This window comes from Streptomyces sp. NPDC018029, from assembly GCF_044327655.1.
Lineage (GTDB): Bacteria > Actinomycetota > Actinomycetes > Streptomycetales > Streptomycetaceae > Streptomyces.
In genome coordinates this window covers 55502-165567 of sequence record NZ_JBIRFV010000005.1, presented here as the reverse complement: position 1 = coordinate 165567, position 110066 = coordinate 55502, and the positions used below count along the sequence as shown (strand labels likewise).

107 protein-coding genes, 1 tRNA gene and 4 pseudogenes (1 of these 112 cut by a window edge) are annotated in these 110066 nt (G+C 70.5%); 56 read left to right on the top strand and 56 right to left on the bottom strand.

What is annotated here, in order from left to right; all coding sequences use genetic code 11:
- Positions 1 to 67 precede the first annotated feature (67 nt).
- The 5 genes from ACH4D5_RS17055 to ACH4D5_RS17035 all read left to right on the top strand — a co-directional run bounded on the left by ACH4D5_RS17055 (position 68) and on the right by ACH4D5_RS17035 (position 5835).
- A complete protein-coding gene (locus ACH4D5_RS17055; RefSeq protein ID WP_398302929.1) occupies positions 68 to 961 on the top strand; it encodes an SIS domain-containing protein in 894 nt (297 codons plus the stop codon).
- Positions 962 to 1632: 671 nt separating this feature from the next.
- A complete protein-coding gene (locus tag ACH4D5_RS17050; protein ID WP_398302927.1) occupies positions 1633 to 2664 on the top strand; it encodes an ROK family protein in 1032 nt (343 codons plus the stop codon).
- Positions 2664 to 3803 carry an N-acetylglucosamine-6-phosphate deacetylase gene (gene nagA / locus ACH4D5_RS17045; protein ID WP_398302925.1) on the top strand — a complete coding sequence of 380 codons (1140 nt, stop codon included), beginning with the start codon at positions 2664 to 2666 and terminating at the stop codon, positions 3801 to 3803. Before ACH4D5_RS17050 ends, nagA begins: the two co-directional genes overlap by 1 nt.
- 155 nt (positions 3804 to 3958) lie before the next feature.
- The gene (locus tag ACH4D5_RS17040; protein ID WP_398302923.1) at positions 3959 to 4894 is read left to right on the top strand and encodes a 1-phosphofructokinase family hexose kinase; all 936 of its coding nucleotides are present in this window, start codon (positions 3959 to 3961) and stop codon (positions 4892 to 4894) included.
- A 74-nt stretch (positions 4895 to 4968) separates the two neighbouring features.
- Positions 4969 to 5835: a ketose-bisphosphate aldolase gene (locus ACH4D5_RS17035; protein WP_398302921.1), complete on the top strand. Its 867-nt coding sequence runs from the start codon at positions 4969 to 4971 to the stop codon at positions 5833 to 5835.
- Here ACH4D5_RS17035 and ACH4D5_RS17030 read toward each other — a convergent pair.
- Both ACH4D5_RS17030 and cdgB read right to left on the bottom strand, forming a co-directional pair.
- Positions 5832 to 6809 carry a carbohydrate-binding protein gene (locus tag ACH4D5_RS17030; protein WP_398302919.1) on the bottom strand — a complete coding sequence of 326 codons (978 nt, stop codon included), beginning with the start codon at positions 6807 to 6809 and terminating at the stop codon, positions 5832 to 5834. The two genes, ACH4D5_RS17035 and ACH4D5_RS17030, sit on opposite strands and share 4 nt — an antisense overlap.
- A gap of 87 nt (positions 6810 to 6896) precedes the next feature.
- A complete protein-coding gene (cdgB, locus tag ACH4D5_RS17025; protein ID WP_398302917.1) occupies positions 6897 to 8534 on the bottom strand; it encodes a diguanylate cyclase CdgB in 1638 nt (545 codons plus the stop codon).
- Between the two features lie 399 nt (positions 8535 to 8933).
- Here cdgB and ACH4D5_RS17020 point away from each other — a divergent pair, with 399 nt between their 5' ends.
- Positions 8934 to 9515: a flavin reductase family protein gene (locus tag ACH4D5_RS17020; protein WP_398303736.1), complete on the top strand. Its 582-nt coding sequence runs from the start codon at positions 8934 to 8936 to the stop codon at positions 9513 to 9515.
- Positions 9516 to 9680: 165 nt separating this feature from the next.
- On the opposite strand, the gene arfB is transcribed toward ACH4D5_RS17020, so the two are convergent.
- Positions 9681 to 10109 carry an alternative ribosome rescue aminoacyl-tRNA hydrolase ArfB gene (arfB, locus tag ACH4D5_RS17015; protein ID WP_398302915.1) on the bottom strand — a complete coding sequence of 143 codons (429 nt, stop codon included), beginning with the start codon at positions 10107 to 10109 and terminating at the stop codon, positions 9681 to 9683.
- Positions 10110 to 10287: 178 nt separating this feature from the next.
- Here arfB and ACH4D5_RS17010 point away from each other — a divergent pair, with 178 nt between their 5' ends.
- The 6 genes from ACH4D5_RS17010 (at position 10288) to ACH4D5_RS16985 (ending at position 14265) form a co-directional block, all read left to right on the top strand.
- Positions 10288 to 10863, top strand: coding sequence for a TerD family protein (locus ACH4D5_RS17010; protein WP_030791572.1), 576 nt, complete (start codon positions 10288 to 10290; stop codon positions 10861 to 10863).
- A gap of 223 nt (positions 10864 to 11086) precedes the next feature.
- Positions 11087 to 11335 carry an acyl carrier protein gene (locus ACH4D5_RS17005; RefSeq protein ID WP_398302913.1) on the top strand — a complete coding sequence of 83 codons (249 nt, stop codon included), beginning with the start codon at positions 11087 to 11089 and terminating at the stop codon, positions 11333 to 11335.
- Between the two features lie 58 nt (positions 11336 to 11393).
- Positions 11394 to 12272: an alpha/beta fold hydrolase gene (locus ACH4D5_RS17000; protein ID WP_398302911.1), complete on the top strand. Its 879-nt coding sequence runs from the start codon at positions 11394 to 11396 to the stop codon at positions 12270 to 12272.
- A gap of 39 nt (positions 12273 to 12311) precedes the next feature.
- On the top strand, positions 12312 to 12665 hold the full coding sequence (locus ACH4D5_RS16995; protein WP_398302909.1) for a PadR family transcriptional regulator: 354 nt from the start codon (positions 12312 to 12314) through the stop codon (positions 12663 to 12665).
- Entirely contained in the window at positions 12662 to 13720 is a 1059-nt protein-coding gene (locus ACH4D5_RS16990) for a hypothetical protein (protein ID WP_398302907.1), read from the top strand. The genes ACH4D5_RS16995 and ACH4D5_RS16990 overlap by 4 nt, the downstream gene beginning before the upstream one ends.
- Before the next feature lie 35 nt (positions 13721 to 13755).
- Positions 13756 to 14265 carry a GNAT family N-acetyltransferase gene (locus ACH4D5_RS16985; RefSeq protein ID WP_398302905.1) on the top strand — a complete coding sequence of 170 codons (510 nt, stop codon included), beginning with the start codon at positions 13756 to 13758 and terminating at the stop codon, positions 14263 to 14265.
- 12 nt (positions 14266 to 14277) lie between these two features.
- Here ACH4D5_RS16985 and gyrB read toward each other — a convergent pair whose 3' ends face one another.
- The 5 genes from gyrB to ACH4D5_RS16960 all read right to left on the bottom strand — a co-directional run bounded on the left by gyrB (position 14278) and on the right by ACH4D5_RS16960 (position 20946).
- On the bottom strand, positions 14278 to 16245 hold the full coding sequence (gyrB, locus tag ACH4D5_RS16980; protein WP_398302903.1) for a DNA topoisomerase (ATP-hydrolyzing) subunit B: 1968 nt from the start codon (positions 16243 to 16245) through the stop codon (positions 14278 to 14280).
- Between the two features lie 332 nt (positions 16246 to 16577).
- Entirely contained in the window at positions 16578 to 18011 is a 1434-nt protein-coding gene (locus tag ACH4D5_RS16975; protein WP_398302901.1) for a M1 family metallopeptidase, read from the bottom strand.
- Positions 18012 to 18084: 73 nt separating this feature from the next.
- Positions 18085 to 19242, bottom strand: coding sequence for a YncE family protein (locus ACH4D5_RS16970; protein ID WP_398302899.1), 1158 nt, complete (start codon positions 19240 to 19242; stop codon positions 18085 to 18087).
- Between the two features lie 383 nt (positions 19243 to 19625).
- On the bottom strand, positions 19626 to 20231 hold the full coding sequence (locus ACH4D5_RS16965) for an ankyrin repeat domain-containing protein (RefSeq protein WP_398302897.1): 606 nt from the start codon (positions 20229 to 20231) through the stop codon (positions 19626 to 19628).
- 157 nt (positions 20232 to 20388) lie between these two features.
- A complete protein-coding gene (locus tag ACH4D5_RS16960; protein WP_398302895.1) occupies positions 20389 to 20946 on the bottom strand; it encodes a heme-binding protein in 558 nt (185 codons plus the stop codon).
- 338 nt (positions 20947 to 21284) lie between these two features.
- Between ACH4D5_RS16960 and ACH4D5_RS16955 the strand changes: the two genes are divergently transcribed.
- The 3 genes from ACH4D5_RS16955 to ACH4D5_RS16945 are packed head-to-tail and all read left to right on the top strand — an operon-like array spanning position 21285 to position 23657.
- Positions 21285 to 22463, top strand: coding sequence for a sensor histidine kinase (locus ACH4D5_RS16955; protein ID WP_398303734.1), 1179 nt, complete (start codon positions 21285 to 21287; stop codon positions 22461 to 22463).
- Positions 22460 to 23104, top strand: coding sequence for a response regulator (locus ACH4D5_RS16950; protein WP_398302894.1), 645 nt, complete (start codon positions 22460 to 22462; stop codon positions 23102 to 23104). The genes ACH4D5_RS16955 and ACH4D5_RS16950 overlap by 4 nt, the downstream gene beginning before the upstream one ends.
- Positions 23105 to 23156: 52 nt before the next feature.
- Positions 23157 to 23657 (top strand): hypothetical protein, encoded by a 501-nt coding sequence (locus ACH4D5_RS16945; RefSeq protein ID WP_398302892.1) that lies wholly within the window; start codon positions 23157 to 23159, stop codon positions 23655 to 23657.
- A 357-nt stretch (positions 23658 to 24014) separates the two neighbouring features.
- On the opposite strand, the gene ACH4D5_RS16940 is transcribed toward ACH4D5_RS16945, so the two are convergent.
- Complete coding sequence (locus tag ACH4D5_RS16940; protein WP_398302890.1) at positions 24015 to 24737, bottom strand: pentapeptide repeat-containing protein; 723 nt, start codon at positions 24735 to 24737, stop codon at positions 24015 to 24017.
- Between the two features lie 154 nt (positions 24738 to 24891).
- Here ACH4D5_RS16940 and ACH4D5_RS16935 point away from each other — a divergent pair, with 154 nt between their 5' ends.
- From ACH4D5_RS16935 to ACH4D5_RS16925, 3 genes are all read left to right on the top strand, one after another.
- A complete protein-coding gene (locus ACH4D5_RS16935) occupies positions 24892 to 26088 on the top strand; it encodes an NAD(P)-binding protein (RefSeq protein WP_398302888.1) in 1197 nt (398 codons plus the stop codon).
- Between the two features lie 104 nt (positions 26089 to 26192).
- The gene (locus ACH4D5_RS16930) at positions 26193 to 27209 is read left to right on the top strand and encodes a zinc-binding dehydrogenase (protein ID WP_398303732.1); all 1017 of its coding nucleotides are present in this window, start codon (positions 26193 to 26195) and stop codon (positions 27207 to 27209) included.
- 116 nt (positions 27210 to 27325) lie between these two features.
- Positions 27326 to 28573, top strand: coding sequence for a GNAT family N-acetyltransferase (locus tag ACH4D5_RS16925; RefSeq protein WP_398302886.1), 1248 nt, complete (start codon positions 27326 to 27328; stop codon positions 28571 to 28573).
- A gap of 40 nt (positions 28574 to 28613) precedes the next feature.
- On the opposite strand, the gene ACH4D5_RS16920 is transcribed toward ACH4D5_RS16925, so the two are convergent.
- The 3 genes from ACH4D5_RS16920 to ACH4D5_RS16910 form a co-directional block, all read right to left on the bottom strand.
- Entirely contained in the window at positions 28614 to 29090 is a 477-nt protein-coding gene (locus tag ACH4D5_RS16920) for a GNAT family N-acetyltransferase (protein ID WP_398302884.1), read from the bottom strand.
- Between the two features lie 43 nt (positions 29091 to 29133).
- Positions 29134 to 29976 carry an aminoglycoside phosphotransferase family protein gene (locus ACH4D5_RS16915; RefSeq protein WP_398303730.1) on the bottom strand — a complete coding sequence of 281 codons (843 nt, stop codon included), beginning with the start codon at positions 29974 to 29976 and terminating at the stop codon, positions 29134 to 29136.
- A 111-nt stretch (positions 29977 to 30087) separates the two neighbouring features.
- Complete coding sequence (locus ACH4D5_RS16910; RefSeq protein WP_398302882.1) at positions 30088 to 30819, bottom strand: DsbA family protein; 732 nt, start codon at positions 30817 to 30819, stop codon at positions 30088 to 30090.
- Between the two features lie 141 nt (positions 30820 to 30960).
- Between ACH4D5_RS16910 and ACH4D5_RS16905 the strand changes: the two genes are divergently transcribed.
- The 3 genes and pseudogenes from ACH4D5_RS16905 to ACH4D5_RS16895 all read left to right on the top strand — a co-directional run bounded on the left by ACH4D5_RS16905 (position 30961) and on the right by ACH4D5_RS16895 (position 33230).
- The gene (locus tag ACH4D5_RS16905; RefSeq protein ID WP_398302880.1) at positions 30961 to 32391 is read left to right on the top strand and encodes an NAD(P)/FAD-dependent oxidoreductase; all 1431 of its coding nucleotides are present in this window, start codon (positions 30961 to 30963) and stop codon (positions 32389 to 32391) included.
- Between the two features lie 143 nt (positions 32392 to 32534).
- Positions 32535 to 32624: pseudogene (locus ACH4D5_RS16900) on the top strand (HNH endonuclease signature motif containing protein); the annotation flags it as partial.
- A 30-nt stretch (positions 32625 to 32654) separates the two neighbouring features.
- On the top strand, positions 32655 to 33230 hold the full coding sequence (locus ACH4D5_RS16895; protein WP_398302878.1) for a hypothetical protein: 576 nt from the start codon (positions 32655 to 32657) through the stop codon (positions 33228 to 33230).
- Positions 33231 to 33635: 405 nt separating this feature from the next.
- On the opposite strand, the gene ACH4D5_RS16890 is transcribed toward ACH4D5_RS16895, so the two are convergent.
- The 4 genes and pseudogenes from ACH4D5_RS16890 to ACH4D5_RS16875 all read right to left on the bottom strand — a co-directional run bounded on the left by ACH4D5_RS16890 (position 33636) and on the right by ACH4D5_RS16875 (position 35907).
- A complete protein-coding gene (locus tag ACH4D5_RS16890; RefSeq protein WP_398302876.1) occupies positions 33636 to 34055 on the bottom strand; it encodes a hypothetical protein in 420 nt (139 codons plus the stop codon).
- A gap of 625 nt (positions 34056 to 34680) precedes the next feature.
- Positions 34681 to 35346 (bottom strand): YdcF family protein, encoded by a 666-nt coding sequence (locus ACH4D5_RS16885; RefSeq protein ID WP_398302874.1) that lies wholly within the window; start codon positions 35344 to 35346, stop codon positions 34681 to 34683.
- A pseudogene (locus ACH4D5_RS16880) lies at positions 35343 to 35570 on the bottom strand (UTRA domain-containing protein); the annotation flags it as partial. The gene ACH4D5_RS16885 and the pseudogene ACH4D5_RS16880, both read right to left, overlap by 4 nt.
- A 263-nt stretch (positions 35571 to 35833) precedes the next feature.
- A tRNA-Thr gene (locus tag ACH4D5_RS16875) sits at positions 35834 to 35907 on the bottom strand.
- A gap of 213 nt (positions 35908 to 36120) precedes the next feature.
- On the opposite strand from ACH4D5_RS16875, the gene ACH4D5_RS16870 reads away from it, so the two are divergent.
- The 3 genes from ACH4D5_RS16870 to ACH4D5_RS16860 all read left to right on the top strand — a co-directional run bounded on the left by ACH4D5_RS16870 (position 36121) and on the right by ACH4D5_RS16860 (position 38736).
- Entirely contained in the window at positions 36121 to 37257 is a 1137-nt protein-coding gene (locus ACH4D5_RS16870; RefSeq protein WP_362993800.1) for a sn-glycerol-3-phosphate ABC transporter ATP-binding protein UgpC, read from the top strand.
- A gap of 261 nt (positions 37258 to 37518) precedes the next feature.
- Positions 37519 to 37980, top strand: coding sequence for a hypothetical protein (locus tag ACH4D5_RS16865; RefSeq protein ID WP_398302872.1), 462 nt, complete (start codon positions 37519 to 37521; stop codon positions 37978 to 37980).
- 36 nt (positions 37981 to 38016) lie between these two features.
- Positions 38017 to 38736 carry an NDP-sugar synthase gene (locus tag ACH4D5_RS16860; RefSeq protein ID WP_398302870.1) on the top strand — a complete coding sequence of 240 codons (720 nt, stop codon included), beginning with the start codon at positions 38017 to 38019 and terminating at the stop codon, positions 38734 to 38736.
- A gap of 82 nt (positions 38737 to 38818) precedes the next feature.
- Here ACH4D5_RS16860 and ACH4D5_RS16855 read toward each other — a convergent pair whose 3' ends face one another.
- From ACH4D5_RS16855 to ACH4D5_RS16825, 7 genes are all read right to left on the bottom strand, one after another.
- Positions 38819 to 40495, bottom strand: a complete 1677-nt coding sequence (locus tag ACH4D5_RS16855) for a DoxX family protein (protein ID WP_398302868.1) — start codon at positions 40493 to 40495, stop codon at positions 38819 to 38821.
- Between the two features lie 117 nt (positions 40496 to 40612).
- On the bottom strand, positions 40613 to 41557 hold the full coding sequence (gene rlmB / locus ACH4D5_RS16850) for a 23S rRNA (guanosine(2251)-2'-O)-methyltransferase RlmB (RefSeq protein WP_398302866.1): 945 nt from the start codon (positions 41555 to 41557) through the stop codon (positions 40613 to 40615).
- A 106-nt stretch (positions 41558 to 41663) separates the two neighbouring features.
- The gene (gene cysS / locus ACH4D5_RS16845; RefSeq protein WP_398302864.1) at positions 41664 to 43067 is read right to left on the bottom strand and encodes a cysteine--tRNA ligase; all 1404 of its coding nucleotides are present in this window, start codon (positions 43065 to 43067) and stop codon (positions 41664 to 41666) included.
- 79 nt (positions 43068 to 43146) lie between these two features.
- On the bottom strand, positions 43147 to 43551 hold the full coding sequence (locus tag ACH4D5_RS16840; protein WP_398302862.1) for a PPOX class F420-dependent oxidoreductase: 405 nt from the start codon (positions 43549 to 43551) through the stop codon (positions 43147 to 43149).
- Positions 43552 to 43623: 72 nt separating this feature from the next.
- Positions 43624 to 44130 carry a 2-C-methyl-D-erythritol 2,4-cyclodiphosphate synthase gene (gene ispF / locus ACH4D5_RS16835; protein ID WP_398302860.1) on the bottom strand — a complete coding sequence of 169 codons (507 nt, stop codon included), beginning with the start codon at positions 44128 to 44130 and terminating at the stop codon, positions 43624 to 43626.
- Entirely contained in the window at positions 44120 to 44851 is a 732-nt protein-coding gene (gene ispD / locus ACH4D5_RS16830) for a 2-C-methyl-D-erythritol 4-phosphate cytidylyltransferase (protein ID WP_398302858.1), read from the bottom strand. The genes ispF and ispD overlap by 11 nt, the downstream gene beginning before the upstream one ends.
- Before the next feature lie 287 nt (positions 44852 to 45138).
- Positions 45139 to 45621 (bottom strand): CarD family transcriptional regulator, encoded by a 483-nt coding sequence (locus ACH4D5_RS16825; protein WP_003953493.1) that lies wholly within the window; start codon positions 45619 to 45621, stop codon positions 45139 to 45141.
- A 691-nt stretch (positions 45622 to 46312) separates the two neighbouring features.
- Here ACH4D5_RS16825 and ACH4D5_RS16820 point away from each other — a divergent pair.
- Positions 46313 to 47029 (top strand): copper chaperone PCu(A)C, encoded by a 717-nt coding sequence (locus ACH4D5_RS16820; protein ID WP_398302856.1) that lies wholly within the window; start codon positions 46313 to 46315, stop codon positions 47027 to 47029.
- A 96-nt stretch (positions 47030 to 47125) separates the two neighbouring features.
- Here ACH4D5_RS16820 and ACH4D5_RS16815 read toward each other — a convergent pair whose 3' ends face one another.
- Together ACH4D5_RS16815 and ACH4D5_RS16810 are read right to left on the bottom strand one after the other, a co-directional pair.
- Positions 47126 to 47806: a response regulator transcription factor gene (locus ACH4D5_RS16815; protein WP_030362171.1), complete on the bottom strand. Its 681-nt coding sequence runs from the start codon at positions 47804 to 47806 to the stop codon at positions 47126 to 47128.
- A complete protein-coding gene (locus tag ACH4D5_RS16810; protein ID WP_398302854.1) occupies positions 47803 to 49077 on the bottom strand; it encodes a sensor histidine kinase in 1275 nt (424 codons plus the stop codon). Before ACH4D5_RS16810 ends, ACH4D5_RS16815 begins: the two co-directional genes overlap by 4 nt.
- A gap of 273 nt (positions 49078 to 49350) precedes the next feature.
- Here ACH4D5_RS16810 and phoU point away from each other — a divergent pair, with 273 nt between their 5' ends.
- The 5 genes from phoU (at position 49351) to ACH4D5_RS16785 (ending at position 54119) form a co-directional block, all read left to right on the top strand.
- The gene (gene phoU / locus ACH4D5_RS16805) at positions 49351 to 50034 is read left to right on the top strand and encodes a phosphate signaling complex protein PhoU (RefSeq protein ID WP_362993821.1); all 684 of its coding nucleotides are present in this window, start codon (positions 49351 to 49353) and stop codon (positions 50032 to 50034) included.
- 551 nt (positions 50035 to 50585) lie between these two features.
- Entirely contained in the window at positions 50586 to 50843 is a 258-nt protein-coding gene (locus ACH4D5_RS16800) for a hypothetical protein (protein WP_398302852.1), read from the top strand.
- An 875-nt stretch (positions 50844 to 51718) separates the two neighbouring features.
- Entirely contained in the window at positions 51719 to 52126 is a 408-nt protein-coding gene (locus tag ACH4D5_RS16795; protein ID WP_398302850.1) for a RusA family crossover junction endodeoxyribonuclease, read from the top strand.
- Positions 52127 to 52128: 2 nt separating this feature from the next.
- Complete coding sequence (locus ACH4D5_RS16790; RefSeq protein WP_398302848.1) at positions 52129 to 52992, top strand: hypothetical protein; 864 nt, start codon at positions 52129 to 52131, stop codon at positions 52990 to 52992.
- A 356-nt stretch (positions 52993 to 53348) separates the two neighbouring features.
- Positions 53349 to 54119, top strand: a complete 771-nt coding sequence (locus tag ACH4D5_RS16785; protein WP_398302846.1) for a transposase — start codon at positions 53349 to 53351, stop codon at positions 54117 to 54119.
- Between the two features lie 259 nt (positions 54120 to 54378).
- Here the strand turns inward: ACH4D5_RS16785 and ACH4D5_RS16780 are convergent, their stop codons facing one another.
- Complete coding sequence (locus ACH4D5_RS16780; protein WP_398302844.1) at positions 54379 to 55989, bottom strand: DUF262 domain-containing protein; 1611 nt, start codon at positions 55987 to 55989, stop codon at positions 54379 to 54381.
- Between the two features lie 203 nt (positions 55990 to 56192).
- Here ACH4D5_RS16780 and ACH4D5_RS16775 point away from each other — a divergent pair.
- A pseudogene (locus tag ACH4D5_RS16775) lies at positions 56193 to 56552 on the top strand (tyrosine-type recombinase/integrase); the annotation flags it as partial.
- A 69-nt stretch (positions 56553 to 56621) separates the two neighbouring features.
- Here ACH4D5_RS16775 and ACH4D5_RS16770 read toward each other — a convergent pair.
- The gene (locus ACH4D5_RS16770) at positions 56622 to 57383 is read right to left on the bottom strand and encodes a phosphoglyceromutase (protein ID WP_398302842.1); all 762 of its coding nucleotides are present in this window, start codon (positions 57381 to 57383) and stop codon (positions 56622 to 56624) included.
- 200 nt (positions 57384 to 57583) lie between these two features.
- Here ACH4D5_RS16770 and ACH4D5_RS16765 point away from each other — a divergent pair, with 200 nt between their 5' ends.
- Entirely contained in the window at positions 57584 to 58867 is a 1284-nt protein-coding gene (locus tag ACH4D5_RS16765) for an MDR family MFS transporter (RefSeq protein ID WP_398302840.1), read from the top strand.
- Here the strand turns inward: ACH4D5_RS16765 and ACH4D5_RS16760 are convergent.
- The 3 genes from ACH4D5_RS16760 to mshA all read right to left on the bottom strand — a co-directional run bounded on the left by ACH4D5_RS16760 (position 58809) and on the right by mshA (position 62573).
- Positions 58809 to 60560, bottom strand: coding sequence for a glycosyl hydrolase family 28-related protein (locus ACH4D5_RS16760; RefSeq protein WP_398302838.1), 1752 nt, complete (start codon positions 60558 to 60560; stop codon positions 58809 to 58811). The two genes, ACH4D5_RS16765 and ACH4D5_RS16760, sit on opposite strands and share 59 nt — an antisense overlap.
- Positions 60561 to 60715: 155 nt before the next feature.
- The gene (locus ACH4D5_RS16755; RefSeq protein WP_398302836.1) at positions 60716 to 61225 is read right to left on the bottom strand and encodes a YbjN domain-containing protein; all 510 of its coding nucleotides are present in this window, start codon (positions 61223 to 61225) and stop codon (positions 60716 to 60718) included.
- Positions 61218 to 62573 carry a D-inositol-3-phosphate glycosyltransferase gene (gene mshA / locus ACH4D5_RS16750; RefSeq protein ID WP_398302835.1) on the bottom strand — a complete coding sequence of 452 codons (1356 nt, stop codon included), beginning with the start codon at positions 62571 to 62573 and terminating at the stop codon, positions 61218 to 61220. The genes ACH4D5_RS16755 and mshA overlap by 8 nt, the downstream gene beginning before the upstream one ends.
- A gap of 191 nt (positions 62574 to 62764) precedes the next feature.
- Between mshA and ACH4D5_RS16745 the strand changes: the two genes are divergently transcribed.
- From ACH4D5_RS16745 to ACH4D5_RS16735, 3 genes are all read left to right on the top strand, one after another.
- Complete coding sequence (locus tag ACH4D5_RS16745; protein ID WP_398302833.1) at positions 62765 to 63574, top strand: class I SAM-dependent methyltransferase; 810 nt, start codon at positions 62765 to 62767, stop codon at positions 63572 to 63574.
- A 244-nt stretch (positions 63575 to 63818) separates the two neighbouring features.
- Positions 63819 to 64877 (top strand): C40 family peptidase, encoded by a 1059-nt coding sequence (locus ACH4D5_RS16740; protein ID WP_398302831.1) that lies wholly within the window; start codon positions 63819 to 63821, stop codon positions 64875 to 64877.
- Positions 64878 to 65152: 275 nt separating this feature from the next.
- Entirely contained in the window at positions 65153 to 66583 is a 1431-nt protein-coding gene (locus ACH4D5_RS16735; protein WP_398302829.1) for a PP2C family protein-serine/threonine phosphatase, read from the top strand.
- A 33-nt stretch (positions 66584 to 66616) separates the two neighbouring features.
- Here the strand turns inward: ACH4D5_RS16735 and ACH4D5_RS16730 are convergent, their stop codons facing one another.
- The 3 genes from ACH4D5_RS16730 to ACH4D5_RS16720 form a co-directional block, all read right to left on the bottom strand.
- Positions 66617 to 66955, bottom strand: a complete 339-nt coding sequence (locus ACH4D5_RS16730) for a DUF2516 family protein (RefSeq protein ID WP_361721631.1) — start codon at positions 66953 to 66955, stop codon at positions 66617 to 66619.
- 139 nt (positions 66956 to 67094) lie between these two features.
- Positions 67095 to 67706, bottom strand: coding sequence for a hypothetical protein (locus tag ACH4D5_RS16725; RefSeq protein WP_398302827.1), 612 nt, complete (start codon positions 67704 to 67706; stop codon positions 67095 to 67097).
- Positions 67707 to 67738: 32 nt separating this feature from the next.
- Positions 67739 to 68146: a helix-turn-helix domain-containing protein gene (locus ACH4D5_RS16720; RefSeq protein ID WP_398302825.1), complete on the bottom strand. Its 408-nt coding sequence runs from the start codon at positions 68144 to 68146 to the stop codon at positions 67739 to 67741.
- Positions 68147 to 68424: 278 nt separating this feature from the next.
- Here ACH4D5_RS16720 and ACH4D5_RS16715 point away from each other — a divergent pair, with 278 nt between their 5' ends.
- The 4 genes from ACH4D5_RS16715 (at position 68425) to ACH4D5_RS16700 (ending at position 72229) form a co-directional block, all read left to right on the top strand.
- Positions 68425 to 69486: a protein kinase family protein gene (locus tag ACH4D5_RS16715; protein ID WP_398303728.1), complete on the top strand. Its 1062-nt coding sequence runs from the start codon at positions 68425 to 68427 to the stop codon at positions 69484 to 69486.
- A gap of 388 nt (positions 69487 to 69874) precedes the next feature.
- Positions 69875 to 70330 carry a DUF6228 family protein gene (locus ACH4D5_RS16710; protein WP_398302823.1) on the top strand — a complete coding sequence of 152 codons (456 nt, stop codon included), beginning with the start codon at positions 69875 to 69877 and terminating at the stop codon, positions 70328 to 70330.
- Entirely contained in the window at positions 70327 to 71187 is an 861-nt protein-coding gene (locus tag ACH4D5_RS16705) for an NAD(P)H-binding protein (protein ID WP_398302821.1), read from the top strand. Before ACH4D5_RS16710 ends, ACH4D5_RS16705 begins: the two co-directional genes overlap by 4 nt.
- Before the next feature lie 145 nt (positions 71188 to 71332).
- Entirely contained in the window at positions 71333 to 72229 is an 897-nt protein-coding gene (locus ACH4D5_RS16700; protein ID WP_398302819.1) for an aminoglycoside phosphotransferase family protein, read from the top strand.
- Here ACH4D5_RS16700 and ACH4D5_RS16695 read toward each other — a convergent pair.
- Positions 72219 to 72767, bottom strand: coding sequence for a MarR family winged helix-turn-helix transcriptional regulator (locus ACH4D5_RS16695; RefSeq protein WP_398302817.1), 549 nt, complete (start codon positions 72765 to 72767; stop codon positions 72219 to 72221). The genes ACH4D5_RS16700 and ACH4D5_RS16695 overlap by 11 nt on opposite strands.
- Positions 72768 to 72829: 62 nt before the next feature.
- Between ACH4D5_RS16695 and ACH4D5_RS16690 the strand changes: the two genes are divergently transcribed.
- Entirely contained in the window at positions 72830 to 73198 is a 369-nt protein-coding gene (locus tag ACH4D5_RS16690; protein ID WP_398302815.1) for a VOC family protein, read from the top strand.
- Here ACH4D5_RS16690 and rox read toward each other — a convergent pair.
- Positions 73171 to 74619 (bottom strand): rifampin monooxygenase, encoded by a 1449-nt coding sequence (gene rox / locus ACH4D5_RS16685; RefSeq protein ID WP_398302813.1) that lies wholly within the window; start codon positions 74617 to 74619, stop codon positions 73171 to 73173. The two genes, ACH4D5_RS16690 and rox, sit on opposite strands and share 28 nt — an antisense overlap.
- 265 nt (positions 74620 to 74884) lie before the next feature.
- Here rox and ACH4D5_RS16680 point away from each other — a divergent pair, with 265 nt between their 5' ends.
- Both ACH4D5_RS16680 and ACH4D5_RS16675 read left to right on the top strand, forming a co-directional pair.
- Positions 74885 to 77479 carry an ATP-binding cassette domain-containing protein gene (locus ACH4D5_RS16680; protein ID WP_398302811.1) on the top strand — a complete coding sequence of 865 codons (2595 nt, stop codon included), beginning with the start codon at positions 74885 to 74887 and terminating at the stop codon, positions 77477 to 77479.
- A 106-nt stretch (positions 77480 to 77585) separates the two neighbouring features.
- A complete protein-coding gene (locus ACH4D5_RS16675; protein WP_398302809.1) occupies positions 77586 to 78710 on the top strand; it encodes a MerR family transcriptional regulator in 1125 nt (374 codons plus the stop codon).
- Positions 78711 to 78978: 268 nt separating this feature from the next.
- Here the strand turns inward: ACH4D5_RS16675 and ACH4D5_RS16670 are convergent.
- Positions 78979 to 79323, bottom strand: a pseudogene (locus tag ACH4D5_RS16670) (winged helix-turn-helix transcriptional regulator); the annotation flags it as partial.
- On the opposite strand from ACH4D5_RS16670, the gene ACH4D5_RS16665 reads away from it, so the two are divergent.
- Positions 79313 to 80290: an NAD(P)-dependent oxidoreductase gene (locus ACH4D5_RS16665; RefSeq protein WP_398303726.1), complete on the top strand. Its 978-nt coding sequence runs from the start codon at positions 79313 to 79315 to the stop codon at positions 80288 to 80290. The pseudogene ACH4D5_RS16670 and the gene ACH4D5_RS16665 sit on opposite strands and share 11 nt — an antisense overlap.
- Here the strand turns inward: ACH4D5_RS16665 and ACH4D5_RS16660 are convergent.
- Together ACH4D5_RS16660 and ACH4D5_RS16655 are read right to left on the bottom strand one after the other, a co-directional pair.
- Positions 80277 to 81479, bottom strand: coding sequence for an alkene reductase (locus ACH4D5_RS16660; RefSeq protein ID WP_398302807.1), 1203 nt, complete (start codon positions 81477 to 81479; stop codon positions 80277 to 80279). The two genes, ACH4D5_RS16665 and ACH4D5_RS16660, sit on opposite strands and share 14 nt — an antisense overlap.
- A 217-nt stretch (positions 81480 to 81696) precedes the next feature.
- Positions 81697 to 82692: a helix-turn-helix domain-containing protein gene (locus ACH4D5_RS16655; protein WP_398302805.1), complete on the bottom strand. Its 996-nt coding sequence runs from the start codon at positions 82690 to 82692 to the stop codon at positions 81697 to 81699.
- A gap of 111 nt (positions 82693 to 82803) precedes the next feature.
- On the opposite strand from ACH4D5_RS16655, the gene ACH4D5_RS16650 reads away from it, so the two are divergent.
- Together ACH4D5_RS16650 and ACH4D5_RS16645 are read left to right on the top strand one after the other, a co-directional pair.
- Positions 82804 to 83727: an NAD(P)-dependent oxidoreductase gene (locus ACH4D5_RS16650; RefSeq protein WP_398302803.1), complete on the top strand. Its 924-nt coding sequence runs from the start codon at positions 82804 to 82806 to the stop codon at positions 83725 to 83727.
- Between the two features lie 170 nt (positions 83728 to 83897).
- On the top strand, positions 83898 to 85373 hold the full coding sequence (locus tag ACH4D5_RS16645) for a peptidoglycan D,D-transpeptidase FtsI family protein (protein WP_398302801.1): 1476 nt from the start codon (positions 83898 to 83900) through the stop codon (positions 85371 to 85373).
- Between the two features lie 4 nt (positions 85374 to 85377).
- Here ACH4D5_RS16645 and ACH4D5_RS16640 read toward each other — a convergent pair whose 3' ends face one another.
- Positions 85378 to 87450, bottom strand: a complete 2073-nt coding sequence (locus ACH4D5_RS16640) for a HelD family protein (protein WP_398302799.1) — start codon at positions 87448 to 87450, stop codon at positions 85378 to 85380.
- Positions 87451 to 87523: 73 nt separating this feature from the next.
- Between ACH4D5_RS16640 and ACH4D5_RS16635 the strand changes: the two genes are divergently transcribed.
- Positions 87524 to 88192: a TetR/AcrR family transcriptional regulator gene (locus ACH4D5_RS16635; RefSeq protein ID WP_398302797.1), complete on the top strand. Its 669-nt coding sequence runs from the start codon at positions 87524 to 87526 to the stop codon at positions 88190 to 88192.
- On the opposite strand, the gene ACH4D5_RS16630 is transcribed toward ACH4D5_RS16635, so the two are convergent.
- From ACH4D5_RS16630 to ACH4D5_RS16615, 4 genes are all read right to left on the bottom strand, one after another.
- Complete coding sequence (locus ACH4D5_RS16630) at positions 88183 to 89055, bottom strand: hypothetical protein (RefSeq protein ID WP_398302795.1); 873 nt, start codon at positions 89053 to 89055, stop codon at positions 88183 to 88185. The genes ACH4D5_RS16635 and ACH4D5_RS16630 overlap by 10 nt on opposite strands.
- Positions 89056 to 89091: 36 nt before the next feature.
- Positions 89092 to 90264, bottom strand: coding sequence for a phosphotransferase family protein (locus tag ACH4D5_RS16625; RefSeq protein WP_398302793.1), 1173 nt, complete (start codon positions 90262 to 90264; stop codon positions 89092 to 89094).
- A 91-nt stretch (positions 90265 to 90355) separates the two neighbouring features.
- Positions 90356 to 91060: an HAD family hydrolase gene (locus tag ACH4D5_RS16620; protein ID WP_398303724.1), complete on the bottom strand. Its 705-nt coding sequence runs from the start codon at positions 91058 to 91060 to the stop codon at positions 90356 to 90358.
- A 63-nt stretch (positions 91061 to 91123) separates the two neighbouring features.
- Complete coding sequence (locus ACH4D5_RS16615; RefSeq protein WP_398303722.1) at positions 91124 to 92032, bottom strand: winged helix-turn-helix domain-containing protein; 909 nt, start codon at positions 92030 to 92032, stop codon at positions 91124 to 91126.
- A gap of 125 nt (positions 92033 to 92157) precedes the next feature.
- Here ACH4D5_RS16615 and ACH4D5_RS16610 point away from each other — a divergent pair, with 125 nt between their 5' ends.
- A complete protein-coding gene (locus tag ACH4D5_RS16610) occupies positions 92158 to 92346 on the top strand; it encodes a hypothetical protein (protein ID WP_362993873.1) in 189 nt (62 codons plus the stop codon).
- 27 nt (positions 92347 to 92373) lie between these two features.
- Here the strand turns inward: ACH4D5_RS16610 and ACH4D5_RS16605 are convergent, their stop codons facing one another.
- Positions 92374 to 93285 carry a FadR/GntR family transcriptional regulator gene (locus ACH4D5_RS16605; protein ID WP_398302791.1) on the bottom strand — a complete coding sequence of 304 codons (912 nt, stop codon included), beginning with the start codon at positions 93283 to 93285 and terminating at the stop codon, positions 92374 to 92376.
- 183 nt (positions 93286 to 93468) lie between these two features.
- Here ACH4D5_RS16605 and ACH4D5_RS16600 point away from each other — a divergent pair, with 183 nt between their 5' ends.
- Positions 93469 to 93654 (top strand): hypothetical protein, encoded by a 186-nt coding sequence (locus ACH4D5_RS16600; RefSeq protein ID WP_398302789.1) that lies wholly within the window; start codon positions 93469 to 93471, stop codon positions 93652 to 93654.
- Positions 93655 to 93807: 153 nt separating this feature from the next.
- Here ACH4D5_RS16600 and ACH4D5_RS16595 read toward each other — a convergent pair whose 3' ends face one another.
- Complete coding sequence (locus ACH4D5_RS16595) at positions 93808 to 94416, bottom strand: ABC transporter substrate-binding protein (protein WP_398302787.1); 609 nt, start codon at positions 94414 to 94416, stop codon at positions 93808 to 93810.
- 161 nt (positions 94417 to 94577) lie between these two features.
- Between ACH4D5_RS16595 and dtd the strand changes: the two genes are divergently transcribed.
- Entirely contained in the window at positions 94578 to 95015 is a 438-nt protein-coding gene (dtd, locus tag ACH4D5_RS16590) for a D-aminoacyl-tRNA deacylase (protein WP_398302785.1), read from the top strand.
- Between the two features lie 27 nt (positions 95016 to 95042).
- Here the strand turns inward: dtd and ACH4D5_RS16585 are convergent, their stop codons facing one another.
- Genes ACH4D5_RS16585 through ACH4D5_RS16575 form a run of 3 tightly spaced genes read right to left on the bottom strand, consistent with a single transcriptional unit; the run spans position 95043 to position 97074 of the window.
- Positions 95043 to 96008: a YgfZ/GcvT domain-containing protein gene (locus ACH4D5_RS16585; RefSeq protein ID WP_398302783.1), complete on the bottom strand. Its 966-nt coding sequence runs from the start codon at positions 96006 to 96008 to the stop codon at positions 95043 to 95045.
- Between the two features lie 34 nt (positions 96009 to 96042).
- Positions 96043 to 96486, bottom strand: coding sequence for a Fur family transcriptional regulator (locus ACH4D5_RS16580; protein ID WP_398302781.1), 444 nt, complete (start codon positions 96484 to 96486; stop codon positions 96043 to 96045).
- 15 nt (positions 96487 to 96501) lie between these two features.
- Entirely contained in the window at positions 96502 to 97074 is a 573-nt protein-coding gene (locus ACH4D5_RS16575) for an FABP family protein (protein WP_398302779.1), read from the bottom strand.
- 255 nt (positions 97075 to 97329) lie between these two features.
- Here ACH4D5_RS16575 and ACH4D5_RS16570 point away from each other — a divergent pair, with 255 nt between their 5' ends.
- Positions 97330 to 97593 (top strand): DUF3099 domain-containing protein, encoded by a 264-nt coding sequence (locus ACH4D5_RS16570; RefSeq protein ID WP_398302778.1) that lies wholly within the window; start codon positions 97330 to 97332, stop codon positions 97591 to 97593.
- 141 nt (positions 97594 to 97734) lie between these two features.
- Here the strand turns inward: ACH4D5_RS16570 and ACH4D5_RS16565 are convergent, their stop codons facing one another.
- The 7 genes from ACH4D5_RS16565 to ACH4D5_RS16535 all read right to left on the bottom strand — a co-directional run bounded on the left by ACH4D5_RS16565 (position 97735) and on the right by ACH4D5_RS16535 (position 102637).
- Positions 97735 to 98022, bottom strand: a complete 288-nt coding sequence (locus tag ACH4D5_RS16565; RefSeq protein ID WP_018527919.1) for a DUF1416 domain-containing protein — start codon at positions 98020 to 98022, stop codon at positions 97735 to 97737.
- Positions 98023 to 98056: 34 nt separating this feature from the next.
- Positions 98057 to 98902: a sulfurtransferase gene (locus ACH4D5_RS16560; protein WP_398302776.1), complete on the bottom strand. Its 846-nt coding sequence runs from the start codon at positions 98900 to 98902 to the stop codon at positions 98057 to 98059.
- 153 nt (positions 98903 to 99055) lie between these two features.
- On the bottom strand, positions 99056 to 99136 hold the full coding sequence (locus tag ACH4D5_RS16555; protein WP_351007875.1) for a putative leader peptide: 81 nt from the start codon (positions 99134 to 99136) through the stop codon (positions 99056 to 99058).
- Positions 99137 to 99308: 172 nt separating this feature from the next.
- A complete protein-coding gene (locus ACH4D5_RS16550) occupies positions 99309 to 100061 on the bottom strand; it encodes a DUF2993 domain-containing protein (RefSeq protein WP_398302775.1) in 753 nt (250 codons plus the stop codon).
- A gap of 122 nt (positions 100062 to 100183) precedes the next feature.
- A complete protein-coding gene (locus tag ACH4D5_RS16545; RefSeq protein WP_398302773.1) occupies positions 100184 to 101494 on the bottom strand; it encodes a hypothetical protein in 1311 nt (436 codons plus the stop codon).
- Positions 101495 to 101499: 5 nt separating this feature from the next.
- On the bottom strand, positions 101500 to 101754 hold the full coding sequence (locus ACH4D5_RS16540; protein WP_398302771.1) for a MoaD/ThiS family protein: 255 nt from the start codon (positions 101752 to 101754) through the stop codon (positions 101500 to 101502).
- Positions 101755 to 101770: 16 nt separating this feature from the next.
- On the bottom strand, positions 101771 to 102637 hold the full coding sequence (locus tag ACH4D5_RS16535; RefSeq protein ID WP_398302769.1) for an alpha/beta hydrolase: 867 nt from the start codon (positions 102635 to 102637) through the stop codon (positions 101771 to 101773).
- Positions 102638 to 102880: 243 nt separating this feature from the next.
- Here ACH4D5_RS16535 and ACH4D5_RS16530 point away from each other — a divergent pair, with 243 nt between their 5' ends.
- The 6 genes from ACH4D5_RS16530 (at position 102881) to abc-f (ending at position 109941) form a co-directional block, all read left to right on the top strand.
- Positions 102881 to 103684 (top strand): response regulator transcription factor, encoded by an 804-nt coding sequence (locus tag ACH4D5_RS16530; RefSeq protein WP_398302767.1) that lies wholly within the window; start codon positions 102881 to 102883, stop codon positions 103682 to 103684.
- A 23-nt stretch (positions 103685 to 103707) separates the two neighbouring features.
- Complete coding sequence (locus tag ACH4D5_RS16525; RefSeq protein ID WP_398302765.1) at positions 103708 to 104730, top strand: LacI family DNA-binding transcriptional regulator; 1023 nt, start codon at positions 103708 to 103710, stop codon at positions 104728 to 104730.
- Between the two features lie 132 nt (positions 104731 to 104862).
- On the top strand, positions 104863 to 105915 hold the full coding sequence (locus ACH4D5_RS16520) for a S1C family serine protease (protein ID WP_398302763.1): 1053 nt from the start codon (positions 104863 to 104865) through the stop codon (positions 105913 to 105915).
- Between the two features lie 87 nt (positions 105916 to 106002).
- Entirely contained in the window at positions 106003 to 106740 is a 738-nt protein-coding gene (locus tag ACH4D5_RS16515) for a response regulator transcription factor (protein ID WP_398302761.1), read from the top strand.
- Positions 106737 to 108176 (top strand): sensor histidine kinase, encoded by a 1440-nt coding sequence (locus ACH4D5_RS16510; RefSeq protein ID WP_398302759.1) that lies wholly within the window; start codon positions 106737 to 106739, stop codon positions 108174 to 108176. Before ACH4D5_RS16515 ends, ACH4D5_RS16510 begins: the two co-directional genes overlap by 4 nt.
- Positions 108177 to 108306: 130 nt before the next feature.
- On the top strand, positions 108307 to 109941 hold the full coding sequence (gene abc-f, locus ACH4D5_RS16505) for a ribosomal protection-like ABC-F family protein (RefSeq protein ID WP_398302757.1): 1635 nt from the start codon (positions 108307 to 108309) through the stop codon (positions 109939 to 109941).
- Positions 109942 to 109985: 44 nt separating this feature from the next.
- Here the strand turns inward: abc-f and ACH4D5_RS16500 are convergent, their stop codons facing one another.
- A protein-coding gene (locus ACH4D5_RS16500) for a DUF2993 domain-containing protein (protein ID WP_398302755.1) crosses the window boundary here: on the bottom strand, positions 109986 to 110066 show its 3' portion. The gene runs 1194 nt beyond the window's last position; 81 of the gene's 1275 nt are visible here — the last part of the coding sequence; its start codon lies off the right edge, out of view; it ends in the stop codon at positions 109986 to 109988.

Here is a 110066-nt window from a genome sequence, read left to right as displayed (position 1 = left end):
GGCGGTCCCGCCGATGACCATGGCGGGAGTCCCGCACCAGTCCCGCACTGACGAGGAGCCCCGGCGCATGTCGCGTACCGCAGCAGAGATAGCCACCCAGCCCGCCTGCTGGCACCGGGCGGTGGAGGCGGCCGCCACATTCGAGGCATTTCCGCAGCCGGGAGAGCGGGTCGCCGTCACCGGGTGCGGGACGTCGTGGTTCATGGCCATCGCGTACGCGGCGCTGCGCGAGGCGGCCGGGCTCGGCGAGACGGACGCCTTCGCGTCGTCGGAGTTCCCTGCCGGGCGGACGTACGACCGGGTCGTCGCGATCACTCGCTCGGGCACGACGACGGAGGTCCTTGACCTGCTGACGCGCCTGAAGGGCACGGTTGTGACGCTCGCCCTCACGGCCGACCCGAAAACCCCCGTCATGGACGCGGCGGACACCGTGGCGGTCCTGGACTGGGCGGACGAGGAGTCGGTCGTCCAGACCCGCTTCGCGACGACGGCCTTCGCCTTCCTGCGGGCCGGGCTCGGCCACATTCCCGGCCTCAAGACGGTGGCCGAGGCGGCCGTCGACGCGGAGCTCGCGGTGACCGAGCCGCTGCCGGCGGCGGTGCTGGGCGCGGAGCAGTGGACGTTCCTGGGGCGCGGCTGGACGTACGGTCTGGCCCTGGAGGCCGCCCTGAAGATGCGGGAGGCGGCCGGCGCCTGGACGGAGGCGTACCCGGCGATGGAGTACCGCCACGGTCCGATCTCGATCACCGGCCCCGGCCGGGTGGCCTGGATGTTCGGCACGCTGCCGGAGGGGCTCGCGGGGGACGTGGCCCGTGTCGGCGGGGAACTGGTGGCCCGCCAGGAGGCGGACCCGCTCGCCGACCTCGTCCGCGCCCAGCGCCTGGCTGTGGCCCTCGCGGAGGCCCGTGGCCAGGACCCGGACCGCCCCCGCAACCTGACGCGCAGCGTCATCCTGAGCTGACCCTGGCGGGCCGCCTTGGCGGCACCGCCGCCGCGGGGCTACGGCCGCCCCCGGCTCGGCACCGGGGCGGGGCCCCTGTTTGCCTCCCGGTCATCCGACCCGCCCGGCCGAGGATGTGGCCCCCTGCACCGCCACCGCACCGAACGCTGCCGCCGCCCGGCCCTCGCCTCTCGCTCGTGGGGCCACGCCCTGAACCGCCGCTCCGCGGCGGCCACCTCCCACCCACCCACCCGTGCACCCCGCACCGAAACGCAACGTAGGGCAACGGGTGGGCGGGGTTCTGCCAGCGGTCGTCAGGTGCGGGGCAACGGGTGGGCGGGTGGGAATAGATCCGCCGCGAAGCGGCGGGGTTCTGCCAGTGGTCGTCAGGTGCGGAGCAACGGGTGGGTGGGTGGGAAAGTTTCGCCGCGAAGCGGCGAGGCAGTGCGGCAACCGATCGTTGCGGGGTGCCGGGTGGGCGGGTGGGAAAGATCCGCCGCGAAGCGGCGAGGAAAGGACGGGCGGCACAGCCCGGGGCGCGCAACGCCGACCACCCCCCGCCCCGGAGGGGCCGCCACCCCCTCCCCCGAGGCCCCCCACAAGCGGACAGCTGCGCCCAAAAAGATCGCGCGCCCGGCACGGGAGCACGAAGTGGACTAGACCTGTCACGGCCGACGCGCGAGACTGTCCCCGTGAGACACGTCATCGCCCTCGATGTGGGCGGCACCGGAATGAAGGCCGCCCTGGTCGGGGCCGACGGCACCCTGCTGCACGAGGCGCGCCGCCCCACGGGACGCGACCGCGGCGCCGACGCCGTCGTCGAGTCCATCCTCGGCTTCGCCGCGGAGCTGCGCGCCCACGGCGTCGAGCGGTTCGGGGAGCCCGCCGCCGCGGCGGGAGTCGCCGTGCCGGGCATCGTGGACGCGGAGCGGGGTGTGGCCGTGTACGCGGCCAATCTCGGTTGGAGCGACGTCCCCCTGCGCGACCTCCTCAGCGCCCGCCTGGAGGGCGTCCCCGTGGCCCTGGGCCACGACGTCCGTACGGGCGGCCTCGCCGAGGGCCGCATAGGGGCGGGGAAGGGCGCCGACCGGTTCCTGTTCGTACCCCTGGGAACCGGCATCGCGGGCGCCATCGGCATCGGCGGCGCCATCGAGCCCGGCGCCCACGGCTCGGCCGGCGAGATCGGGCACATCGTCGTCCGCCCTGGCGGCCCGCCCTGCGGCTGCGGCCAGCGCGGCTGCCTGGAGCGCCTCGCCTCCGCGTCCGCGGTCAGCAAGGCGTGGGCCGAGGCGAGCGGCGACCCGGAGGCGGACGCCGCGGACTGCGCGAAGGCCGTGGAGTCCGGCGACCCGAGGGCCCAGGAGGTCTGGCGGAACGCCGTGGACGCCCTGGCCGACGGCCTGCTCACCGCCCTCACCCTGCTGGACCCGCACACCCTGATCATCGGTGGCGGTCTCGCGGAGGCCGGGGAAACCTTGTTCACGCCGCTGCGGGCCGCCGTCGCGGCGCGCGTCGTGCGGTTCCAGACGCTGCCGGAGATCGTGCCCGCGGCCCTCGGCGACACCGCCGGATGCCTGGGCGCGGGCCTGCTGGCCTGGGACCTCATCGGCCCGACCACCGACGGCCCGCCCACGGAAAGCCCCACCACCGACGGCCCGCCCACGGAAAGCCCCACCACCGACCCCGACCCGACACCCCACCACCCCACGGAGGTAGCCACCTGATGGCCACTAGCAAGGTTCTCGCCGGTGCCCAGGTGGTGCTGCCCACCGGAACCGTCCCGAACGGCCGCGTGATCGTCGACGGCACCCGCATCGCAGGGAGCCCGCCCGCCGGCGCCGAGACCGTCGACCTCACCGGCCACTGGGTGGTCCCCGGCTTCGTCGACATCCACAACCACGGCGGCGGCGGCGCCTCCTTCACCTCGGGCACGGTCGAGGACGTCCTGAAGGGCGTCCACACCCACCGGCTGCACGGCACCACGACCGTCGTCGCCTCGACGGTCACCGGCGAGATGGACTTCCTCGCCCAGCGGGCCGGCGTGCTCTCCGAGCTCGCCGAGCAGGGCGACATCGCGGGCATCCACTTCGAGGGCCCCTTCATCTCGCCGTGCCGCAAGGGCGCGCACAGCGAGGGCCTGCTGCGCCACCCCGACCCCGCCGACGTCCGCAAGCTCCTCGACGCGGCCCGCGGCCAGGCGAAGATGTGCACGCTCGCCACCGAGCTGCCGGGCGGCATCGACTCCGTGCGGCTCCTCGCCGAGCACGGCGTCATCGCGGCCATCGGCCACACGGACGCGACGTACGAGCAGACCGTCGAGGCGATCGACGCGGGCGCCACCGTCGCGACGCACCTCTTCAACGCCATGCCGGGCCTCGGCCACCGCGCCCCGGGCCCGATCGCCGCGCTCCTGGAGGACGAGCGGGTCACCGTCGAGCTGATCAACGACGGCACCCACCTCCACCCGGCCGCCTTCGAGCTGGCCTTCCACCACGCGGGCGCCTCCCGCGTCGCCCTCATCACGGACGCCATGGACGCGGCGGGCTTCGGCGACGGTCGCTACATGCTCGGCCCGCTGGAGGTCGAGGTGAAGGACAGCGTGGCGCGGCTCGTCGAGGGCGGCTCGATCGCGGGCTCCACGCTGACCCTGGATCGCGCGTTCAAGCGCTCGGTGACCGTCGACGGCCTCTCCGTCGACGACACCGTCCGCGCCATCTCCGCCAATCCGGCGAGGCTCCTCGGCCTGTACGACCGGGTGGGCTCCCTGGAGCCGGGCAAGGACGCGGACCTGGTGGTCCTGGACGCGGCCTTCGACCTGAAGGGCGTCATGCGGAAGGGCGAATGGGTGGTTGAGCCCTTTTAACCCCCAACTCGGGTGATTTCACCACCCGTTCGGGTGTCCTGAACAGAAGGCGGTTGGCCCTCCCCCCTGGGCCAACCGCCTTCTGTTTGGCATGATCAGGGCCCAAGAGAGGCGAACGGCAAGCACGTTCGACAGGCACTTCGGGGGTGGTACGCGTGATCCTCACCGTCACGCTGAACGCGGCCCTCGACCTCACCTACCGCGTCCCCGCCCTCGTCCCGCACACCACGCACCGCGTCACCGAGGTCGTCGAACGCCCTGGCGGCAAGGGTGTGAACGTCGCCCGGGTGCTCGCCGCCCTCGGCCACGAGGTGACGGTCACCGGCTTCGCGGGCGGCGACACCGGCCGCACCCTGCGCGAGCGCCTCGCCGCCGAGCCGCGCGTCACGGACGCGTTCGCCCCGGTCGCGGGCACCACCCGCCGCACCCTCGCCGTGGTCGACGCGGCGACCGGCGACACCACCCAGCTCAACGAGCCGGGCCCGACGGTCACCCCCGCCGAGTGGGCCGCCTTCCTCGACTCCTACGAGGAATCGCTGCACCGCGGCGACCTGACCGCGGTCGCCCTCTGCGGCAGCCTGCCCCCCGGCGTCCCCGTCGGCGCGTACGCCCTCCTCATACGGTCCGCCAGGTCCGCCCGCGTCCCCGTCCTGCTCGACACCAGCGGGGAACCGCTGCGCCGCGGCGTCGCCGCCCGCCCCGACATCGTCAAGCCCAACGCCGACGAGCTCGCCGAGCTGACGGGCTCCCACGAGCCGGCGCAGGCCACCCAGGACGCCCGCCGCAGGGGCGCGCACGCCGTCGTCGCCTCGCTCGGCGCCGACGGCCTCCTCGCGGTCACCCCGGACGGCGGCTGGCGCGCCAGGCCACCGAAGCGGGTGGGCGGCAACCCGACCGGCGCCGGCGACTCGGCGGTCGCGGGGCTCCTCTCCGGGCTCGCCGAGAAGCTGCCGTGGCCCGACCGCCTGGCCCGCGCCGTGGCGCTGTCGGCGGCGACGGTGGTGGCGCCGGTGGCGGGCGAGTTCGACCCCGCCACGTACGAAGAACTGCTGCCTCGGGTCGCGGTGACCGCTCAGGCCACACCGGCGTGACCCACCGCACCTGATCACAGACCCGCATCTCGCACCGCACAACGGGGCGCAGCGCCCTGGGAATTGGGGAGCACGTGCCACTGGTCAGCACCGGCGAACTCGTCGCGGAGGCCCGCGCCGCGGGTCACGGCGTCGCCGCGTTCAACGTCATCACCCTGGAGCACGCGGAGGCGGTCGCGCTCGGCGCCGAGCGGGCCGGGACGCCCGCGATCCTCCAGATCTCCGAGAACGCCGTGAAGTTCCACGGCGGCCGGCTCTCCGCCATAGCGGCGGCGACGGCCGCGGTGGCCCACGCGTCCACGGCCCGCCTCTCGCTCCACCTGGACCACGTGACGGACGTCGAGCTGCTGCGGGCCGCGCACCCGGAGGGCTTCAGTTCCGTCATGTTCGACGCGTCGAAGCTGTCGTACGGCGAGAACGTGAAGGCGACGGCGGACGCGGTCCGCTGGGGCCACGAGCGCGGCATCTGGGTGGAGGCGGAGCTCGGCGAGGTGGGCGGCAAGGAGGGCGAGGCCCCGCTGGACGCGCACGCGCCCGGGGTCCGCACCGATCCGGCGGAGGCGGCCGCGTACGTCGCCGACACGGGCGTCGACGCCCTCGCGGTGGCCGTCGGTTCCTCGCACGCGATGACGGAGCGCACGGCCACCCTGGACCACGAGTTGATCGCCTCCCTCACGGCGGCCGTGCCCGTCCCCCTCGTGCTGCACGGCTCAAGTGGCGTACCGGACACGGAGATCCGCCGGGCCATCGCGTCCGGCATGGTGAAGATCAACGTCGGCACGGCCCTCAACACGGCGTTCACGGGCGAGGTGCGCGCGTACCTCGACGCCCACGAGAAGGGCGTCGACCCCCGGAAATACCTCGTCCCGGCTCGCGAGGCGATGGCCGGGACGGTGGCGGGGTTCCTGGGGCTGCTGAGGCAACCGGCAGCGGACAGCTAGCCGTTGGTGCCCTCGACGAGCCACATCTGGTCGATGTTCGCCCCTGTCGTCCCGCACAGGTCGCTCTGGGCGCAGGTGAGCGTGACCGTGTTGGTGCCCTTGGTGAGCTGGACCACCGCCCAGGTGTTGGTCCAGCCCTTCTCCCAGTCCCCTTCCTCCGCGTGGGCGAAGTTCTTCATGTTCAGGGGGCGGGTCTGCTTCTTGCCGTTGACGAGGATCGTGGCGTTGGAGTCCTTGCCGGGGACGCCGTAGTTCACGCGGAGGCTGTACGAGCCCGCCTTGGGAATGCCGTTGACCGTCCACGTCACCTGGGCGCCGACCTTGTCGAAGCCGGCCACATAGACCCCGCCCGACGCCTTGGCGCCGTCGACGTCGGACGCCGTGGTCGTGCCGCCCTCAAGCTTCAGGGCCTTCGCGTCCGTCTTGGGCAGCTCGACCGGCTTCTCGGGCTTCTTGCTCGGCTTCTCGCTGGGCTTGACGGACTCGGCCTGCGTCGGCTTGCCGCCCGCCTGCGCCTCGCCGTCCTTCTCGTCGCCACCGCCGCCGAAGATCATCGCGGCGCCGATGCCGATGGCGACCACGGCCACCACGGCGATGGCGGCGATCAGCAGCCCCTTCGTGTTGGGACCACGTCCGCGGCCGCCGCCGCTCGCCGGCTGCATGGGCTGCGTCACCGGGGCGCCGCCGGGCTGCGCCTCGGGGGCGGTGTAGTGGGCGTTCGGCCTGCCGTAGGCCTGCTGCTGGGCCTGCTGCGGCACCTGCTGACCGTACGTCTGCTGCCCGTAGGCGGGGCGGCGGTCGCCGACCGCTCTGACCTGGTTGTACGAGGACCGGGGCCCCGGGTACCCGTAGCCACCGCCACCGCCGGGCGGGGTCGCGCCGGCGGCCTGTCCGTCCTCGTACAGGTAGCCGAACGGATCGTCGTCGCCCTGCGGCGCGCTCGGCGTGTTCTCGCCGTTATTGCCGGGCGTCATTCCCAGGTCACTCCCTTACATCGCTGACGCGGGGAGCCTACCCGGTCCGAGTGAGCCCAAGGAGTGGCCTTGACCTCATCGGTATCGCTATCCGGCCCGCCGGTGCTGCTTGGCACGTGAGCGTTTCTCCACGTACATCCGCTGGTCGGCGGAGTGCAACACTTCGTCGGCCGACATCCCGCAGTGCGCCCAGCCGATGCCGAAACTGGCCCCCACCCGGACCGCTCTGCCGTCGACCCGGATCGGCGGGATGATCGCGTTCCGCAGGCGGACCGCGAGGTCCTGGGCGTCGGCGCGGCCGAGGCCGTCGGCGAGGACGACGAACTCGTCGCCGCCGAGCCGCGCCACCGTGTCCCCGTCCCGCACCCCGCTGGTGAGCCGGCGCGCGACCTCGATGAGGACGGCGTCACCGGTGTGGTGCCCGAACCGGTCGTTGATCGACTTGAAGCCGTCGAGGTCGCAGAAGAGGACGGCGAGCCCCTTGGTGCCGTCGTCCACGTCGCCCTCGCCGCCCTGGGGGGCGACGGTGTGGACGTGCGGGTCGAAGCCCTCGTCCTGCTGGAGCGAGGCGTGCCCGAAGTCGAAGCCGTGTTCGTAGGCGGCGTCGAGGGAGTCCACGGCGCTGGGGCGGCCCGCGTGCGGCCTGCGGCAGAGGCGGGCGCTGAGCCGGGCGCGCAGCTCGGCGGAGTTGGGCAGGCCGGTGAGGGAGTCGTGGCTGGCCCGGTGGGCGAGCTGCAGCTCGCGGCGCTTGCGCTCCTCGATGTCCTCGACGTGCGTGAGCAGGAAGCGGGGACCGTCGGCGGCGTCGGCGACCACAGAGTTGCGCAGGCTCACCCATACGTACGTGCCGTCGCGCCGTGCGAGCCGCAGCTCGGCGCGGCCGCCCTCGGCGGAGGTGCGGAGGAGCGTCCCGATGTCCTCGGGGTGCACGAGGTCGGAGAAGGAGTAGCGCCGCATGGCGGATGCGGGGCGGCCGAGGAGGCGACAGAGCGCGTCGTTGGTCCGGAGGATCCGGCCGTGCTGGTCGCCGCCCATCTCGGCGATGGCCATGCCGGAGGGCGCGTACTCGAAGGCCTGCCGGAAGGACTCCTCGCTGGCCCGCAGCGCCTGCTGCTCCCGCTCCAGGCGGACCAGGGCGCGCTGCATGTTGGCCCTGAGCCGGGCGTTACTGATCGCGATGGCGGCCTGGAACGCGTACATCTGGAGGGCCTCGCGGCCCCAGGCGCCGGGCCTGCGGCCGTTGCGCGGCCGGTCCACGGAGATCACGCCGAGCAGTTCGCCGCCGGCCGCCCCGGTCGCGTACATGGGGGCGAAGAGGCGGTCGGAGGGGTGCCACTCGTCCTCGAAGCGGGGCTCGGGCCCTTCCGTGTACCACTGCGGGACGTCGTCGTCGTCGAGGACCCAGCCCTCGGTGTGCGAGATGAAGCGCAGCGCGCCCCACGCCTCACCCATGGCGAGGCGGCGCTCCCAGGCGTCGCGGGAGCCGACACGTCCGGTGATGAGGGCCTCGGCGGAGGGGTTGCCCGCGAAGGCGGCGACGACGAGATCGCCGTCCGGGCGCACGAGATTGACACACGCCAGTTCATAGCCAAGGCCGTTGACGACGCCGTCGGCGACGGTCTGCAGCGTGTCCGCCAGGCTCCGGGCCGTGTTCAGCTCCGCTACCACCTGGTGCAGCTGCCGCAGGGTCGCAAGACGGACGTACGGCTCCGACTCGGTCTCCATGCTCGTTCTCCCCGAGACCTCGACAGCAACTCCAGGATGCGCAGCGCCCGCAGTGTTCTTCCGTGGTGGTCTTCCGTGCCGTGTGACTGTGTCTTGTGCCTTTGTGCCCTCAGTGTCTTATTGCCACCGTCACTGAATCACAGCGAGCTGCCCACTCGGTACACAGGGTCAACAAAATATGGGTCCTGTGACTCAAGTCACAGGTGAGAAGCCGCCGTTGGTCCAGTCCCTTGGACTAGTCCACCGCATCGGGCGGCACTGCGTGCCTGCTTTGCCGAGTTCTTTCCCTCGGTTCTTCCCTTCGCGCGGCTCCGCCGTCGGTCCTAGGACCGGTCTGGGACCGGAGCCCGATGTTTCGAGGAGGGCTCACCGGCTAGCTTCGACGTCGTGGCTCACGTACTGAAGACTCTCCCGGCCCCGCCTTCCCCACGCGTCCCGTCGAAGGATGGGCATGCTGATGGGGTGAGCAACGACGAGTTCCGCGCGGCGATGTCCCGCCTGGCCGCGGGCGTGGTCCTGGTGACGGCGCGCGAGCCCGGCCTTGACCCGGACGATCCGGCCGCGCCGGTGGGCGAGGACGTGGGCATGACGGCCACGGCCTTCCTGTCCGTCTCCCTCGACCCGCCCCTGGTCATGGTGAGCCTGCGCGAGGGCTCCCGGATGGACGACCTGCTCGCCGAGCAGCCCCTGTGGGGGGTGTCGGTCCTCTCGGAGAGCCAGCGGCACATCGCGGGCCGCTTCGCGATGAAGGGCCGGATCAGCGACCGGCTCCTCTTCGAGGACATTCCCTACGTACGGGGTGCCGCGTCCGGTGCGCCGCTGGTCGGCGGCGCGCTGTCCACCCTGGAGTGCCGCACGGAGCAGACGGTGGTGGCGGGCGACCACACACTCGTGATCGGCCGCGTCCTGACGGCCGCCCTTCCCAGCGGGGAGGGCGGCCCGCTCCTGTACTTCCGCGGCCGCTACCGCCAACTGGGCTAGCGCCCCGTCCGGCTGCGCCCCGTCAGGGGCGCGGGGAACTGCGCGCTCAGCCAGCGAGAAGCCGCAGTCGCGTGTGCCGGGATCCCGGCAGATGCGACTGCGGCTTTTTTTGTGGTTGCTCGCGCAGTTCCCCGCGCCCCTGAACGGGGCGCCCCCCGACGAGGGCTAAACCCAGCCCTGGCCGGAGCGGCCCCGTTTCGTGTCGCTCCGGGCTTTTTTGTTGCGCAGGCGCCGTTCGTTGATGCCACGAGGAACCTTCGTGGCACGCCGCGGCTTAGGCGGCGGCGCGGTCGCTTCGGCGAGGAGGGAGGCGAGCCGCGTGGCCGCCATCTCCCTGTTGCGCCACTGGGAGCGGTGCTCACTCGCCCGTACGCTGACGACGCCGTCGACGAGCCGGGACGCGAGCCGCTCCAGGGCGCGCTGCTTCCACACCTCGGGGAGCGCATCGGTGCCGGCGAGGTCGAACCGCAGCTCGACCTGGGAGTCGGTGGTGTTGACGTGCTGCCCGCCCGGCCCCGACGACCGCGAGAAACGCCACATGAGCTCGGCCTCGGGCAGACAGACGGAGCCGCGGATGGGATAGGGACCGGACATGCCTCCATGGTCCCGCGTCTGTCGGGCTCACGTCACACGCTTTTCGTGGGACCACGGGTAAAGAAAGTAAAGCGATGCGGAACCCTGGGGACCCTGGTCCGCGTTGTTAGGGGTGAACGGTAGCTTCGTCCCCAGTACGAAGCCCGTACGTATGCAACGAGGGAAGGGACTCCCAACAATGGCAGTAAGCCTGTCCAAGGGTGGCAACGTCTCGCTCACCAAGGAGGCTCCGGGCCTGACCGCCGTCACCGTGGGCCTCGGCTGGGACGTCCGCACCACCACTGGCACCGACTTCGACCTGGACGCCTCCGCGATCGCGGTGAACACCCAGGGCAAGGTCTTCTCGGACCAGCACTTCGTCTTCTTCAACAACAAGGCGACGCCGGACCAGACCATCGTCCACACCGGTGACAACGTCACGGGCCAGGGCGAGGGCGACGACGAGCAGATCAACGTGAACCTCGCGGGTCTGCCCGCCGACATCGAGAAGATCGTCTTCCCGGTCTCGATCTACGACGCCGAGAACCGCTCGCAGAACTTCGGCCAGGTGCGGAACGCCTTCATCCGCATCATCAACCAGGCCGGTGGCACGGAGATCGCGCGCTACGACCTCTCCGAGGACGCCGCCACCGAGACCGCCATGGTCTTCGGCGAGCTGTACCGCAACGGCGCGGAGTGGAAGTTCCGCGCCGTCGGCCAGGGCTACGCCTCGGGCCTGGTCGGCATCGCGCAGGACTTCGGCGTGAACGTCTGAGATGACGGCTCGGAGGGCCCCGGCGGTGTCGCCGCCGGGGCCCTCCGTCGTGCCCGGGACCGGGACGGCCCCCCGGCACCGCGGAGCGGTCCCGTAACCCGTGTGGCGGCTGGTTCGTTGGCCTGGTCTGAGCGGTTGGTGGCCACGTGACCGCTGTTCCGATGAGAGCGGCACATGCGTACCACCTTCTCGATGGATCATCGCGAACAAGGAGCGGTACGAAGTGGAAGCTGAAGTGGAAGCTACTGATCGCGTCCGGGATCTGTTGCGAAAGAACTTCGGGGTCCGCCTCGAGGACGTCTCCCCCGACACTCCGTTCCACCAACTGCGCATCGACTCCCTCGCGCTGGAGGAGCTGCGCTGGCTGGTCGAGGACGAGTGCGCCGTCGACCTGGCCGACGTGAGCCTCAACTCGCGTGACACGGTCGCCACTTTGCTGAACGTCGTGCGCCAGAAGACCACGGGCGAGTGACGGCCGCGACGGAGTGACGGCTGCACGGAGTGACGGCTGCGACGGAATCGAGAAGCACATGACCGAGGAACACATCCGCACTCTGACGGTGCGAGGCGTGTCGTACACCTACCGCGAGATGCGCCGGCCGGCCCCCACCACCGAACCCGTGGTCCTGATGGGCGGAATCCTCGAGGGCATGTACGACTGGACGTATCTGGAGGACGTGGTCCTGCCCCGGACCAGTCTGATCACCGTCGACATGCCCGGCCTGGACCCCGCCGCCTTCCAGTCCCCGGATCAGAGCAGCATCGACAAGCTCTCCGAAGGGCTCGCGGCCATCGTCGCCGACACGGGCCACGCCCGCGTGAATCTCTACGGCTACTCCCTCGGCGCGGCGGTCGCCTTCCACTACGCGCAGCGGCACCCCGGTCAGGTCGCGCGTCTCCTCATCGGCGGGGTGCCCGTCGAGCTCACGAAGGAGATCGTCGCCCACCTCGGGCACGCCATCGGCAAGGCGAAGGCCGGTGACACCGCCGGTTTCGCCGACCACATGGCCGCCGGCCTGCTCTGCCTCGACGAGAGCCACCACGTCCACCGCCGGGCTCTGTCCCTCGGCTACGTCCGGCGCTCCCTGCGCGCCCTGGCCCGCGATCCGCAGAACGTCAACCTGCTGGAGACCGCCCTGACCGAGCACCGCTCCCTGTCGGGCGGCCTCGTAGGGGTGCCCACCCTGGTCTTCACCGGCGAGCACGACCATCTCCACACCCTCGAGCGGCAGCGGGCCTTCGCCGAGACGATCGACGGCAGCCGCTTCGCCACGTTCCCCGACTGCGACCACATGATGCCGTTGCAGCGCCCCGAAGCCATCAGCTCCCTGGTCACCTCCTTCCTCATGAACGACGGGGTTGTACAGAACGCCGACTATTATGAATACTCGAATAGTCAGTCGGGCTGAAGAGCTGTCAGCCCGTGAGCCGTGACGAAAGAGGGCGCCGTGGCCACTTCGCCCACCGCATGGACGCGGGCCGCACTGCCCCTCTGCCTGCTCGGGATCCTCGACAGTGAGACGAGGAGTTACGGGTACGCCCTGCTCGGGCGGCTCGGCGAGGCAGGGCTCGACGGCGTCAAGGCCGCGACCCTCTACCCCGCCCTCACGCGCCTCGAAGAGGAGGGCGCCGTCGAGGTCGAGTGGGGCGCGGGGGACGGCGGGCCCGGGCGCAAGTACTACCGGATCACCGAGGAGGGGCGGGCGAGGCTGCGGCGTGACCAGGCCGCCTGGGGGGCGTTCTCCCGGACCGTCGACTCGCTCCTTCCGGTGAAGCTCCCGGCGAAGGGGGACGAGGAATGAGCAGGACAGGTACGACCCGTACACCTGAGGTCAGTTGGGCGCGCGAGGAGGACGAGAAGTGGGCCGCGACCGTCCAGGTGCGGCTCGCGTTCGACGAGGGCGTGCCCGTCGGGTTCGCCGAGGAGATGCTCGCCGAGGCCCGCCAACTGGTCGAAGAGGCCGGGCAGCCCGCCCTCGACGTGCTCGGTGACCCGACCGCGTACGCCCGTACCGTCGCCGCCGAACGCGTCAGCGAGCGGTACCGCGCCCAGCTCGACACGCGCGGCATGCGCCCCGGCGAGCGGATCACCGCCTCCGTCGGGACGCTCGGGGTGATCTGGGCGGCCGTCTTCGGCCTGTACTGGTACCAGGACGGGCTGTGGGCCGGGGTGAACCGGTCATCGGTCGCGGGAGTCACGGGCATCGTCCTGGCCGCCACACTGGCCTGCGTCGCCTTCGCCGCCCGCGCCGCCGGACGGCTGCGGGGCATGTGGGCGTTCCTCGCGGCGGCCGCCGCGACCCTGGTGACCGGGATCGCCTGCGCCACGGCCCTCTCCGGCGAACAGCTGTTCCGCGTGCCCGCCCCGGTGCTCATGCTGGCCGGCGCCGCGTGGGCCGCCGGCGCCTTCCTGCTCCCGGACGCCACGATCGACCGCTGGTTCACGCCCGCGCACCCGGCAGGCGGCCCCGACGACGAGCGGTGGCTGGCCCGCCTGGAGGGACTGCTGCGCGGCCGGCACGCCATGAAGGCCGGCGAGGCGCGCGGCCACGTACAGGAAGCGCGGCAGCACCTCGCCGAGGCCCGGCGGGCCGGGCGCGCCGAGGACGTCTTCGGCGACGTCGAGATCTACGCCCTGCGTCTCTCCGAGGGGCCGCGCAGGGCGCAGCGCGTCACGCGGCAGAAGTTCTACGGCGCCCTGGCCTCGTCGCTGCTCTTCGCGGCCCTCACCGTCGACACGCTGCTCGACCCGCAGGAGCGGTCGTCCGGCTGGGTGGCCTGCCTGGTGGGCGCGTTCGGCTGCGCGGCGTGGGGCGCGGTCAGCGAATGGCGCACCCTGCGCAAGCAACGGACGTAACTGTGGAGGGGCGTCCGAGCCGTAACCTGCCCCGCATGATCCTCGAACCGCTCACCGCCGTCGACGGTGCCCTGCCCGGCCACGTCCTCACCGAGGTGACCGCGCTGTACGCGTCGAACCGCGAGTTCTTCGCGCTCAGCGGCGACTTCCCCGACCCCGACGACATCCGCGTCGAACAGGTCGCCAAGGCACTCGCGGACGAGCTCGCCCACCCGGGCGCCGACGTGCTCCTCGCCCGCTCGCGCGGCCGGCTCGTCGGCATCGCCCTCACCCTCGACCGGCACCCCGACCCGACGGACCCCGACCCCTGGATCGGGCTCCTGATGATCGACGCGTCCGCACACCGAACCGGCCTGGGGCGTGAGTTGGCGACCCTCGTCGAGGACCGGTTCCGAAGCGCGGGGCGCGAGGCCGTGCGCCTCGCCGTCCTGGAGAACAACCCGAAGGCCCTGCGCTTCTGGACCGCGCTCGGCTACCTCGTCATCGGCCACCGCGAGGACCGCGCCCTGCACCGCCCGTGCGCGGTCCTGCGCAAGCGGCTCTGACCAGCGGGCCGGTCAGATGTCGAGGAAGCGGACGTCCTTGGCATTGCGCTGGATGAAGGAGCGCCGCGCGTCGACGTCCTCGCCCATCAGCACCGAGAAGAGGTCGTCGGCGACCGCCGCGTCGTCGAGGGTGACCCGGCCGAGGACACGGTGGTCGGGGTCCATCGTGGTGACGCGCAGCTCGTCGGCGTTCATCTCGCCGAGGCCCTTGAAGCGCTGGATGGAGTCGTCCCTGACGCGGCGGCCCTCCTGCCGGCCGCGTGCGACGAGCGCGTCGCGTTCCCGGTCCGAGAAGGCGTACTCGATGTGCTCACGGCTCCACTTGAGCTTGTAGAGCGGCGGACGCGACAGGTAGATGTGCCCGTGCTCGACCAGCGGCCGCATGAAGCGGAAGAGGAACGTCAGGAGCAGCGTGTTGATGTGCTGGCCGTCGACGTCGGCGTCCGCCATCAAGATGATCTTGTGATAGCGGAGCTTCTCGATGTCGAAGTCCTCGTGCACACCCGTGCCGAAGGCCGAGATGAGGGCCTGGACTTCCTGGTTGTGCAGGATCTTGTCGACGCGCGCCTTCTCGACGTTCAGGATCTTGCCCCGGATGGGCAGGATCGCCTGGTACATCGGGTCGCGGCCGGACTTCGCCGAACCACCGGCGGAGTCACCCTCGACGATGAAGATCTCGCACTTGGTGGGGTCGTTCGACTGGCAGTCGCTGAGCTTGCCGGGCAGCGACGCCGTCTCCAGCAGGCCCTTGCGGCGGGTCAGGTCGCGCGCCTTGCGGGCGGCCACGCGCGCGGTGGCGGCCTGGATGCCCTTGCGGATGATGACCGCGGCCTCGTTGGGGTTCCGGTCGAACCAGTCCGTGAGGTGCTCGTGCACGACCTTCTGGACGAAGGTCTTCGCCTCCGTGTTGCCCAGCTTGGTCTTCGTCTGGCCCTCGAACTGCGGCTCGCCGAGCTTGACCGAGATGATCGCGGTCAGACCCTCGCGAATGTCCTCGCCGGAGAGGTTGTCGTCCTTGTCCCGCATCAGCTTCCGCTCGCGCGCGTACCGATTGACCACCGTGGTGAGCGCCGCGCGGAAGCCTTCCTCGTGGGTGCCGCCCTCGTGCGTGTGGATCGTGTTGGCGTAGGAGTAGACGCTGTCGGAGAACTGGCTGTTCCACTGCAGCGCCACCTCCACCGACAGCAGCCGCTCCGCGTCCTCGGCGGCGATGGAGATGACGGAGGGGTGGACCGGCTCGCCCTTGCGGGAGTTGAGGTGGGTGACGAAGTCGGTGATGCCGCCGTCGTAGCGGTAGCCGACCGTCTTCGCGGTCCGTTCGTCAGTGAGGGTGAGCGTGAGCCCCCTGTTGAGGAACGCCATCTCCCGGAAGCGCCGCGAGAGCGTCTCGAAGGAGTACTCGGTGGTCTCGAAGATCTCGCCGTCCGCCCAGAACGTCAGCGCGGTGCCTGTCCGCGCGGTCGGCTCGTGGCGCGCCGGCGGGGCGGTCGGAGCCCCGTTCTCGTACTCCTGTGTCCACCGGTGGCCGTCGGTCCAGATCTCCACGGAGAGCTTCGTGGACAGCGCGTTGACCACCGACAGGCCCACCCCGTGCAGGCCGCCGGAGACCGCGTATCCGCCGCCGCCGAACTTGCCGCCCGCGTGCAGCACGGTCAGCACCACCTCCACGGCCGGCCTCCCCTCCGCCGGGTGCATGCCCACCGGAATGCCCCGGCCGTTGTCGACAACGCGCACACCGCCGTCGGCCAGGACCGTCACGTCGATGCGGTCGGCGACCCCGGCCAGCGCCTCGTCGACGGAGTTGTCGACGATCTCCTGGACCATGTGGTGCAGGCCGCGCTCGCCCGTCGAGCCGATGTACATGCCGGGCCGCTTGCGCACCGCGTCAAGCCCGTCGAGGACCGTGATCGTGCCTGCGTCGTACGGGGCGTGGGCGGGGGCGGAGGTGGAGGCGTGGGCGGGGGCGTCGAGATCAGTCACAGATGCACTCTTTTCGGGCACGACGAGCCGCGCTCCGGCGCCGAAGCGCGGAAGCGGGCGGGTCACTGGACGGAAAACGGGCCGCGGGCAGGCCGAAGAAGACCCGCCGGGCCGCGGGCCTCAGCACTCCCAGGGGGCGCCGAGGCGGTTGCCAGCGTACCCAAAGTCACCCCGGCCGATGGGGCAGCAAGTCCCCCAGAAGCCCCCTGGAGGGCCTGGCGCATCATCAGTCGATCCCCCCTGCCCGACATTCCCGCCAGGCGGCCACAGCACCCTTCAGGGGCTTTCAGGTCGGCATGTCGCGCCAGGGCACGGAAACCAATTCGAGGCGCCTACGGGCGGTCCGGCTTTCCGTCGCCGTAGAGCCAGTCGCCCCAGATCCGGCTGACCTTCTCGCGTGCCTCGTCGCCGCCCGCGTGCTTCTCGACGTACTCCGTGAAGTCCCTGGTGTCCGCGTTCTTGTGGCGGTACGTCTTCGCCCAGCCCTGCACGATGTCGTAGAACGCGTCGTCGCCCACCGCCTGGCGGATCTTGTGGATGACCATGGCGCCGCGCTCGTAGACGGGCGGGTCGGAGATGCTCGCGGCGTCGGTGGGCTTGGCGGGCGGGAAGGCCCAGATGGCCTCGTTGTCTTCCTTGTCCTCGTAGTAGTCGCCCTTGTAGAGCGCGTCGAAGACGTCCTGCGCGCTGTCGCCGTCGTTGTCCTCCGCGTACAGCCACTCCGCGTACGTCGCGAAGCCTTCGTTGAGCCACATGTCCTGCCACGACTTGGGCGTGACGGAGTTGCCGAACCACTGGTGGGCCAGCTCGTGGACGAGGAGCCCGGTGTCGGGGGCGCCGGGGAAGACGGGCCGGGTCTGGGTCTCCAGGGCGTAGTCCACGTCCTCCTCGCGGTCGATGATCGCGCCCGTGGAGGAGAAGGGGTAGGGGCCGAAGTTGTACTCCGCCCACTCCATGACGTCCGGGATCTTCGCGAGGACCTTCTCGCTCGCCTTCGCCTGGGAGGGGTCGACGGCCGTCACGATCGGCAGGCCGTCCTCGGTCGTCGACGTCTTCAGCTCGTGCTTGCCGATGGCCACGGTCGCCACGTAGCTCGCCATCGGTTCGGCGCTGTGCCAGGCGAAGGTGGTGCGGCCGTTCTTCGTCGACTCGCGGGTCAGCTCGCCGTTGGAGACGGCCTTCAGGCCCTTCGGGACGGTGATCTGTATGTCGTACGAGGCCTTGTCGCTCGGGTGGTGGTTGCCCGGGAACCACGCCATGGAGCCGGTCGGCTCGCCGAGCGCGAGCGCGCCGTCGCCCGTCCTGAGCCAGCCCTCCTCGGCGCCGTCCTCGTCGGTGATGGTCTCCGGGGTGCCGGAGTAGCGGACCGTGGCGCGGAACGTCTCGCCCCGTTCGAGCTCGTCGGCCGGGCGGACCCGCAGCTCCTGACCGGCGCGCTGGAAACGGGCCGCCTTGCCCTCGACGGTGATGCCGGAGACGTCGAGGCCCTTCAGGTCGAGGTTGAAGGAGCTGAGGTTCTTGGTGGCGCGGGCGGTGATCTCAGCGGTCCCCGTGAGGTGCCGGGAGCCGGGGTCGTAGCCGAGGGTCAGGCCGTAGTGCGCCACGTCGTACCCGCCGTTGCCCAGCTTGGGGAAGTACGGGTCCCGCACGCCCGGTGAGCCCGGCGTGCCGTCGACGCCCGCGCCGCTGCAGGCACTGACGGTGGCGAGCAGGGCGAGGCAGGAGGTGACGGTGGCGGCTCGGACGGCCGGAGATCGCAGGTCCACGCCGGTGATCTTATGCGGCAATTGTTCGGGAGGGGCTTGATATGGGCCCGGTCGCCGGGGCCCCCGAGCCGCCTCAGAGGACGGCGATTCCCAACGGCCGCTCACCCGCCGGGAGTCGGCGCACCGACCCGTCCTCCGTGTCGACGACGGAGATGCCGTTCCAGTGGCCGTCGCGGGTGAAGCCGCCCGTGACGTACGCGGTGCGGCCGTCCTGCGAGACGGCGACGTCCTCGTGCGGACCGTCCAGCGGGATGATCCGCTCCTTGCTGTGCGTGCCGTCCTTGCCGTGCTTGCTGTCCTTCGTCCGCACGGTCAGGGAGGGGCCCTTGTCGGTGTCGGGATCGATGGGCCCGGTGCCGACCGCGAAGAGGGTGCCGTCATCGGTGACCGTCACGCCGTGCTGGTGCGTGTCCGCGGTCATCTTCTCGACGTCGTACGCACCGGTGCGCGGATCGAGTACGACGAGCTTCTCGCCCTCGAAGGGCAGCAGGAGCCGCCCGTCGGAGGGCCGCACGGCCGCGTAGTGCGGTTTCAGCCAGGAGCCGAGGCCGCCCTCTGTCCCGTAGGGGGCGACTTCGATGCGGCGGGGCTTCAGGGAGCCGGCGTGCACGACGGTGACGTCGAAGGAGTCGTGGCCGGTCGCGTAGATCTCGCGGCCGTCCTTCGACACGTCGACGTCGAAGGGCCGCCGGCCGACGGGCACGGTGGCGGTCACCTCGCGCTCGCCCGTGTCGATGACCTCCAACACGCCCTTGGCGTCCGGCACATTGACGCCCACGTAGACGTGTTCGCCGTCCGGCGCGAGGGCGATGCCCATGCCGCCGCCCCGGTACTCGCCCGTCGTCACCGGGCCGGTCTCCGTCTCGTACGGGATGCGGTCGATCCGTTCCCGGGTGCGCGTGTCGACCACGGCGACGGCGTCGGCGGTCGCCACCCAGGCGCGGCCGTCGTCCCCGACGGTGAGCCCGTAGGGGGCCGCGCCGACCTTCACCGAGTCGACGGGGCCTTTCTCCGGGTCGACGAAGGTGACGGTGTCGGAGCCGAAGTCGGCGATCAGGAGGGTGTTTTCGGGGGTGGGTGTGGGGGTGGGGATGCGGGTGGCGGGGGCGATGACGGTGGGGGTTGCGCGGGCGGGCTCGGGGGCGGACGTGGCGGGGCTTTCGCCTCCGGCGCAGCCCGCGAGGAGCGCGACAGCGAGCAGGGCGGTGCCTGCGGCGGATATCCGGGGCATCCGGAGCGTCCAGGGGATCCGGCCCTGCCGGGGTGTCCGGGGCGTCCTGGGGATCCGGCCCTGCCGGGGCGTCCGGTGCGTCCGGTGCGTCCAAGGCGTCCCGCCCTGCCGGGGCATCCGGAGCATCCAGGGCGCCCCGACCTGCCCGGACATCCGGAGCACCCAGGGCGGCCCACCCTCCCGGGGCATCCGGAGCACCCGAGGCGTCCCACCCTCCCAGGGCATCCGGAGCGTCCAAGGCGTCCCACCCTTCCAGGGCATCCGAAGCGACCAAGGCCTCCCGCCCTCCCCGGGCGTCCGGAGCGTTCGGCCCTCTCCGGGTGCCCCGGGCGTCCGGGATGGCTGGAGCGGCGCCTCGGGGTTCCGGGGCCTGCCGGGTGCCTTCATGCCGCGTGCCCCCTCAACAGCTCCGCGATCTCCGCGAAGCCCCGCCGTTCCGCGTGTGCGAGCGGCGTGACACCGTCCCGGTCGGCGAGGTCCGGCGTCGCCCCCGCGGCGAGGAGCAGTTCCACGATCTCCTGGTGCGCGCGGCCGCCGTCGCCGAGGATCACGGCCTCCAGGAGGGCGGTCCAGCCGAGGTCGTTGACGTGGTCGACGTCGATATCGGTGACGCGCAGGACCTCCCGTACGTACGCGACGTGGCCGCGCTCCGATGCGGGGATCAAGGAGACCCCGCCGAAACGGTTGCGCAGCGTCAGGTCGGGCCCCGCGGGCAGCAGGACGTGCAGCATGGCGACGCTGCCCGTCACCCCGGTGACCAGCCACGGGCTGTCGGAACGGTGGTCCTGAGCGTCGACGTCGGCGCCGGCGGCGACCAGCACCCGGGCCGCCTCGACGTGATCGCCGAGGGCGGCGAGCAGCAGCGGTGAGCGCAGCTCGGTGTCGCGGGCCTCCACGCGGGCGCCCGCGGCGAGGGCGGCGGCCACTTCCGCGGCGTTCCCGGCGCGTGCGGCGTCGAGCAGCCGCTGGTCGGCAGCGGTGGTGTTCATGCCGGATCTCCTCGTCCTACGAGTCCTGCGGGTCCTGCGCATCCTGCGGGTCTTGCGGGTGCTACAGGTTCCGCGGGTCCCCGCGCGGACGGGCGCGGGGACCGGGAACAACCGCGGCAGCATGCGGTTCAGCATGCAGCGTGGGGGGGCTCGGGGCTCAGCGGCCGAGCGCCGCCACGCCCGCCTTCGCGAACTTCTCGTCCAGGTCGCCGCTCGGGGCGCCCGCGACGCCGATGCCCGCGACGGGCGCGCCCTTGGCCGTGACCGGCGCGCCGCCCGCGAGGAACAGGGTGCCGGGGATGTCCTTCAGGTTCGGGGCCTGCTCCAGGCGCTTGGTCAGCTCGGAGGTGGGCGCGTTCCAGGCAACGGCGGTGTACGCCTTCTTCACGGCGGACTCGGGCGACTGCGGCCCGGCACCGTCGCCGCGCAGCTGGACGATGGTGTTGCCGTTGCGGTCGACGACGGCGACGGAGACGCGCTGGTTCTCCTTCTTCGCGGCGTCGAGGGTGGCCTGCGCGGCCTTGGTGGCGGCGGCGACGGTGAGGTGCGTCGACTGGGTGAGGTTCTTGTTGCCCGCGTCGGCGGTGACGGCGGCCTTCGTGGCGGCGTCGGGGGTGCCGGCGGTGGCGGAGACCGCGCCGAAGGTACCGGCGCCGAGGACGGCGGCGGTGGCGGCGACGGTGAGGACGCGGGTGCGGCGGGAGAGCTTCTGCATCGGGGGCTCCTAGGGGCGAAGGCGACGGGGCGGGGTGGGGCTGGGGGGGGACGAAGCTCACGGGGCTCGTCTCCCTCGGCTCCCTCTGCCATCAATCCTCCGGCCGCGTCCGGGGCCCACCCCTCGACGTACCGGCTCGCAGCCGCGCGCGACTCGGCCGACACCAGGGTCAACCGATCGGTTGACCCTTCCGTGGCCCCACCGGGCCACAATGAGGGTGTTTGCCCAGTTCAGGCCCGCGCGACGGCAGTACGAAAGGGAGGCGCCCCGTGGGAGAGCGCAGGCCGGGGCTCGACCCCCGCACGCCGGACCCCGACGCCCGCTGGCTCGCGGCCGTCATGCACACGGCGTTCTTCCTGCTCCTGGGGTCGTCGCTGACCCGCTTCCTGATGCGGCACCCCGGCGAACCGCGCACCCCGTGGATCATCGCGCTCTCGGTCTCCCTCGCCCTCCTCTACGTACTCGGTCCCGTCATCGGCGCCCGCCCCACCGCGCCGCGCCGGCTCGCCTGGCTGATCCTCGTCGTCGCCGTCTGGGTCGTGCTCGTCGTCCTCGCGCCGAGCTTCGCGTGGTGCGCGGTGCCGCTCTTCTACACCGGCCTGCGGACGCTGCCACCCCGCGCCGCCCTGCTCCTGGTGGCCGTCCTGACCGCCTTCGTCGTCGTCGCCCAGCTGCAGCTCGCCGGCCGCTTCGACCCGAACCTGCTGCTCGCGCCGCCCGCCTGGGCCGCGGTCGCCACCGCCGTCTTCATCCACATGCAGCGCCAGGGGGCCCGCCAGCGCGAACTCATCGACGACCTCATCCGCACCCGTCGCGAACTGGCCGCCACCGAACGGCGCGAGGGCACGCTCGCCGAGCGCCAGCGCCTGTCCATGGAGATCCACGACACCCTCGCGCAGGGCCTGTCCAGCCAGCAGATGCTGCTGCAGGCCGCCGACCGCATCTGGGACACGGACCCGGCGAAGGCCCGCACCCACGTCCGTACCGCCGAGTCGATCACCGAGCGCGGCCTCGCCGAGGCCCGCCGCTTCGTGCACGACCTGGCCCCCGCCGACCTCGCGGACGGCGGGGGCGTGGCGCAGGCGCTGCGGGCGCTCGCGGAACGCGAGTCCGACGCGGGCCTCACCGTCCGCTTCCACGTGGAGGGCACGCCGGTGCCGCTGCCGGACCGGGTCAGCTCGGCGCTTCTCCGTATCGCGCAGGGCGCCCTCGCGAACGTACGCGAGCACGCGGACGCCACCACCGCCGCGCTGACCCTCACCCTCCTCGACGACCAGGTGGTCCTCGACGTCGCGGACGACGGCCGCGGCTTCACGCCGCCGCCCTCGCCCGGTCCCGAATCCCCGGCAGGTGTACGAGGCCACGGTCTGCCCGCGATCCGCGCTCGGGCCGGCCAGCTCGGCGGCACACTGACGATCGAGTCGGCGCCGGGTGAGGGCGCGGTCCTCTCCGTATCGATCCCGCTGCCGAGCCCGCTGTCGGGTCCGCCGTCGAGTCCCTTGGAGTCCCAGCCATGAACGCCGCACCGTCCCGACCCGTCCGCCTGCTGGTCTGCGACGACCACGTCGTCGTACGCGCCGGGCTGCTCGCCCTGCTCGGCAGCGCGCCCGACATCGAGGTGGTCGGCGAGGCGGGCACCGGCGAAGAGGCGGTCGCCCTCGCCGCGAAACTGTCACCGGACGTCGTCCTGATGGACCTGCAACTGGGCGACGGCATCGACGGCGTGGAAGCCACCCGCCGCATCACGTCGTCCCCGCCCCCCGCCCCGCACGTCCTGGTCCTCACCACCTACGACACCGACGCCGACATCACCCGCGCCATCGAGGCGGGCGCGACGGGGTACCTCCTCAAGGCGGAGCGCCCCGAGGAACTCTTCTCCGCGATCCACGCCGCGTCCCAGGGCCGCACCACGCTCTCGCCCCCCGTCGCCTCCCGCGTCATGGCCCGCATGCGCGCCCCGCAGCCGACGCTCACCGACCGCGAGCGCGACATCCTCGGCCAGCTCTCCCAGGGCCTCGGCAACCGCGAGATCGCCCGCGCCCTCTTCATCAGCGAGGCCACGGTCAAGACCCACCTGGGGCGGATCTACGACAAGCTGGGCGTGGACACGCGGGCGGGTGCGGTGGCCGTGGCGAAGGAACAACGCCTCCTGCCCTGAGCGGCATCGCACCGCACGCCCCACACTGCCCGGTCCATGACACCATCGAACCGTGCTCGACATCGGCTACGCCCTCTCCCGCCGCTTCCCCGACCCCGCCCAGCTGGACTACAGCCGGGCGGACGTCCATACGCTCCGCCACGACCTGTTCTGCGGGGACGTGTACCTGGCGGACACCAAGGCGGACCGGGAACTGTCCACAGCCTGGGGATGGGTGCCCGTCCTCGACTTCGCGTGGGCGCTGTGCGACATCGTGGAGACCCTGGACAAGGACCCGCTCGGCAGCCGGGCCTCCCGCCCTCAGTACGCGGAGCTCGACTTCACCGAGTCGACGGATCGCATGCTGTTCTCCCGCCGCTTCGGCTGGGTCGACATCGAGGCGGACTGGATGGATCCCGAGGATCCTCCGCTGACCTTCTCCCACACGGAGCTGCGTCGTGAAGCCCGCGACTTTCTCCACGACCTCGTGGCGGATCTGACCGACCTCCACGAGTCCCTGTCGGACAACCCCACGATCTGGTCCCTCCTCGCCCGCTTCCCCCGCACCGCCTAGGCCCCGCTACGGGTGAGCCCGCGCCGCCCCGCCGAGGCAGGAGCACCAAGCCCGCCGCTCCGCAGCGGATGTTCCCCACCCACCCACCCGTTTGCCCCGCGACGTCCGGCGGGAGTAGGGGCGGGTGGGCGGGTATTCCCCCGCAACGCCCGGCGGGAGTAGGAACGCCCGAGGAACCCCCACCGGGGCGCAGGCGCACACGCACCCGAGGGGACGTGGGGGTATGTGCGAACGGAGCACCGAGCGCACCCTGGCGTCTTTGGACTTGAGGCGCGGCGCAGGGATGGCGAGTACGCACATACCCCCGCGGCCCCGCCCCACGAGCAGACAGAAGGCGCAAACCCCCACAAGGCGCCCCTACTCCCCCACCCCAGCCACCCGCACCCCCACCTGCGCCGCGAACGCCGGTGCCAGTTCCAGGAGTTGGGACGGGCTGATCACCGCGCCGGCCAGGCACTCGATCCCCCGCGCCACCTCCAGCTCTCCCGCCTCCCGAAGATCCACGTCCTTCATCCGCGCCCCCGTGAAGTCGACCCCCCGCACCACGCACCCCCGAAACTCCACCCGCTCCAGCGAAGCCGCCCCGAAGTCCGGCTCCACCAGCACGCACCCCTCGAAGACGACATCCCGCAACCGCGCCTTCCGCAGGTTCAGGTAGTCGATCTTTCCGCCCCGCACCACCACCCGCTCCAGCACGCCCCCGTGCAACTGCACCCCGCCGAGCCGCGCGTCCACGATCTCCACGTCCCGCAGCGACGCCTCCGCGAGGTCCGTCCCCACCCCCCGCAGCTCCGTCAGCACGGAGTCGACGAACCGCGCCCGCGCCAGCCGCGTCTCGTCGACGCCGCACCCCGCCACCGCCGAGTCCATGAACAGCGCCCCGGCCCCGTCCTGCCCGCCGAGGTCCAGGTCACGGAACTCGACCCCGTCGTAGTCCCCGTCGGGCTCCAGCTCCCCTCCCTCGAACGGCCGGAGCGGCGGCAACCGCACCTCGGCCTCCCGAGCCGCCTTCACCACCCGCACCGCCTGTGCCGCCCGTGCCGCCCGTGCCGCCCGCGTCGGTTTCGCTTTCTGAGCCATGCCCCCATCGTGCCCGCCACCACTGACAACGCCCGACGCCACAAGCCCTACGCCCCCGAGAACGAGACCGAAACCGAACCCGAGCCGTCATGTCACATCCAGGCCACCCCCACACGTCCAAGTGGTGAAGTCCAACCATCAAGGGAGCCCACCCATGCCCACCGCGCGGCAGAACCACATCACCGTCGTCGGCGGCGGCTTCGCCGGCCTCACCGCGGCCATCAGCGCCGCCGAGGCAGGCGCCCGCGTAACCCTCCGCGAGGCCCACCACACCCTCGGCGGCCGCGCCCGCACCTCCGAAGGCACGTACAAGACGAACGAGGGCCCGCACGCGCTCTACAACGGCGGCCCCCACTGGACCTGGCTGAAGCAGCGCGGCCTCATCGGGCCGCTTGCCCCGCTGCCGCCCCTCGAAGGCGCCCGCCTGCGCCTGCTCCACAACGGCGCGCTGCGCCGCACGCCGCCCCTCGCCATGCTGAAGCTGCTGCGCCGCAAGGCGGAGCAGGCCCCCGTGGACCGGGATTTCACCGGCTGGGCCACCGAGCAGGTCGGCGAGGAGGGCGCGAAGGCCGCCGCGCACTACATCGCCGTGGCGACGTTCCACCACGACCCCGGTTCGCTCTCCGCCCGCTTCGTGCAGGAGCGCCTGCGCCGCGCCACGAAGCTGCCCCCGGAGGCGCACTACCCGCGCGGCGGCTGGGGCTCGGTCATCGACCGCATGGCCGCACTCGCCTGGAACATGGGCGTCCGCACGGAGACGCTGGACCGCGTCGACAGCCTCTCCGACCTGGGCCTCCCCCAGGACGGTCCGGTCATCGTCGCGACCTCCCTCGAAGCGGCCCGCCGCCTCCTCGGCGACGATTCCCTGCGCTGGGAGAGCGGCCGCACCGCACTCGTCGACGTGGCCTTCCGTACCCGTAAGGGCGACGCCTTCGTCGTCTCCGACCTGGACCGCACCGGCTGGGTCGAACGTTTCACCGCGCAGGATCACACCCTCGCCCCGGCCGGCGAACAACTCGTACAGGCACAGATTCCGCTCTCGCCCGAGGAGACGAAGGCCGACGGCGTGGCCCGCGCCGAGCACCTGCTCGACCTCGGATACCCCGGCTGGCGCGAGCGCCTGACGTGGCGCCGCGCCTCCGTCGCGAACGGCCGTACGGGCGCGCTGGACCGCCCCGGCACCACCTGGCGGGACCGCCCCGCGATCGACCGGGGCGACGGCGTGTATCTGGCGGGCGACCAGGTGGCGGCGCCGGGACTGCTGTCCGAGGTCTCGTTCAACAGCGCCATGGAGGCGGTGTCGCTCGCGCTGGCGAAGTCGGCTCTTGACCTCAAGTCCACTTCAGGTTGAAGGGTGAGGGGCGTACGCGATCAACGGCGCACAGCGCCCCATCACACCCCCGAGGAGCGGTCATGCCCACCCCCACCCCCGCAGGCCCCGAGAAGCACACCACCATGCGAGCCATCCGCCTCCACGCCTTCGGCCCCGCCGAGAACCTCGTCCTGGAGGAGACACCGGTCCCCGAACCGGCCGAGGGCCAGGTCCGGATCAGCGTGGCCGCCGCCGGCGTGCACCTCCTGGACACCTCGATCCGCGAGGGCATCCAGGGCCCGCTGCCCGAACTCCCGACCCTCCCCACCATCCCCGGCAGGGAGATAGCGGGCATCGTCGACGAGCTCGGCGAGGGGACCCCCGCGCACTGGCTGGGCAAGCGCGTCGTCGCCCACATCGGCTTCGCCCCCGGAGGCTACGCCGAGCGCGTCGTCACGGACGCGTCCCGCCTGCACGAGATCCCCGACGACCTGGACGCCGCGGAGGCGGTCGCCCTGATCGGCACGGGTCGTACGACGATGGGGATCCTGCAGTTCACGGAGCTGACCCCCGACACCGTGGCGGTCATCCCCGCCGCCGCGGGCGGCATCGGCACGCTCCTCACGAAGTACGCCAAGCACCGCGGCGCCACGGTGATCGGCCTGGCGGGCGGGCCGGAGAAGACGGACCGCGTCCGCGCCAACGGCGCCGACCTCGCCGTGGACTACACCGACCCGGCGTGGCCCGACGAGGTCCGCGCGTACCTCAGGGAGGAGCTCGAAGGGCGCGCGGCCACCGTCGTCTTCGACGGAGTGGGCGGCAAGGCGGGACTGGCCGCGGTCGACCTGCTGGGCCCGGGCGGCACCCACGTCGTCTTCGGCTGGTCCGGCAAGGGCCCGCACGACGACGGAGAGCTGAAGTTCACCGACGCGGAGCTCGCCGAGCGCGGCATCACGCAGATCAACGTCCTGGGCCCGGCGATGATGCGCAAGGCGGGCGGCGACAACCCCGTCCGCACCCTGGAGCTCGCCGCCCTCACCGCCGCCTCGCTCGGCCACTTCACACCGGCCGTGCAGCGCTACCCCCTCGCGGAGGCGGCCGCGGCCCACCGCGCACTGGAGAGCCGCGCCACGATGGGCAAGGTCGTCCTGATCCCCTGATCCCCTGATCCCCTGATCCCTTGGTCCTCTGGTCCTCTGGTCCCCCGATCCCCCGGCCTTCCGGGCAGGCCGAAATCCGGATGCCCGCACGACATTCGGGAACTACCGTCCGTTATATGGCTATGGCTATCGCTACGACCACGGAATCCGTCCAGTTCCGCGACATCCCCGAGGCGGGGATCGACCGCGCGCTCTCCCTCGCCTACCTCGTCTTCCACGAGACCCCGGAGGAGGAGAAGCGCAAGCACCACCACGAGCTGCTGCGCGACTGCACCCGCGTCGGCGCGTACGAGAACGGCGAACTCGTCGGGTTCGTCGCGGCGTTCCCCTTCACCCTGTCGGTGCCGGGCGGCGAACTGCCCTGCCCATGCCTGACGTTCGTGTCCGTGGCGCCGACGCACCGGCGCCGCGGCGTGCTCTCCGGCATGCTCGCGGAGCTGTTCGCGAGGGCGACGGCGGACGGCTCGCCGATCGCGGCCCTGTGGGCGTCCGAGGACGCGATCTACGGCAGGTTCGGCTTCGGGCCCGCCACCCACGGCCACACCCTGGAGATCGACTCCACACGCCCGCTGGCCCTGCGCATCACCCCGGACGACCGCCCGCTGCGCCTCGTCGACCCGTCCGACGCCCCCGAGCTCCTCGCGGCGTACTACGACCGCACCCGCGCCGAGCGCGCCGGCCGCATCGCCCGCACCGAGGCGTGGTGGCGCGAGGAGTGGCTGGTGACGGAGGACGAGGAGGACGACGAGCTGTCGCCGCCCCGCGTCGTCGTCCTCGGTGACCCCGCGGGCCCGCCGGCCGGTTATGCGATCTACCGCACCAAGACCCGCGACGACGCCCCCGGCCTCGTCCGCCTTGACGACCTGGAGGCGGACACCCCGGCCGTCGCGGCCGCCCTCTGGCGCTACCTCGCGTCGATCGACCTGACCGGCCGGATCCGCGCCTGGGGCCGCCCCCTGGACGACCCGCTGCACCTCTTCGCCGCCGACCGCGACCAGGTGCGCGTCACAGGCGAGTTCCCGGCGCTGTGGGTCCGCCTCGTCGACGTGCGCAAGGCACTGGAGTCCCGCTCCTGGGCGGCCCCGGTGGACGTCGTCCTCGACGTGCGCGACGACCGCCTCCCGGCCAACGAGGGCCGCCACCGCCTGACGGCGTCCCCCGACGGCTGTACGTACGAGAGGACCGAGGACCCCGCGGACCTCACCGTCGACGTACGCGACCTGGCCGCCTGCTACCTGGGCGGCACGAAGACCGACGCCCTGGTCCGCGCGGGCCTGGCGACGGAGCACACGGCGGGCACGGCGACGGCACTGGACGCGGCGCTGCACACGGCTCTCCTGCCGCACACCGTGGACGAGTTCTAGAGGAGTTCCAGACGAACCGCCTGGCCCGTACAAGAACTGCCTAGGCACGCCCCAGTGCCGTGAGCGCGTCGTCGGTGAGCCGGTACACGGTCCACTCGTCCTGGGGCAGCGCCCCGAGCGACTTGTAGAAGTTGATCGACGGCTCGTTCCAGTCGAGTACGGCCCATTCCAGCCGCTCGTAGCCGCGCTCCACGCAGATCCGCGCGAGCTCGGTGAGGAGCGCCTTGCCGTGTCCGCCGCGGCGCGCCTCGGGGCGTACGTACAGGTCCTCCAGGTAGATCCCGTGCACGCCGCGCCACGTGGAGAAGTTCAGGAACCACAGTGCGAAGCCGACGGCCTCGCCGGAGGTGTCGTCCTCCGCGATGTGCGCGAAGGCGGCGGGGCGCTCCCCGAAGAGCGCCTCGCGCAGCTGCTCCTCGGTGGCCCTCGCCTCGTCGGGCACCTTCTCGTACGCGGCGAGATCGCGGACCAGCGCGTGGATGACGGGGACGTCGGCGGGTGTGGCGGTACGAATCATGGGAGCAGCAAGCCACGGCGGGCCCGCCGTGGTCAACGCGGTCTCACCGGCCGAGCAGCCGCCGCGCGATCTCCAGGTCGTCGGCCACCGGCGGCCTGCCGTCCTGGACCTCCCACAGCGTGTTCTGCAGGACGCGGCCGAGCGTCCAGGCGCGGGCCCGCTCGCGGTCGAGACCGAGGACCTCCGTCATCGCGTCGAACCGCCACAGCACGTCGTCGGCGTCGAACTTGTTGTCGAGGGCGGGCCACAGGTCGAAGCCGGGGTCCCCGGCGAGCGGCTTCGGGTCGATGGCGAGCCACGGCTCGCGGTCGCTCGCCAGGACGTTCTCGAAGTGCAGGTCCCAGTGCAGCATCCGGTCGCCTGCCTCGCCCATGACCTCGCGCACCGCGCCCCCGCACCGCTCGACGAGCGCGCGCTCGTCCGGATCGGTGAGGGACTTCAGGGCCCCGGGCAGCTCCTCGACCATCTCGGCCGCGATGCCGGCGAGCGTGCGCATGCCGGCGGGGGCGGGGGTCGCGGTGAGCCGGGCGAGGAGCTCGGCGAGGACGAGGACGGCCTTGCGGGTGTCGGTCATCGTCGACAACATCCGCCCGGAGTCGAGGCGTTCGAGCAGCATCGTGCCCGTGTCGGCGTCGTGGTCGAGGAGGCGCACGGCCCCGTCCCCGTCCCAGGTCCGCAGCGCGACCGGCTCGCCCTCGGTCTCCTCGTCCAGGAGCTGGAACTTGACCGCGGCCGGCGTGCCGTCGGCGCGCACGACGGGCAGGACGAGCGCGGCCATGCCGTGCATCGGGTCGCCGTCGACGGTCAGGTCCCAGCGGTCGACGAACTCCCTCACGCGCGCGGGCAGCCCGGCGATGAACGCCCGGCCGGGCTCCCCCGCGTACATGTGCTGCGACTCGACCAGCTCGTCCGGAATGCGAATGTCGATCACGAGCGGGAGATTACCGACGTACGCGCGGACGCCGCACGCGGATTTCTCCGTCCTTGAAGGCCGAGGTCAGGAAATACCCGCCGCCTTGAGCTCCTTGGCGAACGCCGCCTGCTCGTACAGCGCCTCGCCGCCGGACTTCTTGCCGTCGATGAAGACGGTCGGCGTGCCCTGGATGCCGTCCTTGCTGAAGGAGTCCATCGCCTCGCCGACCCACTTCTTGTACGTACCGTTGGTGACCGCCTTGTCGAAGGCGCCGCCGCGCAGGCCCTCGACCTTGTCGGCGATCTTCAGCAGGAAGGCCGGGGTGTAGGCGTCGTCGGTCTCCTCCGCCGCCTGGTGGGCGAAGACGGCGGCGTGGTACTGCGGGAACTTGCCCGCGTCCACGGACGCCCGCAGCGCGTTCGCCGCGTTCACCGAGCCGCTGCCGCCGAGGTTCTTGTCGAGGAACGAGGCGATCGTGTACTCGACCTTCACCTTGCCGTCGGCCACCGGCTGCACCAGCGCCTGCGCCCCGCCGTCCTCGAACTTCTTGCAGAACGGACAGCGCGGGTCCTCGTACACCTTGACCGTATGCTTGGCCTTCGGATCACCGACGGTGATGACGCCGCCCTTCACTGACGCGGGCGCGTCGGGCTTCGCAGCGGGCTTCTCGGCGGGCTTCTCGCTGACGGTGCCGCCCTTGCCGTCGTTGCTGCCGTCGTCGGGTCCGCAGGCCGACGCGGCCGCCCCGATCAGCGCCGCCGCTGCCACCGCGGCTGCGACGCGCCCGGCCTTGCGCCCGGCCTTGTGTACGGCCATGAGTTGAGCCCTCCCAGTTTCGACACGTACCGCTCAAAGCACCGGAATCTACCCGGCTCCCCGCCCGCCGGACGACCCGCCCCGCTGTACCCCGCCCCCGACCCCTGCCCACGGCCCCCACCTGCGCAGTAACGTCCGCCCATGAGCAGCGCGAACAACGGGAACACCACGCACCACGCGGCGGGCACGGTCAACGGCGGCATATCGTTCTGGTACGCCGACGACGGCCTGCCCACGGCCCGCGAACCCCTGACCTCCGACGCCACGGCGGACGTCTGCATCGTCGGCGGCGGCTACACCGGCCTGTGGACCGCGTACTACCTGAAGAAGGCCGCCCCCTTCCTGCGCGTCACCGTCCTGGAGCAGAAGTTCTGCGGCTACGGAGCCTCCGGCCGCAACGGCGGCTGGCTCTACAACGGCATCGCGGGCCGCGACCGCTACGCCAAGCTGCACGGCCACGAAGCGGCGGTCCGCCTCCAGCGGGCGATGAACGACACGGTCGACGAAGTGATCCGCGCCGCCGCCGAGGAGTCGATCGACGCGGACGTCCACCAAGGCGGCGTACTCGAAGTGGCGTACACCCCGGCGCAGTTGGCCCGCCTCAAGGCCTTCCACGAGACGGAACTCTCGTACGGCGAGAAGGACCGCACCCTGCACGGCGCCCGCGAGACGGCCGAACGGATCCGTGTCGCCGGAGCCGTCGGCTCGACGTGGACCCCGCACGGCGCCCGCCTGCACCCGGTGAAACTGGTCAAGGGCCTGGCCGACACCGTGGCGGCCCTGGGCGTCACGATCCACGAGTCGACGCCGGTCACGGAGATCAGGCCGAAGCACGCGGTCACGCCGTACGGCACGGTCCGCGCCCCCTACGTCCTGCGCTGCACGGAGGGCTTCACGGCGTCCCTGAAGGGCCAGCGCCGCACCTGGCTCCCCATGAACTCCTCGATGATCGCGACGGAACCCCTGTCGCCCGCCCAGTGGGAGTCGATCGGCTGGGAGGGCCGCGAGACGCTCGGCGACATGGCGCACGCGTACATGTACGCCCAGCGCACCGCCGACGGCCGCATCGCACTCGGCGGCCGCGGCGTCCCGTACCGCTACGGCTCGAAGACCGACAACGACGGCCGCACCCAGCAGCCCACGGTCGAGGCCCTGCACGCCATCCTGCTCCGCTTCTTCCCCCAGCTCGCGGGCGTCCGGGTGGCCCACGCCTGGTCCGGCGTCCTCGGCGTGCCCCGCGACTGGTGCGCCACGGTCACCCTGGACCGCGCCACGGGCCTCGGCTGGGCGGGCGGCTACGTCGGCTCCGGCGTCGCCACCGCCAACCTCGCCGCCCGCACCCTGCGCGACCTGGTCCAACAGGACTCGGGCCAGGCGGGACCCACCGACCTCACCACGCTCCCCTGGGTGAACCACAAGGTCCGCAAGTGGGAACCGGAACCGTTCCGCTGGCTCGGCGTCCACGGCATGTACGCCACGTACCACGCGGCCGACCGCCGCGAACTGACCACCCACACCACCGAGTCCTCCCACCTGGCCCAGTGGGCGGACCGCTTGGCGGGCCGCCACTGATCACTCACCGCTCATACAGTAAGTGGAAAGCGAAGAAACAAACCGGGAGCGGCCCGTGAACAAGATCTCTCGCTACATCCCAGAGCCCGTCAAACGCGAGGTCCGGCAGAGGTGCGGGTTCGGGTGCGTCATCTGCGGGCCTCATCTTCGAATACGACCACATCACCCCGTGGGCAGACACGAAGCAGCATGACAGCAAGAACCTCACTCTGCTTTGCCCTCTTCATCACTCAGAAAAGACAAAAGGCCTGCTACCGAAGGGGATGGCCCGCGAAGCCGACGCCAACCCCTACAACCGCGGCGCATCCCATTCCCCGGCCCATGCCCTGCACTTCCGCGGCTCCGAGTTTCAAGTGCACATGGGAAGTGTGCAGTTCACTCAGACGATGAGGGCGGGGCATCGATGTGACGTGGTTAACGTGAACGAAGAGTCGCTACTCTCCGCACGGATTGAAGGCGGGCACCTCCTACTGTCGGTCACGTTGCGGGACGAAGACGGCGTAGACGTTGTGACCATCCTCGACAACGAGCTCCGTTACGCCCTCGCTTCATGGGATGTGCAGTTTTCAGGGAAGACCCTGACCATCCGAAAGGGGAAGGGGGAAATCCTTGCCAGGATCTCCTTCCACCCACCGAAGATCATCTCCATCGTGAAGGGGAACTTCCTGGCCGACGGTGTTGCCCTGAAAGTGGACGAGAGAGGAATCTCAGGTTCTCCCGGGAACCGACGGCTAGAAGGGGGAATCTGGGGAGGTACGTACAAGCGCGGCCTGGTGGCCTGGGATGAAAATCACTCACCCGGAGACGAGGATTCGGCGTTTCTCCTGTTCCCGCCTTGATGCTCGGGAGCGCTCCGGCTGGACTGGGTCCTGCTCTCTACCGCCAGCGACGGGCACCAGCCGACGGCCCCCACGCCGACGGCTCGCGACCCTTGGGTCGCGAGCCGTGTTGTCCGATCTTGGTCTGCGAGCGTCCACGGGCGTCCACGGTGGGGCTCACGTTCCTGGTCACTAGGGTTGCCGGACGCCGCCGGACCACCCCGTAATCAGCGGTGATTGAGGCCATGATTGAGACCACGACCGCTTCGTCCCGAAGCAACTGGGATGGGGGCGCTGCCTTGAGCCGGCGTAGCTCTCACCTGCGCTGGTGGTCTGTGGGCGTTCACGGTTGTCCGCCGCTGTCCGTCGGCGTTGTCACGCAGTTAGACACTCGCTACGACGGCTGACCGGGATTGAATCTTCGTCTCATGAGGGTTGGGGAGGAGGTTCTGGTTGTGGCCCGTTGAGTCGATGAGGCTCAGGGAGGGCGTTGAGCCAGAAATGGGCTTCGGCAATGAACTCTCCCAAAGACTCGCCCATGGCGCGGCCGGTGTCGTCGAGGTGTTGTTCACTTTGAGTGACGTCGCCACCATGCAACTTGACCTGACACCAATCCATCACGGCACTCACGTGTTCCTCGTGGGCGGTCGAGAGCTGCGACGTCAGTGCCGTCGCATCCATGGGGCCTTCGAGGTCGATGATGGCCTGGGCTTGGTAGACCTCGTGTGACTTGCCTTCGAGTGCCTCCACGAGGCTTGCGATCACCGACTGATCAACTGTCTCACTCTCAACCGCTTTGGTGAGTCTGATCAATATTTGTCGGGATTCCGCGAGGATCTGAATCATGCGAGCGTACGCTTCTCGCCTGCCTTGTCGCCTCCATTGCCTGTGTTGCTCTCTGAGCTGCATGCGCATCTGGTGGCGGGCCTGACGCCCGGTCAGTAGTGCTGCTCCTCCTGTGGCTACCGCGCCAACCGCTGCACCTAGTAGAGCTGCAAGTCCTTGATCCACATGGGTCATTCTGCCTCGCATCAGAGGCCGGCGGGACCTGAGTAACTGACGAGTGGGTCAGAGCCGTTGGCCCTGATCGAACTTGTCATGGGGCGCTGAGGCCGTCATGAAAAGGTCGGTGGAGCGGCTTTGGGCTGGAGCTGCTTTGGGGCGAGTGATCATGGCCCCGTACGCTGATGGCGAGTCGGGCAGTCTGTGGACCTGCCCGTTAAAGCATGACATTGGGGCCATGATCTTAGAGGCTCGCCCCAAAGTGGCTGCCTAAAGCCGTGGAGCCGACCGCCCCAGCCACAGAGGGTCGCCTCCATCCACGCCCGTCCAGTGGCCTGCGCGTCGCCGGGCGCGGCCAGCCGGGGTGAAGACAGAAGGCAGGCCGCGCCGCAGAGGCGGCGCGGCCCCGCGCCGTGCGCGGCCTTGATTGAGCGGGGAAAGTTCTACCGCCGAGAGCAGGCGTCGGTGGTCAGCCTAGGGTCACGCTGTCCGGCAAGAGCCGACTGGTGAAGCCTGCGTGGCGTAGCCGCCCATAGGCCACCGCGACACCCTCGGGGACCGACTGCTCAATCATGAATCCCTGACCGGGATACACCATGAGCCTCTGTTGAGCTCCGACCAACATGTCGATGACGAGACGCGCGTCCCCGATCGAATCGACGTACTCGGCAAACGCCATCGGCGTCGACGCGCTCACCCACTCGACTTCGGGCCAGAGCTTCCGTGCCGTGGCGTACGCCCGCCGTTCCTCATACGGCTTGCTGACCAACAGGGCCGACGACACAGGAATGCCCCGCTCTTCGAGCAGGGCGCGAGAAAAGCGGATGTTCTCGCCCGTGTTCCGGGCACGCGGCTCAACGAGGATGGCGTCCGAAGGCACCCCGAGCTCGATCGCCCGCTCTCGATAGTGCTCGGCTTCACCCCGGGGCATGCTCTCCCGCGTCGTGCGGCTCGTCGCCCCCGTGAAGACGATGACCGGCATCATCCCGCGCCGGTACAGGCCGACCGTGGTGTCGGCCACCCCCAAGTCATGGCTGCCGAGGCCGACCGCCACGGAGCAGGGGCGCGGTTCGTGGCCCATCTGCTGGAAATCCCAGAGCAGTTGCGCGTCCGCCCACGCCTGCGTAGAAATCACTGGCTCTCGCCCTCCGTGTTCGCCGAGTCAGGCACCTTGAAGTCGTAGGACCACGAGAACCGTGTTGCCGCGTGGCCCCCGATGGCGTACTCCACCACGGCCCCGTCGGGGGCGTACATGGTGCGGTGCAGCTCCACCACCCGCCCTCCCGCCGAGAGCTGGAGGAGTTGGGTCTCGTCCGTGGTCGGCGTACGCGTGAACGGCTCTTCCTTCATGTGGTCGATGACGGTAGTAGCTGGTCAGCGTGTGGGGTCGGCTGCGGCCCGTCTTCACGAGGCGGCGCGCATGGGTGAGTACCTCGTACGAGTTCTTCGTACGAGTTCTTCGTACGAGTTCTTCGTACCCAGTCCCCACGGCGCCTCCGAGCGCCCCGCTGAGACCAGAACTGAGACTCCCCGACACCCGCGCAGCCCGCGCCCGCCGTCGGCGCCGCATCCCTGAACAACAAAACCCCAGCTCAGAGCGATCTGAGCTGGGGTTCCAGCGGAGCCCCCTGTCGGATTCGAACCGACGACCTACGCATTACAAGTGCGTTGCTCTGGCCATCTGAGCTAAGGAGGCATGCACACCGGAGGTGCGCCGGACGTGCCCGAGCAGTGTAACCAACACCGCCCGCGTGCCCGTCGAAAATTTCCTCGAAGGTCACGGCACCGCGACTGCTGACAGACCACTGACCCCCGGGGTACGGTCACGAGCAGTTCACTCAGGTGGACTACACCACTCCCTCTACTCGGATCGTCCGGCACGTTCCTGCCGGTGAAGGGGGCCCTCACCATGGCCACTGTTACGTTCGACAAGGCGACCCGGATCTACCCGGGTGGCGACAAGCCCGCCGTCGACGGCCTCGACATCGAGATCGAGGACGGCGAGTTCCTCGTACTCGTCGGCCCGTCCGGCTGCGGCAAGTCCACCTCGCTCCGCATGCTCGCGGGGCTCGAGGACGTGAACGCCGGCGCCATCCGCATCGGTGACCGCGACGTCACACACCTGCCGCCGAAGGACCGGGACATCGCCATGGTGTTCCAGAACTACGCGCTCTACCCGCACATGACCGTCGCCGACAACATGGGCTTCGCCCTGAAGATCGCCGGCGTCAACAAGGCGGAGATCCGGCAGAAGGTCGAGGACGCGGCGAAGATCCTCGACCTGACGGAGTACCTCGGCCGCAAGCCGAAGGCGCTCTCCGGTGGTCAGCGTCAGCGTGTCGCCATGGGCCGCGCCATCGTGCGTGAGCCGCAGGTGTTCCTCATGGACGAGCCGCTCTCCAACCTCGACGCCAAGCTGCGCGTGTCGACGCGTACGCAGATCGCGTCGCTCCAGCGCCGCCTCGGCATCACCACCGTGTACGTGACCCACGACCAGGTCGAGGCCATGACCATGGGCGACCGCGTGGCCGTGCTGAAGGACGGGCTCCTCCAGCAGGTCGACTCGCCGCGCAACATGTACGACCGGCCCGCCAACCTCTTCGTCGCCGGCTTCATCGGCTCCCCCGCCATGAACCTCGTTGAGGTCCCGATCACCGACGGCGGCGTGAAGTTCGGCAACTCCGTGGTTCCGGTGAACCGCGAGGCGCTGTCCGCCGCCGCCGACCGCGGCGACCGCACGGTCACCGTCGGCGTCCGTCCGGAGCACTTCGACATCGTCGAGCAGGACGGCGAAGCCGTGAAGTCCCTCTCCAAGGAGACCGCGGACGCCCCGGCCGGCCTCGCCGTCTCCGTGAACGTCGTCGAGGAGCTCGGCGCCGACGGCTACGTCTACGGCTCCGCCGAGGTCGGCGGCGAGCACAAGGACCTCGTGGTCCGCGTGAACGGCCGCCGGGTCCCGGAGAAGGGCGCCCAGCTGCACGTCGTGCCGCGTCCGGGTGAGACCCACGTGTTCTCGACGTCGACGGGCGAGCGCCTCAGCGACTGACGCCCAACCTCCCCCGTACTCCCGAAGGGCCCCGCACGCCGCGTGCGGGGCCCTTCGCGTACGCCTCCACGCACACCCCTCGCGTACGCCCAACCGGACTCCCGGAGAAACCCCGGAAACCCTCTCGTTGTCGACAAATACCCCGGCACATCGGTCATTTCACCTGCGGGCGTCAACACCGCAACAGAGAAACCCACTTCACTGTCGCTCGACCGGGTGACTAAATGTCGCCAAATCATCACCTAGCGCTACGCTCCTCGCGTGACGCACTCCGCCAACTACACCCAGAAGCCGCGCCGAGCCCACCGGGGCCCCGCCCGCCGCATCGGCCGCACGCTCGCTCTCGTCCTGCCCGTGATGCTGGTGCTTTCCGGGACCCTCGCGGTCACCAGCGTCAACTGGTCGGGGAACTCCTCGGACTCGATGCTCACCGCATCCGCCGACAACCTCTCCAAGCCCGCCAAGTCCCGCGCCCCGCAGGACATCCTGCGCGACCGGCTCCTCCTGGAACTCCAGGAGAAGAACCCCGGCGTCGCGCTCACCCATCTCCAGCAGGAGGTGAACCGCCACCCGTCGCTCGCCCGGCACTGCGCGGCCATCGCCCGCGCGCTCGGCCGCGCCGCCGTGCGCGTGTACGGCCCGACCCGCGCCCAGTCGTACGCGAGGCCCGTCTGCGACACCTCCTTCGCGACCGGCGTGGCCGCCGCCCACCGGAACGGCTGAGCGGGCCGCCGCGCGGCGCCGCGTAGGGTTTCCAGCATGACCATGCTGAAGCCCACGCAGGCTGTCGTCCTGGCCGGAGGCCAGGGCTCCAGGCTCCGCCCGTACACCGACGACCGGCCCAAGCCGATGGTCGAGATCCCCGGCACGGGGACCCCGATCATCGGCCATCAGCTTGCCTGGCTGGCCGAGGAGGGCGTGACGGACGCCGTCGTCTCCTGCGGGCACCTCGCGGAGGTCCTCCAGGAGTGGCTGGACTCCGCCGACCTCCCGCTGAACGTCAGCACGGTCGTCGAGAAGGAGCCGCTCGGCCGGGGCGGCGGCCTCAAGTACGCCGCCCGGCACCTGCCGCACGCAGACCAGCCCTGGTACGCGACGAACGGCGACATCTGGACCCGCTTCTCGCTGCGCGACATGGCGGCCTTCCACGCCGAGCGCGACGCCACCGCGACCCTCGCCCTGGCCCGCCCCCGCATCCCGTGGGGCGCCGTCGAGACGGACGCGTTCGGCCACATCACGGACTTCATCGAGGCCCCGCCGTCCCCGTACCTCATCAACGCGGGCGTGTACGTCTTCTCGGCCTCGTTCACCGCCCTCCTGCCGGACCTCGGCGACCACGAGCGCACCACCTTCCCGCGCCTGGCCCGCGAGAAGCGCCTCGCGGGATACCCGCTGCCGCAGGGCGCCTACTGGCGCGCCATCGACACCGCGAAGGACCTCACCGAGGCCGCCAAGGAACTGGCCGCCCAGGGCCGTTGAGCGTACGTACGCCGAAGGGGCCCCGCACAGTGTGTGTGCGGGGCCCCTTCGACGTAGAGGGAGCAGGGGGGCTCCGGGAAGCTCAGCGGCCGAGTACGCCGCCCAGCAGGCCGCGGGGCCTCTCCTCGGCGCCACCGCTCGTGCCGCCGCCTGAGGTGCCCGCACCGCCCGTACTGCCGCCGGAGCCACCGCTGGACGACGGCCCCGCGGTCGTGGCCGACGGCTGCTGCGGCGCCGACTGCTGCGGCGGCGCCTGCCCCGCCGTGCTGCTGCCCTGCGGCTGGCTGGGCCGTCCCGCTCCCGTGGAGCCGGTCGTGCCCGTCTCCCGGGTGGCCGTGCCCGGCGCCGTGGCGCCCTGCGTGGGAGTGGCGGAGCTGCCCCGCGTCGGGGTCCCCGTCGACGCGGACGGGGACTGCGACTGGCGCTCCTTGCGCTTCTTCGCGGGGTCCTGGGGCAGCGGCGAGCCCGGCAGTACGTTGCGCGGCGGCTCGCCGGGGCCCGGCACGGTGACCCGGTCCGCGTCGCGGACCGCGCCGCCCAGCAGCGACCCGATGAGCAGCGTGACGCCGACCACGACGGCACCGATCAGACCGCCGCGCCGCAGCACGCGCCGCCGCAGGTCCCAGATGTCGACGCGCGGGCCGAGCGTGCGCCAGGCCTCGCCCGCGAGCCGCCCGTCGACGGAGTAGACGGGCGCGCCCGCGATGATCAGCGGCGACCAGGCGGCGAGGTAGATGATGTCGGGCGCGTCGTAGGCGGGAACGGTCTTCCAGCTGACGGTGACGATGAGCGCCGCCGAGAGCAGCACGCCGATCGAGGCGGCGACCCGCTGCCAGAGTCCGAGCACGGTCAGGACGCCGACGACGACCTGGAGGAAGGCGATGCAGAGGCCGGCGCCCACCGGGTGCTGGAGGGCGAAGTCGCGCAGCGGCTCGGCGAGCGCCCAGGGGTGCAGCGAGTTGAGCCACTTGACCATGGAGCCGCGTTCGCCGCCATCGAAGTAGACGGGGTCGCAGAGCTTGCCCATGCCGGCGTAGATGGAGATGAAGCCGAGGAAGACGCGCAGCGGGAGCAGGACGACGCCGAGGTTCATCCGGCGGCCGGGGTAGTAGGCGTGCCGGACGGGGTCGGAGCCGTGCCTGCGGACCCGCTCCTCGCCCTCGCCGCGCTCGTCGTCGTACGCGTCGTCGTAGGCGTCGTCGGCATCGCCTGCGTAGTCGGCGTACCGGCCCTGCTGGTCGAGGCGCTCGTCGTAGTCGCTGCCGGACGGCCGCGTCTGCGGCAGCAGCCGGGTCCCGGACTCGGGGACGCGCGGCCCGATGACGGCGGGCGTCTCGACGGTCTCGGGGCCTTCGTCGATGTCGACGCGCGGGATGACCTGCGTGGCGCCGCCCTCGTCGTAGGGCCCCGCCTCTTCGGCCGAACGGAGCATGCCGCTGCCGCGCACGGCCTGCAGCAGTCTGATCGCGCCGGTGTCGTCCGGGTCGGACTTCCCGCTCCAGACGACGGGCGCGCGGCGCTTGGCGGCCGCGCCGACGGCGGGGATGCGCACCGTCTCGTCGGGCGTGCCCAAGTGCCGTGAGATACGAGGGGATTGAGTGCGCCCAGCGGCGGGAAGCTGCACGCGGAAACTCGCGTGATTGACGATGACCTGCGCCGGGTCGCTCGGCACCTTCACCATGCTCAGCGCGGGAGCATCGTCGAAACCTGACGAGCTTCCCCCTGTGGGAGTGCGGGGTGTTCTGGTGTCCACACTCATCTAACCGAGTGATGTGTGTTTAGGACACTGCTTTGACCACGGGGAAATGTCCGGACCGCGTCAAGAGATCCCCGTCAAGGGATCACACGGCCCGGACATTTGTACGCCGGGGAACTCCTACGCGCGGCGCCGCGCGGCCTCGTACAGCACGACACCGGCCGCCACACCGGCGTTCAGGGATTCCGCGCCACCGGGCATCGGGATCCGCACCCGGAAGTCGCACGTCTCGCCGACGAGCCGCGAGAGGCCCTTGCCCTCGCTGCCGACCACGATGACGACGGGGCCGCTGAGCGCCTCCAGGTCACCGATCTCGTGCTCGCCGTCCGCCGCGAGGCCGACGATGGCGACGCCCGCCTTCTTGTACGCCTCCAGGGCGCGCGTCAGGTTCGTGCAGCGGGCGACCGGCGTGCGCGCGGCCGTGCCGGCCGAGGTCTTCCACGCGCCGGCCGTCATGCCGGCGGCCCGGCGCTCGGGCACGACGACTCCGTGGCCGCCGAACGCGGTCACCGAGCGGACGATCGCGCCGAGGTTGCGCGGGTCCGTCACGCCGTCGAGCGCGACGATCAGCGGGTCCTCGCCCTCGTCGAACGCGGCGGCGACGAGGTCCTCCGGGTGCGCGTACTCGTACGGCGGGACCTGGAGGACGAGGCCCTGGTGGTTCAGGCCGTTCGTCATGCGGTCCAGCTCGGGGCGCGGGGCCTCCATGAGGTGGATGCCGCCGCGCTCGGCCGCGAGCTGCAGCGCCTCGCGGACCCGCTCGTCGTTGTCGATGAACTGCTGGACGTAGAGCGTGGAGGCGGGCACGCCGTCGCGCAGCGCCTCGAAGACGGGGTTGCGGCCGACGACCATCTCGGAGGTCCCCTTGCCGCCGCGCCCCTTGGGCGTGCCGCGGCGGCCCGCGGCCTTCTTGGCCTTGGCGGTGGCGATGCGGTTCTTCACATGCCCCTTGCGCGCCTCGGCGGGCGGCGTCGGACCCTTGCCCTCGAGGCCGCGGCGCCGATTGCCGCCGCTGCCGACCTGCGCGCCCTTCTTGCCGGACATGCGGCGGTTGTTAGCGGCCATGACCTACCTGTCTGTTGTGATGCGTGTGCGCGTACGTGCGTACGCGCAGAGGTGTACGTCTATGAAGTGTGCCGCCCGGAAGGCCGGGCGGCACATCAGAGGGCCCCTAGCGCGGGCCGAGCGTCCAGCGGGGCCCGCTCGGGCTGTCCTCGATGACGAGGCCCGACTGGTTGAGCTGGTCGCGGATGGCGTCGGCGGTGCCCCAGTCCTTGCGGGACCGGGCGGCCTCGCGCTGGTCGAGGACGAGCCGCACCAGGGTGTCGACCGCGCCGTGCAGGTCCTCGCCGCGGTCCTGCTCCCCGCCCGCCCAGTGCGGGTCGAGGGGATCGAGGCCGAGGACGCCGAGCATGGCCCGCACCTCGGCGAGGCGCTCGACGGCGGCTTCCTTGTCGTCGGCGGCGAGGGCGCTGTTCCCCTGCCGGACCGTGGTGTGCACGATGGCGAGCGCCTGCGGGACGCCCATGTCGTCGTCCATGGCGTCGGCGAAGGCGGGCGGCACCTGGGCGGCGGGCTCGACGACCCCGCCGGCCTTCTCGACCACGCGCTGCACGAAGCCCTCGATGCGGGCGAACGCGGACTCGGCCTCGCGCAGGGCCTCCGGGCTGTACTCGATCATCGAGCGGTAGTGCGGGGTGCCCAGGTAGTAGCGCAGCACGATCGGGCGCCACTGCTTGACCATCTCGCTGACGAGGACCGAGTTGCCGAGCGACTTCGACATCTTCTCGCCGCTCATGGTGACCCAGCCGTTGTGCACCCAGTAGCGCGCGAAGGTGTCACCGAAGGCCTTGGCCTGGGCGATCTCGTTCTCGTGGTGGGGGAAGATCAGGTCGATCCCGCCGCCGTGGATGTCGAACTCGGTGCCCAGGTACTTGTGGGCCATCGCCGAGCACTCCAGGTGCCAGCCGGGACGGCCGCGCCCCCAGGGGGTCTCCCAGCTGGGCTCCCCCTCCTTGGCGGCCTTCCACATGGCGAAGTCGCGCGGGTCGCGCTTGCCGGTCTCGCCCTCGCCCGAGGGCTGGCGCAGCTCGTCCAGGTCCTGGTTGGAGAGCTCCAGGTACCCCGGGAAGGACCGCACGTCGAAGTAGACGTTGCCATCGGCCTCGTAGGCGTGCCCGCGCTCGATGAGCCCGCGCATCATCTCGACCATCTCGGTCACGTGCCCGGTGGCGCGCGGCTCGTAGGTGGGCGGCAGGCAGCCGAGCGCGTCGTAACCGCTGTTGAAGGCGCGCTCGTTCTCGTACCCGATGGACCACCAGGGGCGGCCCTGCTCGGCCGACTTCTTGATGATCTTGTCGTCGATGTCGGTCACGTTGCGCACGAACGTCACGTCGTAGCCGCGGTAGGTGAACCAGCGGCGCATGATGTCGAAGTTCAGGCCGGACCTGATGTGCCCGATGTGCGGTGCAGCCTGGACCGTGGCACCACAGAGGTAGATCGAGACGCAGCCGTCGTTGAGGGGGCTGAAGTCACGGATCTGCCGGGCGCTGGTGTCGTACAGGCGAATCGTCACGACTCCAGGGTAGTGGGCGTGGGACAGTGCCCCACGCCCCCTTGGTCACCGTGCACGGAACTGTGACGTCCCGACGCCCTCAGACCCGCCCGACGACCTTCCGCGCGGAGACCCGGACGACGACTCGCGGGGAGTCGTCCTTCGATGCCGGGTTGAACTCCGCGTACTTCTTGCCCGTGTACTTCACCGACAGCTCGTCGATCAGCTCCTGGCCGCCCTCCGTCGTCATCTCCGCGGTGCCGCGGATCTCCGCGTACGTGTACGGCGCGTCGAAGGGCTGAAGCAGCACCGTCACCCGCGGGTCGCGGCGCAGGTTCTTCTCCTTGCGCCGGCCGACAGTCGTCGAGAACAGCACGTCGTCGCCGTCGCGCTTCACCCAGACCGGCGACAGCTGAGGGCTGCCGTCGGGCTGGATGGTGGCGACGATGATGAAGGACGGGGCGTCGAGAAGAGCCTTGAGCTGGTCGGACAGTACGGCGGACATGGCGTCACTCCTTCGTGGACAGCGGCTGCGAGAGCCTTGCCTTGTAGGAGCCACGATTACCCGAAATCTCCGTCAGGGCGTCGTCCGTACGACCAACGCGGTGGCCACCGCGGCGAGGCCGTCGCCGCGGCCGGGGAAGCCGAGGCCGTCGGTGGTGGCGCCGGAGACCGAGACGGGGGCACCGGCCGCTTCGGAGAGGACCTTCTGCGCCTCGTCCCTGCGCTTGCCGATCTTCGGGCGGGGGCCGATGACCTGGACGGCGACATTGCCGATGGTGAAGCCAGCGTCCCGGACGATACGGGCGGCCTCGGCGAGCAGGGTCAGGCCGGGGGCGCCGGACCACTCGGGGCGTCCGGTGCCGAAGTGGGCGCCGAGGTCACCGAGACCCGCCGCGGAGAACAGCGCGTTGCAGGCGGCGTGGGCGACGACGTCGGCGTCGGAGTGCCCGGCGAGTCCGGGCCCCTCGTCCTCCCACTTCAGGCCGGCGCACCACAGCTCGCGGCCCTCTTCGAAGGCGTGGATGTCGGTGCCGATGCCGACCAGGGGGAGCACCGGTGCGGGGGGCGTCTCAGAAGCCATCGTTGGCCCTCCTGCGGGCGAGGACGGCCTCGGCGAGCACGAGGTCGAGGGGGCGCGTCACCTTGAACGCCTCCTCGTGGCCGGGTACCACGACGACGGGCAGGCCGAGCTGCTCGACCATGCTGGCGTCGTCCGTCACGTTGTCGGTGACGGTCTCGTGGGCGCGCACGAGCGTGGCCCGGTCGAAGCCCTGCGGCGTCTGCACGGCGCGCAGCCTGGCCCGCTCGGGCGTCGCCACGACGGGCTCGGGCTGCCCGGGCGTCGCCGCGGGCTCGACTTGCTTGACGGTGTCGGCCAGGGGCAGCGCGGGGACGACGGCGGGCGCTCCCTCGCGTACGGCCTCGATGACGCCGTCGACCGTGTCGACGGGCACCAGCGGGCGTGCCGCGTCGTGCACGAGCACGATGTCGAAGCCGGCCGGCAGCGCGTCGAGTCCGGCCCGCACGGACTCCTGGCGGCTCTCCCCGCCGGGCACGACGAGGAAGTCGGTCCGCTCGGGCAGCGCGTGGTCGTCGAGGAGCGTCTTGACCTCGGGGGCGCCGTCCGGCGGTGCCACCACGACGACGAGGGAGACGGCACGGGATTCCGCCATGGCGCGCACGGCGTGGATGAGCATCGGGGTGCCGTTCAGCGCGCGAAGCGCTTTGGGGGCGCCCGGGCCGAGGCGCACGCCCCGCCCAGCCGCGGGAATGACCACCGCGGTACGGGATTCGCTAGACATCGGTTCCGTTCAGGTTTGTGTGCTCGGCCGACGTGGGTATGGCCTCACCGTGCCGGGGTGGCATCTTGACCGGACCCTTCCGTGACATCTGGTCGAGCCAGCTGCCGAGTCCAGCACGCCAACACGGCTCCCCGGGGGCCGCTCTCACATGTGCCAGGGTGCGAAGAATATGCGGGTACGAACATGCCGCAGCGCCCGGCGACTCCAGTAAGGGTCAGCGGGCACCGCGGCATTGCTGCGCCTGATCGACGCGGGACTGCCGAGGCGGGTGCCTCGGACTGTCCGCGTCAGGACGCGAGGACCTCGTCGAGCAGGGCCTCGGCCTTGTCCTCGTTCGTGTTCTCCGCGAGGGCGAGCTCGCTCACCAGGATCTGGCGGGCCTTGGCGAGCATGCGCTTCTCGCCGGCCGACAGTCCACGCTCGCGCTCCCGACGCCACAGGTCACGCACGACTTCCGCGACCTTGATGACATCGCCGGAGGCGAGCTTCTCGAGATTTGCCTTGTAGCGGCGCGACCAGTTCGTGGGCTCTTCGGCGTACGGCGCGCGCAGTACTTCGAAGACCCGGTCGAGGCCGTCCTGCCCGACCACATCACGCACGCCGACGAACTCCGCATTGTCCGCTGGCACACGCACCGTCAGGTCGCCCTGGGCGACCTTCAGCACCAAGTAGGTCTTGTCCACGCCTTTGATCTGGCGAGTTTCGATGGCCTCGATCAGCGCGGCCCCGTGATGGGGATAGACCACGGTGTCGCCAACCTTGAACGTCATGTGACAGGTACCCCTTCCGTGGCTATCCATCCTAACACGAGAATCGCCTCTTCTGAATGGCGTTTTCGCAGGTCAGGGCATATCTCGGGGCTTGACAACAGCAACAGGAACGTGCTGCGGAGGGGCATCGGAACGAGGTATTCGCAGGTCGGAGCGGCTCTTCGGGGAGCCGGAAACGCCCCCGTCGTACGCCCCCCGAGGGCGCTCGAAGCGGCCGAACGTCCCGGTTTGCGCGGTTCCAAGCGGTGAACTTCCGATACTCCGTTCGGAGGCCGGAGAGATGTGCTCGGCACAGTGCGAGACGTTTCCGAATTGATCAAGCCGAACGCGATCGGACAGGTCATCGGTCATCCGGCAGATGATCAATTCTCCGGCCGCCTCCGCATTCCTTACCGGAAATCCGCGGAGCGTGACACCGGAGCCTCTTGGTGATGCTTTTACGAAAGGGGCCCGCGGGGGCAATGAGACGGCTGGGGCAGAGGACGGCCCGGCGGGGCTCGTGACTCCCGGAGGCGGGTCGGGCGCGCTGCCGGGTGGGCTAAGGGGCGGGTCGGGTGCGGTGGCGTGGGAACGGCTCGGTAACCTAAGCGCGCTGACACACCCTTAGGGCAGCTTTACGGCCGCCCGTAGGACGGCTTTACGGCCGCCCGCCCCGTCCTGTACCGCCCACGTTCAAGGAGTTGCCGCCGCCGTGAGCCGCAGCCTTCGACGCGGCGCCCTCGCCGCCACCGCCATCGCGTTCTCGCTCGCCTCGCTCTCCGCGTGCGCAGCGGGCAACAACGCACAGACGATGGAGGTCAAGCCGGACAACGCCGCGACCTCCGTCGGCGACATCAAGATCCAGAACGCCATGGTCATCACGCAGCCCGACCAGAAGTCCACGGGCCCGGCCGCGATCTCCGCGACGATCTTCAACGCCGGTGACAAGCCCCAGACCCTGAGGTCCATCGCGGTCGAGGGCGCGGACGAGAAGGCCAAGCTGACGCGCGGCAAGGAAGACAAGGACTCCAAGCCGAACGGCCCGCTGACCATCCCGGCCGGCGGCTCCCTCGTCATCGGCGGCAAGGACAACGCCTCGGCGGTCCTGTCCGGCGCCGGCGAGGCCGTCAAGCAGGGCAACGCGCAGCCCGTCACGTTCTCCTTCAGCCGGACCGGCGACGTGAAGATGGAAGCGTTCGTCGTGCCCGCCGAGAGCTACTTCAGCAAGTGGGGCCCGAGCGCCCTGCCGCAGGCTCCGGGCGGCAAGCCGTCGAAGCCCGCGAAGCCGGGCCAGTCGGGCGAGCCCTCCACGGGTGCGTCGACGGGCGCCTCCACCGACCCGTCCGGCAAGCCGTCGGACGGCGCGAGCACGGACCCGTCGGGGTCCGCCTCGCACGGTGCGGACACCGGGACCGGCGCCGAGCACTGATCGACGTACGTACAGCGCACGACACAAGAACGGCGGGACCCCACCGGGGCCCCGCCTTTCTCCGTACTCGGCCCTTCTCCGTACTCGCCGTGCTGTTTACGGCTCGAACTTGTAACCGAGACCCCGGACCGTGACCAGGTACCTGGGCGCCCCCGGGTCCGGCTCGATCTTGGCGCGCAGGCGCTTCACGTGGACGTCGAGGGTCTTGGTGTCGCCCACGTAGTCGGCGCCCCAGACGCGGTCGATGAGCTGCATGCGGGTCAGTACGCGGCCCGCGTTGCGCAGCAGCATCTCCAGGAGGTCGAACTCCTTCAGGGGCAGGTCGACCTTGGACCCGGAGACCGTGACCACGTGGCGGTCGACGTCCATCCGCACCGGGCCGGCCTCCAGGGCCTGCGGGGCGACCTCCTCGGGCTCGCCGCGGCGGCGGAGCACCGCGCGGATGCGGGCGACCAGTTCGCGCGAGGAGAAGGGCTTGGTGACGTAGTCATCGGCTCCTATCTCCAGGCCGACGACCTTGTCGATCTCGCTGTCCTTGGCGGTGACCATGATCACCGGGACGTTGGAGCGGCTGCGCAGCTGGCGGCAGACCTCGGTGCCGGGCAGGCCGGGCAGCATCAGGTCGAGCAGGACGAGGTCGGCGCCGTTGCGCTCGAATTCGTCGAGTCCGTCCGGGCCGGTTGCCGCGATGGCGACTTCGAAACCCTCCTTACGGAGCATGTAGGACAGGGCGTCGCTGAAGGATTCCTCGTCCTCGACGACGAGCACTCGGGTCACGGAAGGACCTCCGGGGCAGGAATGGGTTCGTACGTGGTGGTCGCGGCGGCGGCGGGGCTCGCGTCGGGTGGGGCGGTCTCCCCGTCGGGTCCGCCGCCACGACCGGTTCCGCGGTCGCGGTGTGCGGCCGCCTCGGGCAGCCGCAGGGTGAAGGTGGAGCCCTGACCCTCGGAGCTCCACACGGTGACCTCCCCGCCGTGCGAGGCGGCCACGTGTTTGACGATGGCGAGGCCGAGGCCGGTGCCGCCGGTGGCCCGGGAGCGGGCCGGGTCGACGCGGTAGAAGCGCTCGAAGATGCGTTCCTTGTCCTTGTCGGAGATGCCGATGCCCTGGTCGGTGACCGCGACCTCGATGAGGTCCCCGCCGGGTGCGGTGACCCGGCGGGCGGCTATGCCCACGCGGGTGCGGGCCGGACTGTAGTTCACGGCGTTCTCGACGAGGTTGCCGAGGGCCGCCGCGAGCTGGCCGCGGTTGCCCCAGATCTGGAGCTCGGCGGTGCCTCCGGCGGCCATGGTGATCTGCTTGTGGGAGGCCTGGTGGCGGCTGCGGTCGATCGCCTCGGCCACCAGTTCGTCGACGCGGACGGGTTCGGCGTCCTCCAGGGGGTCGTCGTTCTGGACCCGGGAGAGGTCGATGAGTTCCTGCACGAGGTTGGTCAGCCGGGTCGCCTCGATCTGCATGCGGCCGGCGAAGCGCTCGACGGCCTCCGGGTCGTCGGAGGCGTCCATGACGGCTTCGGAGAGCAGCGAAAGCGCCCCCACCGGAGTCTTCAGCTCATGGCTCACGTTCGCGACGAAGTCTCGTCGTACGGCCTCGATGCGGCGGGCCTCGGTGAGGTCCTCCACGAGGAGCAGGACGAGGCGGGAGCCGAGCGGGGCCACGCGTGCGGAGACGGCCAGGGCCTCGCCGCGGCCGGTGCCGCGCCGCGGCAGGTCCAGCTCCACCTGGCGTATCTCCCCGTCGCGGCGGGTGTCGCGGGCCATCTGCAGCATGGGCTCGACGGCGAGCTTCCCGCCGCGTACGAGACCGAGCGCGTACGCCGCCGAGCTGGCCTTGACCACGCTGTCGGCCTCGTCGAGGACGACCGCGGAGGAGCGGAGCACGGAGAGCACCGTGTCCACGCCGGGTGGCAGTACGGGATCGGTGTGCAGGGAGGTCCGGGTGGGGCGTTTCTGGTCGCGCTCGCTCCATCGGAACGCCAGCATGGCGATGACACCGGTGCACACCCCGGCGATCGCTGCCGCTGCGGCGACCGCCGCGTTCACGTCCATGCGTCCAGGTTATGCGCCGAGTAAGCGCCGGTCACAGCCGTACGGGTGTCGGCTCGAACAGTCGTCGCCCAGAGTTCACCATGGGGACTGCACCGGTTCACTTACTCCGAGCGGACCGGGGCGGCGCCGGTCGGGGTCGCCGTCCTTCGTCGCCCACAGTTCACCTTGATGACGGTGGCGATTCATTTGGGGTGCCGGAAACGGACGCGTCCGGCCCGCACCGTGGGAGCGTAGGGGCCAGCCCCCTGGCACGTACTAGAGAGGGACAGCCACATGCGGGACGCGTACCACGAGGAACTTGACTCGATCGGCGACAGCCTCGTCGAGATGGCCCGCCTCGTCGGGTCCGCGATCGGGCGCGCCACGACGGCCATGCTCGACGCCGACCTGAAGATGGCCGAGAGCGTGATCGCGGCCGACCAGAAGGTCGACGATCTGCAGCACGACCTGGAGGCACGCGCGATAGCCCTGCTGGCGCGCCAGCAGCCGGTCGCCACGGATCTGCGCATCGTGGTCACCTCGCTGCGCATGAGCGCCGACCTGGAGCGCTCGGGCGACCTCGCCCAGCACGTCGCGAAGCTGGCGAGGCTCCGCTTCCCCGACTCGGCGGTGCCGCGGGACCTGCACGCCACGATCCTGGAGATGGGCCAGCTCGCGCAGCGCCTGATGGCGAAGGCGGCGGAGGTCATCATCACCAAGGACGTCGACCTGGCGCTCCAGCTGGAGCAGGACGACGACGAGATGGACCAGCTGCACCGCACGCTGTTCCAGCACCTCATGGACGACCGCTGGAAGCACGGCATCGAGACGGCCGTCGACGTGACGCTCCTCGGCCGCTACTACGAGCGCTTCGCGGACCACGCGGTATCGGTGGCGAAGCGGGTCGTCTACCTGGTGACGGGCGAACACGCGGACGAGATACAGGCGACGGGGCCGGCGCAGGTGGAGGGGGCGTAAGCCTCCGAGTCCCCGGTTCTTCGCCGTCTTCGGTCTTCACCGTCTTCGGTCTACGCCGTCTTCCACGGATGGCTGTGCCCCGCGCGATCGCTTCGCGCGGGGCACAGCCATGTGTGTGCTCGCGAGCCTCGCCCGCCGTCGTCAGCCGCAACCGCCACCGCACTGGCAGCTGCCACCCGACTGGCAGCCACAGCTGCAGCCGGGGCCGCAGCCGCAGGACTGCAGAAGACAGACGGACTGCTCGGGAACGGATTCGCGCGTAGGGGACTCGGCCATGGTCTCCTCCTCGAAGGCGTACCGGCGTACTGCCTGATGCCATTGCATGCCCACAGGACCGGGGCGCGTCAACGGCGCACGCGCGCGTGGCGGTTGCCCACCCCGTCCCGGGGCGGGCCCATGAGTCCCCCTCGAGCCTCCCTCGGGCCCCGAGCCGTTTCAGCCTCGGATGAATGCTTTGCTGCCAACTACGGGTGACCGGGCAGCCACGAGGCGCGAATTCGGGTTACACAGGAACGTCCGGGTCTTTGGCTCCTGACGGGAGGGGTGGCCAAGTGGTGCTGTCGATCGACCTCGCGGTTCTGCTGGCTGTCGTCATCGTCGTGCTCCTGCGCAGACGAGTGGCTCCCCGCACGAAGACGGACACGTTCCTGACGATGTCCGTGGTCCTGGTCTTCGGCATCCTGGTGGCCCCGACAGACTTCGGCCAGGGCATCCAGAACGTGGTCACGGACCTGGCCCAGGGGATCTCGGAATCGTCTGCGGGGTCGGGGGCCGGGTCGGGGCAAGGTGGGGGCACGGGTACGCGATAGCGGGCAGCAGCCCATAGGGCGGCCCGCGGCCATGCGCAAGCCCCCGACCTACGGGCGAAAGCGCAGGCCGGGGGCTCTTGTTCGTGCGGGGCTACTTCTTCTTGCCCTGGGTGTTGCCGGGGATCTGGGTGAGCTGGGTTTTTGCTAGCCAGGTGCGGCGGGCTCGTGCACTTGATGGTCGTCGTTTGTCGTCATTGGCCACTGTCGAGCGGCCTCGGACGGCCCAGAGACGGCCCAGCCAGCACCGTCATGAGCGTTGACTTACCGCGTTACGCAGCGCCTCGAACCAAGCCATGGAGCCACCTCAGCCACCAGAACCAACCTCTGCGCCTGCGTTGCGGCTGTGGTCCCGGACGCGCCGGCATGCGAGGAAGTCGGGGAGGAGTAGAGACTCGTGGGCTTCGGCTTCGCCGGCCTCCACCACCGTGCAGATGGCAGTAACCGTTCCATCCAGCCGGGTTTCCGCACGCTCGTCCCTGCCGTGTCACCCCAGCGCAACGCCCCATGAAGCGAGTCTGGCAGAGCTTGCGCGGGCAGGGGGTGACTGTGGGGCAACTGCTTGCGGGAGCTACGGAGTCTCATACGCGGAGCCACCAGCTTGGGAAGCTGCGGTTCTTTGCGGCGGGTTGCGGTGCTGACCTGGGCGAACGGCAGGGGCACGGCCTCCTCGGTCTCGGCTGCATGCACTGCGAGTCCCCGCTGTTCCCCGCTCGATCTGGCGCGCTTGTGGTGCGGTGTGACGTGCTGAGGGAAGAGCAGCCCGGTTCCTGCAACTGTCCTGGCACGGTGGCATGCAATCACGCCGACGTAGGCCACATCGGTTGAGGAAGCCCATGGCCACTGTGAGTCGCCTGAGGGCCGACTAAGCTGAGGCCATGCCGGATCTGCCTTGGGACGTAGTGGTCCTTGGTGTGCCTGCGTCTGTCCAAGGGTCATCGAGCCGGAGGCGGCGCTGGAAAGCCGAGGTGGCAAATGCGGCGCTAGCCGCCTGGCCAGCCAACGATCCGCCGTTGACTCATAAGGTTCTAGCGACGATCACATTCTTCCACGTTGATGCCCCGCTGGACACTGACAACATGCTGAAGCCAATTCAAGATGCCCTGAATGGCATTGTCTACGTTGACGACGCTCAAATCACCGATATTCGCGCTGGCGTTCGTGATGTCAAGAAGCCGTTCCGAGTCTTCGGACTTAGTGAAGCCCTTGCAAACGGCTTCATGTCCGGCGGACCTTTCGTCCACATTAAGATAGAGAATCCACCGGACGAACAGGAGCTCCCGTAATTATGGAATCCAACGTCCAAGCTAGAATGAAGCTTCGAGAACTAGTTTCCCATTACGCGTCCCGTGGCTACTCGGTCGTGCCCGTCAAGGACCTTCCGGAAGGCATTGCTGCACTCCAGCCAGACCTGGTCGTAAGTAAGGGTGACGAGAATATCGTCATTGAGCTGAAGGGTGGGAATCAACCTTCCGGTTCGGCACATGCTGTTCAGCTGGAAAGGATGGCCGAAGCTCTGGAGGGCCTTGGCCGTTGGAAGCTGGAACTTCATTGGCTTGGCGCTCCCCCTGCCGAGCGGCTTCCACGGGATCAGATTGCCGACATCCTATCCCGGGCACTGGCGGTCCGACAGGTCGATGCCTCAGCAGCTCTGCTACTTGCATGGGCCGCAGCTGAGGTCGCATTGGACCGAATGATTCGAAGGCAAGAATCCTCGGATGCCAATTCTTCATCTGATCCCTTTAGTAGGCGCACGCCAAGGCAGATGGTGTCCCTGGCTCAAAGTCTTGGGTTGATCCCCGAGGATGTTTACGACGTCCTTCTGAGGACTGGTGACGCAAGAAATCGCATCGCTCATGGATTCAGCATGGAGGGAATTCTTGGCGTCGACGATCTCGCAGACGAACTTCTAGATACAGTTCGACGAATTGCCCCTGAGTCGTACGTATCGCCAGATCAGATGATTGACTGGTTTCACGACCACTACGGAGATCCCGTCCGAGATGTTCCTGATCCTGGCCCCGATCGCTGGCCAGCCCAACTCCTCCTTGCGGAACATTTTGTAGACTCGGACGATCGGGACATCGCCGAAGCGGCTCGAATCCTAGATCGCGAATCCGATGAGTGGGTGGAGATCAAGCCGATCCGTTAAGCACAGTTTTAACAATGGTGGGTGCAGAAATCACCGCTTTAAGAGAGAGGCGGGGTGATCCTGCGCCTGATCTGCGGCTTCGTTGGCTAAGGGTTGTCCCGCAACTACTGATCGGGTGCCTCTTGGTCTGGCTGCGTTGTCAGCGGCTCGAGATACCATCACTGCCTCAATGGGCCGGACGGAGATCGTGAGGGACTCGCGGCCATGGGGGGTGGGTCGCACAGGCCCCGGCATCCAGCTCGGGACTGGAGGTATCTTGCCGTAACCCCACCCCCCTCCCTCCCTGTAACGTCCGGTTCGTATCGGAAGGCAGTCTGCCGACGGGCGCAGGAATCCGCCGATGACATGATCTTGATGTGACTGGTGTGATCACGGCGTCGGAGCCTTCCTGGATAACCCCGTTCACCGGGCTGAGCCCGCGGCAGTTCGCCAAGCTGGTCACCGTGCTGCGGCGTGAGGGTGCGGACCCGGTACGCAAGGGCAGACCGTGGAGTCTGCCTCTGGAGGACCGGGTGCTGCTGGTTGCCGCGTACTGGCGCACGAACCTCACCCTTCGCCAACTGGCGCCGTTGTTCGGGGTGTCGAAGTCCGCAGCCGACCGGATCATCGACCACCTCGGCCCGGCGTTCTCGCTCCAACCCCGCAGACGATTCCGAAAGGACACCGTGCTGATCGTGGACGGCACCCTGGTTCCCACCCGCGACCACACCGTGGCCGAGCAGTCGAAGAACTACCGATACTCCACCAGTCACCAGGTCGTCATCGACGCCGACACCCGGCTCGTCGTCGCCGTCGGCCGGCCGGTCACCGGAAACCGCAACGACTGCAAGGCATGGGAGCTGTCCGGCGCGAAAGACGCCGTAGGCCACACCACGGTGATCGCGGACGGAGGCTACCGCGGCACCGGTCTGGTCATCCCGCACCGTCGCGAACGCGGCCAGAGCGAACTCCCGGACTGGAAAGAAGAACACAACCGCTCGCACCGTAAGGTCCGCGCCCGCGTCGAGCATGCCTTCGCCCACATGAAGACCTGGAAGATCCTCCGCGACTGCCGTCTGAAAGGCGACGGCGTCCACCACGCCATGCTCGGAATCGCCCGCCTGCACAACCTCACATTGGTCGACTGAGAGGCAACAGCACTGGTCAACCGGCACGCAATAGATCATTTACGGGACAACGCTTAGGGCGTGTCCCGACGGCCGACCCGTGACCGCGGCGCTCGAGCCCTCAGTTTGGGGGTTTGGCCAATCTTGGGGTAGCGGCTGGTCTGACCTGCGGCGGACCGGCGGCGTGCCTGGTCTGCTAGCGGCATGGTTTCCAGTGTTGCTCGTGGCTGGCATGGGCCGGCACTTTGGTCGGCCCCTCTCCCACGAGGAGAAAGAAATCTCAGTGCGCGCCTGAGCACAGTCGAAGGATCTCGCGTCTGACAATATCTACGCGAGCATCGAAGAATGTACCCAACTCGGCCATGGTGTAGTCGTACTCGTCTGCTGTAGGCATGAGATTGGATCGGAGTACATCGTCGGCATGAAGCCCCAAGTCGCCGATCAGCTCTGGCAAATAGTCCTTAGGGTCCCTGTCGCTAATCAGATTGTTATCGGCGGCTGCCAGCATGCAGAAGTTCAGCAGGTTACTACGCTCCACCCCTGGCGCCGTACGCTTTAGGAAGGCTTCCGGAAAGATATGGTGGAACTGCTTTCGATTGTAGACAGAAAGCGCTTCGGAGGTATCAATCGTATTTCCGTTGGTCAGATTCTTCGGGTTATTTTTTGCCAGAGTTAGAATGAACGCCCTGGAGCGTGAATTGTTTTTCCGGAAGACCATTTTTTTGATCTCTGCATTGGACAATCCGGTACCGAAAATTTCCTCGCTGCCGTCCTCGCCTTCGAGGACGAAGTTCTTGATCGCCTGGAGGTCGCGGGTAACGAAATCGTCAGGCGCGCCACGGTAGCGCTCGGAAAATGATGTACGCCAAAACCATCGTCGCACCCTACGAAGCGCCTGTGCGGAGAGGTTTGGGTTGTTGGCGTAGATGTAAGTGAGAATCACCAGGTGCGCTTCGTAAGGGAGGAAGCTCAGAGAGTGGATCTTGAAGTCGGTTGCCAGCTGGTCTACCGCTCGAAGCAGGGCCTTGCGGGTGCGGTCTACCAGGGAGTCCATCATCTGTGGGTTCCCTTTGAAGCCGCGTAGCGCGATTACGCGCTCACGGTTTGCGGACTCATATTGGACCACGGAAAGGCACTTGAGTACTGTGGTTCCCTTGATTTCGCCATAGTTCTTAGGCTCCAGGGAAAAGGAGATCTCCTCAACTTTCTCGTTGAGGTCGAATCCCTTCGACCACGTAGCGGCTACCATTAGGTCGAAGGTTGAAAGGTCGGTACCCGAACTGTTGATACGCTCGAAAATCGGACAAACTTCCTCGATTGTGAGATCTCTCAAGGTGACAACCGGGATTTGATAGCCGCTGAACACTTCGATCAGTGCATCAAATCGCTCTTGCAGTTGGTCTGCATTTTTGTGTGACTGGAGCGCAGTTCTGAAGTTGAGCAGCTTAGTTGTCTGATAGAGCCAGCGCATCGGAAAGTGATGCAGGGGTCGCTCGCCCGGCTTCTCCTCCAGAAATTTTTCTGCCTCTAGGTCGTAGACGGCGGAGAACCCTATGCCCTCATCCTCGGCCCCAAGGGCAGAATAAAGGACGGTCATGCGTTGCTGTCCGTCCAGCACATAGTCCGTGGGGGTGAGATCTTCGGTTTCTGGTAGCTTGAACTCGCCGATATTCCTCTCTGTGGCAAGCTTGTCTGCGGTGCGCCAGAGGAGAAGGCTTCCGATGGGATAATTGTTGGCGACGCTATCAAGTAGATCCAGTGCTTGAGCTACGCCCCACACAAATGGGCGCTGGAACTGCGGAACTTTAATCTCGCCTTTCCGTACCTGAGTGTTGAGGTCCTTGATGTACGGAGTGGCTGTTGAGAGACGACTACCTACGTGAGCGGCCATGATCGTAGGTTACGGTCACGAGGCCGGAAGCGTGGGCTAGTCCTTCAAATTGGGCGAAACCAACCTTCCCTATCAGACTCCCTCGGCCCGAGCCGTGATGCATCCCCTCTTCGGCACCAGGCGGCTGCTTTCTGAGTGCCGCGGGCGCCGACCGGCCTGGAGCGGGGCGGAGACAGGAGCGCAGGCCCGGCCGGGGGCCGGGTCCGGTGACCAAGCGGCTCGTCTTCACCGGGCCGCGCGGTGGGCACGTCTGGCGTACGTCGCTCAACGAGGAGGCGTGGAAACCGACGCTGGCTGCGGCGGGCATCATCCCCGTGCCCGAGCGGGGCCGGCCGTACGCCGAGTCCCGCGAGAACGGCATGCACGCCCTCCGCCACTTCTACGCCTCGGTGCTCCTGGACGCGGGTGAGAACATCAAGGCCCTCGCGGAGTACCTGGGCCACTCGGACCCAGGCCTGACGCTCCGCGTGTACGCGCACCTGATGCCGTCCAGCCAGGAGCGCACCCGCAAGGCGGTCGCCGCCGTCTTCGACACGGCCCGGCCGGAGCCGTCCCGCACCTGACGGCCCAGAGGCAGCGACAAGCCCCCTGCTCGCGGAAAACCCGCAGGCAGGGGGCTTCTTCGTGCGGGCTTACTTCTTCTTGCCCTGGTTCTTCACTGCCTCGATCGCTGCCTTCGCCGCGGCCGGGTCCAGGTACGTGCCGCCCGGGTTCAGGGGCTTGAAGGTGGCGTCGAGCTCGTAGGAGAGCGGGATGCCCGTGGGGATGTTCAGGCCCGCGATGTCCTCGTCCGAGATGCCGTCCAGGTGCTTGACCAGGGCGCGGAGGCTGTTGCCGTGGGCCGCCACCAGGACCGTCTTGCCCGTGAGGAGGTCGGGGACGATGCCGTCGAACCAGTACGGGAGCATGCGGACGACGACGTCCTTGAGGCACTCCGTCTGGGGGCGCAGCTCCGGGGGGAGCGTGGCGTAGCGCGGGTCGGAGAACTGCGAGTACTCCGCGTCGCGGTCCAGCGGCGGGGGCGGGGTGTCGTACGAGCGGCGCCACAGCATGAACTGCTCCTCGCCGAACTCGGCGAGCGTCTGGGCCTTGTCCTTGCCCTGGAGGGCGCCGTAGTGGCGCTCGTTCAGGCGCCAGGAGCGGTGGACCGGGATCCAGTGGCGGTCGGCCGCCTCGAGGGCGAGCTGCGCCGTGCGGATGGCGCGCTTCTGGAGCGACGTGTGGACCACGTCGGGGAGCAGGCCGGCGTCCTTGAGCAGCTCACCGCCGCGGACCGCCTCCTTCTCGCCCTTCTCGTTGAGGTTGACGTCCACCCAGCCGGTGAACAGGTTCTTCGCGTTCCATTCGCTCTCGCCGTGGCGGAGGAGGATCAGCTTGTACGGTGCGTCGGCCATGCCTCTGAGCGTAATCGAACCCCGGGGAGCCTCGCGCGCGTGGGCGCGAGCGGGACAGGGGGTGCCATGCGGCGGATGACAGTTGACGGCTGCTGTCAATTGAGTGGCGGTGCGGGATCAGGGGCTCGTAATATGCGGGTGCTGTCTGCGCCTCTTACATCTGCCTCTTACATTTGATGTCGTCCCCGGGGGAATCTTCCATGCCGTTCGCCACCATGAGACGTGCCGTCACGGAGAGCGTGTCGGGGCTCCCACGAGCCTTCTGGTGGTTGTGGACCAGCACGCTCGTCAATCGGCTCGGTGCCTTCGTCGCCACGTTCATGGCCCTGTACCTGACCCTGGAGCGGGGCTACTCCGCCTCGTACGCGGGGCTCGTGGTCGCCCTCCACGGGCTCGGGGGTGTCGTCTCCTCGCTCGGCGCGGGAGTGATGACCGACCGGCTCGGGCGGCGGCCCACGCTGCTGATCGCGCAGGCATCGACGGCCGTGTCGGTGGCGGTGCTCGGGTTCATGGAGCACCCCGTCGCGATCGCCGGCGTCGCCTGCGCGGTGGGCATGGCGAGCAACGCGTCCCGGCCCGCCGTTCAGGCGATGATGGCGGACATCGTCCGGCCGGAGGACCGGGTGCGGGCCTTCTCGCTCAACTACTGGGCCATCAATCTGGGCTTCGCCATCTCCTCGGCGGGTGCCGGGTTCATCGCCTCGTACAGCTACCGCGCCGGCTTCCTGATCGAGGCCGCCATGACGATGGCCTGCGCGATCGTCGTCTTCGCGAAGCTGCCGGAGTCGCGGCCCGTGCGGACGGCGCTGGAGAAGGCGGCGGAGCCCGATGTGGGCCTCGGGACCGTGGTGCGGGACGGGCGGTTCATGGGCGTGGTCGGGTTGTCCTTCCTGGTCGCGCTGATCTTCCAGCAGGGCTCCGTGGGGCTGCCGATCGCGATGGGCGAGGCGGGGTTCACGCCCGCTGACTACGGCGTCGCCATCGCCGTCAACGGCGTCCTGATCGTGGCCCTGCAGATCCCGGTCACGCGGTTCATCGAACACCGGGACGCGGGGCGGCTGTTGGTGATCTCCTCGGTGCTCGCCGGGTACGGTTTCGGGCTCACCGCGTTCGCCGGGTCGGTCGGGGTCTTCGCGCTGACCGTGTGCGTGTGGACGCTCGCCGAGATCGTCAACGCGCCGACGCAGACGGGGCTGGTCGTGCGGCTCTCCCCGGTCCACGGCCGCGGGCGCTACCAGGGCATGTACACGATGTCGTGGTCCGTGGCCGCGCTGGTCGCGCCGCTCATGTCCGGCTTCGTGATCGACCGTTTCGGGGCGGAGTGGCTGTGGGCCGCTTGTGCGGTGATCGGGACGGGGGCGGCCTTCGGGTACTGGGCGTTGATGCGGAAGCTGCCGGAGGAGGAGGCCCCCGGCGCCGCTGAGGTCAGCGCCGCAGAGCCCGTTGCGCCTCGAACAGATTCCGTGGCCGAACCGCGTCCGTAATGCCGTACAGCTCCAGACGCGCGTGCAGGTCGCCCGTGAAGTCGGGGACGTCGATCTGGTCGAACTCTCGGACCGTGTTGAGACCGACCGTCGCGCTGTAGGGCGCGAGTTCGTCGATCTTCATCAGGCCCGCGCGTTCGTTGGTGACGCGGATGTTCCAGTGGGTGAAGCGGGCTCCGAAGAGGGGGCCCGCGCTCGCGTCGCCGCCGTGCCGGCCGTTGTTGTTGATGGTGATGTCCGTACGTACGTTCGCGAACGGCATACCGCGATGGCTGTCGAACGTGCCCATCTCCATACGGCCGCGTGACCAGACGTTGTAGGAGGAGAGGCCTTCGACGTTGATGCCGTGCAGTTGGGTGCCGGGCGGGGCGGGGGTGGTGCGGGCGTCGATCCGGAAGTCCTCGATGAGGTTGTCGTGCGAGCCCTCACGGCAGAAGTACGGGTGGTGGGAGCCGCGGCCGGTCACGCGCGTGCGGCGCAGGGTGCAGGCGGAGGCGGCGACCAGGCCGAAGCCGTTGTCGACGTGGCGTACGACGATGTCGTCGGCCCAACAGTCGTACGCGCACTGGAACGTGACGCCGTTGTAGCCCTTGTCGAGGAGGTGCGGGGACTGCGGGGTCTCGGGCGCTTCGAGGGTGAGGGCCTCGACGCCGGAGCCGGTCAGCGCCGGGACGTGGGTGGTGAGACGGGGGTCCCACTCCGGGCGTACGTCGAGGGGGAGCGGCCGTTCGAAGGTGACCCGGCGTCTGCCGCGGTGGAGAGCGGCGATCCGTACGGGCCACTCGTAGGGGACGTACGAGGTGAGCTTCGTCTTGTCGTCCCAGGTGTACGACTTCGCGCCCGCGCCGTCGCCCGCCATGTGCTCCAAGAGGGTGTGGTCGGGGTCATCCGCGAGGCGGAGGAGGACGAGGTCGCCCTCGCGGAGGCGAGAGGTGTCGGTGACGGTCACCGACCAGGAGCCCCGGCGGGCGGGACGGACGGGAGTGAGGGGCTCCCACTCGTCGCGCTTGTTGCCGGTCCAGCCCTCGAAGGGCCAGCTTTTTGCCTTGATGGCGGTGGTGAGGGACTGCCAACGGGCTTCGGGGCAGAGCCAGATGAGGCCGCCGGCCCAGGACCAGCTGGACTTGTCGCCGCCGTAGCGGGAGCCGTAGGGACCGATCAGCTCGGTGAGGCTCTTCGTGGCGAGGAGGGTGGTGCGGGTGCTGCCTGCGCCGCGGAGGGTGACGTTGTCGTGGGTGATGCGGATGAGGTCGTCGATCCGGTACGTGCCGGGGTGCAGCACTACGGTGCCGCCGCCCTTCTCGCCCGCGTCGGCGAGGGCGCGGTTGATCGCGGGGGCGGCGTCGGACTTGCCGTCGGGGTGGGCGCCGTAGCGGCGGGCGTCGATGTGGGGTCGGGGGTTGTTGGCCGGGTGGGTCGAGGGTTGCCTTCCCGCGCGGCAGCCTGCCCGGCCGATGTAGGGGATCTGGGGGTGGGTGTAGGGGGTCTTGGTGAACTCTCGCCAGAGGGTGGGGGTTTGGGGCATGCCGGGGGCGGGGGTGGGGGCGGGGGCGGCGTGGGCGGTCCCGGTGACGGTGGCGGCACTGGTGACGGCGGCGGCACTGGTGACGGCGGCGGCGCTGGTGACGGTGGCTGCCGCGACGCCTATCGCGCCGCCGAGCAGGGTTCGCCTGGTGGGTTCCTCGTGTGCCATGCCCTGCCCGCCGCCTTCCGCTTTTCATGGATGTGAACGGAGTTCATGCCTGCGATGGGCGGGAGCATGGCATGGCGCGGCGCTGGGCGGAAGGGGGCGGGAACCATCCGCCCGTTTGCCCGGCACCGAGTCGTGCGAGTAGGGGCGGGCGGCTCTCAGCGGCCCGTCTCAGCCCTCGGCTGGGTCAAGTGCGTGAACGCCTCAAGATTGCGCGTCGACTCGCCCCGAGCGACCCGCCACTCGTACTCCTTGCGGATCGCCGACGCGAAGCCCAGTTCGAGGAGGGTGTTGAAGGAGTCGTCGGAGGCCGAGAGGACCGAGCCGAGAAGGCGGTCGAGTTCCGTCGGGGTGACGGCGGAGAGCGGGAGCTTGCCGGCGAGGTAGATGTCGCCGAGCGAGTCGATCGCGTAACTGACGCCGTAGAGGCGGAGGTTCCGCTCCAGGAGCCAGCGGTGCACCGCCTCGTGGTTCTCGTCCGGGTGGCGGATCACGAAGGCGTTCAGGGAGAGGGAGTGGTTGCTGACCCGCAGTGACAGGGTCGTGGAGAGCTTTCGGGTGCCGGGGAGCTTCACCACGTACGAGCCGGGCTCGACGGTCTCCCACTCGAGCTCGGCGTCGTCCAGGGTCCGCTCGATGATCGCCGCAGTGTCCGCCTGATCAGCCATGGTGCGAGCGTACGTGACGGCGGGACGTGCGGAAGTCGTGCATCGCCGCGGTGTAGACGTCCGCCGTCGAGGACGCCGCCGTGTCCCAGCCGAAGGACTCCGCGTGCCGGGCCGCGGCCTCGCCCATGCTGTCCACAAGGTGTGGATGGTCGGCGAAATCGCGCAGCACGCGCGCGTAGTGGGCCGGTTCGTGGTTGGGGATGAGGAATCCGGTCACCCCGTCGCGTACGGCGACGGGCAGACCGCCGACCGCCGCCGCGAGGACCGGCGTGCCCGCCGCCTGCGCCTCGATGGCGACGAGGCCGAAGGACTCGCTGTACGAGGGCATCACGAGGACGGACGCCGCCCTGAACCAGTCCGCCAGCTGCTCCTGGCCGACCGGCGGCTGGAAGCGGACGACGTCCGCGATCCCCAGCTTGGCGGCCAGTTTCTGCAGCCCCTCCGGCTTGGCGAGGCCACTGCCGCTCGGGCCGCCGACGATGGGGACGACGATGTTCGAACGCAGCGCGGGACGCTCGTCCAGGAGGACGGCGACCGCGCGGAGCAGCAGGTCGGGGGCTTTGAGGGGCTGGATGCGGCCCGCGAAGACCGGCACGAGGGCGTTCTGCGGCAGGCCCAGGCGGTGCCGGGCGGCGGCGCGGCCGTCGGCGGGGCGGAACCGGTCGAGGTTCACGCCGGGGTGGACGACGGCGACCTTGCCGGGCTCGGCTTCGTAGTGGCGTACGAGCTCGTCGGCCTCTTCGGAGGTGTTGGCGATGAGGCGGTCGGCGGCGCGGACGATCTGGGTCTCGCCGATGACGCGGGCGGCGGGTTCGGGGGTGTCGCCCTCGGCGAGCGCCGCGTTCTTGACCTTGGCCATGGTGTGCATGGCGTGGACGAGGGGGACGCCCCAGCGTTCGGCGGCGAGCCAGCCGACGTGGCCGGAGAGCCAGTAGTGGGAGTGGACCAGGTCGTAGTAGCCGGGCCGGTGTCCCGCCCAGGCCTGCATGACACCGTGCGTGAAGGCGCAGAGCTGGGCCGGCAGCTCTTCCTTGGCGAGTCCTTCGTAGGGGCCCGCGTCCACGTGGCGCACGAGGACGCCGGGCGCGAGTTCCACGGCGGACGGGAGCCCTCCGGCGGTGGCGCGCGTGAAGATCTCGACCTCGATGTTGATCGCGGCGAGGCGCTTGGCGAGCTCGACGATGTAGACGTTCATGCCGCCCGCGTCGCCCGTACCGGGCTGGTGCAGCGGCGAGGTGTGCACGCTCAGCATCGCCACGCGGCGCGGACGCCGCTGAGTGCCGGGGATACGGAGCCGCGGGGGTGCCGCCGGGGAGCGACGCCCGAGCCTGGACACGTACTGGCTCACGTGGCGGTCCTCCTTGCGTACGGACATGACTGCGGGCATGACTACGGGGAGGGCGTACGTACCTCCAGAGGGGGAACACCGGAGCCGGCTGCTCCATTTCCGCCTGGCCCCCGCCCGGCTCGTTTTTGCCAAAGCGTTACGCTGCGTCGTCACGCGTGTCTCTCCACCGCCGTCCCGCATACCCTTCCTCCATGGCCCCACGCACCTCTTCCCGCCCCGTGGGAACGGTGACGCGCGGGACCACGAACCCGAACCGGCTGCGCCGCATGGACCGCTGGATCGCCGCGGTCCACGGCCCCGCGCTGCGCCGTGCCGCGGACCCCGTCGCCGTCGACCTGGGCTACGGCGCCTCCCCCTGGACCGCCGTCGAGCTGCTGCTCAGGCTGCGTACCGTCGCCCCACGCGCGCGGGTGGTCGGCATCGAGATCGACCCGGCGCGGGTCGCGGCCGCCGCGCCGTACGAGCGCGAGGGCCTCTCCTTCCTGCACGGCGGCTTCGAGATCCCGCTGCCGGCGGGAGCGGGGTCGGGGCCGGTCCTGATCCGGGCCGCGAACGTCCTGCGGCAGTACGACGAGGAGCAGGTCGCCGCCGTCTGGGAGCGGCTGCGGGCCCGCCTCTCCCCCGGCGGGCTGCTCGTCGAGGGCACCTGCGACGAGATCGGGCGGCGGCACGTGTGGGTCGCGCTCGGGCCCGAGGGGCCGCGCACGGTGACGTTCGCGACGCGGCTCGGCTCCCTGGACCGGCCGTCCGACCTCGCCGAGCGGCTGCCGAAGGCGCTGATCCACCGGAACGTGCCGGGTGAGCCCGTGCACGCGTTCCTGCGGGACTTCGACCGGGCCTGGGCGGCCGCGGCGCCGTACGCCTCGTACGGGGCGCGGCAGCGGTGGATCAGGGCGGTGCGGGACCTGACGGCCGACTGGCCGGTGGCCGACGGGACTTCGCGGTGGCGGCAGGGGGAAGTGACGGTGCGCTGGGAGGCGTTGGCGCCTCGCTCGGGGTGAACCCGCAGGTCTCCCTGAGGCCACCCTGACGTCACCCGGAGATGTTCTGGTGCAGGCGGTGACGGGGAACGATCTTCGCGTGCGGTACGTCACATGGGGCGTAGCGGTACGTCACATGGGGCGTATGGGGGATCGGAGTTGCTGTCGGGCTCTGTCGGATCGGGCGTCGGCATGGCACCATCCCGGTGGCGACCGTAAGTTACTGACGGTAAATCAGGTACATCGGCTTTGGGGGTGGCGGAGCGTGACTGGCAAGCGATACTCGACAGCGACGGCCGTGGCGCTGATCTGCGCGGCGACGGTGCTGGCCGCACCGGGGACGGCCTTCGCGAGTCCGGCGAAGCCCACCGATCCGGCCCCCCGGACGGACGAGTCGCTCGAGCAGGTCCGCAAGGACATCGACAAGCTCTACCACGACGCGGGCGTGGCCACCGACGCGTACAACGCGGCCGAGGAAAAGGCCGACAAGCAGTCCGAGCAGATCGTGAAGCTGGCCAAGGAGATCTCCAAGGGCCAGGCGAAGCTGAAGAAGCTCAAGGCCCGCGCGGGCGCGGCCGCCCGCGCGCAGTACCGCGGCGGTGGCATGCCGGACGAGGCCCAGCTCATGCTCAGCGACAATCCGGGCCGGTTCCTGGACGGCGCCGGGCGCCTGCGGCAGGGCCAGAAGGCCACCAAGGGCATGCTCACCGAGCTGGAGCGCACGCAGGAGGACCTGCGGATATACGCCGAGGACGCCACCGCCCGCTGGAAGAAGCTGGAAGCCAACCGCAAGGCGAAGGCCGCCTCGAAGAAGAAGATCAAGAAGAAGATCGCGGCCGCCGAGAAGCTCGAATCGACGCTGGAGAAGAAGGAGCGGGAGCGGCTGCGCAAGCTGGAGGAGGCGGCCGCCCTCAAGAAGCAGTCGGCGTGGGTGAGTTCGGGTGCCCTGAAGGACGTCAGCGGGAAGGCGTCACCCCAGGGCAAGAAGGCCATCGAGTTCGCCACCGCCCAGATCGGCAAGCCGTACGTGTGGGGCGCCGAGGGCCCCGGGTCGTACGACTGCTCCGGACTCACCTCGAAGGCCTGGTCGGCCGCCGGCCGCGGCATACCGCGCACCTCGCAGGAGCAGTGGAAGCAGCTGCCCCGCGTCGACGTCAAGAACATGCGCCCCGGCGACCTGATCATCTACCACGCGGACGCGAGCCACGTCGGGATGTATCTGGGTGACGGCGCGATCGTGCACGCGCCGCGGCCCGGCCGGGACGTGACGATCGCGGGTGCGGGATCGATGAAGATCCTCGGGGTCGTACGCCCGGACAAGTAGGCGGACGCGAGAGCGGGGGGCGGCATCGGGGGTGGTGGGCCCCGGCCCGTGTGACCCAGCGCACCCCGCGCCCGGCCGCTCAACCCTCCCGGCGTGATGTTCGTCATCCCTGGCGGGACCCCGCCGTGCCCAAGTGCGTTCCTGGATGCGGCATATGACGGTGGCCGTTTGCCGCGCGCCATTCCACTGGAGGCACGGCTACCGCTATGGTCCCCGTCGGTGCCGCGTCGACCTGCGTGGCGCCATGCCCTCGGGGGGAGGGAAGGAAGCAAGCGATGCCCGTACCCATACCGCGGCAGAGAGCGATCCCGGCCGCGGAAGGCGGTCAGGCTCATGCGGCGCCCCCGCACGACACGACGGCGCCCGCCCACGCCCCGACAGCGAACACCCACAGCAACACCAGCACCACCAGTGGCACCAGCAGCACCAGCAGCACCAGCAACGACAAGAGCAGTGGCAACGGCAGTGGCAACGGCCACAGCAGCGGCTCCAGCCTCAGCCTGCTGGTGATCGAGGACGACCCGGCGGGCTCGCTGAGCGTGCCCCAGCTCCTCGACTCCGCGGGCAAGCCCATCCGCATCCGCACCGCCCGCAACCTCACCGAGGCCGAGCGGCTGCTCACGGACGACGTGCACTGCATCCTGCTGGACCTCGCCCTGCCGGCGCCGGGCACCCAGTCGGCCCCGGGCGCTCAGCCGACGCCGGGCGCCACCGAGGCGGACGACGACGAGCTCGTCGCCCTCAAGCACGTGCTGCGCCTCGCGCCCCGGCACGCCGTCCTCGCCCTCACCGCGAACGACGACTCCGAGCGCGGTGCCGAAGCCGTCCGGGTCGGCGCACAGGACTACCTCTTCCGGGAGGAGCTGGACGGACGGCTGCTCAGCCGCGCCATCCGGTACGCGGTGGAGCGCAAGCGCGCCGACGCCGCCCAGCGCCAGCTGACCGAGTCGCGCCTGCGCGCCCAGGAGAACGCCCGCCTGGAGCGCGGCCTGCTGCCGACGCCGCTGCTGGAGGGCTCACCGCTGCGGTTCGCCGCCCGCTACCGCCCCGGCCGCTCCCGCGCGCTCCTCGGCGGCGACTTCTACGACACCGTGCGCACCCCCGACGGTTCCGTGCACGTCATGATCGGCGACGTCTGCGGCCACGGGCCCGACGAGGCGGCGCTCGGCGTGGAGCTGCGGATCGCCTGGCGCGCGCTGACCTTCGCGGGGCTCTGCGGCGACGAGCTGCTGTCCACGCTCCAGAAAGTCCTGGAGCACGAGCGCGAGAACGACGAGATCTTCGCGACGCTCTGCACGGTCGACATCGCCCCGGACGGCCGCCGCGCCGGTCTCTGCCTCGCCGGGCACCCGGCGCCGCTGATCGCGCGCGAGGGACGCCTCGCCGAGCTCCTGCCGTACGAGGACGGGGGCCCGGCCCTCGGGCTCCTGCCGCGCGCCCGCTGGCCGCGCCGCCAGGTGGAGCTCGGCGGCGCATGGAGCCTGATGCTCTACACGGACGGTCTGATCGAGGGCCGGATCGGCGAGGGCAACCAGCGCCTGGGGCAGGACGGCATGGTGGAGATGATCCGCCGCCAGGTCGCCGCGGGGCTGCGGGGCGACGAACTCCTGGAGGCGGCCGTGAACGAGGTCCGCGACCTCAACGGCGGCGACCTCACGGACGACGTGGCGGTGCTGCTCCTGGACCGCTCGCCCGGGGTGCGGTGACGTCACCGCACCCCTCCGGGGAAGTCGTGGGGGCTACCGGCCGCCGTTGTACGGGCCGTACGGGCCGTCGCTGCTGGAGCCGCCGCGGCGGCCACCGCGCCCGCCGCCCGTGATCTGCTGGATCGCCGGGCGCACGTCCACCATGTACACGATGGTGGCGACGAGCCCGATGATCGGCAGGAACGACAGGATCGGGAAGAGCAGGTTCACCACGAAGGCGATGCCGAGGATGATCAGCCAAAACGGCTTGGTCTTCTTGTCCGCCGCGCGATAGGCGTCCTCGCGCCGGACCGCGGCGTCGATGAGGGCGAACCCGCTGAAGACGATCAGGGCCAGCGACAGCAGCCACATGAAGTTCGCGAACCCTTGCATCAGCACAACGTCCACCACCAGTCTCGGCCAGTCACGGCTCATCGATTTACGCGGCCACGGTACCCGCTACCCCGTCAACGGGGCGGGCACGCGGAGAGTGCCCGCCCCTCGCGCACGCCGGAAGCGTGTCGCGGCGCTGCTACTTGGCGGGCGGCGGCGTCTTCTTCGCCGTCGTCTTGCGGGCCGGGGCCTTCTTCGCGACGGGCTTCTTCGCGGGGGCGGCGGCCGCGCTCCGGGGCGCGACGACCGCGGCCGACTCGGGGCCCGCGCCCTCCGCCACCACGGGCTTCGCCTCTTCGTCGGGCTCGACCGTCTCGGCCAGGTCGAGGATCTCCTCGGCGGCCTCGCCGCGCCAGGACTTCACGGCCTGCTCGCCGTGCTCGGCGACCTCGTCGTACTTCTCACGCGCCTTGACCGCGAGCTCGGCGGCCACGCCGACACCGCGCAACGCGAGGTCCTGCGCGGTCTCCTGAAGCTTCTTCAGGTCGGTGTCGAGCGTGCCGAGCACCTCGGTGACCTTGGCCTGGAGGGTCTCCTGCGCCTCCTTGGCGCGGGCGGCGGCCTTGTCCTGGACGGTCTTGGGGTCGGTGTTGCGCACCGCGTCGATGCGCGAAGGAGCCTCGGCGATCAGCTGCTCGACGAGACCGGGAACCTTCTTCGCCTGCTGGAGGGCGAGGTCCGCGGACCCGGCGACGAAGTACGCGGGGGTGGGATTGCTGAGGGTCTTGCGCAGGTCATCGGTGATGGCCATGACGATGGTCCTCCCGGATTCGCGTCGGCTTGTCAGCTTGAGGGTGTCTGCTTCGGGTCGGCATCACTGCCGTCGGCGTCGTACGTGGCCGCGTCGAAGCCGTTCTCCTTGCGGAACGACTCGTAGATCTGCAAGAGCACCTGCTTCTGGCGCTCGTTGAGGGACGGGTCGGCGAGGATGACGGCACGCGTCTCCAGCTCGTCCCGCTCCTTCTCGTCGAGGATCCCGGCTCGCACGTACAGCGTCTCGGCGGAGATCCGCAGGGCCTTGGCGACCTGCTGCAGAACCTCCGCGCTCGGCTTGCGCAGGCCGCGCTCGATCTGGCTCAGATACGGATTGGACACCCCGGCGGCGTCGGCGAGCTGCCGCAACGACAGCTGCGCGGTGCGCCGCTGCTCGCGCAGGTACTCGCCGAGATTGCCGACGTTGAGTGATGCCATGCCCCGATGGTGCAGCACCCTTGCTAACTTTTGCAAGCACCCGCTTGCAATAGTGCACCACATCACGCCACACCACGCAGGGCGCCCTGTGACGAGTGTGATCGGGTCCCGGTCGTTCTGCGGAGTGCGACCTCTTGCGGGTTGCCCTATGGACGTCGCGCGGCGAAAACTCTCCCTGCTCGGCCTGTCAGCCTTCGCGTACAGTGCGCAGGCAACTCGCGTGCACGGTGGAAAACGAGGTCGGCATTCCAATGCAGGTAGCGGGCGTGCATCCCGATATGCCGGAAAGCGCCCGCCTGGCCGCCTACAGCACAGTCTCTACGTCCCTCGCCCTGCAAAGTGATCGCCGGCTGGGCGATCTCGTTGACGACGCCATACCCCTTGGCTCCGGTATCGGCGGAAGGTCTGCGCTGCTGAAGGTTGATGGGAAGCCGGTCTTCGTGAAGCGGGTGCCGCTCACGGATATGGAGCGGCTGCCGGAGCACGCACGGTCCACGGCCAACCTGTTCGGGATTCCCACCTTCTGCCAGTACGGCGTCGGTGGTGGGCCTGGTTTCGGGGCATGGCGGGAGCTCGCCGTTCACACCATGACGACGAACTGGGTGCTCGGAGGGCAGTACCAAGGGTTCCCGATGATGTACCACTGGCGCGTACTGCCGGACACGGCCGCGCTTCCCGAGGAACTCGCGGACGTGGATCGGGTCGTGGCCTATTGGGGAGGCAGCCCGGAGGTGCGCCGTCGTATCGAGGCCCTTCAGCAGTCCTCTGCGAGCCTCGCGCTGTTCCTGGAGTACATCCCTCAGACGCTCGACGAGTGGCTCACCGAGCAGGTACAGGCTGGTGAAGAGTCTGCCGACCGGGCTTTTTCCCTGGTGGAGGGCGAGTTGGAGACCGGCACGTCCTTCATGAACGCTCGCGGGCTTCTGCACTTCGACGCCCATTTTCACAACATCCTGGTCGACGGCCGACGCCTTTACTTCGCCGACTACGGCCTCGCCGTCTCCTCCCGATTCGATCTGTCACCGTCCGAGACCGGCTTCTTCGAACTGCACAGGACCTACGACCGCTGCTACACACGCAGCTGGCTCGTGAACAGGCTGATCACGAAGCTGTACGGATACGAGCGGAAAGAACGCGAGGCGCTTATCCGCGCATGCGCGGAAGGAGAGGACCCGCCGGACGGACCGCAAAAGGCCAGGGCGATCCTCTCCCGCCATGCACCGCTCGCCGCAGTGATGACGGACTTCTACGTCAAGATCCAGGACGAGAACAGGGAAACCCCGTACCCGCTGGAGGCGCTCCGCCGGGCCCTCCATGCATACAGGTCACGTCGCAGCTGAACAGGTACTCAGCTTGTCCTGAGACGTCAGGCATGTCCACGGGCTCCACGTGAGGTTCTCCGGTCGATCAGCTGGATAAGGGGTTTGGTCCCGTTCTTCCTTCTCGGTCCCGCTGCTTCTGCACAGTGGTTCCTATGGCGGGAACGATCAGCTGGCCGCCCCGATCAATACCGGTGCGACCGTCGCGGCCTTCTTGGTCGCCGGCGCGGGCATCGTCTACAAGCGGCGGTGAACGCTGCGCGCCGCGCGGGGACACCAGTCGACCGCACACCCTCGGAGGACCGGCATCACCATGGAGCGTGTCCGTGCAATCGCCGAAGCCGTCCTCCACCCCACCGGCAACGAATCCAAGTGACGTCGAACAGGCTGTTGACCTAACGTTCCGCCCATGACCACCCCAGACGTCGGCGCTGACGACGAGGCCGGCGTGACCATCCGCTGCCGGGACAACGCGTCCGTCGGCGTGACGTTCTGCGACCGGTTCAGCTTCGACGCAGACTCGGTGCACTATGCCGTTGAGCTGCGGGCCCCCGGTCTGACCGCTCGCGTCGACGAGGTCGTCGCCTGGATCTGGGACAGCGATCTCACCACGTTCCTGGAAGAGCTTGCCTCCGACTACCGGGGGTGGGAGGGCGAACGGAGCTGGCAGACCGACGACCAAGAGCTGACGGTGTCGGCGGTCTTCCGGTCCGGCGGCCACGTCGGGCTGACCTGGGCCTTGCGGCCATGGCCTCAGGCCGCAGGCGGCTGGGGCGCCTCGGTGACCACCTGGCTGGAGGCCGGCGAGCAGCTGACTTCCCTGGTGGCCGACGTCCGGGCCTTCCTCGCCGAGGAGCACCGGTGACTTCCGGCATGCGCATCGCCGTGACAGGGGCGGCCGGCAGTTTGGGACGGCGGGTGGTGCGGTTGCTCGCGGGCCGGGCCGACGTGGACGTCGTAGCGATGACCAGGCGGAAGCCGCCCGCCGATGCGGTACCGCCGGGGGTGGAGGTCGCCGTCGCCGACTACGCCGATCCGCCCGCTCTGCGTGCGGCGCTGAAGGGCGTGGACGTTCTGGTCTTCATCTCCAGCGACGGGCCCGACGCGCGGGTACTGCTGCACCACCGCAACATCGTCGCCGCTGCGGCGGCCGAGCGCGTCGGCCATGTCGCAGCGCTGAGCAGCGTTGACGCCGACATGGCGTCCCCGTTCTGCTACGCCGTGGTCAACCGGCTCACCGAAGATCTGCTTCTGGCCTCCGGCGTCCCGTGCTCGTTCGCCAGGGCTTCGCTGTACATCGAGTTCTTCCGGTCCTGGCTCACCGAGGCGCGAGCGACCGGGCTGCTCAGGCTGCCGGCAGCGGATGGCCGGGTCTCCCTGGTGGCGCGCGACGACGTAGCACGCGCCCTCGCCGCACTCGCGGTGGGTGAGCCGACCGGCCGGCACCATGACATCACGGGACCCGAGTCGGTGGACCTGGCAGGCATCGCCTCGATCACGACGGAGGCCTGGGAGACACCTGTCTCCTACGTGGACATCCCGTCTGACACGTACTGCGCCGAGACTGCGGCGGCCGGGCTGGATCCCTGGTGGACCTACGCCTTCGCGTCCATGTTCGCCTCGGTGCGCGAGCAGCGCTGGGATCGAGTCCGAAACGACTACACCGAGCTGACCGGCCGCTCCCCCGTCGCTCTCCGCGACGCCCTGTCGGCACACGGGTGAGAGAGCCGACCATCGCCCGGCAAGCCCTCGAGCCCTCGGGCCCTAGCTGCCCGTGGCGCTAAATCGGTCGACAGGCAGAGCCGCGGCGCATTGTGATGACCCATACCGTCCGCCGTACGGAGTGGGCCGACCCGCAGGAGCTGTCTTGGCAACCGCGAGAACCGCGGACGTACGACCCGAGATCGATGCCGTGCTCGTCAGGCGCCTGGTCGACAGCCAGTTTCCTCGATGGGCGGAGCTGCCTCTGAAGCTGGTCGACCCGGCCGGGTCCGACCATGTCATCTACCGGCTGGGTGAGGAGCTGGCCGTTCGGCTGCCCCGGCATGCCGGGGCCGTGGGTCAGGCCAGGAAGGAGTTCGAGTGGCTGCCCCGGCTCGCCCCGCACCTCCCGCTGGCCATTCCGGTGCCGGTGGGGGTGGGAGAACCCGACTTCGGCTATCCGTGGCCTTGGGCGGTGTCCCGATGGCTTGAAGGCGACGTGGCGACCGTCGACGCACTGGCCGACTCCACCGGGGCAGCGATCGAGCTGGCGCGCTTTCTGGCTGCTCTGCGGCGGTTCGCGCCCGAGGGCGGGGCCAAAGCCGGGCGCGAGTGTCTCTCCAGTTGGTCGTTGTCCGAACGGGATCGTGCGACGCGGGTCGCCATCGCGGAGGTCGATGGCGTCTTCGATGCCGCGGCGATGGCCGAGTTGTGGGATGCGGCCATGAGCGCCCCTGGATGGGACGGCCCTCCGGTGTGGTTCCACGGCGACTTCCACACGGGCAACCTGCTGACCACACACGGCCGCCTCAGCGCCGTCATCGACTTCGGCGGGCTCGGCATCGGTGACCCTGCCTGCGACCTGATGATCGCCTTCACCCTGATGACGGCCGGGAGCCGGGCCGCCTTCCGTGACGCGCTCGGCGTGGACGACGCCACCTGGCTGCGAGGCCGCGGCTGGGCCCTGGCCACCGGCCTGAACGCCTACACCTCCTACGCCGCCGTAAACCCTCGGGTTGCCGCGCAGACCACCCGGCAGATCACCGAGGCGCTCACCGGCTGACTGGGGCGGCGGTGGCGTCCCCGCCCTTGCCCGTGTCCCCGCCCTTGTCCCTGTCCCCGTCCTTGTCCCTGTCCTCGCCGTCGCCCTCCCGCAGAGAGCGGATCATGCTCTGCAGGATGCGGAACGCGCCCGACCGCTCGGCCTCTGTCATGCCGGTCAGCATTCTGACCTCGACGGACCGGACCGCCGCCGACGCCTTCTCCAGGCTCCGGCGGCCGCGAGGCGTGAGCCGTGCGGGGAGGGCCTTCCCGACGGGGGCCTCCGCGGGTCTGGTCACGTAACCCTCTCGCTCCAGGTTCTGGAGCAGTACGTTCATCGACTGCCGGGTCACGAACGCGCCGCGCGCGAGCTCGGAGTTCGACAAGCCCGGCCGCTGGGCCAGCAGTTCGAGGCAGGAGTAGTGCGTCACGGTCATTCCGAGCGGCCGCAGCACCTCCTCCATGGCCGAGCGGAGGACGCTCGACGCCTCTTTGAGCAGGTAGCCCAGTGACGTCTCCAGGTCGACACCGGCAGCAGTACCGACACCGTCTTGTTTCATGTCAGCATTCTGACATAGGTTGCTCCGTGTCAGAAAGCTGACATGAAAAGAAGGAGCTCGTCATGCCCGTCACCGGTCCCGACTTCATCTCGCTCCAAGCGCGCGACCTCGACGCTTCACAGGCCTTCTACGAGCAGTACCTGGGCCTCGTCCGCTCGCAGGCCGGGCCTCCGCACGCCGTCGTCTTCGAGACGAAGCCGATCGCGTTCGCACTCCGCGAGGTCGTCCCCGGCACCGATCTCGCCTCCGTCGCCCAGCCCGGCATCGGTGCCGCGATCTGGCTGCACGCCACGGGCGTCCAGGCCATCCACGACGCTCTCGTCGCCGACGGCCACACCATCGTCTCCGCGCCGATCGACGGACCCTTCGGCCGGACCTTCACCTTCGCCGACCCCGACGGCTATCAGGTCACGCTCCACGACCGCGCCTGATCACCCGTACCGAACCACCTCCGCACCGCGCCGAGCAGGTCCTGCTGATCGTCGCCCGCCCACGCCACGTGGCCGTCCGGGCGCAGCAGCACCGCCGGGGCGTCCAACTCCTCGCTGACGTCGACGACGTGTTCGATCCGGTCCGTCCACCCCTCCACCGAGAGGCGGCCGGTCTGGTCGAGCAGCAGGCCGCGGCCCTCGTGCATCAGGTCGTAGAGGCGGCCGCGCTTCAGCTCCAGGTCCCGCAGCCGCTTGCCGAGCAGGTCGTGGCCCGCGCCGAAGTCGTACCGGACGCCGATCGCGGTGATCTTCTCGATGAGGTAGCGGTTGACCTCCTCGAAGTCCATCAATTCGGCGAGGAGTCTGCGTACCGACTGCGGGCCCGGCTCCTGGGACATCAGCTCCATCTGCGCGCGCGTGTTGTCCAGTACGGCGGCGGCCACCGGGTGCCGTTCGTCGTAGTAACTGTCCAACAGGCCTTCCGGCGCCCAGCCGTTGATCTCGGCGGCCAGCTTCCAGCCGAGGTTGAACGCGTCCTGGATGCCGAGGTTGAGCCCCTGCCCGCCGGTCGGCGGGTGGATGTGCGCGGCGTCGCCGGCCAGCAGCACCCGGCCGACCCGGTACCGCTCGGCCTGCCGGGTTGCGTCGCCGAAGCGGGACAGCCAGCGCGGCGAGTGCACGCCGAAGTCGGTGCCCGCGAACGCACGCAGCTGCCGCTGGAAGTCCGCGAGGACCGGCGGGGTCGCCCGGTCCTCGGACACGCCGTCGGCGGGCACGATGACGCGGTACACCCCGTCACCGAGCGGCATGGCGCCGAACCGCAGCTGGGTCTTGCGGACTTCGGCGATCTTCTCCGCGAGCTCCTCGGGCGAAACGGCCACCTCCATCTCGCCCAGCAGCGTCTCGGCCCTGCTCGGCTCGCCGGGGAAGCTGACGCCGAGCAGCTTGCGCACCGTGCTGCGGCCGCCGTCGCAGCCGACGGCGTAGCGCGAGCGCAGCCGGGTGCCGTCGGCCAGTTCGACGGTCACCCCGTCGTCGTCCTGGCTCAGCCCGGCCACCTCGCAGCCGCGCCGGACCTCGACGCCGAGCTCGCCGGCGCGCTCGGCGAGCAGGCGCTCGGTGACTTCCTGCGGGATGGCGAGGACGTACGAGTGCGCCGTGTCGAGGCGGTCGGGCCAGGCCTTGCCGAGCCCTGCGAAGAAGCCGCCGACGGTGAACTGCCTGCCGAGCGGCAGGAACCGGTCCAGCAGCCCGCGTTGGGCCATCACCTCGATGCTGCGCACGTGCAGGCCCTGCGCACGGGACTGCTTGGTCGGCTCCGTCTCCTTCTCCAGCACGAGGACGTGTACGCCCTGGAGCCGCAGTTCGGCCGCCAGCATCAAGCCGGTCGGGCCGCCGCCCGCGATGATCACGTCGACCATGTAATCCCCCATGTCAGTCCCCGGTTTGTCGAGCTCGTCGTTGTTACGAGCGGTGATTGTGCAGGACCGACGGGGTCTTGCCGCAAGGCCCCCTGTGCGCTATAAGTTGAGAGTGGCAAGGAGTGCGTAACCCTCCTTGCCTTTTTGTTTTCCCTCTCCTCCCGTCCCGCGTCCCGTCCGAGGTCTCGTCCGAGAAGCGACTGTCAGACCCCCCGGCTAGCGTGAAAACGCACGACGCCGCGTGCCGGACCTCGATGGAGAGACCATGAGCACCAGGAAGACGAGCACCAGGACCGCTGCCGACAGCCACGACCTGATCCGCGTGCACGGCGCCCGGGAGAACAACCTCAAGAACGTCAGCATCGAGATCCCCAAGCGCCGTCTGACGGTGTTCACCGGCGTCTCCGGTTCGGGCAAGAGCTCGCTGGTCTTCGACACGATCGCCGCGGAGTCGCAGCGGCTGATCAACGAGACGTACAGCGCCTTCGTGCAAGGCTTCATGCCGACGCTCGCGCGGCCCGAGGTCGACGTGCTCGACGGTCTCACCACCGCGATCACCGTCGGCCAGCAGCGGATGGGCGGCGACCCCCGCTCCACCGTCGGCACCGCCACCGACGCCAACGCGATGCTGCGCATCCTCTTCAGCCGGCTCGGCGAGCCGCACATCGGCCCGCCCAGCGCGTACTCCTTCAACACCGCGTCGGTCCGGGCGAGCGGCGCGATCACCGTCGAGCGGGGCGACAAGACGAAGGCACAGACCGCGACCTACCACCGCACCGGCGGCATGTGCACGCGCTGCGAGGGCCGCGGCACGGTCTCCGACATCGACCTCACCCAGCTCTACGACGACTCCAAGTCGCTGGCCGAGGGCGCGTTCACCATCCCCGGCTGGAAGTCGGACAGCCAGTGGACCGTGCAGGTCTACGCCCAGTCCGGCTTCGTCGACCCGGACAAGCCGATCCGCGAGTACACGAAGAAGGAGCTGCAGTCCTTCCTGTACGGCGAAGCGGTCAAGGTGAAGGTCAACGGCGTCAACCTCACCTATGAAGGGCTCATCCCCAAGATCCAGAAGTCGTTCCTGTCCAAGGACAAGGAGTCGATGCAGCCGCACATCCGGGCGTTCGTGGAGCGGGCGGTCACCTTCACCACCTGCCCCGAGTGCGACGGCACGCGCCTCAGCGAGGGGGCGCGCTCGTCGAAGATCCGGCGGAAGTCCATCGCCGACGTCTGCGCGATGGAGATCAGGGACCTGGCCGAGTGGGTCCGCGGTCTGGCGGAGTCGTCCTCGGGGCGGGCAGGGGGCGCGTTCGGGAGCGTGGGGCCGCTGCTCACCGCGTTGCAGCAGACCCTCGACTCGTTCGTGGAGATCGGGCTCGGGTATCTGTCCCTCGACCGGCCCGCGGCCACCCTGTCCGGCGGTGAGGCGCAGCGCGTCAAGATGATCCGCCACCTCGGCTCCTCCCTCACCGACGTCACGTACGTCTTCGACGAGCCCACCGTCGGCCTGCACCCCCACGACATCCAGCGGATGAACGGGCTGCTGCTGCGCCTGCGGGACAAGGGCAACACCGTGCTCGTCGTCGAGCACAAGCCCGAGACGATCGCGATCGCCGACCACGTCGTCGACCTCGGCCCCGGCGCGGGCACGGGCGGCGGCACCGTCTGCTTCGAGGGGACCGTCGAGGGACTGCGGGCCTCCGACACCGTCACGGGCCGCCACTTCGACGACCGGTCCGCGGTGAAGGAGACCGTCCGCGAGCCCACCGGGGCGCTGGAGATCCGCGGCGCGAACACGCACAACCTGCGCGATGTCGACGTCGACATCCCGCTCGGGGTGCTCGCCGTCGTCACCGGCGTCGCGGGCTCCGGCAAGAGTTCGCTCGTGCACGGGTCGATCCCGGCCGACGCGGGCGTGGTGTCGGTCGACCAGACCCCGATCCGCGGCTCGCGGCGCAGCAACCCGGCGACGTACACAGGGCTGCTCGACCCGATCCGCAAGGCGTTCGCGAAGGCCAACGGCGTGAAGCCGGCGCTGTTCAGCGCGAACTCCGAGGGCGCCTGCCCGACGTGCAACGGCGCCGGCGTCATCTACACCGACCTGGCGATGATGGCGAGCGTCGCCACCCCGTGCGAGGACTGCGAGGGCAGGCGGTACCAGGCGTCGGTCCTGGAGTACCGGCTCGGCGGCCGTGACATCAGCGAGGTCCTTGCGATGTCGGTGGACGAGGCGGAGGAGTTCTTCGGTCCCGGCACGGGCTCTGGCCCCGGCACGGGCTCTGGCTCCGGCACGGGCTCTGACTCCCGCTCCGGCACTGGTTCTGGTTCTGGATCCGGCAGCGGCTCCGGCTCGGGCCGGGGCACCAGTTCCGGCTCCGCCTCGGGCACCGGCTCCGCCTCGGGCACCGGATCCGACTCGGGCACCGGCTCCGGCTCCGGCGAGGCGCACACCCCCGCCGCCCACAAGATCCTGCGGCGCCTCTCGGACGTCGGGCTCGGCTACCTCAGCCTCGGCCAGCCGCTCACCACACTCTCCGGCGGCGAGCGGCAGCGGCTCAAACTCGCCACGCACATGGGCGACAAGGGCGGCGTCTACATCCTGGACGAGCCGACCACCGGCCTCCACCTCGCCGACGTCGAGCAGCTGCTCGGCCTCCTCGACCGGCTCGTCGACTCGGGCAAGTCGGTCATCGTCGTCGAGCACCACCAGGCGGTCATGGCGCACGCCGACTGGATCATCGACCTCGGGCCGGGCGCGGGCCACGACGGCGGCAAGATCGTCTTCGAGGGCACGCCCGCCGACCTCGTCGCCTCCCGCGCCACCCTCACGGGCGAGCACCTCGCGGCGTACGTGGGCGGCTGACCAGGCGCGTCAGGCCGGCGACGGAGCGGCGGTTGACCTTCACCTTGGGGGAAGCCGCAGCATCGGTGGGGCCGGGCGAAGTGCCCGGCCGAGGAAGGGGGCGGGCATGGGGATGCTGACCATCGGGGCGTTCGCGAAGGCGTCCCGGCTGTCACCGAAGGCGCTGCGCCTCTACGACGAGCTCGGTCTGCTGCCCCCGGCCCGCGTCGACCCGGTGACCGGCTACCGCCTGTACGCCCCGGACCAGTTGGACCGGGCGCGGCTCGTCGCCTGGCTCCGCCGTCTGGGCATGCCGCTCGCCCGCATCCAGCACGTGTGTGCGCTGGACGCGGGGGCGGCGGCCCGGGAGGTGCGGGCGTACTGGGCGCGGGTCGAGGCCGAGACCGCCGCCCGGCGGGACCTGGCCGCCTTCCTCGTCGACCACCTGTCCTGGAAGGACTCCGCCTTGTCCGACGCCACGTCCCCCACGCCGTCCCCGACGCCGTCCCTCACTCCGTCCCCCACCGCCGAGCCCGCCACCTTGGGCATTCGCTACGCCGCGCTGTCCGACACCGGCCTCGTCCGGAAGAGCAACCAGGACACGGCGTACGCCGGTTCCCGGCTCCTCGCGGTCGCCGACGGGTTCGGCCGCGGCGGCGCGCCCGCGAGCGCCGCGGCCGTCGACACGCTCAAGCGCCTGGAGACCGAGACCATCCCCGCGGGCAGCCTCCTCAACGTCCTGGAGGACGCGGTCGAGGAGGCCCGGCGAGCCGTGGCAGGTGTCACGGGACCACCGCAGGAGGACGGTACGACGCTGACCGCGCTGCTCTGGACCGGTTCGCACCTCGCCCTCGTCCACATCGGCGACTCCCGGGCCTGCCTCCTGCGCGACGGCGAATTCTTCCGGATCACCCACGACCACACGGTGGTGCAGTCGCTGCTCGACGAAGGCCGCATCACGCCCGAGGAAGCGGACTCCCACCCCCAGCGCTCGCTGCTGATCCGGGCCCTCACACCGGGCTCCGACGCCGCACCCGACCTGCGCCTGCACGAGGCCCGGGCCGGTGACCGGTATCTGCTCTGCTCCGACGGCCTGTCCACCGTCGTCCCGGACGAGGAGATACGGCGGGTGGTCACGACGGTCGGCGACCCCGAGCAGGCCGTGCGGGACCTCGTCGAGCTGGCCAACAGCAGGGGCGGCCCCGACAACGTCAGCTGCGTGATCGCCGACGTGGTGGAGCTCCAGCACTGACCCCGACGCCACACCACCTCGATGGCCTTACCCGATGGCCACTTTTAAGTGGGTACTTGGCGGAGGCCGGCTCAGCGGCGAACCTGGAGGGGCAGCGGAGCGCACGAGCCGGGCGACGAGGAGGAGGGGGTGAGGTGATCGCGCGTCACGATGCTTGCTGTGCCAGGGCTTCCGGCCGGGCCTCGGCCTTCTCGGCGGCCCCGGCAGCTTCGGCGGCCCCGGCAGCCTCGGCAGCTTCGGCGGCCTTGGCGACCTCGGCGGCTTCGGCGGCTTCGGCGGCTTCGGCCAGCCTGTCCAGCCGCCGGTGGCCCCAGTCCGACAGCGGGGCCAGCGCCTCGCACAGGTCCCGGCCGAACTCCGTGAGGGAGTAGACGGTCTTCAACGGCCGTACGTCGTACACCTCCCGGTGCACGAGACCATCCGCCTCCATCTCGCGCAGCGCCTGCGTCAGCACCTTCTCCGTGAGCCCCGGCAGCAGCCGGAGGATCTCGCCGGGGCGGTGCGGCCCGCTTTCGAGGGGCCAGAGCAGCGCCGTCTTCCACTTGCCGTCGATCACCGCGATCGCGGCGGTCACACCGCACACGTTCGGGTCCTGAGCCCGGCTGCGCGTCACATCAATCCCCTTCGAACGCCGTCATGCGCTTCCGCATGCCTTCACGCACTTCCACGCATATTCACACAGGAGTTGGATCATGTCTCCGCACAGCGAACAGTCCGCCGTCACCGTAATCGGCCTGGGCCCGATGGGCCGCGCTCTGGCCGCCGCGTTCCTGGCCGCCGGGGTGCGCACCACCGTGTGGAACCGGACATCCGGCCGGGACGGCGAGCTGGTCGAGCAGGGCGCGGTGAGCGCCGCCACGGCCGAGGAGGCGGTGGCCGCGAGTCCGTTGACCGTCGTCTGCGTCGTCAACTACGACGCGTCGGACGCCGTCCTGCGCCGCGACACCGTCACCGCCGCGCTCCGGGGACGTACGGTCGTGAATCTCAGTGCCGACACCCCCGGCCGGTCGAGAGACACCGCGAACTGGGCCGCCGCGCACGGCGTCAGGTACCTGGACGGCGCGATCATGACGCCGACCCCGACCATCGGCACGCCGCACGGGGTCTTCCTCCACAGCGGCGACGCCGCGCTCTACGAGGAGCACCGCCCCGTCCTGGAAAAGCTGGGCGGCACCCACACCCACCTCGGTGAGGACATCGGGCGGGCAGCGGCGTACGACATCGCGCTGCTCGACTTCTTCTGGACCTCGATGACCGGCCTCATGCACGGTCTCGCGGTGGCGAAGGCGGAGGGGGTCACCGCGCAGGAGCTGGCGCCGTTCGCGAAGGGCATCAGCGCGATCCTGCCCGCGATCATCGACGGGACCGCGGTGGACGTCGACAAGGGCAGCTACCCCGGCGACGGCAACCCGATCACGTCCGCCGCCTCCACCATGGCCCACGTGGTCCACGCCTCCGAAGCCCACGGCATCGACGCGGGCGTCATGCGCGCCGCCGAGGGCCTGGTGCGGCGCGTCATCGACGAGGGCCACGGCACGGACGGAGCGGCCAGACTCGTGGAGCTGCTCAGTCGCCGGTGAGCCCGCCGCCGCTGAGCCCGCCGCCAGTGAGCTCGCCGCCACTGAGCCCGCCCCCGGCCCGGCCGAGCGTCGGATAGTCCGTGTAGCCCGCCGCCCCGCCGACGTACATCAGCCCCTTGTCCCGCAAGGGGTTGAGCGGCGCGCCCACCCGCATCCGCTCGACGAGGTCGGGGTTGGCGAGGAACGCCCTGCCCAGTGACACCAGGTCCGCCCCGGCCGCCAGCAGCCGCTCGCCGGCGAGCCTGCCGCCGTCGGCGGGCAGCGGTCCGCCCCAGCCGAGGACCGGGTTGGCGATGAGCGTGCCCGGCCAGCTCGCGCGGATCCGCCGGAAGAGGGCGCTGTCGGGGTCGGCGAAGACGACGTGCAGGTAGGCGAGGTCGCCGAGGTCCTTGAGGGCATCGACGAGCGCCGGATAGATGTCCTCGGTGTCGCCCTCCTCGATGCCGTTGACGGTGATGCCGGGTGCGATGCGGACGCCGACCCGCTCGGCGCCGATCGCGTCGGCGACGGCGCGGACGACCTCGACCACGAAGCGGATGCGGTGGGCGACCGGGCCGCCGTACGCGTCGGTGCGATGGTTGGTGTTGCGGGCGAGGAACTGCTGGAGGAGGTAGCCGTTCGCGGCGTGCACCTCGACACCGGCGAAGCCCGCGTCGACGGCGCGGCGGGCGGCGGCCGCGAAGTCCGCGACGGTGTCACGGATGTCCTCTTCCGTCATCTCCCTCGGTACGACGGCGGGTTGGTGCCCGGAGGGCGTGTGGACGGTGTCCGGGAGCGGGACCGGCGAGGGCGCGACGGGCGTGAGCCCGCTGTTGTCGGGGTGCCCGACGCGACCGCCGTGCTGGATCTGCAGGAACATCCGGCCCCCCGCGTCACGCACCGCGTCGGTGACGCGCCGCCACCCGGCGACGTGCGCGTCGTCGTGGATCGCCGTGGTGTTGGCGTACGTCTGCCCGACCGCGTTGGGCGTGGCCGCCTCGGCGACGATCAGCCCCGCCGAGGCTCTCTGGGCGTAGTACGTGGCCATCACCGGCAGCGGGACACCGTCGGCGGAGGCACGGTTGCGGGTCATGGGCGCCATGACGAGCCGGTTGGGGAGGCGCAGGGCGCCGAGCCGGGCGGGCCGCAGGAGCGGGGAGCCGACGGCGGTGTGGCCGGACGCGGCGGGGGTTTCGGTGGTGATGGTCATGGGGTGCTCCCTGTCCCGTGGACTCGTACTCGGACTTGGACCCGGACTCGCCGGGCCGTTCCGTCGGCTGCTGACAGGGACGACTGTGCTCCGGAGCGCTTCGGGGATCCTGATGGTCGGCTGACGGGGCGTGGACGGCCCGCTGGCGGCCGTTGACGGGGGTCAGGTGCGGGCAGCCGCGTAGTGCGACGCGGTCAGTCAGCTGGGCGGTGCGCGGTCAAGCCGCCGGGCGGCCGCTGAAGAAGGACCGGCGGTAGTCGCCCGGCGACACCCCGACCTGCTTGAGGAAGTGGTGCCGCAGGTTGTTCGCCGTGCCGAGGCCGCTCAGTTCGGCCACCTTCTCCACCGGCAGGCCCGTCGACTCCAGGAGGCTCTGGGCCCGGGCGAGGCGTTGGTTGAGGAGCCACTGGAGGGGTGTCGTGCCGGTGGCCGCCTGGAGGCGGCGGTAGAGGGTGCGCGGGCTCATCGCCGCCCGGCGTGCCAGGTCGTCGACGGTGAGCGGCCGGTCCAGGTGCGCGCGGGCCCATTCCAGTACGGGACCGAGGCCCGCGTCGTCCGTCTCCGGCACGGACAGGTCGACGAACTGGGCCTGGCCGCCCGGCCGGTGGGCGGGCACGACCATGCGGCGCGCGAGCTGGTTGGCGACGTGGGCGCCGAGGTCGCGGCGGACCAGGTGGAGGCAGAGGTCGAGGCCCGCGGTCAGGCCCGCGCTGGTCAAGACGTCACCGTCGTCCACGTAGAGGACGGAGTCGTCGACGGTCACCTTCGGGTGCCGGGCGGCGAGTTGGGCGGTGTGCATCCAGTGGGCGGTGGCCCTGCGGCCGTCGAGGAGACCCGCCTCGGCGAGCGCGAAGGCGCCGGTGCACAGCGAGACCATGCGGGCGCCCGCCTCGTGGGCGGCGCGCAGCGCGTCGGTGAGACCGGCCGGCAGCGGCGCGCCCTCCTCGACGCAGGCGTCCGGCACCGAGGTGACGACGACGGTGTCGGCCCCGGCGAGTCCTTCGAGGCCGTAGGGCGTGCGGAGCGCGATCCCGAAGTCGCCGCCGCTCGGCTCGCGTTCCCCTGTCGCGCACAACCGCAGGTCGTACCAGTGGTCGGACAGGTCGGGCTGTGGCTTGCCGAACACCGTGAGCGGGATGCTCAGTTCGTACAGGTCCCAGGACGGGACCCCGATCTCGTCGGCCACGACCACGGCTACGGAACCAGCGCTCATCCCGTGAGCGTACGAGGGCGGCGGCCGCCCGCGGGCGGCTGGCAGGAATTTGGTGTTCAGCGTCACCACTGTCACTGTCCGGGGCCGCCGACCCCTGCGAGCGTGGTCCCCATGAACGCACAGAACACCCCCTCCCCCGTAACCACTCCCGCCCCCGCAACCGTCATCGGCCTCGGCAACATGGGTTCCGCCCTCGCCGCCGCCCTCCTCGACCGCGGTCACCCCACCACCGTCTGGAACCGCACCCCGGAGAAGGCGAAGGCGCAGGCCGACCGCGGCGCGCACGTCGCCGCGACACCGGCGGAGGCGGTCGCCGCGAGCGGCCTCGTGCTCGCCTGCGTACTCGACTACGACGCGCTGCACACCGTCCTCGACCCGGTCGCCGAGGCGGGCGGCCTGGCCGGGAAGTCCCTGGTCAACCTCACCTCCGGATCGCCGGAGCAGGCCGAGGAGATGGCCGCCTGGGCGGCCGCGCACGGCGCGGGCTACCTCGACGGCGGCATCATGACGACCCCGCCGGGCGTCGGCAGCCCCGAGATGATGTTCCTCTACAGCGGCTCGGAGGCCGTCCTCGAAACCCACCGCCCGGCCCTCGCCGCGCTCGGCGACCCGCTCTACCTGGGCGCGCGGCCCGGCCTCGCCTCGCTGTACGACTCCGCGCTGCTCGGCCTGATGTGGGCGACGTTCGCCGGCTGGCTGCACGGCACCGCCGTGGTGACCGCCGACGGGCCACCGGCCACCGACTTCACCCGGGTCGCCCTGCGCTGGCTGACCGGCGCCGTCTCCGGCTTCATGACGACGTACGCGCCCCAGGTGGACGCCGGGCGCTATCCGGGCGACGACGCCACCGTCGACGTACAGATCACGGCGATCGACCATCTCGTCCACGCCGCGCGGGCCCGGGGCGTCGACACCTCGCTGCCCGAGCTCCTGAGGGCGACGATGGAGCGCGCCGCGGCCGCGGGCCACGGTCAGGACAGCTTCGCGAGCGTCATCGAGGTGCTGCGGGCCCCCGGCGCCCCCGCGACGCCGTAGCCACCGTCACCCGGATTCCCCTCCCCCGCCACGCCGTAGCCACCGTCACCCGGATTCCCCTCCCCCGCCACGCCGTAGCCACCGTTCCCCGGATTCCTCTCCCGGGCCGGGGCGCGAGCCGTCACCATGGACCGGAGGAGTTCGGTCACCGGCACCGGGGGGAGCCACCCATGAACCGTCCGCTGCGGCACATAGCCGTCTTCTGCGGGATTCTCACGCTGGCGCTGCTGCTGCGGGCGACCTGGGTGCAGTTCGCGGAGAACGACGAGCTGGCCAACCACGACAAGAACCGCCGCGTGCAGATCGAGGCGTTCTCCCACCCCCGCGGCGACATCATCGTCGGCGGCAAGTCCATCACCGGTTCCAAGAAGACGTCGGGCACCGACTTCGCGTACAAGCGGACCTTCAAGGAGGGTCCGATGTACGCGCCGGTGACGGGCTACTTCTCGCAGGCGCAGGGCGGCACCTTCCTGGAGGGCGTCCACAACGGCATCCTCAGCGGCAACGACGACCGGCTCTTCATCAAGCGCACCCTCGACATGCTGACCGGCAAGAAGCAGCAGGGCGGCGACGTCGTCACGACCATCGACCCCGAGGCGCAGAGGGCCGCCTACGAAGGTCTGGTGAGCCTGAACGCGAAGGGGGCGGTGGTCGCCCTCGACCCCCGCACCGGCAAGGTGCTCGCGATGGCGAGCACCCCGTCGTACGACCCGTCGGTGTTCGCGGGCATCTCCGCCGAGGAGGGCAAGAAGTTCAAGGAGCTGGAGAAGCGCCCGGACAAGCCGCTGAGCAACCGCGCGCTGCGCGAGATCTACCCGCCGGGCTCCACCTTCAAGATCCTCACCGCGGCCGCCGCCCTCGAACACGGCGTGGTGACGGACATCGACGAGCCGACCGACGCCGAGACCCCGTACAAACTCCCCCTCAGCTCCACCCGCATCGGCAACGACGTGCCCGACGCCAACTGCGACAAGGTGTCGATGAAGACCGGCATGCAGTGGTCCTGCAACAACGTGTTCCTCGACATCGCGCTCAAGGTCGGCAAGGACAGGATGCGGGAGACGGCGGAGCAGTTCGGGTTCAACGAAGAGCAGTTCATTCCCGTGCGCGCGGTGGCCAGCAGCCATCCGGAGAAGCTCGACAAGCCGCAGACCGCGCTGACCGGGATGGGGCAGGGCAGCCTGACCAGCACCCCGCTGCAGATGGCGATGGTCACGGCGGGCCTCGCCAACGACGGCGAGGTCATGAAGCCCTACCTCGTCGAGGAGTTGCGCGGCCCCGACCTGTCGACGATCGAGAAGGCGTCGCCCGACCCGCTGAACCAGGCGGTCTCCGAGGAGACCGCGAAGACGGTGCAGGAGATGATGGAGAACACCGTCGAGAACGGCACCGCGAACAAGGCGCGGATCGACGGCGTCACGGTCGGCGGCAAGACCGGCACGGCCCAGCACGGCGCGGACGTCAACGACGAGCGCCCGTACGCGTGGTTCGTCTCCTACGCCAAGAACAGCGAGGGCGAGTCCCCCGTCGCCGTCGCCGTGTTCGTCGACCCGTCCAACATGGACATCCCGCGCTCGGAGATCGCGGGCGGCAAGCTGGGGGCGCCGATCGCGAAGGCGGTCATGGAGGCGGTCCTCGACCGCTGACCGCTCATCCTTTCGTGGGCTGTGCCTCCCAGGACTGCCAGGGCAGCGGCCTGCTGTGCAGGACGTCGAGGCGGGAGACCGCGCGGGTCAGGACGACGTACAGCCGGTGCAGGCCGCGCGGTTCGGCCTCCGCGATGTCCGCGGGCTCGACGGCGACGACGTGGTCGTACTCCAGTCCCTTGGCGACCGATGCGGGCAGCACGGTCACCCGCGCGCCCAGCTCGTCGGGGCCCGCGCTGCCGATCCCCGCGGCGCCCAGGGCGGCACGCACCCGCTCGACGCGCCGGTCGGCGGCGATGACGCCGATGGACCCCTCCCGCCCGAGCGCGTCCCGCACCGCGTCGACGACGCCGGCCTCCACCTCCGCCGCCGTCGGCACCTCCCGCACCCGCAGCTCCCCGTCGGCGCGCAGCGACCGGGCGGGCGGTACGTCCACGTCGAGCAGCCCGAGCAGCTCGTTGGCGAGTCCGACGACGGCGCGCGGCACCCGGAATCCGGTGGTCAGCGGCGTCACCGCGGCGTCCGGCTTGCCCAGGTGGGCGAGGAGTTCGGGCCAGCCGCGGGCCGCCCACGGTGCGGTGGCCTGCGCGAGGTCGCCGAGGACGGTCAGCGAGCCGAAGCCGGCGCGGCGCGCTATGGCCCGGCACTCCATGGGCGACAGGTCCTGCGCCTCGTCGACGACGATGTGCCCGTACCCCGCGGGCCGTTCGAGCAGCCCCTCGATCTCATCCAGCAGGATCAGATCGGCCGCGCTCCATTTCGCGGACTTGTACGAGCGCGGGGGCCGGGCCCACAGGATCGCCCGCTGCTCCGCTGCGTCGAGGACGCCGTCGGCCGCGGCGGCGAGCGCGTCCGCGTCGCCGAGGAGGCCGGCGAGCACCTCGTCGGCCCGCGCCCTCGGCCAGGCGCCGTCCACGAAGGCGCTGACGGGCCGGGACCGGCCGATCCGCTGCACCCAGGTGTTGTTCCGCGGTCCTGCCCGGCGCTCGGCCTGCTCCTGAACGGCCCGGACGACCCGGCTCCGCACGCGCTCGCGCCCGACCGCGTACGGCGGCTCCTCGCCCCGCACGTCCTCGATGATCCGTTCCAACTCGCCGAGCGGGACTCGCCAGCGGTACGAGCCGTCCGGCACCGCCAGGGGCTCCGCGGGCGGCGCGACGCGGGAGTACAGCGCGCGGCGCAGCACCTCGGCCATCCGGGCGTCGTGCTTCACGAGGGTGGCGGCCGGGTCGTCGTGGGCGCGCACGGGGTGGCGCGCGACCTCGTCCTGGACGGTGGACTGCCGTACGCCGGCCTCGCCGAGGGAGGGCAGCACCTCGGCGATGTAGCGCAGGAAGGTTCGGTTGGGCCCGAGGATGAGGAGACCGGAGCGCTGGACGCGCTGGGGGTGGGTGTAGAGCAGGTAGGCGGCGCGGTGCAGTCCGACGGCGGTCTTTCCCGTGCCGGGGGCTCCCTGCACGCAGACGGATGCGGCGAGGTCACCGCGTACGAGGTCGTCCTGTTCGGGCTGGATGGTGGCGGCGATGTCGCGCATGGGTCCGACGCGGGGCCGCTCGATCTCCCCGGCGAGAATGCGGCTGCCTTCCCTGCTCCCGCTCTCCCCCTCCCCCAGGTGCTCGTCCTCCATGCCGGTGAGGTCGGCGGAGTCGCCCTTGCTGCCGGGGGCCCAGCCGAACCGGCGGCGGACGGCGACGCCCTGCGGATCCTGCACCCCGGCTTGGTAGAAGGCGCGGGAGACCGGGGCGCGCCAGTCGACGACGAGGGGCGGGGCGGAGGGGTGCTCGGTGATGCGGAGCCGCCCGATGTGGTAGCTCTGCCCGCGGTGCTCACCGGCGTCGGCGTCCGTGCCGAAGTCGAGGCGCCCGAAGAACAGCGGCGCTTCGGGGAGCTCCCGCATGGCTTTGGCGTGGCTGCGGAACTGGTAGCCGAGCACTTCGGCGTCGGCCCCGGACGCGGAGACGTCCGCTCCTCCGGTCACTTGTTCCTCGGCGCCTTCGACCATGCCGGCGAGGGCGGCGCGGCAGGCGTCGTGGTAGCTGCGTTCCTGTGCGAGGGCATCGGGTGGTGTGAACGTCATGCCCACCAGAGTAATGAAAAACGTAACCGAGTCACATTTCTAACCGCATCTCACTCCGGCTAGACTCCTCCTCATGCCCAGCGACACTCCCAGCGACAGCACGCAGACCGACCGGCCCGGCCCCACGGGCCTGCGCGAGCGCAAGAAGCGACGCAGGTACGAGGCGATCTCCGAGACGGCGATCGCCCTCTTCCTTGAGCGGGGCTTCGAGAAGGTCTCCGTCGCGGAGGTCGCGGAGGCGGCGGAGGTCTCCAAGCCGACGCTGTTCCGCTACTTCGCCTCGAAGGAGGACCTGGTCCTGCACCGCTTCGCCGACCACGAGGACGAGGCGGCCCGCGTCGTCACCGCCCGCGGCGACGCCACGGCGCTCGACGCCCTGCACCGCCACTTCCTCGACGGCCTGGAGCGCCACGACCCGGTCACCGGCCTCTGCGACGCCCCCGCCGTCCTGGCCTTCCACCGCCTCCTCTACGGCACCCCCGCCCTGGTGGCCCGCCTCCACGGCTACCAGAACCGCTCCGAACAGGCCCTCGCCACCGCCCTCCGCACCGCCCACGGCGGCAGCCCCTTGGAGGCCCGCCTCGCCGCCGGCCAGATCATCACCGTCCAGCGGATCCTCGCCGAGGAGAACTGGCACCGCATCGCGGCGGGCGAGCCCGCGACCACCGTCCACCCGTCCGCGGTCACCGCCGCGCACGGCGCGTTCGAACAACTCCGCACGGGCGTCACGCGTTACGCGTGAGCGCCGGGCAGCGGTGAGGCGAGCCGCCACAGCGTGTCGAAGAGGTCCTGCCGCTGCGCGACCTTCTCGCGGCCCGCGGCTCCCGACCCGGCGCGCCAGTGGGTCAGGACGGCCTGATAGCCCTTGAGATCCAGGATCTGCCGCTCCGGGGGCACGGGCGCCGACTCCTGCACGACCTTGTCGTAGATGCCGTCGAACAGCTCGTCGCCGTTGATCAGGCAGAACTTCAGCAGTGGCGTGATGCACAGGACGCGGAACTGCACGTCCATCTCGGCCCGGCGCGACTCCCGCAGGCTGCGGGCGGCGACCCCGAACTCCCGCACGTTCCACCGGACCTTGTCCAGCTGATACGCCCGGTACGCCGGGTCGTCCACGGCCTTGCCCTCCGCGTCCAGTGTCCCGGGGATCGCCATCGGCACGGTGAAGTCCGGCACGAGTATGCGAACCCGCACCTCGCGACGCGCGCCCTCCTCCAGGGCTTCGAGGCTGCGGCTGACCGGGGACTGGACGGTCTCTCCTGTGTAGCCGATGGCGTCTATGCGGATCCGCCTGGCCCTTCTGTTCGCCAGCACCCGCTCGATGTGCTCGCGCAGGTCGGACGTCCGTATCTCCGACCCGGACTCGGGGAGCATCCTGCGGTTCAGCTCCCGCACCTCGGCGTAGAGCACGTAGCCCACCAGGCTGAGGATCGCGCCGCCCAGATAGGTCTTTCCCTCCAGCGCGTCCCCCACCGGCTGGACGAACTGGGCGACCAGGCCGAGGAGGAAGACGCCGAGCAGCAGCGCCTTGGTCACGACGCTCTCGGCGTCCGCCCACCGTTCCCCGAACCGCTCACGCCCCGCACGAAGACCCCTCGCGGCCACCACGTCCCCCTTGTGTCACGGGAATTGAACGGTGCTCTACAGGAGAAGCCCATGGTGCCCGGGCCCGGGCCGGTCAGGAAGAGCACGCCCGAGCGGCCCCGCGTACCAGTCGCGCAGCGCCTGTCCGGCCACGGCCTCGTCGGGCACGTCGGCCAGCTTCAGCGGTTCGGCCGCTCGCCGCAGAGCCCGGCAGACCCGTACGGCCGCGGCCGCGAAGTCGGCGTCGTCCGGCTCGGACGGCAGCTCGGTCAGGTCGAGGGCGGCCCGCATGATGTCGGGGAAGACGGACTGGGCGTACTCGAAGTCCAGGTAGACGGGCAGGTCGGTGGCCATGCCCGCCGTCATGTCGGTGTGGCCCGCACGCTCCATCGCGTCGGCCCACAGTTCCGTCATCCGGCTCTGCTCGTCCTTGTCGTACTCCATGCGTACGAGATGAGTCGCGAGGTCGTGCAGCGGGTCGCCGTACATGGCCAGTTCCCAGTCGATGACGGCGAGTTGCTTGCGGTCGACGACGACGTTGGCGCGGTGCACGTCGGTGTGCAGGAGGCAGAAGGGGCGCGAGGTCAGGCGTGGGCGGGCCGGGTCGTCGCGGAAGGCGGCCATGGCGTCGGGGCGGACGCCCACGGCCGCGAAGAGGCCGTCGAACCGCCGGCGGTTGGGGCCGTGCACCCGGTCCTCGGTGAAGCCGATCAGCCAGTGGAGGAACTCCTGGCTCTGCCCGGACTCCGGCCAGCCGGGCGGCCTCGGTGGCAGTTCCTCGTCCGGCACGGTCGCCGTCCGGGCGAAGAACTCGGCGAAGGAACGCATCATCGGCTCCCCGACGGGTCCCTCCGGCTGCACTTCGGAGAGCGCGCGCCCGGGCCGGTAGGAGTGCAGCGACCAGTCACCGAAGTCCCGCAGGCAGCTGGGCACTTCCTTGAGGTGCCGGCTCACCACCGCGAGGAGCTCCGGTTCGCTCGGCCAGATGCGCGGCACGACCTCCACGGTGTCGCGCGGCATCCGGCACTTGACCCGGGCCCGGAAGGGCATCGTGCGCAGCAGCAGGGCGAGGCGCCAGCCGAGCGGCACGACGTAGTTGATGTTGTGGTGACCGGCCACGACCTGGCGGTCCGGGTGTTCCCGGTGCGCGTCGGCGAGGCGTCGGATCCACGACTCGCGGCGACCGCTCTTCGGCGCCTCATGGGGAGTGCGAGGCGGAGGTGACGGCATGAGCGCAGAGGGTATCCCCTGCACGGAACCGTTCCTGCCACTTGCCACATAGTGGACACCGGCGTGGCGACCGTTCGCTCAGCCTGCCGCTTTACTGCGCCTTCGTGTCGCCCATGTCGAACACCACTCTGGAGAGCAGTTCGAGGGACTCGACCAGGTGTTCCGCGCCGGCCTCGCGCAGCAGCCCCGCCTTGCGTGCGTTGCGGGCGAAGCCGAGGAAGCGGACGCCCGCCCGCCGTGCCGCCACGCAGTCGGACGGCGCGTCGCCGATCATGAGGGTGGCGGCCGGGTCCGCCCCCATGGCGCGCAGGGCGCGGTTCACGCAGTGCGGGTCGGGCTTGAGCAGCCGGAGGTCGCGGGTGCGGCCGTAGATGTGCGGGAGGAAGCACCCCAGGAGCCCTCGCGAGTCGAGGTAACGCTCCACCGCGCGGGGCGAGTTGTTCGTCGTCACGGCCAGCCGGGCGCCGACCGCCGACCAGGTGCGGATCAGCCGGTCGGCGTGCGCGGTGGGCCAGGCGGACGCCACGGCGTTCAGCTCCTGCCGGGTCAGCCACTTCTCCAGCTCGTCGACCAGGTCGCTCTCTGGGTGCCGCCGGTCCACGGCGCGCAGTACGTCGTACGGATCGGCCAGCTGCCGCTCCTCGTCGGTGAGGAGGCCGTGCAGCCCTCTCTCCTCCAGCCACTGGACCAGGTCCTTCGCCACCTGCTCGGCCGAGTGGCCGGCGAAGAGGCGGCAGATGGGTCCGTCGAAGTCGAAGAGCACGAAGCGGACGGGGCCGGTCAGGATGCGGAGCATGCCGATCTCGTCATTGACCGTCTCGGACCAGGTCGCGTCGGGTTGCGTCGAGTCAGGAGTCACCTAAGAGAGTGTCAGGTCCGAGGTGATGGTTGCCCAGAGTGCGTCGAACCACTTCTGCGACTCTTCGACGAACATCGCGTCGCGCGAGGCCGCCACGGCCTTCTCGAAGGAGAAGACGGGCGCCTTGACGCCGCCCACGTCGTAGAGGTCCACCACCTCGCTCTCGTCGCCGTCGGCCGCGTCCAGCTCCAGTGACTGCTGGTGGGGCGAGTAGAAGGCGAACAGCGCCTCGGTCGCGTTCAACAAATAGATCTTGACCGGCGGGGTGAAGGGCAGCGCCCGGAACGTCACATGGACGTCGATGCCGTGCGAGGAGCGCAGGGAGAGGAGGTTGTGCCGCAGCACCTGGCCCTGGGCGTTGCGCTGGGCGAGCCAGCGCTGGTGCAGCCGCTGCCGGTGCTCCGCGTCGGTGTCGATGGGCACCGGGAAGGCCAGCTCGATGTCGCTGCTCGGCAGCAGGATGCGTACGTCGATCGACTCCGGCCGGATGCGGCCCTCGTGGATCAGGCGGAGCGGCTCGCCGATGGCGACCATCAGTGTCTCGGCGGTGTAGGAGACCACGTCTATCCGGACGTGGGGCCCTGCGAACGCCTCCGCCAACCGCGGCGCCAACGCCACCATCGACGGCTGTGGGTCCCTGCTCGCAGGGGCCGGCCCCGCGTCCGCCACCCTCGGTGGGCTTCCCTTGCTGACGTTGGAGAGCAGGCCCTCGCCCTGGAGGAGCTTCATCGCCTGGCGTACGGTGCCGCGTTCGACGCCGAACTCGCAGGCCAGTTCGGCCTGGGTCGGCAGGCGTTCTCCCGCTTTGAGTTCGCCCGCCCGGATGCGGTCGCGGAGGGTGTCGGCGATGTCCTGGGGCGTGAGTCTTCTGCTGCCGTTCACTGCAACGTTCTCCTGGGTCACGACCAGACGATACAACTGACCGCCATCTTTGGGGAGTTGATGGGAAGTTGTTTATGGGCTTACGCCAAGTGGGGACAACCTAGGCAGAGTTGGTTGCCAACTCGTCCAAGATGGCAGAAGGAGGAACCACCATGCCCGCCATAGCCCTCCTCGCAGCCGTGGTCGCCGTCACCGTCGAGCAGCTCGTGCAGTGGAAGTACGGCCCGATGGGCATCGTCGGCCTCCTCCTGCTCACCATCGGCGTCAAGGCGCGGAACCCCACGTGCAGCTCCATCGGCGCCGTCGTCCTCGCCCTCCTGGTGACGGGTCCGGCGAGCTGACCGGGTCGGCGGGCGGCGGCCCGCCCCCTAGGCCCTGCCCGCCGACAGCTGCAGGTCCTGACTGATCGTGTTCCACAGGGCGTTGAACCACAGGTGGGACTGCTCCACGAACGTGGTGTCCCGCAGCCCGTCCCCTTCCTTGAACGGAAAGAGCATCGACTGCGTGCCCTGCGCGTCGTACATCTCCAGGGACTCCTGGCCGATCTCCTCGTCCCGCTTGGTGAGCGTGTAGTAGGCGAAGAGCGCCTCCGAGCCGTTGATCAGGTACAGCTTCACCGGCGGTGTGAACGGCAGCGCGCGGAACTGCACCGACACGTCGATGCCGTGCGAGGAGCGCAGCGCCAGGAGGTTGTGGCGCAGCACCTGCCCCTGCGCGTTGCGCTGGTCGAGCCAGCGCCGGTGGACCTGGTCGCCCTCGTGGTCCCCGCCGTCGACCGGCGCGGGGAAGGCGAGGTCGATGTCGCGGCTCGGCAGCAGCACCCGGACGTCGACCTTGGCCGGTTTCAGCTGCCCCGCGTGGATCTGCCGCAGCGGCTCGCCGACGGCCATGGTGAGCGAGATGGACGTGTGACAGAGCGCGTCTATCTCCACGTGCGGCACGTCGAAGGCGGCCGCGATGCGCGGGGCAAGGCCGACCATCGTGGGCTGCGGCCGCGTCTCGCCCGGTCCGGCTGCGGCACGCTCGGAGGCCTCCGCGACCGTGGCGGGACTCCCCTTGGACACGTTGGACAGCAGATGCTCACGGTGCAGGATGCGCAGCGCCTCCCGCACCGCACCGCGCTCCACGCCGAACTCGTCGGCCAGCTCGGCCTGGGTCGGCATGCGCTGTCCCGGCCGCAGCGCCCCGGACCTGATCCGGTCGCGCAGCACGTCGGCGACCTCGCGGTGGGACCGCTGCGATCGCTTGCGCCCGTTGACGGAGGCAGGTTCGGTACTCACAACCAAACAGTACAACTTCGCGCCATCTTAGGGGAGTTGCAGGAAAGGTGGTTATGAGTCGAGTCCTAGCGGAGATAAGTCAGTTGAAGTTGGTAGCCAACTTCGGCGACATGGTCAGACCCTCCCGGGGTTGGCCACCAGCTCATCGGGGTTCGCCGCCCCGGTCCCGAAGGAGGGAACGTCATGCCCGTCATCGCCATCATCGTCGCCGCCCTCGCCCTCGGTTTCGAGCAGCTCATCCAGTGGAAGTACGGACCGCTCGGCATCGTCGCCTTCGTCCTGCTGACCATCGGCATCAAGGCGAAGAACGTGAAGCTCAGCGGCGTCGGGGCCGGACTTCTCGTCCTGCTCCTCGCCCAGTCGGGCTGACCCGCCCGGCGCCGCACAGACCCGGCGGGCCGGGCTCCCATCCGGAGGGGAGCCGGGAGTCCGGTCAGCCGTAAGGGGGCTGAGCCCCGGTCCACCGCTACGGACGGGCCGGGGCTCAGACGCGTCCGGGCCCCGGCGGAACACTCGCGATCGTCACGACAGCAAGTCGTCGACCTGCGCCTCTCCCACCCGGTACCGCCGCGCGATCTCCGCGCTGCACTCGTCCGTCGTCCGCTGCAGCCGCTGGCGGCGCCGGGACACCTGCTGTTCGTACCGCACGAGGCGGCCCATGGCCGTGTGCAGTTCGTCGTCGGTGCGCGCCGCCAGGTCGGAGAGCTCGACCTCGGCGAGCATCTCCGTGGCCAGCAGGCGGTACTCCTCGCCGTGCGGCGTGCCGAGCGTGACGTGCCGGGCCGATGAGCGGTGGCGGGCCGGGGCGTCCCTGAGGATCTCCGCGAGCCGGTCCATGACCGTCGCCTCCGGCTCGGGCGCCTGCGTGTGCGGCTCCCCGCGGCGCGCGATCTCCGCCCGCAGGATGTCGATGCGCCCCTGGAGGAGCCGCCGCACATAGCTGAGGTCGGCCTCGTCCTGCTGGGCCGCCCTGCGCAGTTCGCGGAGCTCCGGCAGGCGCAGCCCGCCGAGGTCGCCCCCGGTCCCGTCGGTCAGCAGCCGGCCGCCGGTGCGCTGCGCGGGTGGCCGCGGAACCTCCGTACGCCGCAGGGAGATGCGGCCGGGCGAGTGCCCGGTACCTGGTGTGCTCATCTGCCTCTACCCGTCCCCTCGACCGGTCGACGCGGTGCACCGCGTGTGAGCATCGTGCCACCCCGAGTGGCCGCTATGTGAGCGAGTGCCCGGAATCGGCCCCAGATGGGGGGATCGGGGGCATGTTCCGGGCGCCGCGCCCGGCACGGCATGATGGCCGCATGCGAGCAGTGGTGCAGCGGGTCGACGGCGCGAGCGTCGTCGTGGCGGGCGAGGACGGCCCGGAGACGGTGGGCGAGATCAGCGGCGAGGGCCTCTGCGTCCTGGTGGGCGTCACGCACGACGACACCAAGGAGAAGGCGGACCGGCTCGCCCGTAAGCTCTGGACGCTGCGCATGCTGTCCGACGAGAGGTCGTGCAGCGACACCGGCGCCCCGCTCCTGGTCATCAGCCAGTTCACGCTCTACGGAGACGCCCGTAAGGGCCGCCGCCCCACGTGGAACGCGGCGGCCCCCGGCGACGTGGCCGAGCCCCTGGTCGACGAGGTGGTGTCGCGGCTCCGCGCCCTGGGGGCGACGGTGGCGACGGGCCGCTTCGGCGCCCAGATGCGGGTGGGCCTGACGAACGACGGCCCGTTCACGGTGCTCCTGGAGATGTGAGCCCGGGGCTCGACCAGAAATGTGGGCCTAGGGCTCGACGACCACTTCCTGGGCCGCGGCGGTGTCGCCCGCCACCAGACCCGCGTCCAGCGGCACATTGCGCTTGATGAGGCCCAGCGCGATCGGTCCCAGTTCGTGGTGGCGTACGGCCGTGGTGATGAAGCCCAGCTTGCGTCCCTCGGCGCCCTCGCTGGCGAGGTGCAGCGGCGTGCCGGCGACCGGCAGGTGCACCTCGCTGCCGTCCAGGTGCAGGAAGACGAGGCGGCGCGGCGGCTTGCCCAGGTTCTGGACGCGGGCGACCGTCTCCTGGCCGCGGTAGCAGCCCTTCTGCAGGTGCACCGCGGAGCCGATCCAGCCGAGCTCGTGCGGGATGGTGCGGTGGTCCGTCTCGAAGCCGAGGCGCGGCCGGTGGGCCTCGACCCGCAGCGCCTCGTACGCGAGGAGGCCGGCGGCGGGGCCGTGGGCGGCGGCGAACGTCTCCAGGTCCGCGCGCGGCAGGAACAGGTCGCGGCCGTACGCGGTCTCGCGGGCGACGGCGCCCTCCGGGACCGGGGCGATGGAGCCGGCGGGCAGGTGGACGACGGCGAACTCGTCCGTGCGGTCGGCGACTTCGACGCGGTAGAAGAACTTCATGCTCTCCAGGTACGCGATGAGCGCGTCCTGCGTGCCCGGTTCGACGTGCGCCCAGACGGTCTCGCCGTCGTCGACGAGGGAGAGGTGGTGCTCGATGTGGCCGTTGGCGGAGAGGATCAGCGCTTCGGTGGCCTGGCCCGCGGGCAGCTCGCTGACGTGCTGGGTGATCAGCAGGTGCAGCCAGCTCAGCCGGTCGGAGCCGGTCACGGAGACCACCCCGCGGTGGGAGAGGTCGACGAAACCGGTGCCGTCGGCGAGGGCGCGCTGCTCACGGAACAGTTCGCCGTAGTGGGCGGCGACGCCTTCGTCCACGCCCTCGGCGGGGACGGCGCCGGGCAGGGACAACAGGGGGCTCTTCATGTTCACAAAGACTACGACCCGCTGGTGACGGTTTTTATTTCTGGGCGTCCCTGTTCCGCGCCGCGCACTTCTCGCACTGGCCGAAGATCGCGAAGTGCTTCAGGTCGGTGTCGAAGCCGAAGGTGTCCCGCAGCTTGGCGGTGAACTCCGCCGCGATCTCGGTGTCGGCCTCGATGACGTCCGTGCAGTCCCGGCAGACGAGGTGGATGTGGTGGTGCCGGTCCGCCAGGTGGTACGTCGGCGCGCCGTGCCCGAGGTGGGCGTGGCTGACCAGGCCCAGCTCCTCCAGGAGCTCCAGGGTGCGGTAGACCGTGGAAATGTTGACCCCCGACGCCGTCTTCCGCACTTCGCAGAGGATGTCGTCGGGGGTCGCGTGTTCAAGGGTGTCGACGGCTTCGAGGACAAGCTGACGCTGCGGCGTCAGCCGGTAGCCGCGCTGACGCAGGTCGCTCTTCCAGTCGGAGTCGGTACTGGTCACACCAGAAGTCTAGGTCTACTTGAAGAAAGCGATGCCGTCGTCCGGCAGATCACCGAGGTTGCGGGCCATCTCGGCGACCTCCTCGGGGGTGACGACCTTCTTCAGCTGGGCCGACATGTAGGGGCGCAGCGGCACCTCGGGGGTCTGCTTCTCGCCGACCCACATCAGGTCGCCCTTCACATAGCCGTAGAGGCGCTTGCCACCGGTGTAGGGACCCGAGGCCGCGGTGCGGGCGACGGCGTCGGTGGCCAGGTCGATCTGCGGCTTCTTGTCGGCCAGCTCGCCGTACCAGACCTCGACGACACCGTCGTCGCGGACCATGACGACCTCGACCTTGCGGTCCTTGTCGATGCGCCAGAACCCGGACTCGGTCTCCAGGGGCTTGACCTTGTTGCCCTCGGAGTCGAGCACCCAGGTGTACGACCGGTACTCGATGAAGTCCCGACCGTCGTGCGTGAAGGAGACCTCCTGGCCGAAATTCGCCTTCTCGGCGCCGGGGAAGTCGGTGACGCCCGCGCCGGCCCAGTTGCCGAGGAGGAAGGCGAGGGGGACGAGGTCGGGGTTCAGGTCGGACGGAATCTCGATCATGGGAAGCTCAGGCGATCTGTGGAGGTGGCGGTGAGGGGCGGGGAGGTCAGCGCTGGCCCTGGTACAGCTTCTTCACGGTCAGGCCCATGAAGGCGAGAACGCCGACGCAGACGAGAACCAGCAGGGCGGAGAAGAAGGCCTCAAGCACGGGGTGCTCCTCGGTGAGCGGTTGGGGCAGGTATCAGAGCCGGTCCCACTCTAGTCGGGCGGCGCCCGTCCCTCTCTGTGAGGGGGCGCGGGACGTACGCTGGGTGTATGTACGCGCGTAGGCGTCATGTGTACTTCGCCATGATGGGGACCTGCGTCGGGCTCTTCGTCCTGGCCTGGGGCGTGGTGCGGCTGTGGTCGGTGCCCGTCGCCGTCGGGATGTGTGTCGTGGCGATGGTGATTCCGCCGCTGGCCGCGATCACGGCGAATCGGAGAGGGCCGGACGACCGCTGGTGGGACGACCCGAGCGGCGATGCGAAGTCCGACGAGTGGTGGGACGAGCTGGACGGCAGACGCAGACACCAGCCGTAGCCACGCCGTGACCCCGTGGCCACGCCGTGTCCCCATAGCCAACCCCATAGCCATGACGTAGCCGAAGGGCCGCACCCCGTTCCAGTGGCGTCCAACCCCCTGGGGTGCGGCCCTTCAGCCGTCTGCGGTGCGGTGGTGCGCTCAGACCGCGATCGCGACCTCCGCGAGACCGCCCGTCCGGGCGACGACCGTACGGTCCGCCGTGCCGCCGGGGACCAGCGCCCGGACGGTCCACGTGCCCTCGGCGGCGTAGAAGCGGAACTGTCCGGTGGCCGAGGTGGGGACCTCGGCGGTGAACTCGCCGGTCGAGTCGAGCAGGCGCACGTAACCGGTGACGGGCTCGCCGTCGCGGGTCACCTGGCCCTGGATCGTCGTCTCACCGGGCTTGATCGTCGAAGCGTCGGGGCCGCCGGCCTTTGCTCCACACATGGGTACTCCTGAGGGGGAAGAGAGGTCGGGGGTCTTACTTGTTGGCGCCGAGCTCGATCGGCACGCCGACGAGCGAGCCGTACTCGGTCCAGGAGCCGTCGTAGTTCTTGACGTTGGTCTGGCCGAGCAGCTCGTGCAGGACGAACCAGGTCAGGGCCGAACGCTCACCGATGCGGCAGTAGGCGATCGTGTCCTTGGAGAGGTCGACCTGCTCGTTCTCGTAGAGGGCCTTGAGCTCGTCGTCGGACTTGAAGGTGCCGTCGTCGTTGGCGTTCTTCGACCAGGGGATGTTGCGGGCGCTCGGCACGTGGCCGGGCCGCTGCGACTGCTCCTGCGGGAGGTGGGCAGGGGCGAGCAGCTTGCCGCTGAACTCGTCGGGCGAGCGCACGTCGACGAGGTTCTGCGAGCCGATGGCCGCCACGACGTCGTCGCGGAAGGCGCGGATCGAGGTGTCCTGCGGCTTGGCCTTGTAGTCGGTGGCGGGCCGCTGCGGGACCTCGGAGCCGTCGACCAGGTCGCGGGAGTCGAGCTCCCACTTCTTGCGGCCGCCGTCGAGGAGCTTCACGTCCTGGTGGCCGTAGAGCTTGAAGTACCAGAAGGCGTAGGACGCGAACCAGTTGTTGTTGCCGCCGTAGAGGACGACGGTGGAGTCGTTCGCGATGCCCTTCGCCGAGAGGAGCTTCTCGAAGCCCTCCTGGTCGATGAAGTCACGGCGGACCGGGTCCTGGAGGTCCTTGGTCCAGTCGATGCGGATCGCGTTCTTGATGTGGTTCTTGTCGTACGCGGAGGTGTCCTCGTCGACCTCGACGATGACGACCTTCGGGTCGTCGATGTGGGCCTCGACCCAGTCGGCGTCTACCAGGACGTCGCTGCGGCTCATGCTTTTCTCCTCCGGGGCAGTTACGGCGGTGCGGCGGTGCTGCGAGGGGTGTGCGCGTACGACGACGGGCGCGCGGGGAGGCGCGGCGTACGGCACGGGGGCCCTGACGGAAAGCGTCGACGGGCCGGGGGAAACGGGAGTTCGGAAGTCCCGCTAGAAGGTGCGACAGAGCATGGCGGCGACGCGGCACAGGTCCACTGCCCGCCGCTTCGTGAGGTCCGCCTGTCGTTGCATGGGTCCGATCGTAGGGACGGAGGGGCGGCCGTGTCACCGGCGCTCCGCATACTGAGACACGATCGTCCACCATGTGGGAATGGTTGAAGCCCGCGGCCGCCCCGATGGGGCCGCGGGCTCCGTGTCGTCCCTCTCACATCCGCCGGGCGGACGCCTCCGTCTCGGACTGTGGTCAGCCCACCAGCCGGACCTGGGAGCCGGTCACGGACATGTCCACGCCGTCCGGTGCCGCCTCGACCTTCTGCAGCTCGATCCCGGCGGGCAGGTCGTCGATCTTCTGCTCGAAGTCGGTGACGTCGCGCACCATGCCCTCGGGGAGCGGGATGGAGACGCCGAGGACGTCGAGGTTCTTCGGGATCTCGTCGGCGTGCACCTTGATGGTGTCGCCCTCGACGCGGACCGAGCTGAGCACGTGGACGGGCTTCGGCAGCTTCGCGCCGCCCTTGCTGACCTCGACCTCGACCTTGATCTTGCCGTTGCCGCCGTCGGAGAGGCCGATCACCTTGCCGGTGGCGCCGAGCGGCAGCTCGACGGGCTCGGACTTGCTGGCCTTCAGGAGCTCGTCGTACGAGACGTGGGCGGTGCCCGTGGCGCTCGCGGCGGTCGCCGAGCTGTAGTCGCCGGAGAACTTCACGCCCTTCATGTGGGCGGTGAGGTCGGCGATCCGGATGGCGTCGGAGCCGGACCTCGCGTCGTAGTTCTTGATGCCGACCTCGACGTCGTCGAGCTCTCCGCCGACGACCTGGGTCAGGAAGGGGAAGCCCTTGATGGAGACGTCGGGCGTCTCGCTCAGGCCCTCGCTGGTGCGCATCTTCTCCGCCGCCTCGTTCTCGGCGAAGTTCACGGCGAGCCGGTCCGCGGCCACGAAGAGACCCCCGAGGACCACGACGACTATCAGAAGTATGCGTACGGCTCGCTTGCTCATGTCCGGTGTTCCCCCACTTGTCCCCCGCGTCGACTGTCGTTGCCGCGAGCCTAAAGGACAGGTCCCCGGCCGCAGAGATCGGCCGGGGACCTGTCGAACAGCTGTGACGATCGGTGTGCCGGTCAGCCGATGGCACGGCCGAGGACGTAGACGGCCGGGGCGGCGGCCGCGAGCGGCAGCGCGACGCCCGCCGTCAGGTGCACGAAGCGGGACGGGTAGTCGTAGCTCGCGACCCGGTGCCCGATCAGCGCGCACACCCCGGCGCCGACGGCGAGCAGCGCGCCCTTGCTGCCGTAGTCGGTGGTCCCGCCGACGGCGATCCCGGCGCCGGCGGCCGCGAGCAGGGCGACGACCACGGAGGCGGGGGTGGGCAGCGGCAGCGCGCGGGCGAGGACCGCGACGGCGACGGCGATGCAGCCCACGGTCACGGCGTCGGAGGCGGCCGCGAGGTGCCCGGCCGCGACGATCGCGAGCGCGGCGGAGACGACGGTGGCCATCAGGCCGTACATCCGCTCGTCGGCACCGGCGTGGCTGCGCAGCTGGAGCACCAGCACGAGCAGCACCCCCACGCCGAGGGTGCCGAGGATGGCGGCGGGCCCGTGCTCCTTGCCGACGCCGAGCAGCACGGCGTCCGCGACGACGCCGCCGAGGAAGGCGAGCGCGATGCCCTGCCGGGCGGGCCACATGCCGTTGAGCCGGAACCACCCGGCGGCGGTCACGGCCTGCAGCAGGACCAGCGGCACGAGCAGCGCGTACTGCCCGACGGCGGCGCCCGCGGCGAGCAGCAGCCCGAGCACGGCGGTCAGCGCGGCGGGCTGCATCCCCGGCTCGATGATCGGCGAACGGCCCTCGGCCCTGGCGCGCTGGGCATCGGTGACGCGGGGGTTGCCCGTGGTGGTGGCGGGGCCGTAGGAGGCGCCGTGGCCGGGGGCCGCGGCGGGCTCCTGGGCGGGCTCCTCGGCACGGGCCGCGCCCTGTGCGGGCAGGTACGCCGTCTCCGTCACGTCCACGGCGGCCACGGGCGGCTGCACCTGGGTCTCCCAGGTCTGGCCCTCCCACTGCTGGGTGTGCTGCTCGTGGCCGTACTGCTGCTGCGGGTCGGCGTAGTACTGCTGGGGCGGCTGCGGCTGCTGCCCGTACTGCTGCTGGGGGTCCGGGTAGTACTGCTGCTGAGGGTCGGCGTAGTACTGCTGAGGCTGCTGGGGCTGGCCGTACTGCTGCTGTTGCTGCGGCTCCGCGTAGTACTGCTGCTCCGGATACGGCTGGTGCTGCTGCTGGTGCTGCTGCTGCTGCTGTTCCGGATACGGCTGCTGCTGGTGCGGGTGCTGCTGCTGCTGCTGCCCGGGGTACTGCTGCTGCGGATACGGCTCGTATCCCTCGTACCCCTCGTATCCCTGGTGCCCCGTGTACCTCTCGTCGGGCTGATCGGACATGGCGCTCATCCTCCTGCGAACGGCGGGAGCACCTCGACCGTGCCGCCCTCGGCCAGCCGTACGGTCTCATGCCCGCGGGTCCCGACGGGGTCTCCGTCGACGAGGAAGGAGCAGCGCTGCAGGACCCGGACGAGTTCGCCGGGATGCCGCTCGCGGGCCGCGTCCAGCGCCTCGGCGAGCGTCGCCGCCGCGTACGGCTCCTCGGCGACGCCCGCGGCCGCCTTGGCAGCGGCCCAGTAACGAATGGTGCCGTTCACCATGCGGCTCCCCTTCCTTTCAGTCGGCGGTCGCCGATGTCTCCTCGGCGGTTGCCGACGTCCATGATGCCGTGGCCCAGGAGGCGATCCGTGCGACGAGCCCGTCCGTCGCCGCGTGCTCGGCGTGCCCCATGCCTTCTTCCAGCCACAGCTCGGCCCCGCCGGCGGCGGCCGCGGCGAGCATCCGCGGGTGGTCGAGCGGGAAGTACGGGTCCCGGTCGCCGTGGACGACGAGCAGGGGTGTCGGGGCGATGAGGGGGACGGACTCGACCGGCGAAAGGGGGACGGGGTCCCACTCGTGCGGGTGGATTCGGGTCCGCAGTCCGAAGCGGCCGACCACCCGGCCCGCGGGCCGGGTGACGACCCAGTGCAGCCGCCGCATCGGCGCCGTACCCCGGTAGAACCAACGTGCCGGGGCACTCACGGCGACCACCGCGTCGGTCCGCGCCTCCGTGCGCCCCCTGTGCGACGCGGCGTGCCGCAGCACGACCGAGCCGCCCATCGAGAAGCCGACGGTCACCACGTGCGCGTAGCCCAGGGACCGTGCCCACTCGACCGCGGCCGCCAGGTCGAGCACCTCGCGGTCGCCGACCGTGGAGTGCCCGCCGGAGCGCCCGTGCCCCCGGAAGGAGAAGGTGATCACGCCCGCACGCTGGGCCAGGACGCCCGCGATGCGGCGCACGTGCGGCCGCGAGAGGTCGCCCGTGAAGCCGTGCGCGACGACGATCGCGAGCTCTCCCGCGGGGTCGGGCCCGGGGTCGTGGGCGGCCTCGATGGCCACTGCGTCCTGTGTACGCAGCGTGGCGTACCGCTGAACGCGACGCTGATCGCGCGTGACCGGAGGCACAGAAGATCGCGCGGTTTGACCTGCCGGACCGGAACTCATGTGGGCTATTCTGCTGGGCAGAGGATCCGGGCAGCGCAGCCCCCGGGTCCTTTTGTGCTTTCGGAGCCCCGGGCGCGGGCTTCTCGGGGGTACACGCAACAAACAAAGTACGAAGCAGTGCCGTAAACGCCCCCAAGCTCAAAGGAGCAGGGGGGACCCCCTCCGCAGGGACCGAGGAGGAACCGACGTTATGGGCGAGCGAAACGTGCACGACAGTCAGACGACCCGGGCAGGTGGTCGGCGATGAGTTCTCTGCTGCTCCTGACCAATGCCCTCCAGCCGTCGACGGAGGTGCTCCCCGCTCTCGGCCTGCTCCTTCACAACGTGCGCGTCGCCCCCGCGGAGGGGCCCGCTCTCGTCGACACCCCCGGCGCCGACGTCATCCTCGTCGACGGGCGACGCGACCTCCCGCAGGTGCGCAGCCTCTGCCAGCTCCTGCGCTCCACGGGGCCCGGCTGTCCGCTGGTCCTCGTCGTGACGGAGGGCGGCCTCGCGGCCGTCACCGCGGACTGGGGCATCGACGACGTACTCCTCGACACGGCGGGCCCCGCCGAGGTCGAGGCCCGGCTGCGGCTCGCCATGGGCCGCCAGCAGATCACCTCCGACGACTCCCCCATGGAGATCCGCAACGGCGATCTCTCCGTGGACGAGGCGACGTACAGCGCGAAGCTGAAGGGCCGGGTCCTGGACCTGACCTTCAAGGAGTTCGAGCTGCTCAAGTACCTGGCCCAGCACCCGGGGCGGGTCTTCACGCGCGCCCAGCTGCTCCAGGAAGTGTGGGGCTACGACTACTTCGGCGGCACGCGGACGGTCGACGTGCACGTGCGGCGCCTTCGGGCGAAGCTCGGCGTCGAGCACGAGTCGCTGATCGGCACGGTCCGCAATGTCGGCTACCGCTTCGTCACCCCGGAGAAGGTCGAACGCGCGGCCGACGGCGAGAAGGCGAAGGCCGCCGCCCCGCGGGCCGGGGAGGACGGCGGGGGGACCGCCCGGGCCGCCGCGGCGCCCGCTCCGAAGGAAGCTGCCGTACGCCCTGCCCAGCGGTAGTTCCATCCGCGTAGACTCCGCGCGTGGCCAAGGTGACTCGGGATGACGTGGCAAGACTTGCGGGTACTTCGACCGCGGTCGTCAGTTACGTCATCAACAACGGACCCCGGCCGGTCGCCCCGGCCACGCGCGAGCGGGTACTCGCCGCGATCAAGGAGCTGGGGTACCGGCCCGACAGGGTTGCCCAGGCCATGGCCTCGCGGCGCACCGACCTCATAGGCATGATCGTGCCGGACGCGCGGCAGCCCTTCTTCGCGGAGATGACGCACGCCGTCGAACAGGCCGCGTCCGAGCGCGGAAAGATGGTCCTCGTCGGCAACTCCGACTACGTGGAGGAGCGCGAGACCCACTATCTCCGCGCCTTCCTCGGCATGCGGGTCTCCGGCCTCATCCTCGTCAGCCACGGCCTGACCGACCAGGCGGCCGCCGAGATAGACGCGTGGGACGCCCGCGTGGTGCTCCTGCACGAGCGGCCCGAGGCCATCGACGACGTCGCGGTCGTCACGGACGACATCGGCGGCGCGCAGCTCGCCACCCGGCACCTGCTCGAGCACGGCCACGAGTTCGTCGCCTGCCTCGGCGGCATGGCCGAGACCCCGACCGTCGGCGACCCCGTCTCCGACCACGTCGAGGGCTGGCGGCGCGCGATGCGGGAGGCCGGGCGCTCGGTGGAGGGCCGGCTCTTCGAAGCGCCGTACAACCGCTACGACGCCTATCAGGTCGGCCTGCGGCTGCTCGCCGGGCCCGACAGGCCCACCGCGATCTTCTGCTCCACGGACGACCAGGCCATCGGTATCCTGCGGGCGGCGCGGGAGCTGCGCATCGACGTGCCGGGCGAGCTGGCCGTCGCCGGCTTCGACGACGTCAAGGAGGCGGGTCTCACGGATCCGCCGCTGACGACGGTGGCATCGGACCGGCCCGCGATGGCGCGCGCCGCGGTGGACCTCGTCCTGGACGACGGCCTGCGGGTCGCGGGGTCGCGGCGGGAGCGGCTGAAGCTGTTCCCCTCGCGGCTGGTCGTGCGGCAGTCCTGCGGCTGCAAGTAGCGCCGCCTCGCCGATAGCGCCCGGACACCCGGACACCCGGGCACCCGGCTTTATATCGGGCATACGCACTTCTGCCGGGCTTCTCAGGACGTACTCAGGCAGCTCTCATCTACGGCCGCCAATCTCAGTGTCATGACCGAGACCTTCCGCCCCAGCGGCGAGTACCCCCAGCAGCAGTCGTCAGCGCCTGTGCACCACGGCGGTACGCCGGGAGCGTACGCACACGGCGCGTATCCGCCCCCGCCCGCTCACGCGCCGGAGGCACCTCAGGCACCGGACCCCCTGCACGCGCCGGCCCCCGCCCGGCGCCGCCGCGCGAGGGGCCCCGCGGCCCTGCTCGCGGCCGTCGCGATCGCGGCGGCGGCGGTGGGCGGCGGCACCGCGTACGGCGTGCAGACGCTCACCGACAGGAACAGCGGCTCCACCGCCACCAGCACGGACGTGGTGCCGACGAGCAAGAAGGGCACCGTCGCCGGAGTCGCCGAGGCGGTCAGCCCCAGCATCGTCGAGATCAGCGCAACGACCGGGCAGGGCAAGTCGACGGGATCCGGTGTGATCACCACGAGCGACGGCGAGATCATCACCAACAACCACGTCATCGCGGGCGCCTCGTCGATCAAGGTACGGACGAACGACGGCAAGACGTACGACGCCGAGGTCGTCGGCACCGACAGCAAGAAGGACCTGGCGCTCATCCAGCTGAAGGACGCCTCCGGGCTCAAGCCCGCGACCCTCGGCAACTCCGAGAACGTGAAGGTCGGCGACGAGGTCGTCGCCATCGGCTCCCCCGAGGGCCTGACCGGCACCGTCACCAGCGGCATCATCTCCGCGCTCGACCGCGACGTCACCGTCTCCACGGGCGACGGGCAGGAGCAGCCGCAGGACCCGCAGGGCGGCTGGCCGTTCGAGTTCGACGGGCGGGAGTTCAACGGCGACACCGGGTCGTCGAAGACCACGTACAAGGCGCTCCAGACCGACGCCTCGCTCAACCCCGGCAACTCCGGCGGCGCCCTCATCGACATGAACGGCAACATCATCGGCATCAACTCGGCGATGTACTCGCCCAGTTCGTCCGGCCAGGGCACGGGTGAGTCCGCGTCCGGCAGCGTCGGCCTCGGCTTCGCCATCCCGATCGACACGGTCAAGGACGACCTCGGCAAGCTGCGGTCCGGCTCGAAGACGTGACGGCAGCCGGACCACACGCCCGCGTGCGAGGCTGATACCGGCAGTACCGGCCCCGTTCCGCCCCTGACCCGAGGAAGTCCGAAGCCCATGAGCCCCGCCGAAGGCGACCGCACCGGTGACCGCGAGCAGCTGCGCATCCTGATCGTGGACGACGAACCCGCCGTGCGGGAGGCGCTGCGGCGCAGTCTCGCCTTCGAGGGGTACGGCACGGAGGTCGCCGTCGACGGGGCCGACGCGCTGGAGAAGGCCGCGGCGTACCGCCCCGACCTCGTCGTGCTCGACATCCAGATGCCCCGCATGGACGGCCTCACCGCGGCGCGCAGGCTCCGCGCCACCGGCTCGACCACGCCGATCCTGATGCTGACCGCGCGCGACACCGTCGGCGACCGCGTCACGGGACTCGACGCGGGCGCCGACGACTACCTGGTCAAGCCGTTCGAGCTGGACGAGCTCTTCGCCCGCATCCGCGCGCTGCTGCGCCGCAGTTCGTACGCGGCGGGGGCCGGGCAGGCCGCCGAGGGCGACACGCTCGCCTTCGCCGACCTGCGGATGGACCTCGCGACGCGCGAGGTCACGCGGGGCGGGCGGACGGTCGAGCTGACCCGCACGGAGTTCACCCTCCTGGAGATGTTCCTCGCGCACCCGCGGCAGGTCCTCACCCGCGAGCAGATCCTCAAGGCGGTCTGGGGCTTCGACTTCGAGCCGACGTCCAACTCCCTCGACGTGTACGTCATGTACTTGCGCCGCAAGACGGAGGCGGCCGGCGAGCCGCGCCTCGTGCACACGGTGCGGGGTGTCGGGTACGTGCTGCGGGGCGGCGAGTGAACAGGGTGCAGCGGCGCTTCCGGGGCCTGCCTCTGCGCTCGCGCTTGGCGTTGCTGGTGACGGTGGCGGTGGCTCTGGCGGTGGCCGCGGCAGCTGTCACGTGCTGGTTCGTGGTGCGCAACGCCCTCATGGACTCGCTGGACGACGCACTGAGCAGCAATCGCCCCAAGCCGGGGGACGTGGTCCAGCGGATCGACATCGACCCGGTGGCCGGCGGGGCGCGGTGCCTGCGGGAGATCCCGGGCCGCGACAACCCGGATCTGTACAACCAGACGATCCAGGTCGTGGCCGAGAACGGCACGAACTGCATCATCCTCGGCCGCCAGTCGATCAAGGTCAGCGACGCGGACACCGAGGTCGCCGCCCGCGAGAGGTCGGCGACGTACCACAACACCACCGCGGCGAACGGCGAGAAGTACCGGGTCTACACCTACCCGCTGGACGACCCGCAGCTCTCGCTCGCCGTCTCGGTGGCCCGCCCGCTCAGCGAGGTGGACGACACCCTCGACAACCTCGCCCTGATCCTGCTCGTCGTCGCCGGCGTCGGCGTCCTCGGCGCCGGAGCCGCCGGGCTCTGGGTGGCGCGCACCGGGCTGCGCCCGGTCGACCGGCTCACCGAGGCCGTCGAGCACGTCGCCCGCACCGAGGACCTGAACCTCCGCATCCCGGTCGGCGGCGACGACGAGATCGCCCGCCTCTCGGAGTCCTTCAACTCCATGACCGCCTCACTGGCGTCCTCCCGCGACCTCCAGCAGCAGCTGATCGCCGACGCGGGCCACGAGCTGCGCACGCCGCTGACCTCCCTGCGGACCAACATCGAACTGCTCGCCCGCAGCGAGGAGACGGGCCGCGCGATCCCGCCCGACGACCGCAAGGCGCTCCTCGCCTCGGTCACCGCGCAGATGACCGAACTGGCCGTCCTCATCGGCGACCTCCAGGAGCTGTCCCGCCCCGACACCGGGGCCGGCGGCGCCAAGGTCCAGGTCGTGGCCCTGCACGACGTCACCAGGACAGCCATCGAACGGGCCAGGCTGCGCGGCCCCGAGCTGACGATCACCGCGGAGCTCGCGCCCTGGTACGTGCGGGTGGAGCCGCTCGCCCTGGAGCGGGCCATCGTCAACATCCTGGACAACGCGGTGAAGTTCAGCCCGCGCGGCGGCACGGTGGAGGTCACCCTCGACCGTGGCCGGCTGACGGTGCGGGACCACGGCCCGGGCATCCCCGAGGACGAACTCCCGCACGTCTTCGACCGGTTCTGGCGCTCCCCGTCCGCGCGCTCCCTGCCGGGTTCGGGCCTCGGCCTGTCGATCGTGGCCCGTACGGTGCGGCAGTCGGGCGGCGAGGTGACGCTGACGGCGGCCGAGGGGGGCGGCACGGTGGCGACGGTGCAGCTGCCGGGAGCGGCGGCTCCGCCGCCGGAAACTCCCACCACCTGAACGAGACGGAACGTCTTGCCGGACGCGCCGGAGTGCGCTACATTCTCCGAAGCGGACGAGACGATACGTCTCGTCACAGCAAACGGCGACCGTGTGTCGCCGCCCATGCCGTCGAGCAAAGAGGACCTACTTGTTCCCAGTCACCGCCCCCACCGCCGCCCCTGCCACTCCCACCGTCTCCCAGCTCACCCTCACCGACGTCACCAAGCGCTACGAGGACCGCATCGTCCTCGACCGTGTCTCGCTCACCGTCCGGCCCGGCGAGAAGGCGGGCGTCATCGGGGACAACGGAGCCGGCAAGTCCACGCTGTTGCGGCTCATCGCGGGGCAGGAGGAGCCCGACAACGGCAGCCTCACCGTCGTCGCCCCCGGTGGCGTCGGACACCTCGCCCAGACCCTGGACCTGCCGGACACCGCGACCGTCGGCGACGCGATCGACCACGCCTTGGCCGAACTGCGGTCGCTTGAGCGGCGGATCAGGGCCGCCGAGGCCTCCCTGGAGGGCGCGGACCCGGCCGCGTACGACCGTTATGCCGCCCTGGTCGCCGAGTTCGAGGCGCGCGGCGGGCACGACGCGGACCGGCGGGTCGAGGTCGGCCTGCGCCGTCTCGGCGAACGCGGCCCGTTGGACCGCGCCCGCCCGCTCGGCACGCTCTCCGGCGGCCGGCGCGCCCGCCTCGCCCTCGCCGGGACCCTCGCGGCCGCCCCGGAGCTGCTGCTCCTCGACGAGCCGACGAACGACCTCGACGACGAGGCCGTGCGCTGGCTGGAGGACCGGCTGCGCGCCCACCGCGGCACGCTGGTCGCCGTCACGCACGACAGGGCGTTCCTCGACCGCGTCATGACGACGGTCCTGGAGGTCGACGGCGACACGCGGACCGTACGCCGCTACGGCAACGGATACGCCGGGTTCCTGACCGCCAAGGCCGCCGAACGCGCCCGCCACGAGCGCGAGTACGAGGAGTGGCGCGCCGAGGTCGCCCGGCAGTCCGCGCTCGCCGAGTCCAACATCGGACTGCTCTCCGCGATCCCCCGCAAGGCTCCGGCCGCGTTCAGCGGCGCCGGTGCGTTCCGTGCCAGGTCGCGGGCGCACGGCGCGATGAGCCGCATCCGCAGCGCACGGGAGCGGTTGCAGCGCCTCACCGAGAACCCGGTGCCGCCGCCCCCGCGGCCCCTGCGCTTCACCGCGCGGGTCATGGGCGAGGCGTCGGGGGCGGTGGAACTGACCGACGTACGGGTGCCGGGACGCCTCACCGTCGACGGCACGCTGCGGATCGGCGCGGGCGAGCGGCTGCTCGTCACCGGGCCCAACGGCGCGGGCAAGTCGACGCTGCTGCGGCTGCTCGCCGGGGAGCTGACGCCCGCGAGCGGGGAGGTCCGGCGGCCCGCGCGGGTCGGCCTGCTGCGGCAGGACAACTCCCTGTGGCAGGAGAGCCGTACGGCGCTCGCCGTATTCGGCGAGGAGCGCCGCGACGAGCTGCTCTCCCTCGGGCTCTTCCGCGAGGCGGACCTCGACCGGCCGGTGCGGGCCCTCTCGGTGGGCCTTCGCCGCCGCCTGGAACTCGCCGAACTCGTCTCCCGCCCGCTGGACCTGCTGCTCCTGGACGAGCCGACGAACCACCTCTCCCCCGCCCTGGTGGAGGACCTGGAGGCGGCGCTCGCCCGGTACCGGGGCACGCTGGTGATCGTCAGCCACGACCGGCGGCTGCGGGACCGGTTCGAGGGCGGCGAACTGGCGCTGCGGGACGGCCGATTCGTGTCCTGAGGCCTTCGTACACCAACGCCTTCGTGTCCTGACGCCTTCGTGCCCTATCCCCCGATGCCGATCCCGGCCCCCGCGATCCGCACCCGGATGCCCTCCTTCTCCACCGTCACGTCGCGCAGCGCCAT

Excerpts from the sequence above, each read along its gene's own strand:
- ACH4D5_RS16870 (WP_362993800.1), top strand. The coding sequence starts at position 36,121 with ATGGCCACTGTTACGTTCGACAAGGCGACCCGGATCTACCCGGGTGGC.
- ACH4D5_RS16780 (WP_398302844.1), bottom strand. The coding sequence starts at position 55,989 with ATGGCCGCTCACGTAGGTAGTCGTCTCTCAACAGCCACTCCGTACATC.
- dtd (WP_398302785.1), top strand. The coding sequence starts at position 94,578 with ATGCGAGCAGTGGTGCAGCGGGTCGACGGCGCGAGCGTCGTCGTGGCG.
- ACH4D5_RS16730 (WP_361721631.1), bottom strand. The coding sequence starts at position 66,955 with ATGCAAGGGTTCGCGAACTTCATGTGGCTGCTGTCGCTGGCCCTGATC.
- phoU (WP_362993821.1), top strand. The coding sequence starts at position 49,351 with ATGCGGGACGCGTACCACGAGGAACTTGACTCGATCGGCGACAGCCTC.
- ACH4D5_RS16515 (WP_398302761.1), top strand. The coding sequence starts at position 106,003 with ATGAGCCCCGCCGAAGGCGACCGCACCGGTGACCGCGAGCAGCTGCGC.
- ACH4D5_RS16625 (WP_398302793.1), bottom strand. The coding sequence starts at position 90,264 with ATGCCGTCACCTCCGCCTCGCACTCCCCATGAGGCGCCGAAGAGCGGT.
- ACH4D5_RS17010 (WP_030791572.1), top strand. The coding sequence starts at position 10,288 with ATGGCAGTAAGCCTGTCCAAGGGTGGCAACGTCTCGCTCACCAAGGAG.
- ACH4D5_RS16555 (WP_351007875.1), bottom strand. The coding sequence starts at position 99,136 with ATGCAACGACAGGCGGACCTCACGAAGCGGCGGGCAGTGGACCTGTGC.
- ACH4D5_RS16545 (WP_398302773.1), bottom strand. The coding sequence starts at position 101,494 with ATGTCCGATCAGCCCGACGAGAGGTACACGGGGCACCAGGGATACGAG.
- ACH4D5_RS16825 (WP_003953493.1), bottom strand. The coding sequence starts at position 45,621 with ATGACGTTCAAGGTTGGCGACACCGTGGTCTATCCCCATCACGGGGCC.
- ACH4D5_RS16595 (WP_398302787.1), bottom strand. The coding sequence starts at position 94,416 with ATGAGCACACCAGGTACCGGGCACTCGCCCGGCCGCATCTCCCTGCGG.
- ACH4D5_RS16560 (WP_398302776.1), bottom strand. The coding sequence starts at position 98,902 with ATGAGCCGCAGCGACGTCCTGGTAGACGCCGACTGGGTCGAGGCCCAC.
- ACH4D5_RS16735 (WP_398302829.1), top strand. The coding sequence starts at position 65,153 with ATGCCCGTACCCATACCGCGGCAGAGAGCGATCCCGGCCGCGGAAGGC.
- ispD (WP_398302858.1), bottom strand. The coding sequence starts at position 44,851 with ATGTCTAGCGAATCCCGTACCGCGGTGGTCATTCCCGCGGCTGGGCGG.
- ACH4D5_RS16620 (WP_398303724.1), bottom strand. The coding sequence starts at position 91,060 with ATGCTCCGCATCCTGACCGGCCCCGTCCGCTTCGTGCTCTTCGACTTC.
- ACH4D5_RS16920 (WP_398302884.1), bottom strand. The coding sequence starts at position 29,090 with ATGATTCGTACCGCCACACCCGCCGACGTCCCCGTCATCCACGCGCTG.
- ispF (WP_398302860.1), bottom strand. The coding sequence starts at position 44,130 with ATGGCTTCTGAGACGCCCCCCGCACCGGTGCTCCCCCTGGTCGGCATC.
- ACH4D5_RS16965 (WP_398302897.1), bottom strand. The coding sequence starts at position 20,231 with ATGAACACCACCGCTGCCGACCAGCGGCTGCTCGACGCCGCACGCGCC.
- ACH4D5_RS16655 (WP_398302805.1), bottom strand. The coding sequence starts at position 82,692 with ATGAGCGCTGGTTCCGTAGCCGTGGTCGTGGCCGACGAGATCGGGGTC.
- ACH4D5_RS16935 (WP_398302888.1), top strand. The coding sequence starts at position 24,892 with ATGCCCACCGCGCGGCAGAACCACATCACCGTCGTCGGCGGCGGCTTC.
- ACH4D5_RS16760 (WP_398302838.1), bottom strand. The coding sequence starts at position 60,560 with ATGGCACACGAGGAACCCACCAGGCGAACCCTGCTCGGCGGCGCGATA.
- ACH4D5_RS16905 (WP_398302880.1), top strand. The coding sequence starts at position 30,961 with ATGAGCAGCGCGAACAACGGGAACACCACGCACCACGCGGCGGGCACG.
- ACH4D5_RS16960 (WP_398302895.1), bottom strand. The coding sequence starts at position 20,946 with ATGCAGAAGCTCTCCCGCCGCACCCGCGTCCTCACCGTCGCCGCCACC.
- ACH4D5_RS16690 (WP_398302815.1), top strand. The coding sequence starts at position 72,830 with ATGCCCGTCACCGGTCCCGACTTCATCTCGCTCCAAGCGCGCGACCTC.
- ACH4D5_RS16840 (WP_398302862.1), bottom strand. The coding sequence starts at position 43,551 with ATGTCCGCCGTACTGTCCGACCAGCTCAAGGCTCTTCTCGACGCCCCG.
- ACH4D5_RS16565 (WP_018527919.1), bottom strand. The coding sequence starts at position 98,022 with ATGTGTGGAGCAAAGGCCGGCGGCCCCGACGCTTCGACGATCAAGCCC.
- ACH4D5_RS16925 (WP_398302886.1), top strand. The coding sequence starts at position 27,326 with ATGGCTATGGCTATCGCTACGACCACGGAATCCGTCCAGTTCCGCGAC.
- ACH4D5_RS16540 (WP_398302771.1), bottom strand. The coding sequence starts at position 101,754 with ATGGTGAACGGCACCATTCGTTACTGGGCCGCTGCCAAGGCGGCCGCG.
- ACH4D5_RS16950 (WP_398302894.1), top strand. The coding sequence starts at position 22,460 with ATGAACGCCGCACCGTCCCGACCCGTCCGCCTGCTGGTCTGCGACGAC.
- ACH4D5_RS16765 (WP_398302840.1), top strand. The coding sequence starts at position 57,584 with ATGCCGTTCGCCACCATGAGACGTGCCGTCACGGAGAGCGTGTCGGGG.
- ACH4D5_RS16610 (WP_362993873.1), top strand. The coding sequence starts at position 92,158 with ATGCCCGCCATAGCCCTCCTCGCAGCCGTGGTCGCCGTCACCGTCGAG.
- ACH4D5_RS16715 (WP_398303728.1), top strand. The coding sequence starts at position 68,425 with ATGCCGGAAAGCGCCCGCCTGGCCGCCTACAGCACAGTCTCTACGTCC.
- ACH4D5_RS16940 (WP_398302890.1), bottom strand. The coding sequence starts at position 24,737 with ATGGCTCAGAAAGCGAAACCGACGCGGGCGGCACGGGCGGCACGGGCG.
- cdgB (WP_398302917.1), bottom strand. The coding sequence starts at position 8,534 with ATGGAGACCGAGTCGGAGCCGTACGTCCGTCTTGCGACCCTGCGGCAG.
- rlmB (WP_398302866.1), bottom strand. The coding sequence starts at position 41,557 with ATGGCCGCTAACAACCGCCGCATGTCCGGCAAGAAGGGCGCGCAGGTC.
- nagA (WP_398302925.1), top strand. The coding sequence starts at position 2,664 with ATGGCCACTAGCAAGGTTCTCGCCGGTGCCCAGGTGGTGCTGCCCACC.
- ACH4D5_RS16770 (WP_398302842.1), bottom strand. The coding sequence starts at position 57,383 with ATGGCCGACGCACCGTACAAGCTGATCCTCCTCCGCCACGGCGAGAGC.
- ACH4D5_RS16790 (WP_398302848.1), top strand. The coding sequence starts at position 52,129 with ATGGAATCCAACGTCCAAGCTAGAATGAAGCTTCGAGAACTAGTTTCC.
- ACH4D5_RS16585 (WP_398302783.1), bottom strand. The coding sequence starts at position 96,008 with ATGAAGAGCCCCCTGTTGTCCCTGCCCGGCGCCGTCCCCGCCGAGGGC.
- ACH4D5_RS16570 (WP_398302778.1), top strand. The coding sequence starts at position 97,330 with ATGTACGCGCGTAGGCGTCATGTGTACTTCGCCATGATGGGGACCTGC.
- ACH4D5_RS17000 (WP_398302911.1), top strand. The coding sequence starts at position 11,394 with ATGACCGAGGAACACATCCGCACTCTGACGGTGCGAGGCGTGTCGTAC.
- ACH4D5_RS16990 (WP_398302907.1), top strand. The coding sequence starts at position 12,662 with ATGAGCAGGACAGGTACGACCCGTACACCTGAGGTCAGTTGGGCGCGC.
- ACH4D5_RS16575 (WP_398302779.1), bottom strand. The coding sequence starts at position 97,074 with ATGATCGAGATTCCGTCCGACCTGAACCCCGACCTCGTCCCCCTCGCC.
- ACH4D5_RS16520 (WP_398302763.1), top strand. The coding sequence starts at position 104,863 with ATGACCGAGACCTTCCGCCCCAGCGGCGAGTACCCCCAGCAGCAGTCG.
- ACH4D5_RS16695 (WP_398302817.1), bottom strand. The coding sequence starts at position 72,767 with ATGAAACAAGACGGTGTCGGTACTGCTGCCGGTGTCGACCTGGAGACG.
- ACH4D5_RS16955 (WP_398303734.1), top strand. The coding sequence starts at position 21,285 with ATGCACACGGCGTTCTTCCTGCTCCTGGGGTCGTCGCTGACCCGCTTC.
- ACH4D5_RS16600 (WP_398302789.1), top strand. The coding sequence starts at position 93,469 with ATGCCCGTCATCGCCATCATCGTCGCCGCCCTCGCCCTCGGTTTCGAG.
- ACH4D5_RS17055 (WP_398302929.1), top strand. The coding sequence starts at position 68 with ATGTCGCGTACCGCAGCAGAGATAGCCACCCAGCCCGCCTGCTGGCAC.
- arfB (WP_398302915.1), bottom strand. The coding sequence starts at position 10,109 with ATGTCCGGTCCCTATCCCATCCGCGGCTCCGTCTGTCTGCCCGAGGCC.
- ACH4D5_RS17030 (WP_398302919.1), bottom strand. The coding sequence starts at position 6,809 with ATGACGCCCGGCAATAACGGCGAGAACACGCCGAGCGCGCCGCAGGGC.
- ACH4D5_RS16910 (WP_398302882.1), bottom strand. The coding sequence starts at position 30,819 with ATGGCCGTACACAAGGCCGGGCGCAAGGCCGGGCGCGTCGCAGCCGCG.
- ACH4D5_RS16890 (WP_398302876.1), bottom strand. The coding sequence starts at position 34,055 with ATGATTCAGATCCTCGCGGAATCCCGACAAATATTGATCAGACTCACC.
- ACH4D5_RS16795 (WP_398302850.1), top strand. The coding sequence starts at position 51,719 with ATGCCGGATCTGCCTTGGGACGTAGTGGTCCTTGGTGTGCCTGCGTCT.
- ACH4D5_RS16930 (WP_398303732.1), top strand. The coding sequence starts at position 26,193 with ATGCGAGCCATCCGCCTCCACGCCTTCGGCCCCGCCGAGAACCTCGTC.
- ACH4D5_RS16640 (WP_398302799.1), bottom strand. The coding sequence starts at position 87,450 with ATGACGTTCACACCACCCGATGCCCTCGCACAGGAACGCAGCTACCAC.
- ACH4D5_RS16550 (WP_398302775.1), bottom strand. The coding sequence starts at position 100,061 with ATGAGCAAGCGAGCCGTACGCATACTTCTGATAGTCGTCGTGGTCCTC.
- ACH4D5_RS16985 (WP_398302905.1), top strand. The coding sequence starts at position 13,756 with ATGATCCTCGAACCGCTCACCGCCGTCGACGGTGCCCTGCCCGGCCAC.
- rox (WP_398302813.1), bottom strand. The coding sequence starts at position 74,619 with ATGGTCGACGTGATCATCGCGGGCGGCGGCCCGACCGGCTTGATGCTG.
- ACH4D5_RS16645 (WP_398302801.1), top strand. The coding sequence starts at position 83,898 with ATGAACCGTCCGCTGCGGCACATAGCCGTCTTCTGCGGGATTCTCACG.
- ACH4D5_RS16895 (WP_398302878.1), top strand. The coding sequence starts at position 32,655 with ATGGCCCGCGAAGCCGACGCCAACCCCTACAACCGCGGCGCATCCCAT.
- ACH4D5_RS16915 (WP_398303730.1), bottom strand. The coding sequence starts at position 29,976 with ATGTACGCGGGGGAGCCCGGCCGGGCGTTCATCGCCGGGCTGCCCGCG.
- ACH4D5_RS16860 (WP_398302870.1), top strand. The coding sequence starts at position 38,017 with ATGACCATGCTGAAGCCCACGCAGGCTGTCGTCCTGGCCGGAGGCCAG.
- ACH4D5_RS16660 (WP_398302807.1), bottom strand. The coding sequence starts at position 81,479 with ATGACCATCACCACCGAAACCCCCGCCGCGTCCGGCCACACCGCCGTC.
- ACH4D5_RS16745 (WP_398302833.1), top strand. The coding sequence starts at position 62,765 with ATGGCCCCACGCACCTCTTCCCGCCCCGTGGGAACGGTGACGCGCGGG.
- ACH4D5_RS16810 (WP_398302854.1), bottom strand. The coding sequence starts at position 49,077 with ATGGACGTGAACGCGGCGGTCGCCGCAGCGGCAGCGATCGCCGGGGTG.
- ACH4D5_RS16855 (WP_398302868.1), bottom strand. The coding sequence starts at position 40,495 with ATGAGTGTGGACACCAGAACACCCCGCACTCCCACAGGGGGAAGCTCG.
- ACH4D5_RS16755 (WP_398302836.1), bottom strand. The coding sequence starts at position 61,225 with ATGGCTGATCAGGCGGACACTGCGGCGATCATCGAGCGGACCCTGGAC.
- ACH4D5_RS16530 (WP_398302767.1), top strand. The coding sequence starts at position 102,881 with ATGAGTTCTCTGCTGCTCCTGACCAATGCCCTCCAGCCGTCGACGGAG.
- ACH4D5_RS16535 (WP_398302769.1), bottom strand. The coding sequence starts at position 102,637 with ATGAGTTCCGGTCCGGCAGGTCAAACCGCGCGATCTTCTGTGCCTCCG.
- ACH4D5_RS16970 (WP_398302899.1), bottom strand. The coding sequence starts at position 19,242 with ATGCCCCGGATATCCGCCGCAGGCACCGCCCTGCTCGCTGTCGCGCTC.
- ACH4D5_RS16710 (WP_398302823.1), top strand. The coding sequence starts at position 69,875 with ATGACCACCCCAGACGTCGGCGCTGACGACGAGGCCGGCGTGACCATC.
- ACH4D5_RS16635 (WP_398302797.1), top strand. The coding sequence starts at position 87,524 with ATGCCCAGCGACACTCCCAGCGACAGCACGCAGACCGACCGGCCCGGC.
- ACH4D5_RS16650 (WP_398302803.1), top strand. The coding sequence starts at position 82,804 with ATGAACGCACAGAACACCCCCTCCCCCGTAACCACTCCCGCCCCCGCA.
- ACH4D5_RS16720 (WP_398302825.1), bottom strand. The coding sequence starts at position 68,146 with ATGGCATCACTCAACGTCGGCAATCTCGGCGAGTACCTGCGCGAGCAG.
- ACH4D5_RS16675 (WP_398302809.1), top strand. The coding sequence starts at position 77,586 with ATGGGGATGCTGACCATCGGGGCGTTCGCGAAGGCGTCCCGGCTGTCA.
- ACH4D5_RS16680 (WP_398302811.1), top strand. The coding sequence starts at position 74,885 with ATGAGCACCAGGAAGACGAGCACCAGGACCGCTGCCGACAGCCACGAC.
- ACH4D5_RS16725 (WP_398302827.1), bottom strand. The coding sequence starts at position 67,706 with ATGGCCATCACCGATGACCTGCGCAAGACCCTCAGCAATCCCACCCCC.